This window comes from Pseudoalteromonas sp. MSK9-3 (genome assembly GCF_003590335.1).
Taxonomy (GTDB): domain Bacteria; phylum Pseudomonadota; class Gammaproteobacteria; order Enterobacterales; family Alteromonadaceae; genus Pseudoalteromonas.
This window is the reverse complement of sequence record NZ_MIET01000034.1, coordinates 115,343-230,685: the sequence shown is the minus strand read 5'-3', so window position 1 is coordinate 230,685 and position 115,343 is coordinate 115,343. Positions and strand designations below refer to the sequence as shown.

Here is a 115,343-nt window from a genome sequence, read left to right as displayed (position 1 = left end):
AACTTGTTTGGGTGTAACGCATATCGAGATAGATTCGCAAGCGTTAATACAGCCTGCTCTGCGGCATCAGAGTCTTGTTGTGTCAACTCTGCGATTGTATTTAAACTATTGTAAAGAAAATGAGGCCGAATTCGAGCGTGTAATGCATCCAGCTCTAACCGGGAAAGGGTTGCAATCGTCGTCACTTTATCGCGAAAAATAGCCATGAAATGTAAAAATAACAACGTAACAAATAAACATATCGCACTGTTTTTTGCGATAAATGACCAATCTAAAAAGTGAGTATTTGCAACTTCAAAGAATGACACCCCCAAACTCATAACTAACGTAACAATTTGGAAAACAGTGACAATAAAAAAATATTCAACGAGTCCAGAGCGCGCGCTAATATACTGGCGTAACAGCGACAAAATAGTAAAGCCAATCGCACTCACACAATGAACAAATAAACTAATGATCCCTAAACGAACCCAAATGGATTCATAACTCATAGGAGAAAACGCAAGGAGTAATGCAAGGATTTGAGAGGCGACTAGCATTGCTAGCACACCTCGTTCAGTGACTATCGCAGGAAGCAGTCCATTAGCTAAATCAGGTGATTTAAACATGGCTGCATTCTTTGCTAGCGTAGTTCGATGGGCACAGCAAACACGACATTTTCTTCTTCACCTGGGTTCTCAATGACAGTTTCTCCCCCAAGTTCTTTCAAACGTGTAATAACCTGCTGAACTAACACTTCAGGTGCTGATGCCCCCGCAGTGACACCCACGCTGCTAATGTTATCAAACCAACTTTCGCTCATGCTACTGGCATCATCAATCAAGTATGACGTCGTGCCCATTTTATCTGCAAGTTCACGTAAGCGATTTGAGTTCGAGCTGTTTTTTGCACCAACAACCAGTAACACGTCAACTTTATCAGCTAAGTCTCGTACTGCATCTTGACGATTTTGAGTTGCGTAACAAATATCATCTTTGCGCGGGCCATGTATCTCAGGAAACTTACTTCTGAGCGCATCAATCACATCAGCAGTGTCATCCACAGACAACGTCGTTTGACTACAATAAAATACATTACTCGGATCTTTTATCTCTAATACGCTCACATCTTCTGGCGTCTCTACAAGATAAATGCCACCATCATCATTGGCATACTGCCCCATAGTCCCCTCAACTTCAGGGTGACCGTGATGACCTATCAAGATACACTCTGTGCCCTTGCGACTCGCTCGTGTTACTTCCATATGAACTTTAGTCACTAACGGGCACGTTGCGTCAAAGACCTTAAGCTCACGTCGTTTTGCTTCTTGACGCACTTGCTGAGAAACACCATGTGCGCTAAAAATAACAATGCTATCGTCGGGCACCTGATGTAACTCTTCAACAAATACCGCACCCCGTGCCTTAAGGCCATTTACAACATATTTGTTATGCACCACTTCATGACGAACATATATCGGGCTTTCAAAAATATCTAGCGCACGCTCCACGATACTTATTGCACGATCTACCCCCGCACAAAAGCCCCTTGGGTTCGCTAATAAGATATCCATTAATTACTCACCTCGAGAATATCCACTTCGAATGTGACCTTTTGACCCGCCAAAGGGTGATTAAAATCAACCGTGACAGAATCTCCTGCAACTTCACGCACAAGCCCTGGTAAGTCAGTACCATCAGGTTGCGTAAACGCAATAATACTACCCACTTCAGCCGGTGTATTGGCACCAAATTTACTGCGATCAACATAGTAGATATTATCAGGGTTAGGTTGGCCAAACGCATCTTCTGGTTCCAAATCGAATGACTTGCTGTCACCAACAACCAAACCTAATAAACACTTTTCAAAGTTTTCCGTTAAGCTGCCATCGCCCATAAATAACTTTGCAGGCTTATTATGAACTTTAGTCGAATCTGCTGCTGAGCCATCTTCAAGCTTTATTGAAAAATGAAAAAGCACCTCAGATTGAGAACCTATAACTTGTTCGCTCACGATTTTTTCTCCTGAGAAGAATCACCTTTGAAGGCATCAAATAATAATAGACCTGCACCACCAACAATCGCCATGTCTGCAATATTAAATGCAGGGTAATGCCAGTTTTGATAGTAAAAGTGCAAAAAATCAATCACATAGCCATGTACTAACCGGTCTACTAAATTACCAATAGCGCCAGCTAACACAAGCGAATACGCACCACATAAAACCCAGTTATTAGCTGGCAATTTACGTAACCAAAATAATAACAAGGCACTAATTGCAACGGCTATACTACTTAAAAACCAGCGCTGCCATCCACCCGCTTCGCTTAAAAAGCTAAATGCCGCACCATAATTATGCATATAGGTAAAATTAAAAAATGGCAGTAGCTCAATTGACTCATAAAGCTTCATACTATCCATTACGGCTGCTTTGGTAACATAGTCTACTGCAAATAGCAGTAGACTTAGCCATAACCAAACTAAACCACTTTTTTGAGTTGAGTCGGTCACATTATACTCCTACGCAAACTGACGCTGTTCACCGTCACCTTCGACATTGGTAATACAACGGCCACAAATATCAGTATGTGTCTCATGACTACCAACATCATCACAATAGTGCCAACAACGCTCACACTTTTTAGCATCGGTTGCTGCAACGGTAATAAACAGTCCCTCTATTTCAGAGGCAATTGCATCTTCTGGCTTGTTATCTAAAGATGCAATGGTCACTTTTGATGTTAACAATACAAAACGCAGCTCATCACCTAGCTTTTGTAAGGCATCAGCTAAATCACCATTGGTGTAAAGAGTTACTTCTGCCTGTAACGTAGCACCAATAACCTCTTCTTTACGTGCATTCTCTAGTACACGGTTCACTTCATCACGAACAGCAAGTAAACCCTGCCAGTATTCATTATTCAGCCGTCCTTCAGTAACACCGTTCAGACCTTCATACCATACATCGGTAAATACAAACTCACTGCGCTCACCTGGTAATGCTTGCCAAATTTCTTGAGCTGTAAAGCTCATGATCGGAGCCATCCAACGCGTCATTGCTTCTGCGATATGATAAAGCGCAGATTGGCATGAACGACGTGCATGACTATCACTCTTCGCTGTGTACTGGCGATCTTTAATCACATCTAGGTAGAATGAGCCAAGCTCACCTGTACAGAAATTCATTAGCTTCTGAGTCACTACCAACATTTGATAGTTATCATACGCTTCCAAAATTTCTGTTTGCAATTGCGCTGCACGAGATACAATCCAACGGTCTAATTCAACCATTTCTTCTACAGCAACTAAGTCTGTCGCCGGATTAAATCCACTTAAGTTGGACAATAAATAGCGGCTCGTGTTGCGAATACGGCGATAACGGTCAGCAGAACGTTTAAATATTTCATCTGATACCGTCATTTCAGCCGTGTAATCAGTTGAAGCAACCCATAAACGTAAAATATCTGCGCCAAGCTTGTTCATAATGTTCTGTGGAGAAATAACATTACCTAAAGACTTTGACATCTTACGGCCGTTTTCATCGACAGTGAAACCATGAGTCAGCACTTGTTTATATGGTGCATGACCATTAATGGCAACCGAAGTCATCATTGACGACATGAACCAACCTCTGTGCTGATCTGAACCTTCAAGATATAGATCTGCTGGGCCTGTAAGCTCTTCTCGTGCATCCACTACACACGCATGTGATACACCAGAATCAAACCATACATCTAAAGTGTCTTGCACTTTCATGTATTGCTCAGCGTCGTCACCTAATAGCGTTGTCGGATCTAAGTCATACCAGGCTTGAATACCTTTGTCTTCAACTAAAACAGCAACTTGCTCAATAAATTCTTCCGTATTTGGATGTAGCGCGCCTGTGTCTTTATCTACAAATAGTGCAATTGGCACTCCCCAAGTACGTTGACGAGAGATACACCAGTCAGGACGTCCTTCAACCATGTTGGCAATACGGTTTTCGCCCCACTCAGGTAGCCATTGCGTCTTGGCGATTTCGTTTAAAGAGTCTTGACGTAAGTTAGCCTGATCCATACTCACAAACCACTGCGGTGTTGCTCTAAAAATGATCGGCGTTTTATGGCGCCAGCAATGTGGATAGCTGTGCTGCAACGCATGGTGATGCATTAATGCGCCTTTTTCACTCAGCACTTCAATCACACTCGCATTAGCCTTAAACACGTGTTGACCGCCAAATAATGGCGTATCAGGGAAATAAACACCATTTGCGCCAACTGGGTTTGCAACTTCTAACCCATAAGCCAAACCGGCGCTGAAATCCTCTTGACCATGGCCAGGTGCTGTATGCACAACTCCAGTACCAGAGTCAGTAGTAACATGCTCAGCAACAATCACAGGTACATCAAAATCATAAAATGGATGCGCAACTCGAAGGTTCTCAAGCGCTTGACCTTTTACATACCCTAATACGTGAAAGTGGTTAAAGCCAAAACGATCCATTGCATCTTTGACTAGCTCAGAACCTAAGATTAGACGTTGTACTTTACCTTCATCTTCCACTTGCACAAGTGCATATTCCAATGCTTCATGTACAGCAACCGCACGGTTTGCCGGTAATGTCCATGGCGTCGTAGTCCAGATCACGGTACCTACACTACCCTCACCTTCATGGCCTTCTGCTAAATCAAACGCCGCAACTACCGCAGCTTGGTCTACAAAGTCAAACTTTACGTCAATCGCTGGAGATTGTTTATCTTGATATTCAACTTCTGCTTCAGCCAATGCTGAACCACAGTCAGTACACCAATGCACAGGCTTTGCACCTTTATGCAAATGCCCACTTTTGATGATACGACCTAACACACGAATTGCGTTCGCTTCAAAGTCAAAGTTCATCGTCAAATAAGGTTTGTCCCAGTCACCGAACACACCTAAGCGTTTAAAGTCAGCTTTTTGACCTTCAACTTGCTTTTGCGCATAAGCACGGCATTTCTCACGGAACTCGGCAGCCGTTACTTTCTTACCAGGCTTGCCCACTTTTTTCTCAACCTGTAGCTCGATCGGCAGACCATGACAGTCCCAGCCAGGTACATATGGTGCATCAAAATCAGATAGTGTTTTCGACTTAATAATAATATCTTTAAGGATCTTATTTACCGAGTGACCTAAGTGAATATCACCATTCGCGTACGGAGGGCCATCATGCAAAATAAATGGCTTCTTACCTTTTTTCGCGCTACGGATCTGACCGTACAAGTCTTGTTCGTACCAAGTTTTCAACATTTTTGGTTCGCGTTGCGCTAAGTTACCACGCATTGGAAACTCAGTTTCCGGTAAATTCAGAGTGTGTTTGTAGTCGCTCATTTATCCTAGTTTCCGTATCGGCTACTTAAAATTAAAACATTGCTTAGCGTCAGCAACATCTGTTGCTATTTGCGCTGTTAACTGCGGCAATGTATCGAATTTTTGTTCATTGCGAAGCTTTTTGACCAGCTCCACTTGCATAAAATGTCCGTAAACATCTTGATTAAAATCAAATAGATGTACCTCTAACAAGGCCTTAGTGCCATTTAGCGTTGGTTTAGTACCAACGTTAGCCACACCTTTGTACTGCTTGCCATTTAAATTGACCCGAACAGCAAAAACCCCTTGAACGGGGATCACTTGGCGCTTTAACGCAATATTCGCAGTGCGAAAACCAAGTTCTCGGCCTTTTTTCCAGCCATGGATAACTCGACCTGCAATGGTATATGTATGACCTAGCATTTGATGTGCGGTATCTAAATCACCTTTTGCTAGCGCAGCCCTTATCAAAGTACTACTTACTCGACAGTCATCGCGGCGCAAACTCGCCGTGCTTTTCACATGCATAGAGACAGACTCGCCGATCTCTTTAAGCATATTAAAGTCACCTCGACGTGCATGACCAAATTTAAAGTCATCACCGACTGTTAAAGCTTTCACCCCAAGCTTTTCAGCTAATATGTGCTGAACAAAGTATTCTGCGCTTTGCTGAGCAAATTGTTGAGTAAAACTCACACAAATCACCCGGTCAATATCGAGCTTTGCTAATAACGCTAACTTGTCTCTTAACCGAGTTAACCTTGCCGGTGCTTTATCTTTGGCAAAAAACTCTTGCGGCTGACGCTCAAATAACATGACTGTGCTAGGCAAATTGTAGCGCTTAGAATCTTGTACAAGGCCTTTTAAAACCTCGACATGTCCCAAGTGCACACCATCAAAGTTACCTATCGTTAACACGCAACCAAAATGATGGGGTCGAATGTTATGGATGCCTCTGATCAGCTGCATTACGTCATAGCCTTAATCGCGTTAATCTTCAAAGTGCCCGATTATACCCAAGTTGCTTAAAAATGCGAACACCTGCATCTTACAGTCTCACATCTTTAATTGTCTTAACTCTCACCCCAAGTACAAACATAATAAAAAAATAGAGTGCCATGGCTAACACTAATAAAGTACCAAGCAACCCAACCTGTTCAATAAACGCCCAAGAGTGCCAATTAAATTGCTCACTGACGTACCACACACTAAGCCCCATTATGATGGAGGCGACAATACATTTTGCGGCAAACCAGTACGTAAATGAGGACACAGTAAACACACTGCGTTTTCTCAGGTGGTAATATAACAGATATGTATTACAACTGGCCGAAAGCGATGTGGCCAATGCTAAACCCAAATATCCTATGAAAGGCGCTAGTGCAAGATTAAACACCATGTTTAATACCAAGGTAACAATACCTATTTTGACAGGTGTCTTCGTATCTTGACGAGCATAAAACCCTGGTGCAAGTACTTTGATCAACATAAAGCTAACGAGCCCTACTGAATAAGCAACCACCCCTAGACTCACTGCTTTAACATGGTCAACCTCTCCCGCAGAGAATGCTCCGTGATCAAACAACACAGTAATAATTAATGGACTTATTACCATAAGCCCAGCCATAGCAGGAAAACCCAAAAAGAGCACAAAGCGCACCCCCCAGTCTAATGTCACTTGAAAATCTTCGGCCGCATTATTAGCATGTAATTTAGATAAGGTAGGTAGAATAACCGTCGCAATCCCAATACCAAATAACCCGAGTGGAAACTCGATCAAACGATCAGAATAATAAAGCCATGCAATTGACCCTGTTACCAACAGTGATGCTATTACAGTATCTAGCAACAGGTTTATTTGGCTGATAGACACACCAAACATCGCAGGAAGCATCAATTTTCGTACTTTGGTTACTTCTGGAGAGTGCCATGCAAAGGTTGGTTTTTGTAACATGCCAATGCGTAACAAAAACGGGAGTTGAAATAAAAGCTGTGCTACCCCGCCAACAAATACGCCTATTGCTAATGCATATGCGCCATTCTCAAAATTATCATGCATTAAGATAGCACAACTAATTATTGCAATGTTAAGGAGTACCGGTGTAAACGCGGCAGCAGCAAATTTATTGTATACATTCAGTATCGCCCCACTAAGAGCGACTAAACTGACAAAAAATAAGTAAGGAAAAGTAAATTTTAACAGTGTGCTGGCCAGCTCAAATTTCTCTGCATTTTCTCCACCTTGCCACCAATCAATAAACCAACCAGTGCCAAATAATGCAGCAATGACCGGAGAACCAATCACGCCAAGCAATGTTACACACAATAAAATAGTCCCCAGTGTCCCTGCGGCTTGGCCTACAAAAATTCGTACTTTGTCGTCACCATGCTGTTCTTTAATCTCAGACAATACCGGGACGAACGCTTGCGCAAATGCTCCTTCAGCAAATAGTCGACGTAAAAAGTTTGGGATCCGATTAGCAAATAAAAAAACATCTGCGGCTAGGCCTGCGCCTAACAAATTTGCAACCACGGCGTCTCTCACCAACCCCATCACTCTTGAAATCATCGTCATGGCGCTCACTATCATGCCTGATTTAAATAACCCCTTCGCCACTGTATGCTCCAAAAATAAAAAACACCTAAATTATGCCATAGTCTTTTGCTTATGTTGACATTATCAGTATGAGCTTTGCCTGAATTAGAAAAATATCTATATCTAACACTAGGTGTAAGAATTAAGATTTGATACACTACGGGCATTAATCACTGGATGCGAGAAACTCACACCGTATTTTTGTGGTTCATGTGCCTGTTAAAATTGATCGCCAAACGCATTAAGCCAAGGTTTTCGTCACCACAGGTTACAATTACGAAGAGACAAAGGTCGTGGTAGTCAATATATGTTGACTTTTGCCAATAAAACAGGCATATTCCTCGGCCTTTAAATTAAGCTTATTTTAAGATTGTTAGGAGCAAACCTTGGCTAACATCAAGTCTGCAAAAAAACGCGCTATCACTAGCGAAAAACGCCGTCAACACAACGCAAGCCGTCGTTCAATGATGCGTACTTACTTCAAAAAAGTACTAGTTGCTATTGAAGCTGGTAACAAAGAAGCTGCAACTGAAGCTTTCGCTGCCGCTACACCAATTCTAGACCGTTACGCAGCTAAAGGTCTAATTCACAAAAACAAAGCAGCTCGTCACAAGAGCCGCTTGAATGCTAAAATCAAAGCTCTATAATTTTTGATTTTATTGTGAATTAAAAAAACCGACGAGAGTCGGTTTTTTTGTCTCTGTCATTCAGGTTAATTCAAGTTCAGGATAAAACTTCTTAAGCATGGCTGCTATTTTCTTTGGAGAAAACGGCTTAACCACAAATCCTTTAGCACCTCGCTCTATCGCATCTTTAACGTTATCTACTGTTGAGTGCGCCGATACCATAACCACATTAATATCCGCATTAATTTGATTGAGTTGCGCAATTATCTCTTTACCATCTCCATCAGGTAACTCAATATCTAAAAATACAATATCAAAATGCTGCTCTTCGCACGCTTTAATACATTGGGTTGCTGTTGATGCTTCCCTTACATGATCAATCCCCAAGTGCATGAGTGTTTGGTGCAAAAAGCTGCGAACAGTTCCTACATCATCGACGATTAAAATTGAGATTTGCTGTTCCATTGTCCTTTCCCGTAGGCTGCCAAACTAAAATAAGCTATTATAAACATAATAGATCTATTATAGAGTCCTGCAACCAAAAGGCCATACACAGGAATGTCAAAGCAAGCAAAAAAACAGTCTTTACTAGGGCAAACACAAGGTAAACGCCCTAACCGCCGTCCCACTCAGAAGAAAACGAACCCAACGGCCAACAACACAGCCACAAATAGCACACCTGTTGTTGAAGAAAAAAGCAGTAGTAAAGCTAAATGGCTAATAATGGGTATCTTGGTCATTTTTATTATCGCCTTCCCAAAACCAAAATTACTCACCTATGAAAAGCTTGGCTTAGTAGCACAAAGCATATACTGGCCTGGTCTCCCTGGTGTTGACCCAATTCTACTTGACTCAACCCTTTACCCACAGCCAGCATTAGATCGAAATACCTTATATCTTTGTGCTGACCGAGCTGACCCAAAAACCTGCCATAAGTACCAAATTATCGAACAAAAGGGGATTTTCTCTGTGATTTATAAATACATTTTGGATTAAAAAAACTAATCTGAAATATGTAAAAATACTCGTTTGATACTCGGTTAAAGGATCACCATAATGGCGCTCCTTTAATCAACCATGGAAAACCAAACAGACCATGCCTTACGAGTTCGACTGGCTCTTAAATACCGTATTGTTAATACTGGGCTTCGGTGCCTTTTTTATCAATCACTTAACTCTTTTACGCGTTGCCGCAGTGGCAGCATGTAGCCTTTTGTTTCTTTCGTTCAGTCTGGACTTGGTTAATACCAGCGTGGTTTCTAATTTAAGCCTCATATTAATTAATACATTTTATCTATTTAAAGTGTATACATTTGGACAATTAAATCTAAGTCAGTAGTCAAGTCAATTGAACTACGCTAAAATCATAGCCATACACAGCAGTTAAAGGGTTTCGTATGGCTATGACTGATGAAGAACTATTTTTAGCATCTATGGGCGATGTAGTTCCTTTAGCAAAAAGCAACCAAGCTGAACTTGCTCAAATAAAAGCAGAACCCACCATTGCTCAGCTTGAAAAGCGTAAAGCTGCAGAGCAAGCACTATCATTAGACGTTAATTTTTTATCGACAGAGTACGTCGACTTACTCAACCCTCACGATATCCTTGCATTCAAAAAGCCCGGTGTACAAGAAGGCGTATATAAAAAGCTGCGGCTAGGAAAATACCAAATAGATGCAACAATAGACTTACACGGTCGACGCTTTCATAACGCTCGAAACGCTTTATTTGAATTTATTGTTGATTGCCACAACGGTAACGTACGGGCACTGTTACTGCGCCACGGCATTGGTTTAAACAGTAAACCCGTACCCGCTATATTGAAAAGTTATATTAATAAGTGGCTTCAAGAAATACCAGAAGTGCTCTGTTTTCACTCAGCACTGCGTTGCCACGGCGGCAACGGCTCAACGTATGTTTTATTGAAGAAAAACGATGAGCAAAAAACACAAACAAAAGAGATTTACGCAAAACGTTAAATGAATGACACCTCACGTTTTGCCAAAATGCATATTACGTTGCTTGTGTAAACATCGCAGAAATTCCTAAAAGCACGACCGATAAGACGACCAGTGATAATTTAGCTCCGCTTTGTTTACTTTTCATCGTTAACGCCTTCTTATTATTATAATTATTTATGCCACCTACCCTACTGAATGTAGTCAAATGTCTCAAGGTGTTTTTTTATACAGTATTTAATACTCGATGAATTTATTTAATACCCAACCGCTTTGTCGATTTGATTTTTCAATGACTGCTTTGAAAAGTGTGCATTAATATTAAAGACGATTTGTTCACATACTGTCGCCAAGTCTGTAATTGCGGCACAATGAGGTGTCATGGTGATCAGTGGGTGCTGCCAAAACGGATGTTCAGGCTCAAGCGGTTCTGCGTTAAACACATCTAATGTCGCGCCAGCAAGCTGATGGTTATCAAGTGCCCAAAGTAAGTCATCATCCACTAAGTGCTGTCCACGCGCCACATTTATTAAAACACTGTCATTGGGTAATTGTTCAAATACAACCCGATTTAATATTCCTGAGGTATGCGTTGTCAGAGGAAGTAGGCACACTAAATAGTCTAAATTTTCGAGAAATTGATGAAGCGCGTTTTGTCCATAATAACAATTTATACCGTCAACTTCCTTATGTGTTCTTGACCAGCCACTAACAATAAAATTGTTATTACGTAAAGAGCTCGCAGCAGCTAACCCCAATTCACCCAGCCCTAAAATGCCAACATGATTATGTGCCTTCACACGTCGTGGCTTCCATTGTTGTTGATTTTGTTTGCGTGTATATTCACGTAATCTTAGTTTATGCGCTAAAACATGCGTTAATATATATTCAGCCATATCATCGGCTAGTCCAGTATCAACAATACGTGTCACAGCTACATGTTCAGGGAGTTGCTTCAAAGCAATGCCATCAACACCCGCACCAAATGATTGTACAACTTTTAGATTTGGCAATTGGGGCCAAAGCTCGTCAGGTGCATTCCATGCAATGACAAACTCAACTGCCGCCAAATTTGAGCAATTCGGCCACTGTGATATCTCAACACCAGGCAAAGAGGCACGGAGTTTTTGCTCTAGTTTACTATTGTCTCGCCCCGTTATGCATATTAATACTGCCATCGAATGTTCTCTAAAAAAAGTGATGTGTCATTCTAGTCTTATCATTTAATCATTCATAGTAAGTTCGACATGGTAGTTGTCATATAAATGACAGAACTTTGCAACAGGCTTGTCACAAGATATTCTTACTCTGTGGTCATTGCGTACACCAATAGAGTCAGCCATGATAAGTGTCGATAAAGTCATTGAAGCAAATTTACCACAATTAGAAAACTCCCCAAAAGTAAAAGGCTTAGTAAAAAAAGGATTAGGATATTTACTTCATGAACAAGAGTTTATTGCTTTTGCCGATGCCTACCCACACTTGCAAGGTATTGAATTTGTTGAACAGGTACTTGACGAGCTAGACTTCGATGCGCGCTTTAAACCTAAACAAGTTGAGCATATACCCAGTGAAGGCAGTATTGTTATTGTAGCAAACCATCCTATCGGTTCTTTGGATGCATTGGCACTCATTCGGGTCATCGCAAAAGTTCGGCCCGACTTAAAGGTTGTTGCTAATAGGATGTTGATGTCGGTAACCCCGATGCATTCTTTATTATTACCCGTCGATAATCTTTCAGGCACCAGTCGTCGAAAAGAGTTGGCCAATATCCAGCTGCATTTAAAACAAGAAGGCGCTTTGCTTATTTTCCCCGCGGGCGAAGTGTCACGATTGAGTGCCACCGGGATCAAGGACTGTAAATGGAACTCTGGATTCTTACGTATAGCAAAAAAAGCAAACTGTCCGATTTTGCCTATTTTCATTAAAGCCAAAAACAGCCCATTATTCTATGGTACATCAATGATATACAAACCTTTGGCCAGCTTACTGTTAGTCAAAGAGATGTTTAAACAACGCCAGAAGTCTTTGGAGTTTGAAATTGGTGCAAGTATTCCGCCCGAGTCGTATTTAATCGAGAACTTAAAAGATAAAGAAGTTGTCAGCCTTATTCGTAAACAGCTCTATCGATTAAACAGTAAAAAGTCGCTCCCTCTGAAAACGCAAAGCCCAATTGCAGTGCCAGAATGTAAGAAAGAACTCAAAAAAGCCATTAAAGAATGCGAGTTACTCGGGCAAACCCAAGATGGTATGCAAATCTATTTATATAATTATCAAGGAAGCTCTGTCATTTTTAGAGAGCTAGGTCGCCTGCGAGAAATCGCATTTCGTGCTGTTGGCGAGGGCAGTGGTAAAAGGCGCGATATCGACCGCTACGACATGCATTATCAACACCTAGTGCTTTGGGATACAGAACAACTGGAACTTGTTGGTGCATATCGCCTTGCCAGTGCCAAGCATGTTATTGAAGAACATGGGCAGCAAGGATTATATACAGATAGTTTATTTAGTTATAGCGAGCAAATGCAGCCTTACTTTAAACAAGGCCTTGAACTAGGTAGAAGCTTTGTTCAACCTAAATATTGGGGCAGAAAAAGTCTCGACTATTTATGGTATGGCATTGGTGCGTTCGTTAAACGCTACCCTGAACACCGTTACCTATTTGGTGCTGTCAGCTTATCTAACTCACTTCCTGATGAAGCCAAAGCCATGTTGGTTTATCACTATCAACATTACTTTGCGCGCTTAACGAACCATGCACAGCCGAACAACGAATATAAATTATCAAATGCGCAACTAACGCATTATCAAAGCTTATTCCACGGTGCAGATATAAAAGAAGATTTTGCAGAACTCAAACATATTTTGGCGAATATGGGCGCGCAAGTGCCAACGCTATTTAAACAATACACTGAAATATGTGACCATGACGGTGCAAACTTTCTCAGCTTTAGTATTGATCCTGATTTTAATAACTGTATCGATGGACTCGTCTTAGTTGACTTAGAAAAGCTGAAGCCACAAAAAGCAAAACGTTATTTGGGTGAGTAAATAAACGCCACTTCATAACGAATACCATCATAGGATCACGTTACCCTGATCCTATGATGGTATTTAGCCATTATTTATAGACGCCCATACTCTAATAGCGATGTAGCATTTAGTTACATTTATACGTAAACACAGTGAGAAAATAATTCGATTTACTCGGTCTGTTTGTATTAAGCTGCCCTAGAATTCATAACACATGTACCTTATGCTTAAATACATCATACAAATTGGTTTATTACTTTTGACCATTACCGCTATCTCTGCGTACCAAGAGCTTGGCATGCTTGCAGATAATGGTAAACAAAACGCACCATATTTTTCCCTACCAAGGCTGGATGACGCAGATCAGCGTATCGACTTATCATCATTAAAAGGTCAGCAAACGGTTATCTACTTTTTTGCTCCATGGTGTAGTATCTGTAAATACAGCATGCCTAATTTAGATAAATTACATAAAAATGGTGACCTCAATGCAATTGCTATTGCGCTCGACTACGCAAACCCTCAAAGTGTCCGCCAATTTTCACAAGGGTTAAATTTATCTATGCCTGTTTTACTTGGAGATCACATAACGGCACAAAACTTTAAGGTAAAAGCATACCCAACCTATTACGTGATTGATGAACACCTGAAAGTTGTAGAACGCTCTATCGGCTATTCAAGTGAATTAGGCATAAAAATACGACTGTAAGAAACTGTAGCTCAACCCTACAGTTTCTTACCCAAAGCTAAAACACTTATACACTCTACTTGGTTACACTGTTGCTGAAATTCACCGTTGATTCATATACAGCACAGGGACCAGAACATGAAAAAAATTACGCACGCAAAGCGCTCTTTCGTTTTATCACCCATTATGATGTACATGGTATTTTCAAGTATTGCACACGCGCAGCAAGCTCAAATAGAACATATAGAAGTACTTTACAAACGGAGCAGCGTCACCAGTGAAATTACCGAAAATACCGAAAAACTCGTCGCGATGCCTGGCGCAATGGGCGATCCACTGCGTGCGGTTTACTCTTTACCTGGCGTTGTAGCTGCGGGTGGCTCAATGGCAGAGCCCGCCGTACGAGGCTCTTCACCCAGTGATAATATTTTTGAAGTAGACTTTATGCCTGCAGGTTATATCTTTCATGATTTTGGCAGCTCTATTTTCAATCGCCACATTATTCAAGACTTTCAACTTTACTCAGCAGGGTATGGCGCAGGATATAGTAATGCAACTGGCGCGGTATTCGATGTCACATTGCGTAACCCAAAATATCAACCTATTACCACCACCCTTGATTTCACCATGTTTAACGCTGGTGTATTTGTCGAAGGACAAGCAACTGAGAATACTGCTTTTTACTTTTCAGCGCGTAAAAGCACACTGCCACTCTTTTTTTCCGAAGGAGAAGAGCTTGAAGATGATGATGGCGAACCTTCTGGCGTGACAATCAACGAAGCACCCGATGACCATGATTATCAGGGTAAATGGTTATGGGATATCAATAACAATAATACCCTGACATTTAATTTTACGGGTGCAGAGGATTCTGCTGCCGCAGGGTTTAATGAGCGGGCAGAACTCGCCCAAAAAACCCCTGAATTTCAAGGTGACGCCGTTTATATCAGGGAGTTTAATAGCCAAAATGTATTGTGGGACCACTATAACAAACGTTTTCATTTAAGAATGGCAGTTGGCGCACTAAAGCACTCAGGTAGGCTTGAGTATGGCAAACGCGCAAGTTTGAGTAATGGTTTTTTCGAAGAAGAATCTGAGACACAATACACATACAAGGCACAGCTGAATTATCGTATTAATAAGCAACACCGCCTGATCACTGATATGGCATATTATGATAATGAAACATCATATAGCTACGATACGTTCCAATATTTATGTACCGAGTTTGACCCTGATTGTGATATCAAAAAAGGGGCGCGGATCACAGGAAAGCAAAAATTTGATGTCGATACTGGGTTTATTGGTTTGACGCACGTCTGGCAAATCAATGAGCAATTGCAAAGTGAATTGGGTGGCCAGTGGCAGCATAACAAGTACACCGACGAGAGTTTTGTAACGCCGCGCATCGCGCTAAATTACTACCTTAGTGACCAAAGTACCATTTCTGCTAAATTTGGTCGTTATAACAGAATGCAAAACATCGATCATATTGCACCAGATGTAGGCAACCCCAATTTAGAATCGCAAACATCTGATCACATCACTCTCGGCTTTAGTCAAGAGCTTACTGATGAGTGGTCATGGTCTATTGAAGGGTATCATAAAACCATGGATAACTTACCGCTGGCCATTGAGGCCAATGCATCTGATGCACATCTATTATATAGCAACCAGGTTGACGGCAAAGCATACGGCCTCGATTTACTCATCAATAAAAATAAGACGGACAAGTGGTATGGCTGGGTGTCATTAAGTTATGCAAAAAGTGAACGAACTAATACCCGCGACCATATAACCAAAGACTATTATGCGGATACACCCATAGTGTTTAATGCCGTATTTCAATATGAAATAAATGAACTTTGGGAAGGTGGCTTTAATTTTACCGCGCGCAGTGGGCAAGCCTACACACCGATTGTCGGTGTACGTGAAAACCCTGATTTCGACAATCGCTTTTTACCCGTCTATGGCGATTCATTTTCTAAAAGACATGATTTATATCATCGCTTAGATATCCGCTTTGAACGAAAAACTCAGTTATTTGGTTTAGATGGAAAATTAATTCTTGAGCTGATGAATGCTTATGGACAAAAGAACGTCAGCAGTATTGATCTTGATTACGACAAAGTTAAATCCGTCAATGACCTGTACATCGAAGAAGAAGAGGATGACTTTGAGTTGCGCCCGTCTATTGGTTTCAGTGTCACCTTCTAACTCACTCTGAGAAAATAGGCCATAGCTACTGTGGCCTTTATCTGGGCATTTAAAAAATCGATTACCCCTATCGTTTTAACCCGCTTTTCAATCTGTCAAAAAGCACTAAACTTAAGCCTACTCCAAAGAAACTTAAAGAGAATAGAATCAATGTTTACAGTAATATTTGGCCGTGAAGGCTGCCCATTTTGTGTACGTGCGAAAGAAGTCGCAGAAAAATTAAAAACTGATCGTGATGATTTCAACTATCGTTATGTCGACATCATCAAAGAAAATGTCTCAAAGGCCGACCTAGAGAAGTCTGCTGGTAAACCTTGCCCAACTGTGCCTCAAATATTTATTGGCCAAGACCATATTGGTGGATTTACCGAATTCGAAGCCTATGCAAAATCAGAATTAGGGCTATATAGCTAAAATAAGGTAAAATCGTGTGAAACCAGTAAATGCGCGCATTCGTAAACGGTATGTTAAATACCGAAAAAGCCACTGATTAAAAAACATACAACATCAAGCACATATAAATTAGTTCTAATTTATACAAGCATTTGCTAGCCTTTTCCTATACAATGCGCGCCTCTTTAAAATCGTTGAGGCGCATTAATGTCAGAACCAGTCACGTTTAAATCTTTAGATCTTTCTCCTGCAATTTTAAAAGCAGTCGAAGAGCAAGGATATAAGACACCATCTGAGATCCAAGCTCAATGTATACCGTTATTGCTAGAAAGAAAGGACGTACTGGGACTAGCGCAGACGGGTACAGGTAAAACTGCAGCATTTGCATTACCACTATTAAATAATATTGACCCGGCTACGAAGCAGCCACAAATATTGGTGTTAACACCAACACGCGAACTTGCCATTCAGGTGGCAGAGGCGTTTGAACAATATGCTAAATTTACCAAAGGTGTCGAAGTATTAGCACTTTATGGTGGCCAAAGCTATGGTATTCAACTAAGTGCTCTACGTCGTGGTGCACAGATTATCGTTGCTACGCCAGGTCGATTAATTGACCATATTAACCGTAAAACAATCAACTTATCTGATCTTAAAGCATTAGTATTAGATGAAGCTGATGAAATGTTACGCATGGGCTTTATCGATGATGTAGAAAACATCATGGAAAAAACGCCTGAAAATAAACAAACTTGTTTGTTCTCAGCAACAATGCCTAAGCAAATACAATCTATCTGTTCTAAGTACTTAGACAATGCTGAGCAAGTTCATATCTCAGCTCGCAACTCGACAGTATCATCTGTAGAGCAGGTTTTTTGGCGTGCAAGCGTACACAAAAACAAAGCGATTGTTCGCTTTTTAGAAGCTGAACAGTATGAAGGTGCAATTGTTTTCGTTCGTACTCGTAACGATACAGTTCAACTTGCTGAGCTACTTGAGCAACAAGGTTTTTCTGCTGCACCACTGAATGGTGACATGAACCAACAGGCGCGTGAGCGTACTGTTGAACGCCTTAAGAGTGGCTTACTAGACATCGTTATTGCAACAGACGTTGCAGCACGTGGTCTAGATGTAGATCGCTTAAGCTTAGTTATCAACTATGATATTCCACAAGACAGTGAAGCTTATGTTCACCGTATTGGTCGTACTGGTCGTGCTGGTCGTACAGGTAAAGCAATCTTATTTGTTAAACATAATGAACGTTACTTACTACGTAATATTATGAAGCACACAAAGTCAGAGATTGCTGAAGTTGAATTACCGAGTGCACAAGTCGTTGAAGAAAAGCGTATCGCTGCACTTCAAACTAAGCTTACTAATGCGCTTGAGCACAAAGACATTAACTTCTTTAACGAAGTTGCTGCTGGTCTTGCTGAGAAGCTTGAGCTGTCTCAAGAACAGTTAGCGGGTGCAATGCTATGTTTAGCACAACAGCAAACGCCGCTTAAAGTTGAAGATATTAAGATTCAACAGCGTGAACGTCGTGATCGCGATGACCGTCGTGACAACAACCGTCGTGGTGAGCGTAATGACCGTCAAGGTCGTGGTCGTGAGCGTAATGGTGAACGTCGTGAGCGTCCTGAGCGCGAACGTGGCCCACGTAACAGCAGTCAAGGCCCAATGGATACATACCGTATCGAAGTAGGCCGTGACCATGGTGTTCAAGTTAAAAACATCGTAGGCGCAATCGCAAACGAAGCTGATATCTCAAGCAAGTTCATTGGTGATATTCGCCTATTTAACGAGCACAGTACAGTACAGTTACCTCAGAACATGCCAAGTGATGTACTAAATCACTTCAACAACGTTGTGATCTGTAAGCGTCCTATGAAGCTGACTAAAAGCGCACATACCGCTGACCAAGCAGGTTCAGAGCGTCGTAACGACCGTGGTGACCGTAAGCGTCCGAGCGGAGACAAACGCGCTCCACGTCGCGATGGCGAAAACAAAGAACGTCGCTCAGTAAGCTTTAGCTAAGCTAGCCGTTTCTTAAAAAAGCCGCTTTTATAAAGCGGCTTTTTGTTTTCTATATCCCTCACCCACTCAGCTCATTCTCTCATTATTACAGTCCAATAATCTCTCTCGTTTCATGTGCTACAGTTAGTTCATCTATCTACCGCACTGAGTTGCCATGTTTTTTCTATACCGTCTTTATCATTTCATCTTAAAATGTATTGTTATTTTTATCGGTATTCCCAACCCACAACTACATAAAAACAAAAATGGACTGACTAACGCTATAAAAGCATTGCAACTGACGGAACAAAGTTATGTTTTACTGATCACTGACCATACATTGCAGGAACTGGGCATACCCACATCTATCATCTCAGAGGTACAGCACCACAAATTAAATGTGGTGGTATTCGACCAAGTATTGCCTAACCCAACAATCGAAAATGTACAACGGGGCTTTGAGCTATATAAAAAACACCAATGCCAAGCAATCATAAGTGTTGGGGGCGGTTCGGTTATTGACTGTGCGAAGTTAATTGGTGCCAAAGCAGTCAGACCAAATAAAGCGGTCACAGATTTTAAGGGGCTTTTCAAAGTACTGAAACGATTACCCCCAAACATTGCCATCCCTACAACTTCTGGCACTGGCTCAGAAACCACCGTTGCTGCTGTGGTGAATTGCCCAAATACGCATATCAAGTATGCAGCAACTGACTTTGTGTTGGTCCCACATCACGCCGTATTACTGCCCGAACTCACCACCAGCTTACCACCTCACATTACTGCGACAACGGCAATTGATGCACTGACCCATGCGATAGAAGCATTATTAAGTATTAATTGCATGGCGTTCAGCCAGAAGCGCGCGTTAGAAGCTTGTACGCTTATTTTTGACAACCTACCAACGGCTTACTCAGAAGCAACACACAGTCATGCCCGCTCACAACTGCTTAGCGCTTCTTTTTACGCGGGGCAAGCATTCACACGCACTTCCGTTGGCTATATACACGCCATATCCCATCAACTTAGTGCTAACTACAACAGCCCTCATGGCCTCGCTAACGCAATATTATTAATGCCCGTCTTACAGTGGTATGGCGAGCGAATACAAAGCCATATGGCGCTGATAGCTAGGCACTGCCAACTAACCTCCCTTGATCACCCAATTGAACGTCAGGCGGATGACGCACTCAATGAAGCACATCCCGACTACCCAGTCCCCGTGTTTATGAGCCATTATGAATGTGAAAATATCATCAAATCCGTTTCAACAGTCGATTAAGGTATAGGTGACCTATAAATAAACGATTTTAGGTAATACACAGAACAACTTTATATGATAAACACAGCTATACCGACAGCAGACACATTGTTTTTATGATAACGTGTCTGCACTATTAACGAACGACGAACATCATGCGTGATCAAGCGCTTATTGAAGCAAAAAACCAATTAAATTCTAGTTCTGTAGCCGTATTATCTACACATTCTCAAACCCTAGCAGGCTACCCTTTCGGATCGACGGTACAGTTTGTTTGTAACGATGATAATAACGTCTATTTGTTTATAAGTGATATCGCACAGCATGCCAAAAACCTCGCGGCCAATAGCGCCCTGTCGCTAACCGTTTTCAATCAAACCAGTGATGATGATCCGCAAACAGCCAGACTCACCTTAGTTGGCGATGCAACTAAACTCCCTAAAATACAAAGTGCGCCATATTTAAACGCGTTTGTTGAGAAATACCCGACTGCACAAGAATATATGACCTTAACAGACTTTAACATTTGGCGTATTTCCATCGTAAGAATTCGATTTATTGCGGGGTTTGGTAAAATTTTTTGGTTAGAAAAGAACGAATGGTACACACAAACACAATTAGCCCAGTTTGACTCAACTGCTACTTGAGGAGGCGTATTTGTTATATATATTTTCCGGTTTACCTGCAACAGGGAAAACGACATTAGCTAAGCGCTTAGCAGAACACTTAAATGCTGTTTATTTGCGTGTTGATAGTATTGAACAAACCATGCGTAACACTGGGATTACAGATATATATGACCACGGTTACCAAGTTGCTTTTCAATTGGCGAAAGATAATTTAGCGTTAGGCCAGTCGGTTGTCGCAGACTCAACGAATCCAGTCATTGAATCACGCGCACAGTGGTGGCAAGTCGCAAAGCAAAGTGGCATACCCTATGTTGATATTGAGATTATTTGTACCAATCGCCAGCAACACCGTCACCGGGTAGAATCAAGGACGGTTGATATTCCTAATTTGATGCTGCCAAACTGGGAAAGCGTCTCACAGCGAGAATACACAAAATGGAGCAGCGAAAGAGTCATTATCGACACAGCAAACATCACAATTTTAGAGGCTCAAAAAAAGCTGCTAGAGCGTATTGAGCCTATCAAAAGAGGCTAATGGCAACTCTGTGGCTCGGCGATTTTGTGCGGTAGGTTCTATAAACTAGCGTAAATTATAGATAGTGACATTTTTTACAGAAAAAACTAAGGCGCAACCAGTGTGCGCCCTAATCTGACTACATCCATGCTCGGTATCCTATACCTTGCGTGAAGCCATCCTATTCATCATCCCCTGAACGGGTATACATCCATAAAGACCCGATCATCATCCCTGTCTTCATCCTTTTACACGTCCTGTGTTCCCTTCACCTACCTGGCTATCCACTTCCCGCTATTCCGTCGGGTGTTCCTGCACATCCTGCGCATTCCTTACTATCCTTATTGCATATTTCCTATATGCACTGCCACCTTGGCGTCCACTTTGCCTATTCCTTTTGGCACTCCTAAACACACCCTGTGTTTTATCCTGTGTCCTTGTTATAGCTCCGCTATAAGCTTACATCCTGTAAGTTCCTACTGCTTCAATCCTTGTTCCCTTTGCTCCGTGCAATTGTTACATCCTTCGTAAACACATCCTTTCAGTAGCTTCGAGCCACTTTGCCTTCCTGACCTAATAAAGTTTACTCTGATAGCGCCCTATTTAAAGGGAGAAAAAGTAATAAATTTAAGGAAATAATATTGTAAAAATACACAATTATATAATAAACATAAACTTATAATGATAATCATTGCTAATAACTACACTACAAAAACACCTTAACTTACATCCATGTGAGATAATGCTTACAGCTGTTCTTCCGTTATGTCCGTGATTTTCTTTTTGAACATTAACTCTCCATTTACTTTATTAAAGCAAAGTGTTTTCACTGATTGATATCCATGACTGGCAAAAAATGCTTTTTGTTCTATTTTGGTTACAAAGACAGCCATGCCTGATGCAGCATCATTGGTCGCCACTAAATCATCTAAACCAGCCAAAAGGTAATGCCCGAGCCCTTGGCCTTGGATATGTGGATCAACAGCAATAAACGCTAAAAAGTAATATTGACCGAACTCAGACAACGCTAACCGTATCGTGTCTTCTTTCTCTATAAGCTGTTGAGTTTGTAGGTAGCCGGCACTCATCATCAGCCGCAGTCGCCAATGCCAATACCGAGATGCTTGCAAATTACTCTGAGCTTCAAAAACACACGCTGTTGCCACTAAATTACTGCCTTCAAACAGTCCGACAATGGGTTGTTGCCCTTGGCCAAAACTCACCAGTTCTTCACGGATCAAAGCACGTAACTTGGCTTCATAATCTTGTTCTTTTTTAGCCATTAACATAGCACGTAAAATAGGATCATCATGATACGCTTGATACAGTAAACTTGCCGCAACACGGGTGTCTTCTGGCGATAAATATTTAACGGCTAATTGGTCTTGTTGTAATACTCGCATACTATCCCTTCCATTATTGTTATCTGATTGATTGGGGCTATAGAAGCTAACACTGTAATGACTATAGTTTAGCGAATGTTTTTTATGCAAACCTAAGTAATTCCTATCATGAAGAACGATAACTCACTTTATAAAAAATGACATTGTCTAGGGCCAGTAATATGGTGCTGCTTCAACCCATCAAAGCATGATATAATCGCCACTTTATTCGGCGGGAGAATACACAATGCATAACGCTGTGCTCAAAGCAATTGCCTCTTTATGTCAGGAAGGTAAAACACCGACCGTGGCACTGACCAAAGCGAGGCTGTCTGAACCGGTTGCCATGCCACATATTATTGCCGGGATCACCGCCTATAAAAACAACCCCAAATGCATTGACGAGATACAAACACCGATGCAAAGCGAACAACCCAGCGAGCGCGAAAGTCAACTCGACCGCATTGAAAGTAAGCTCGATTTACTCCTATCCATTTTGCAAAAGAACTGATTATATGTTTGTTGTTGATTTAACTTTTGACTGTTACCAAGACACAACGCTAGACACGGCAGAACAAGCCATTAATAGATTGGTAAATGCGCTACGTTTTAACGGCCAAATTATTGGCGATGAGTTCCCTACAGTGCTAAAAGATGGCTACTTTATTACCCGTGTTATGTGTCCATTGGAAGACTCTCTGCACCCTTTGCATCACAGCCCTTTTGTGAAACATGCAATAGAACAGCTACAGCAAGGTGGCTTACTGGCACCCAAGGTAAAAGTGATTGGGCAAGATATCCATGCAAATGGTGCTGATGCATGTCAAGATCCTTCGAGTTATATTCTATACACAACCTATGTTCACACTTGTAGCCCGCTATATTGCGGTGATGATTTTTTACCAGTTCCACTTTATAGCATACCAGCAATCGCCAATGGTGATTACAAAGCCCTAATAAAGTGGCAAGAAGACTGGCAAGCATGCGACCAAATTCAAATCAATGGTGCCACACGGTGTGAATTCCCAGCGCTCCACGAAATATCAAGCCCTGACAGTGACTTGTTTCGTCGCGGGATGGACTTAACTAAACGTATTAAGCATTTAACCAAGAAAAATGTGTATTATTACCTATATCGAGTGGGCGGAGAAAGCCTAGAAGCTGAACGTAACCGAAAGTGTCCGTCATGTAACGGAGAATGGGCATTGCCAGAACCTTGGTTTGGACTTTTTGACTTTCGTTGTGAGCAATGCCTATTGGTGTCTAATATGTCTTGGGATTTTCAATAAAATGGCTTAATAACTCAGCCCTTCTAATAATTCCTCAATTGAAGAGGCTAAAACATGGTGAGGCTCTTTGCCTACGTATTCAAGGCATACCTCACCTGAACTAAGCTTCACCGTAATTAACAAGTCATCTTGCTCTGTTAGCCCAATAAATACTGTATCAGCTTGTTTTAGCTTACGCTTCATTAAAACATGGCCCGTGATATTCTGTTGTAACCTTTCATAATCTTCGTGATTCCATGGCTGTAACAGTTCAATTTGATGGCCATCAAATTGCGCGACAATATTTCCTGCGTAAAACTGGCTATAAAACAAATTCAGTTGCTCAGGAAATTGGCACTCTAATGCATTCGCTAAAGCATCTAAGTTATCAGCTTGCTCAAACGGCTGGGCTTGCCACTGAATTTGACCATCGGCCATCGGCTCACCTACTTCACAAACACTAGGCCATTCTTTATCGTAATACATACAAGGCAAGGTACCATGTTTACTTTGATACGCTTGTGCGTGACTTTTATGTACTTGCGTTAAAATCTGCTTTATCACCTTACTGCCAACTATTCTATGATCGGTTATAATAGCCACCATTGTAACCACAAATGGTGAAACATGACAGATTACACCGATGCCCCAGAGCTAAAAGCCTCTATTTTAGGCAAAACCACAGAATATGCTCAGCAGTATGATGCCAGCCTACTTTACCCTATTGCACGTAAACTCAATAGAGACCAAATCTCTGTTGATGAAGCAGACTTGCCATTTTTAGGGGAAGATACGTGGACTGGATATGAGCTATCTTGGCTTAACGCAAAAGGGAAACCGCAAGTCGCGGTTGCGACCTTTACTTTTCCTTGCCAAAGTAGCCATATTGTTGAGTCGAAGTCGTTTAAACTTTATTTAAATAGTTTTAATCAAACACGGTTTGCAGATCAAAAAACCGTATTAGATACTCTTACTAAAGATTTATCAGCCGTAACGCACTCTCAAGTCGAGGTGGTGCTCTATAAAGCAAACGATCACGACTGTATTGCTTTCACGTCTATGCCGGGGCAATGCATTGATGATTTAGACATCGACGTTGAACACTATAGTCCGATAGAGAATATACTAAAGCAAAAGTCTTCAGACGTGGTTAGCGAAACATTGCATAGCCACCTCTTAAAATCGAATTGCCTGATCACGTCACAGCCTGACTGGGCGACAATTATTATTGAATATACGGGCGTTGCGGTATGCCATGAATCTTTATTACGCTATTTAATTTCTTTTCGTAGCCATAATGAATTCCATGAACAATGTGTTGAGCGCATTTACTGTGAGCTACAACGCACCTTTGCCTTTGAGAAGCTTGCAGTATATGCTCGCTATACCCGCAGAGGCGGATTAGATATTAATCCGTACCGCTCTAGCGACTATAACAAAACCCCTTACGCGATCAGAACTAACCGCCAGTAATAATGCGCGTCGGAATGGTAATTGAACACACATCAGCATAATTAGGCCGCTCAACGAACCACGCTTCGGGGCGGCTTTTTCGTGCTTGTATTAAAGCTTGAAACTCTGTGTGCTCAGTATCAAATACGGTAAATTCCGTTTTATCTATCGCGCTAATATCACCGAGTATCCGCGCATGTGTAATGACATTAAAGTCTTCATCGGGTCGTGGTGTACGCATTAATCTATTGACGTGCTCCATACCATGCAACACCCGCCCAAACACCGTTATATTCCTATCCAAATAACGCACGGGTGCCAATGTAATATAAAACTCTGTACCGCCACTATTAATCTCGTTTCCACGCGCCATAGCAAAAATACCAGTACAATGGGTTTGCCATGTATTTTTACCATCAGCCGACTGAGCGACGGCAAAACCACCTAAAAAGCCTGTCACAGGGGCATAACCGTCAATCATTTTTAAAGAAGTAATAGGCAAGCGATTCTTGCTAGTATAAAAAAACTCAGCATCAACTGCTCTTTTGGCCTTACTCAGTTTTTTAGTCTCACCTTGATCACCCCCTTGCGCGACAAATCCTTCCACAAATCGATAAATGCTCAGCCCATCGTAAAATTTTTCTCGAACCAGGTTTTTTATATTTTTAACATGCTCTGGCGCGAGTTGTGAATTAAGTTCGATATAAACAGAACCAGTAGCAAGCTCAAACTTAAGTACTTGCTCATTATCGACAGCACGCCAGGCATCAGTGGGAGCTGCTGCGATAATTTCATGAGGAGCACGCAATACGCTTTGTGAAGCATAATTAAAAAACGAGGCTAAACTGAGGGTGATTGATAAAGATGAAACACACGCCATTTTCATTATTGGCATTCATTAATTTCCTTCATTGTTATTTTTATACCAATAAGTAGCATTACTCAATGGTGCGCTTAGGGGCAGTAAAGGGTTGACCAAATCAATGCGTTTTCGCTTTGCTAAATTCGCATCTTTTAACCGAGTGGCAAAGTAACGATTGAACAATTTATCAAAGCTACCATCCGCATGGGCTTGCTCTAGACCTGATTTTAATTTGTTATAGAGCACAAGATCATTTTTTGCGACAAAAAAATAAACCGCTGAGGGGTAGTAATAAATATGGTGAGGATCGGCTTGTATGCCTGACTCAGTATCTAAATAAACACCATCCAATACGTCGGTAGGTAATATGTCAAAACGCCCAGAGCGTAACATCTCATAGGCGTTGCCCTCTCGGGGGTAAGACACCACTTTTAAATTATTCTTTTTAAAAATATCTAAATCAGGCCAATCATCCCTAAGCCCAAAGTGCACACTCTGAAAATCTCCGATTGTATTCAGTTTTTCCATCCGGGATACATCAGCTTTGCGTATTAGCCCTAAACGATATCCTAATACACCTTTAACCAAAGGGATCCTAATCGCCCGAGCTAGCTTTTCTCGTTTAGAAGAAGTCACAGACCAAAAAACGTCTATTCCGTTGTCTTTCCCGAGTAAGCGTATCGCTCTTTTTTGCGTTGGTATATCGTAAACAAACTTTAGTTCAGGTTGTGCTTCATCATAAGAGAGCGCAAGCTTTAAAAGGGCTTGCACATATGGATCCGCCCCAATGGTGATCCTCACGGTCTCTTGTGCGTGAGCCAAACTCATAGACAAAAATAATGCCACTACAACCCATAACAATCGCATTACTCACCTCTATCAAATTTATACAGCAGGTCTATACTATCGTATAAACCGCTCGTCGCCTCAATATACATTTTCGAAAACACGCGGTAACGCACCGCAATTTCACTTAAAGAATCAAATACCCCCACACGATAACTGACTTGTACATTCGGTGTTATATAACCTGAGACTTCCACTTGAGTGCTATCACCACTGCCTTTTGCCGTTAGATTAACATCATTGATCCCTAATTTTTCACCCGCTTTTGCCACTACCCCCTCACTACGCTCAATACTCTGCGATAACAGAAATTGCGTCAACATCGTGTTGTTATCACTGTCGCTTTGTCCTAAAGGTTCACCATTGAGTAAATATGCCAAAGCTTGTGCCTGATCCATCGCAGGTTCAGAAAACACTGTTAATACTGGTTGCGTCGCGTTGCCCGTGAGCTCTACTCCCACTTTAACATTATCCGCTGTGACTTGAGGGTTACGAATCGCACTGACATTTAAATAGGGCTTATCTGGTGAGCCATTAAAGCCAATCTGGCCATGGTCAATCAATAGGTCTTGTCCGAAAGCTCGGTACTTTCCTTCTCTTAAAGATAGCTCACCGGTTACGATTAATGGCGTCTCAGTTTGCTTAGTCACATCTAAGTCTCCCGTAATGTAGCTATCTAACCCCAAAGCTGTTACCCGCAGGTCATCGAGTATTTTCATTGACAGATCTAAGTCGTAATCTATCAACGAGTCGTCATTTCCTACTATTTGTTCGTCTAAAATATACTGATCATCAGAGACCTGTACGACACCTTGTGGTAATGATTCTATTGCAATACGACCATAAGGCACCACCAGCTCCCCTGAGATTTCAGCCTGATTATGGGCATATGTAATCGTCAGATCAGGAGATAAGCCCAATTCGATACCCGGTTGTGGTGAAACTAAAAAGTCTTGCCCTGATGCATTCAAAGACAGTGCCAATGACTCTTGCCAAACGAGATCTCCTGAGAGCGTTAAATCCCCCCCCTCTACAGCATAAAACACCCCTTTGATATCGGCTTGCTGTTTATTAAAAGTCACCTCGACATTTGATTTATGTATCGCAACGGGGCTAACTGGGCTTTTAACTGCAAATTGTGTTAACTGCATTGCACCGTGAAAATTGGGCTTATCGAAACCATTTAGAATTGATACATCTGCGTTCAATATGCCTGACAGCGCCATAGGTTGCTGTACCACTTGCTCCATGAACGGAGATAATTTGGCAAGGTTAACGTCATCAACAATCAGCTTAGCAGTCGCGTTACGATAGTCAGCGATAGGTACATCCATGTCGCCCTTTAAATTTCCAAATAATGACGATGTTAGATGCCAATCTAATGCCATGTGATCTTTATCGCTACGCATAACAACGTTTATCGACTCAGCAGGCAAAACACGCGCTTGCTGGGCAAAATCAGCCCTTATTGAAGTATCCTTAAAATCTAATACAGCATTGGCATCAAGGAGCTCTCCTGCAAACCATTTAGCATTTACCTCCCCTTTACCTACTCCTGCCATTTGCCACTTGTCGCTCAGAGTATTAAAGTCTCTTAAATCCACTTTTGACAATGACATCGCCGCGTGCCCTGCTAAATCAGCGGTGTACTGTGCTTGTAAACACACTTCGCTGCGCTTAACCGCCCAGCAATGAGGCATAATTTCACTTTTTTTATTAGAAACCAAAAATTGAACTGGTGAAACCAGCTCTATTGGTAAGTCTAAGTAAGTTATTTTGGCGTGAGATAGTCCCCCTTGCCACTGCGCCTTTTCTAATCCACCTTGGATCTCTATCTGAGTAGCAATAGTTCCCGCTGAGTCCAAATGAATAGTATGCTGCTGCTTGTTGCCCGCCAATGATAACGTGATATTTTCGAGCTGCTCATTAGCTAGACGTAAATGAGCAAAAGTCATATTAATATCACTTTCCCAGCCCTTTTCTAGATTAACATCAGCCGTGATCTTCCCATTCGATATAACTGCGTTATCATATTTGATATGAGACACATTACTTTTAACGTAAACATGCGGATGATTGTGATCCCCCTTGAGTCTTACTTCACCTGTTAAATGTGCATCAATTGCAAGTAAAGCATTATGTTTATGATCAATATTAAACCGTCCACTCAAGTCAATTTCGTCCCCCATCACACCGCTGAGTTGTACAATACTCTCACCATAATTGAGCTCTAACTGCTCAATAGCACCGTATCCTTGTTCATTTAGAGTCAGTTTAACTTCAGCCCCCAATGGAACATCCTGAGAGTCACCTTTTAGAGATAATTTATCTACAGCTAGCAGCCAAGCTTCACCTACTTTGTTAAATTTCGCGTGAAACTCTCCAGTTAATCGTGTCTGTATATTTTCAACTAGCATCCCTAAAGGGAGTTTTTGTAAATCTCCTTGAATAGTCGCAAACACCCCTGTGTCCCAATCGAGTTTTGCCTTAAAATTTGTGCGAGCTTCATTTATAATTAACTTAGCCTCGTCCACATTCAGGTGAGTCATACCGCCATACAAACTTATACGGCTGCTAAGTGTGCCAAGTTTCGTCGCTGCGGCACTTCCCTGTAACACTGCATGATACTTATTTGCATGGCCTTGAGCTTGCAATGTCAGTTCTCCCGCTTCAATACTTCCGATATTTAACGCGCCCCCAGCTACCCTTGCTTTTTGCGTGAACGCCCCTTCAACCGTAAACGGCCAATTGGGTGTCGTGAGGTCCAAGTGGCTTACCACATCACCGGCCACACTACCCTGCCCACTAGTTACAACGGTTAAATTGCTGAATGTTCCCATCGTTTTTAGTGATAATAATTGCGTTGGTGTCGTCAGCGTTGTTAAGCTGTCCACTCGCCAATCTTTGGTATTGAGTTGGGCATTTGAGCGTAAATGCAGGTCTTTATACGCCATATGTACATCGCTCAATTGAAAGTGCGATCCCATGACAAACAACGACATTTCTATCTCTCGCAACACATGTTGCTGTTGTGCTTGCACAATACTTATTTCACTCACATGAGCCTTCACAACATTTACGGTTAGAGGTAAGAACACTTCCTTCGGCACCAATGCAGGTATGATTGTCTCTAATTTATTTGTCTGTGAGTCTATCTGCTGTATTAACTCCAAGTTAACGGAACTTAGTTGTAGCGTATCAATCTGAACCGTACTTTCTTGTAAAGATGCCGACAGTTTAAAATCATCTAAAGACACTGTTTGTGTTGGCGAATTCACCATAAGTCTTTTAACGTTTAAGTATTTCAACGTTATGCTTATCGGAAAGGTCACTGACAAGGAGGTGGTGTCATTCCCCTCTGCTACGTTGGAACCTTGTTCATCCACTGCCTGTACCGGTTCATTGTTCGCTACGTCAGCGGTGTCATGCTGCGTGACTTCAATATGGTCTACATCGCTCTTAATACATAACGTATCGCAATCAAACCATGACATCTCTATGCGTATATTACTGCCAGTGATCGACTGCTGCTTTGATTGATAGGTAAAGTTAATCTCCCCACCAGAGAGCACCGTCCGATTAGTCACACTGATATCCAATTCAGGAATAATTCGACTTACCACGGATAGTAATAACTGATTACCCGTAAGAGTAAAAAGCATCCCTAACACAAATAGAAGAAGCCCAACAAACGCATACACACCCTGTATTTTTCTTAATTTTCTGTACAACATTAAATCTCTGGACCTATTACTATGCTTAATCGCGTGCTCTTACTTGCTTTACTCAACCCCCATGCATGGTCGAGCCTAATCGGCCCTATAGGCGTGATATAACGAATACCAAAACCACCTCCAACAGACCAGTCACTCAAAGCTTTATTATCAACGGCACCGGCATCGATAAATACCGCTGCACGCCAATTAGGTAAAAACTGATAATTGTATTCCGCTGCACTTGTCACCATGTATTTTCCACCCAGAAGTTCGCCTTGCTCATCACGGGGTGCAACACTTTGATAAGCAAACCCTCTGATACTTTGATCGCCCCCTGCAAAAAAACGCATATTAAATGGCACAGCCTCAATCTCATCCGCAATAATCGCGCCTAAATCAACCCTCGCAAAAAACAAATGCCGCGCTTTGTAACTTCTTAACCAAGCATTTTTCCAATTCACTTTTACCAAAGATGTTGATGAAATCAGCTCTTTACTAGCAACTTCAACTGAAAAAAGCTGTTCATTACCCCAGTAAGGTAGTGCACCGCCTTTAGAGTGTTTTTTCGCATAGCTCACACCAGGAAGCAGCATCTCTGTTTTTACCTGAGGTAGGTTATCTACAGTAACCCCGCGTTGCGTTGTTTGGTGCTCTCTTTTTATAAACGCAGTACGTACCCAGTCGTCGTCAGTCAGCCACTGCCGCTGTAACTGTATATTCCAAATTTTTGTTTCTACATTATCGGTTACTTGATCTTGAAATTGATAGCCACCGAGTACACGCCAAACATCATCATTGGGATTACTCACAGGGATCGTATAACTGGCCGTAATATCTTGCTGCTGCTCTGACAAAGAGAGGTTACTTTCAATAAAGTGCCCCTGCTCACTCACCCACGGCTTTGACCATTTAAAACGCCCTCTAGCACCCAGGTCAGTACTGTAACCACCACCGACCTCATAACTATTAGCTGGCTTTTCATAGACATCAACACGGATGGGCACCTGCCCATTATCCCGCTCTTTTAATAATGGATATACTTTTATGGCAGAAAAATAAGGCGTTGCATTCAGCGATAAATTGAAGTCTGACAACAGATCCGCTTGATAAAACGCATTATGTTGAAACGGTGCTAACTGGCGAATATACGTTTTAGCTTTAACGTCTGTATTCATTACTATGCCACCAAAGCGATACCGAACACCTGCCTCTATGCGTAAAACAACACTTGCCTGTTGTCGTTTTTTATTGACTCTTAGCTGACTATCAATCCATCTAAAATCAAAATATCCCCTTGCGAGTAATGCACTTTCTAGCTGTGCTTTGGTCTTTTGGTACAGATCATGGCGAACCGGTTCATCAAGTTTAATAGGTACATTCAGCACCAACTCATCTATAAATGGATCGGGTTCACTACGCATCAATACATCAATATCAATGGCATTCCATTTTAAGCGCTCCTGAACAGCTATATCGACTTGCAGTGTTTGTTGATGATCCGTTAAGGTTAATGCAATCTTACTGTTATAATACCCAAATGCCTGTAACGCAGATTCAACGTCCTTACGTGCAATCGCATGATCTGCAACGCTAAAGCGCCGTTTTAGAAATGGCTGTAAAAAACCAGAAACGTTTTGCGCCACAGCGCCTTCCACACCTTGTATTTTAAGTGTTTCAAGTTGCACATTGGTTTGGGCATTAAGGACGTGACTCCAAAGTGCCGCAACCATAAAAATACACCCGAAAAGTCGCTTTGACACTTGGTTGAATACTCTTATCTTATAATTAAAAAGCAATACTAACATATGATATATCAACCCCCCATGAACAATCTCAAGACCAATCTTTTAAAATTTATCAATCCCCCTTTTTATTTCATTGCGGATCACCGACAATACATATAATTAGTTTAAGCGGATAAAAACATGCAGTTTCCAGATGATGACAATGGCCAGCTCCTTAACGAAATAGCAGAAGCCGGTGTTGACCTAAGCCAACTTCATAATGTTGATTTCTTCATATTATTTGAGCAAAAGCCGCAAGCTGAAAAGTTTGCACAAGCCATTGCAGAAGATGAATTAGCACCTAACACCGAATTACAACAATGTCCTGATACGGGCGTTTGGGAAGTTGTTACGACAGTTAAAATGGTACCGGTCCACGAGTTACTCGGTCAAACTGAACAGTATATAGAAAGCATTGCCAATACCCATGAAGGGTATGGCGACGGCTGGGGCATTATGGCACCAGAATAAATCCCAAAGCTGCACGGATGCAGCTTTGACTACCCTCATCCCTATGACTTATCCGCTTTGCGATAGCTTCCTTCATAATCAAACAGCTTCTGAGCAACCTGCCAACCATACTTTTTGTGCTGTTTCGCAATAACAAAATCTGGCGCGCGTAATAGGTGCCCTACAGCAACCACTTGTTCCGCTGAACTCCACGTTACCTTATCAACATGCCCCTGCACCCGGTAACTATAAAAGCGATGAAATACAAAGCGACTTTTTTTATTAGAAAAGTCATATACCTCATCACAACTGGCGCCGTCTTCATCAAAGTAGCTTACTTTGATTAACTGCGCTTTTATTAATGACACCGATAACCCAGAGCAACGCAGCACCATGGCATTTTTTAAATTAAGTGCAGCCCGCAATTTATCGTCGGGATCAGCCATAATCGCACCACATTGATTGCATTGGCGCGCAGCGATATCATTTTCAGCACCGCATTCATCACATTCTTTAAACTTAAACCTGAAGTCACATTGTTGCTGAGATTGACCATCATCAAGTAACCCTTGGCAGCGCCTGCCATAATGTTCAATTATTTGCCCATCCTCACTCAGCTTTCCCCAAAAAACATTCGCAAAGCCACACCCTGGACACAGTACCTGTACTGGCTCACTGTCTGAATTTGGTTTTTTTTCACCCACTTCTGGGTGATATAGATTAAAATCATTTCCAGCATAATCTAAAATAATGCAATCTTCTTTATCTTCGGAAAGCCTTAAGCCTCGACCAACGATTTGTTGATATAAACTAACTGACTCTGTTGGTCTTAAAATAGCAATTAAGTCAACATGGGGCGCATCAAAGCCCGTAGTTAATACAGAAACATTTATTAAGTATTTAATTTTCTTTTCTTTAAAATCTTTAATTATTTCATCACGTTTTGCATTGTCAGTATCACCAATAATTAACCTTGTATTATTTTCTGGTAAATAGCCTGTTATTTCCTTTGCATGTATAACCGTTGCTGCAAATATCATCACCCCTAATCGACGTTCACTTTTTTCGATTATGTGATCAATTATACTTTTTGTTGCTCTAGTTTGATCTGATAAGAGCTTATTCATATCTTTTTCTGAATAATTTCCAAATGTATTAGTAATTAAAGAAGAAAAATCGTAATTGGTTGTTGCAGGGTCAATTTCATTTGGAGAAGTTAAATACCCATTTTGGATCATATACCTCAATGGTAGTTCATATATACATCGCTTAAACGGTGACTCCGAGCTTCCTCGAATAAAACCATGATAATGCTGGTAATAAATCCAGCCCATACCTAAACGATAAGGCGTTGCAGTTAAACCTAATACCTTTAAGTTTGCGTTGTATTTACTTAATTGGTTTATGACTTGTTGATACTGGCTATCTTGATTTTCACTCACACGATGGCATTCATCAATGATTATCAAGGAATAAAAGCTTTGCAGCTGTTCTAGGTTTCGAGCAATAGACTGAACGCTCGCAAAGGTCACCTGCTCTGATAATGACTTCTCTTTCAACCCAGCAGAGAACACACTCGCCTTAAGACCGAAGCTGGTATATTTTTGCGCGTTCTGCTCTACGAGCTCTTTGACGTGTGCTAAGACCAGTATTTTATGTTTTGCAAGTCGAGCTAACTCTGCAATCACGAGGCTTTTTCCTGCACCAGTAGGGAGGACAATTACCGCGGCGTCATTACATTTTTTAAAGTGGGATATCGTATTCTGAACGGCGTCTTGTTGGTAGGGTCTAAGGGTGTAAATAGGTCTTCCAAACAGTTAGAGGCTTCTAAAAATAAACGCCCGCAATTAAAGCGAGCGTAGAAGATAATATAGCTCAGCTAAATTAGATCGTATAGTCGTCTAAATTAACATCAGCAAAAGCTTTTGGTGTTTTACCACGGCCAGTCCATTCAAAAACTTGCCCATCTTTTTCTATACGATATTTTGCTTTTACTTTTGCGCGCTTGTCCGATTGAGCGCCACCGACTAAATCTTCAAGGGTTAACCCTTTTTCCTTGATAAGTGCTAATACTTCGTCTTTTACTTGCTGTTGTTCACGTTGACTATCGAGAGCTTCGTTGATTAATTCAGCAGCTTTCTCTAGCTCGTTAAAACTTGCAGACTTAATAAAAGATTTAATTTCACGCATTGGCAGTTCTCTTGTATTGATAAGGATATAAAATTACCTACAAAGGGTAATATATTAATCAGATATAAACATTTACTGATCTACCTATTATTTTTACATATAAAAATAATAAAGCAAATAATTATAAGGAATTTTATATAATAAGAATATTTAGAAAGAGAAAATAAGATAAAGGAGTAACAGGGCTGTTACTCCCATTAAAGCAGGCTTATACAGCAACTACGTTTTCAGCTTCTGGACCTTTTTTACCTTGCTTAACGTCAAAAGACACAGCTTGGCCATCAGTCAGAGTACGGAAACCGTCACCAGAAATAGCGCTGAAGTGTACGAACACGTCAGGACCATTTTCTTGTTCAATAAAACCAAAACCTTTAGATTCATTGAAAAACTTTACTTTACCTGTTTTAGAAGTAGACATACCTATTATTCCTGTAGATCAAATCAAAATTAACACTTGCCAATATGGCTTCCTCCCTGAGCTTGCTTATCAACACATCGGAATAATAAATACAGCAGATCATACTAATGCTACCAATCGTAAGTACCTAACCGGTAAGTACAAGTACATTATTCTTTACCGCAACTTTTACATCCATTGAATTGCAAAAACTCAAAGCATTAGTAGCCTAACATAGAAACTAGGTTTCTGTACAAACCAAGGCTCATTAATTCTGTAAATATTACCCAAAAACATAAAAAAAGCGCACTATATCAGTGCGCTTCTTATACTAGTTGGTGAATTACTCAGTCACTAACCAGTCAATCATATCACCCGCTTTAATCGGCACTACGTCAGTTCCGCCAAGGGGGTAGCTCTCTGGTACCTTCCAAGGTGACTTTTTCATCGTAATGGTATCTGTGTTACGTGGTAGGTTGTAAAAGTCTGGTCCAAAATGACTTGCAAACCCTTCTAACTTATCCAGTGCATCAACTTCTTCGAAGGCTTCAGCATACAACTCTAATGCAGCATGAGCTGTATAGGCTCCCGCACACCCACATGCAGCTTCCTTTTTATCTTTGGCATGTGGTGCAGAGTCTGTGCCTAAAAAGAATTTTTTACTGCCACTGGTAGCTGCTTCAATGAGCGCTTGTTGATGAGTATTGCGCTTCAAGATTGGTAAACAATAATAATGCGGCCTGATCCCACCTGCTAGCATGTGATTACGATTGTATAATAAATGATGTGCCGTTATGGTCGCAGCGACATTATCAGAAGCGCCTTTAACAAATTCTACTGCATCTTGGGTGGTAATATGCTCTAACACGACTTTTAAATTAGGAAACGTATCAACTATTTTAGAAAGTTTGGTTTCAATGAACACTTTTTCTCGGTCAAAAATATCAATAGATGAGTCTGTGACTTCACCGTGTACCAATAAAAGCATGCCAACTTCTTCCATCGCTTCAAGCGCTGGGTAGACATTTTCAATATCAGTTACACCTGAATCGGAGTTAGTCGTTGCACCAGCCGGGTACAGTTTAGCCGCAACAATATGACCTGTTGCTTTGGCTTTTTTAATCTCTTCTGGCGTTGTTTTATCCGTAAGATATAACACCATTAACGGTTTAAAATCACCTTGAGGCTCAGCGGCCAAAATTCGATCTCGATAAGAAAGGGCAGTTTCGGTGCATGTGGCAGGCGGTACCAAGTTAGGCATGATGATTGCGCGTCCCATATAACGGCTAATATCACGAACGGTGTCTTTTAACTGTACGCCGTCGCGTAAATGAACATGCCAATCATCTGGGCGAGTAATAGTGAGGGTCGTTACTGTGCTAGTCATTGCTCTTTTCCACTGCTGAATTTGCCCGATCATAGGCAGTTAAAGGCCGTTAGTAAAGTATTTCGCACGGTGTTTATGTAAAGATGACACACTGTTTGCATTGTTTTACACCCTCAAACGTTTTTTCTTTGAAAAATATGTTGTTTCATTCTTAAGTACGTTAAGTTATGCACACTCTCAAATATGAGTGATGAGCATGCTTTCACAAAAAAAATTAGAATCAAAGACCGAACAGCTCAGCATCATCAACCAATTTTCTTCATCTTTACTGCAAATTACTCAGTTAGATGAACTGTTTGATTATGTGACCTCTCAGGTAGTTAGCCGACTGGGTTTTGTTGACTGTGTAATTTACCTCGCTGATGAACACCATGAATATTTAGAAGAAGTAGCCAGCATGGGATTATCAAGCCAAAATGCCAACTACCAAATTATTCAAACTCGCATTCCTATTGCCCAAGGGATCACAGGGTATGTGGCACGCACCCAAACCGCTTTCGTATCTGCTGATGTTTCGAGTGAACCCAGGTATATCGCAGACTCTCGCCCTGCTTTGTCTGAATTATGTGTTCCTTTAGTATATGAAGAACAACTTCTCGGGGTAATTGATTGCGAACACCCTGAGCCAAACTATTTTACTAATGGGCACTTACAGATCCTCTCAACTGTCGCACATTTACTTAGTGCTAAAATTAATCAAGTGAGAACGTTAAACCATTTAACACAGACTGTTGATCAGCTTAATCAAGCGCAACAATTAGAAAAATCACTGCTTAAAATTGCTAATATTGCTTATAAGTCGCAAGAATTAGATGCTTTCTATGATGACATTTACGCCATCATAAACAGTCAATTACCAGCAGAAAACTTTTTCATTGGGTTATATGACAAACACGCTGATTTATTAGAAATAAATTACCTAGTGGAGAATGAAGTAAGATGTAATGCATCACAAAAAATTGTTAAAGCGCAATTAAAAGAAACTGCTTCTTACTACATTATCAGTAATTCCAAGCCCTTGTTATGTAATCATATCGACTTTGAAAAGCACATTGCACAAGGACATTTTAAAATGGTGGGCCGCTCTCCAACATCATGGTTAGGTGTGCCTTTTACGGTTAATGAGCAGTACCAAGGTGTGATTGTGATGCAAAGCTATCATGATCACAAAGCATTTAACCGCCATCATTTAGCAATTTTAACTTACATTAGCAGACAAGTAAGTATGGCCATTGACCGTCAATTATCGCGTCAAGCACTCGAACATAGGGCACTGCATGACGAGCTTACCGGATTAGCTAATCGCTATCTTCTACTAGAGCGAGTTAAACATGCCATTTTATCTCATGATCGGGCACCACAAAAGAAACTACATTGTTTGCTCTATTTAGATCTCGACCGCTTTAAAAGTATTAATGATGCACTAGGACATGATGTAGGTGACCACTTTCTTGTCGCAATCGTTAATGTTATTAAAGGTAGCATTCGACGCACCGACATCTTTGCCCGACTGGGGGGGGATGAATTTGCGATTTTTATGGAAAATGTTCATGATAAGCAACAAGTTGATATTGCCCTTGAGCGCATCAACAATGCCATTGCCAAGCCTCTACAGATAGACGGACATATATTACAAGCATCAGGCAGTATTGGCGCCGCATTTACCAGTGATGCAACCGACAATGCAATTACTCTGTTGCAACAAGCGGATGCAGCCATGTATGAAGCAAAGTCATCTGGAAGAGGCCGCGTTTGTTACTTTAATAATGCCATGCGTAAAAAGCTAAAACGCCAAGCGGACATAGAGAATGATCTACAAAGTGGTATCAAAAACCATGAGTTTGAACTCTATTTTCAACCCATTTTCACACTGAACCAACCTCATATAGTCAGTTTCGAATCGTTAGTACGCTGGCATCACCCCAGCGCGGGTCTTGTTCCCCCTGATGACTTTATTCCTATTGCAGAGCATACAGGGCAAATTATTGAACTGGATTTATACTTGCTTGACTTAGCCGCTGCGCAATTACAAAGTTGGCGTCGGGATGGAAACCCAACCGTGAGAATAACCGTGAATGTTTCTTCTCGACATTTTGCCAGTTTGGATTTTGTCGAGTATATGCGCTCACTATACATAAAATATCAATTACCAAACGGTACCCTGTGCCTTGAAATCACAGAGTCGGGATTAATTGAAAACCTCACGCTGGCCACACGCATTATTCACGGGTTAGCACCGCTTGGGGTGAAACTGTATCTAGACGATTTTGGGACCGGTTACTCCGCACTGGGGTATCTTCATCAACTCCCTATACACACCTTAAAAATTGATAAAAGCTTTATTGACCAACTAACACACAAAGAAAATCCCTTGGTTGATGCCATATTATCTCTGGCACAATCGCTCAAACTCAATGTCGTTGCTGAAGGCATTGAAAATCCAAAACAATGGGCGCTGTTAAAAAGAAAAGGCTGCCAACTTGGTCAGGGTTACTTAGTCTCTAAACCGCTACCTGCTTCTCAAGCCATGGCATTATTGATAAAGCATACTGACGTGGCACTGTCTATTTAACCTCAGGCTTGGATAAGGGTTTTGGAATAGAAAATGTTTTGAAAACAAACTTACGTACAATCCAATGATGATATTTTGCTCAATATCAAGGCGCTTTTATGCAGTAATAGCGGGCTATTACAAATGAAAGCAACGCCGAGAGTGAGAAAAATAGCTTTATTGGGCAAATTCGCTTATCCAGAGCTGAGGTGATTTAATAACTTCAGGCTATGCATCTGCATAGCCCACTTCATTTAACCTAGCTCCACTCTAAGTTCTTTCGCGGCTCTCACCATATTATTTAGTGCTTCGCGGGTCTCTTCCCAGCCTCTTGTTTTAAGCCCGCAGTCTGGGTTAACCCATAAACGCTCAGCAGGCACCTTTTTAGCTGCTTTATTAATTAACGCTTTCATCCACTCAATCTCAGGTACATTGGGCGTGTGGATGTCGTACACCCCAGGTCCAATCTGATTTGGGTAAGCAAACTCTTCAAAGGCTTCCAGTAGCGCCATATTAGAACGAGATGTTTCAATTGTAATAACATCTGCATCCATATCGGCAATGGCACTGATAATATCGTTAAACTCCGCATAGCACATGTGGGTATGAATTTGCGTTGAATCTAACACGCCGCTTGCTGATACTCTAAATGCGTATGCCGCCCATTCGAGGTATGTTTGCCATTGACTTGCCTTTAATGGCATCCCCTCACGAAACGCGGGTTCATCAATTTGGATAATATCAATGCCTGCATTTTGCAGCTCAACCACCTCATCACGTAACGCTAAAGCAATTTGATTCGCAATAGTAGGTCTGTCCAAATCATCGCGGATAAATGACCAAAATAAAAGAGTAACAGGGCCCGTAAGCATCCCTTTTACTTTCTTACTCGTTTGAGCTTGGGCGTATTTAGTCCATGTAACCGTCATCGCTTTTTCGCGTGAAATGTCGCCCCAAATCACCGGCGGTTTAACACATCGCGAACCATAACTTTGTACCCACCCAAACTGAGTAAAAGCAAACCCATTTAATAGCTCACCAAAATACTCAACCATATCATTCCGCTCAGCTTCACCATGCACCAGTACGTCTAAATCAAGTGCTTCTTGCTCCTCCACCGCATAACGGATCTCCGCTTGCATTTGCGCGTTATAATCAGCTGACGATATTACACCCGCTTTAAAGTCGCGACGAGCATTACGAATTGATTGGGTTTGTGGAAATGACCCAATGGTAGTGGTAGGTAATAAAGGTAGTGCAAGCGCTTGGGCTTGCACTTTGCTTCTTTGCGTAAAGGCGCTTTGTCGCTGACCATCTTTTACCGTTAAGGCTGCAACTCGATTATGTACCAATGCGTTATTTACTCGAGGTGAGGTTGCTCTGGCTTTTACGGGTAACGAGTATTCTAAAATTGCACGAGTATCGCCTGATGCCAATGCCAATTTTAATAACTGAAGCTCTTCCCCTTTTTGTTTGGCAAATGCAAGCCATGAGCGTAGCTCAGGGTCCAATTCAGCTTCTTGGTCTAAATCGACGGGAGTATGAAGTAACGAACAAGAGGGCGCTAACCACAGGTTATCGCCTCGTAGCTTGGCAACCTCCTCTATTTTTTCAAATACGCCGGCCAGATCAGTTCGCCAAACATTGCGACCATTCACAACCCCCAGAGATAACACCTGATCCTTTGCTAATAACGTATGCAATGCTGCCACATCATGAGCTCCTGCCACACAATCGAAGTGCACCCCCTCCACTGGGTACGCCGCAATATCAGACAGGTAATCATTAACTGAATCAAAGTACGTGGCTAATAATAGTTTAACCCCTTGCCCATCAAGAGCGCTAAAGCTTGTTCGCAATGCATCACAGTAACCCTCTTCCAGTTCCAGCGAGAGAATAGGCTCATCAATCTGTACCCACTCAACGCCTTGTTCTGCAAATTTTACAAGCACTTGTTGGTAAATCGGCAATATACGATCTAACAGATCCAGTTTGTTGAACGCCTCACCTGCACACTTTGACAAGTACAAATAAGTCACCGGGCCAACCAAAACCGGTTTTGCCTTGTAGCCCAGGCTTTGCGCTTCTGTCACTTGCTCAAAGAGCTCATGCCAAGCCAGTTTAAATGATTGCGTCTGCTCTAACTCTGGAACAATATAATGATAATTACTATTAAACCATTTTGTCATTTCGCTGGCCGCACATGCGCACCCAGTTGGCGCTCGACCTCGACCAATACGAAATAATGTATCTAAATCAGGCTCTGCATCCGAGCTTTTATGCCGCAATGGGACCGCACCGAGTAATAACGTTGTAGTTAATACGTGGTCATACCATGCAAAATCTCCTACTGGTCCTAAGTCAATGCCACCATTTGCCTGTAACGCCCAATTTTCTGCGCGTATTTTTCGGCCTATTTCAATTAATTCTTGCTGAGAGATTGAGCCAGCCCAATACGCTTCTACTGCGAACTTTAACTCACGCTTTTTGCCAATTCGAGGGAAACCAAGGTTATGTATTTTTGCCATGCGCTTTTAATTCCATTTGGATGTTTAGACGTCTAAAAGTGTGGTTTGCGATTGAATTGAATGCAATTGATGCTTCCTCACAGGTAACATGAACAAAATTAATTTGTAATTTTTGTAAAAAAGTTAAAATAAAAATGACAACGCTGTCAAAATTGGTGCTATAGTGATTTTGTTATAAATTAATCAATGCATGCTGGTTTTATAGACGGCCAACCTCTATTATGGCGATATTTACCATGCTGCTAGGTAGTAATTTGAGTTTTACTCACTAGATAAATGAGATTTATTGAAGATGATAGACATAAAACACTTAAAAACCATATCTACTCTGAAAGAAACAGGCTCATTAGTTAACACCGCGCGTGAATTATTTTTGACACAGTCTGCGTTATCACATCAAATTAAAGATCTCGAAAATAAGCTAGACTGTCAGTTATTCGAACGTAAAACACAACCTGTCCGATTTACGCCACAAGGCATGTTATTATTAGAACTCGCAAGCGAGATCTTACCTCGGGTTGAAGCAACTAAGTGTCGCCTAAAAGAAAGTTTAAACCAGCCTATTTCACAATTACGACTGAGCGTAGAGTGCCATGCATGTTTTCATTGGCTGCTACCCACCATAAAAGAGTTCAACAATTTTTGGCCAGACATTAAAGTCGATTATGAAAGAGGGTTTAGCTACGATGCGATTCCAGATCTTATGGAAGATGAATTAGATCTGGTGTTAACGTCTGATATTCGTGAGCCTGATAAACTAGAATACGCACATTTATTTGACTTCAAGCTTAAACTCATTGTTGCACCTGATCATGAACTCGCTAAAAAAGCCTATGTCACGGCACTCGATCTAAAAGATGAAACCATCATCTCTTATCCGATCCCAAAAGAGCGCCAAGATATATTTAAGCATTTTATACAAAATGCCCGTTTTGATGGCACCTTAAAAACAGTTGACCAAGGTTTACTCATTTTTCAATTAGTGAGTGCAGGCATGGGGGTCGCGGCCTTACCTGATTGGTTAGTTACTCCTTATGAAAGCCAAGGCTTAATAAAGTCTATTCCATTGGGTGCGCTAGGCTTAAATCGTCCGATGTATTTAGCAATGAAAAAGAATATGAAAGATAATCCTGTTTATCGTCACTTTTTAAACACATGTAAAATAAACAATGGACGTTAACCTGTTCATAGTCTTCAGTCTCTAATACACTGTAACCCAACATCCAAGGTTGGGTTCTTACATGTTTGAAATAAAAAAAGTTATTGGCTCGGTACTGATGCCATTGCCACTGTCACTTCTTTTCATCGCATTTTGTTTACTCTTTGTCAGTAAAACAAACACCAAATCATTTATCATAACTTGGCTATTAGTCCTTTTCTTATGGGCTATCAGTACACCCTACATTGCAAACCGAATCATTACCCCTCAAGAACGAGTATTAAAACCATTTAACGTCACTCAGCATGCACACCTAGATAAAATAGTCGTATTGGGATGCGATGTTTACCCAAACTCACAGCTTCCTAGTAATGGGCAGTTAGGGGGGTGTGCACTCTCTCGACTAGTAGAAGGCTTAAGACTGGCACACCACTATCCTCGCGCTGATTTAATTGTATCTGGCGGCGGACACAGTAAAACCTCTAATGCAGCACTTATGGCAAAAACAGCACAGGCACTGGGCATTGCCGCGCATCGTGTTAAACAAAACCCAAGGGCACTAGATACAAAAGATGAAGCAAGACTTTTAGCTCCTCACTTAGTCGATAGACAGATTGCGTTAGTCACCTCAGCCAGCCATATGTCACGAGCAACAGATTTATTTAATGCACAAGGCGTAGAAGTGATCTCTGCCCCAATTCAATTTTACTCGCTGAGTAGTCAACCTCAATCAAGGCAATTTATCGCACAAGCGAGCATATTAAAGGCCGTCACTTCTCACTGTCATGAATGGGTCGGAAAAGCTTGGATATCGTTGCTACGCACAATAGACCCTGAAGCCTTATAAATACATTAACAATGGATATAGATAACCCGTTATACAGGGTTATCTATATCAATAAATGTCACATCAAAACCATACTCACCTGCTAAGAACTCCCCCAAGGCTTTAATACCATAGCGCTCAGTGGCATGATGACCTGCAGCAAAAAAATCGATCCCTTGCTCACGTGCACTATGAATTGTTTGCTCTGATGCTTCGCCTGTTAAATAGGCATCAATGCCTTGCTCTGCAGCCAGATCAATATAACCTTGACCACCGCCAGTACACCAAGCAATCGTCTCAATTTTTTTGCCTCTAGGGGCACATACAAGGGGCTTACGCTCTAACACTTGAGCTATTTTTTGGGCAAACTCATCCGCAGTCAAAGGCGTGTGTAACCTCCCCTTTACAGCGACACTATTTGCACCGCTTTCTAACCCGCCTTCATAATGCATATCAAGTAATTTGGCCAGTTGTGCGTTATTGCCAAGCTCAGGGTGAATATCAAGTGGTAGATGATAGCCAAACAAATTAATATCATTCACCAACAAGCTAGTGATACGACGCTTTTTCATACCAGTGATGGTGGGTGATTCACCTTTCCAAAAGTAACCATGGTGCACCAATATCGTATCTGCGCCTAGTTTAATAGCAGCATCAATCAATGCTTGGCTTGCCGTCACACCAGTGACTATTTTATGAACCGTTTCTGCCCCCTCAACTTGTAAGCCATTTGGTGCAAAATCTTTAATTGCACTCGGTTGGAGTAGTTGAGATAAAATGTGGATGAATTCTGAACGCTTCATGACGTGACCATTGTTTTGTAGAAAATAATCGCAAATTTTGGCGGCAATACGAGCAAATTGGAAGCAAAAAACGTAAAAAATTGAAAAATTGCCCAAATATGGGTATAACTACTCTTTAAATCTTAATCCCGCATATCCGCGTATAACACGACTAGGATCTACGATGAGTAAACTAGATAAAACTGAAGTATTAAGCGCTTTTGAAGCTGCTTATGAAGCTGCCCACGGTAAAAAGCCAGAAATTGCCACTAAACCAGGCTGGTACAGCATTGATGGTGGCAAGAACATGCGCCTTGCAGATGTTGCAGCATTAACTGAAGAACTCACTTCAGGTTCAGCGACACCTAGCGAAGCAGCTGCGCCTGCTAAAAAAGCAAAAACAAAGAAAGCTGTAGCCCCTGTTGCTGCTAAAAAAGCACCTTTTATCGTTATCAAAGAAAACGAAGAGGGTTACACAGCTGAAGAACTATGGATTGTAGAACTGGCACGCAAAGACCATGACTGTCGTTTGCCACGTGGTGTAGTTTAACGTTTAACCACACAGCCAAACTTTCCCAAAAAGCCGCAGTGATTGCGGCTTTTTTGTTGCCAGCACTTTCTCTTGAACACATCCACACAGCTTGAATTTAACACCTGTTCACACTATAACCACAGTATTACCATCACTAAAGTGCCTTCAATGAGACATATAATGAATACACACCGACTTACACTAAGTGAGCTCACCCTACAAGATGTCTTTGATACACAGCAAGACAGTAACTCGCTCTTTCATGACATATTAAGCGTATTGAGCCCAAATGTTATTGCGCATCTGCCGCCAAACTTTCAAGGTTTAACCACCATTAAACATGCCAAGGATTGGCTTATCAATATGTTAAAAGACAGTAGAGTGTTCGCCGTTATCGGACTGGACGATGACTCCTTACGCGGTTTCATTTTTATACATAACAGTGACACACACCAATACCATATTGGCTACTTACTTGCCGAAGGCTATTGGGGTAAAGGATATGCCCAAGAAGCATTGTCAGCATTTATTCATTGGTGTAAAAGTACTCCCTCAATTAAGGAACTCATTGCAGGCGTTGAAAAGTCGAACCTAGCCTCTATTGCTGTGCTAACCAAAATAGGATTCACTTTTCAGTCAGAACATCAAAATTCAATGTTGTTCTATACGCAAATACTGTAGCACTTTACTGTAATTAACTGACCAGTACTCGGCATCATCTTCTTTAAATTAACACTTTAATTGATCAAAGCTTGCCGACTCGGTGCACAATAAAGCGAACTGCTCGCGCCAAACCTACGTAACCCATCTTAGACTAACGTCTGTACGCTAAGTCATTGCCACTTGCTCAAAAAAAAGCCACGCTAAAAAGGAAACAACATACATGTAAAGGAAATATATAATGATAAGAAAAAGTTTGTTAACACTGTGCTTTGGCGCAGTATTAAGTGCTCAAGCTACACAATGTCCACGCGTCGAAGGTGCCTATGCGACTTGGCAGTATCCACTCGGCGGGCCATTGGCGATAGAGGAACTCAATAGCGATGCCCTCACCCACATCATACTCGCCTTTGCCTTTCCAACTGAAGGTGGCGGACTTGATACCCGTTTAGTTGACACACATATCAATGATGCACTGCAATTTGGTCGAAGTAATAACATCGGTATCATTTTGTCCATTGGAGGCGCGGGCGTCAACTTTTTAAACCTGACTAAAGCAGACCTTAATGCGTTAGCAAAAAACATCGCTGATTATGCGATACAACATCGATTAGACGGCATAGACATAGATTGGGAACATTTTTCGACGAATGAGCAACCTAACCCAATTGAAAGCGGTAATCACCTCTATCTTTTAAAGCGGCTGCATGAGCTATTACCCCAAGAAATCGACTTAGGTACAGATGTTGAAGCTGGTTTTTGGAATGGCCCAAATTACCACCAAGACCTAGACGTATATGCTGACTACATTCGTTTTATGGCATATAACTTTACAGGGCAATGGCCTGCATCGTTTATCGATCACCACAGTGCGTGGCTCTATACACAAATGGGCTTAGAATCAGATATTCCAGGTATCAATAGTATGATGCAAAAATATCCAAAAGAGAAAACCCTATTAGGCCTGCCGTTCTATCACAAAGGATTTGTAGATGGCCAAAGTGAGCAAGTCAGCATAGTGACCACAGATCATATCGTAGAAAAATTAGTCAAAGACCGAGGCGTCGATTTCAACTCAGGTCATGCTATTGCCGATAACACCCATTGGTACTGGGAAACCCCTGAGCTCATTAAAAAGAAATCGCAATTTATTAAAGACAATCACTACCCAGGCGTTTTTATTTGGGAGTTGCATCAAGATAGTAAAGATCCTGACTACCAACTATTAAATGCGATAGCCGAAGTGCTACCAAAATGTGATGCATGCAGCGCTCAATGGCAAAGCTACCCAACCATTTACAATCAAGGCGATACATTCAGCTTCAATGGGCAAAATTATCGAGTTGAATCTGGGCCAATATATGACATTACACCTGACACATCCGGTCATGAACATCGATTTAGTAAGATAGGAAACTGTAAAACTAACTCAACGTTTAATAAAACAGTTTTATAACAAGCCATACATGGAGAGCCTATGGCTCTCTAAACAGCTCCTTATTCAAGGAGCTCCTTTAATTTATTGAGCCCTGCTTGTAAGTCACCGCCAATTTGTTTTTCAAAATCGATAAACAAAAACGTTAAATTCATTGGGTAATTCATGTGCCCTTGAAATCCCCAAGTAACCTGTGTGGTATCACCAATTGGTTTAGTGAGCATATAAGCAGGCTCTGTCGCCTGAAAAGGCGCAATAAACCGTAGCTCATAGTCAATTCGCTCCAGCGGCTTTATGCCGATAATCTCTTGCTCTCCAATCCCCACATCAGGATGTTCGCTACTCCATGCCGATACAAACCCAACGTGCGCATCGGTACCTCTGTAAGCTTTTACCATATCAGGGTCAATATTGGCCCAACGACTATAATGATTTTGGTTTTTAAGGTATTTGATATAATCAAATACCACTTCTATCGGTTGTTCGATCACAACACTTCGCTCTACGTGATATGAGTTTTTAATAAACAATGCGAGGAGCAATGGCGCAGTTATCAAAAATAATAATATACTAAAAATTGCCTTCAACATTTTGTGCCTCTAAAGTCTATGATTTTTATTTCACTCAGCTTTATAACTGTGAAAAGTCAACACTTGGCAAACACTCAAAGCCCGGTTTGGCGATAAAGTAGCCTTGAATTAAATCCACGCCTTCACTTTGTAACCACTTAAACTCTCCTGATGTTTCAACGCCCTCAGCCAAAGTTGTGATCTGTAATTTATGACACAAACTAATGCAATGTCGTAAAATAACTTGCCGTACTTTGTCTATATGAATATCTCGGATCAATCCCATATCAAATTTAATAATATCAGTTTGAAAGTCAGCCAATAAATTTAAGCCGGAATAACCCGAACCAAAATCATCCGTTGCGGTTTTAAAGCCCAAAGTACGGTAATACTCAACAACACGCTTTATGTGCCCACTATCAGATATTTTCTCAACTTCGGTAAATTCAAACATGATCCTTTCGACCGGAAAACTGTGCTTTTCAGCAGCCGCTAAAGTCGTTCGAATACAACGCTGGGGCTGATAAATCGCATTAGGCAAAAAGTTAATACTAAGATAAGACGACAAATCTAACTTTGCTGCTAACTCAATTGCTTTCACACGGCACATTTGGTCAAAAGCATAACGGTTTTTATCATTTACTTGCGACAGTACTGAATACGCTGGTTCATTATTGAGGCCCCGCGCTAACGCTTCATAGCCAAATATACGTTTTGATTGCGCGTGAACGATAGGTTGAAAAGCCATCGTAAAATCAATATCAAGCCCCTCTAATTGAACACAGTTAGCACAATTTACCAATTCACTCTCCTTCATTTACCATTCCTTTTGTCGATGGATAATAGGTAAAGCTAGTTGTTACTTAAGGGTTGTACAAGGTCATCATATTGTGATGCAGTGAATATCACTGCCATCTCTTATAAGACTATGTAATAATAAGCAATAAAATAATAAAAACAGATAAAATTTATGGAGTTACAGTTTTCTCAATACCAGTACTCATGTCATAAACGGGTACTGTATAAAAATAGTGAACTGATTGTTTTAAAGCGAAATCAAACGTTACTACTCGAATACTTCTTGCTAAACCCTAACGATATTCACAGTAAAGATGACATTATGGACGTTGTTTGGCAGAACAAAGTGGTCTCTGAACAAGTTGTCTTTCAAACAATAAGCCAATTGCGGGCTATATTTGGTGAACAGTCCATCAAAACCTACTCCAAGAAAGGCTATAAGTGGCAGTACCCCGTAACTAGTGTTGAGATCGATGCTCCGCTTCTCCCTCCCCCCAATTTAGCAAGAAATAAAAAGTCACCTTATTTTTTATACACAGTAATTAGCAGTGTTTTCATTTTGCTTATTTTATTATTAGCATCCCAGTGGCAAACACCTTCAGCACAAATCTCTTTGCACTTGGCCGTCAACGATCACACCACTGACACATGGAGCAAGTTACAACAATCCGATATCAACGCTCTTTCAAGTCACGCTCTATTTTCAGTTAAAACTGTCGCCGTTCCCGAATCAAATCAGCAGCATTTCTTATCACCACAACAAGCATGGAAAAATGCCCAGCTACCACAGCAAAATTGGCTTATTTGGGGGGATATATACCCTTCAGAGCAAGGCGTGTTTTTACATTATGGTTTATCCAAAAACGCCCGGCATTGGCAAGGTTACGCCTTTGGAGAAACGACAGAAATAGCCATGCTGGCATTGCGTGAGCAACTGAACCGACTGCACGATTTAAAGTTCTTTTCTACCAGTAAACCAATTCGTTTAGCCGAGCTACAAACAATGCATACATCCGCACCAAGTAATGAAGAGGTGACGCTATTACTAGCCAAACATTTGATTCATGCTAAGCAGCCCGATATTGCTATGGTGCATCTAGACAAGCTACTCAATAATGAGGGATACGCACAAAAAGCCTATCGAGCACAAGCTCAATGGTTAATTGGCATGATCTATAAAATGCGCAAGCAACACCAACAAAGCGCTCACCGATTGACTCTGATGAATAAAGAGCTCAAGCAAACATCACTGTGGCCTTTGCAACATGACTATATTAACACCAGTGCATGGCTGCATTACGAACAAGGGAATATAACTGCGATGTTTCGTGTCTTAGAGGAGGCTATCACACTCACTAAGCAGCAACAGGAACCCCTAGCACAATTTGAATTTCACATGCTGTACTCAATACTGGCAAAGAAAGTAGACAATACGGTTGAACAATATGCTCAGCTAAATAAAGCCCAAGCTTTACTGATTGAGCATAATTTAAGTGACTCCAATAAAGCGATTGTGTATTTTCACTTTGCGTTATTTACAGAAGACAATGCACTTGCTTTACCCTACTTAAAACGCATTTTAAACATTCCTAGAACCGCGAGTAACTATTGGGTACTTGACCATGCCCTTGAAATGTTAGTGACATATTATATAGAGGTAAGAGATTTTGAATCAGCACATGCCTTATTTGATGGCGCTATAAAACAACCCGCTCAATTACTATTGAAAGCCCAAGTATTATTAGCCCAAGATTTAATTGATGACGCTCGCCCCTTGCTTAAAGAAGCATTTAATAAAGCTCGCTTAACACACAATAAACCGGCATCACTCAATTCAGCACTGGCGCTATATCAATTAACATACTCAACACCTGAAATAAAAAGAGAATATTTGGCCTTTTTACAAACCAACGGTTCTCAGCAATGGCTTAAGCAACATGGTGTTACCTCAGCCATTGCATTAGAAAATTAATCATCGATGTGATTTGGTATAAGTTCAAACCAATCAATTAACGCACCGTTATTACCTACCGAGCGGATCTCTAACTGATCCGCTCCTTTTATTACCGAGCCTAATACGCTAACTTCTTTAAACTCTTTACCACCGTGACCGTTAAACCGAGCCACAAGGTGATGTCCTTGCCAAAATTCCAGCAACGTATCCTTCGCTCCTCGCATACGTACATTAACAGTCACTGCGCTGGAGGTCTCACTGCTCAAATCAAACTTTAACCATGCAGGTTTAAATGGGATATATCCGTCAGGTGTATGATGATCTGCATTTGTTGATAAACCAACGACTTGTAAATCATCCTTTTTACTCAACATACTATGTCGTTGCGAAAAGTAATGTTCAGCCTCAACTTTTTGACCTATTGCTAATTTAGGGTATTGACCTGTATAAGCAATGTTACTGGCTTTACTTTGCATTCCATCTTTAACTGCATGTACTTTATAGCTTATAAAACTAGAAAGTGGGTTTGAATCACGGTAGTTCGGTGCACTCAGACCGTCTTTTACAAGCTGCCACTGTCGGGTGCCCTTACCTGTGCTGTCTAAAACACTACGATAGAGTGCATATGTTACACCTTCTCCATGAGCCGCATCCCAACCAAGTTGCACTTGATGTTCAACTAGCTCTTTAGTAACAAGGCCTTTAGGTGCAGTTGGTAGAGATTTTAGCTTGTTATGCTCAATCCTTGCGCGCTTTTGAGCGTGTAATAAAGCCCCTTTAAACTGCTCCCAGTGATCAATAGCTAACTCTTTAGCATCCAATACCAGACGAAAACCTTCAATGCTGCCAATAAAATCAGCAGCAGTCCAACGTTCTTTGACTATATCACGCGGTTGCCAATGCCAAGCGGAACCCCCTATTGCATATCGAGAACAGTGTTTATTGTCATCATCTTTATATTCTATGCAGGTTTGAGTTAACTCTCTCACATTCCCTAACATATCATGTAAACCAAAACTGTTTGGTCGATACATACCAACCACTGTGTGGTAAATCGCACCATCATTGCAATCCACACTACGGGTATACTCAACACCATGATGTAATTTCAAAGCTGCGATGTTAGCTCTGTCTTCAACATTTTCATATTCACATACGTCGCTATGCTCATAATCTTCTCCAAATGCGAATCGGCTTTTTTGACCTGCTAAAGCGGCAAATTCATATTCTTCTATCGTCGGTAAACGATAAGGCTTTCCTGTTTCTTTTGTTAACCACTTCGCATAATCAATTGCACCTTGAACGCCAACGCACACCACTGGTCTGAATGGTTCATTAACTAACTCAGGACTATCCCAACTTCCAGGCTTATCTGGAGAAGGCCATTGGCTTTTAGTGAATACCATACATTTATTAGGTACGGTGTAACCCGTCGCTTGCACAAAACGTTGAAATTCAGCTACGGTAACTTCGTATTTGCCCATATAAAATTGCTGGTCTATGTCTTGATTATCCATTGCGACTAAAACCGGTTCGATAGGCGTTACTGTAACCGGTTCATTCGCCGCAACCGAGTAGCTACTCACTAATAACAATGCTGATGTATATAGTTTCATATTTATGTCTCCTTTAAGCTTGTGACTACTTTATCTAGACAAGTCAGGACATATCTTATGTAAAAACTATTTTCTATCCGGTTAGAAAATAAATAGAATTATCAGCGCTCAATGAGTCACGATTTAAGACCAACGTAAAAAAGTAAGGTGCTGTTATATAAACTTTTAATTTAAAACACTAACCTTTCTTAGATTAAATATAACAAAGTACCTCACTCGAAAATAAACTTTACAAAACACTGCAACAATTCAGTGCAAACGCTATTAAACTTTCCTATAAATGGTGCAAATTAGCCAAGTCGGATAACACAAAAAATCATAACAAATTGAAATATATTAACTTTAAATGTTGGTATGGTTTTTTCTTTAAAAATTGTACGCATCTACAACATAAGCAAACGTTATGTCAGACTTTTACCAAACTTTACACCTGTTGTGGCACTTAGAGATCAGTATTTGGCAAATTCATGATGATCACACTCCAGTCAAAAAATGGAGTGCTCATAATGCAACATAAACACAATAACAAAGAAGCAATGCGTGATGCATTGAGCGAGGTGTTAAATAAACAGTTATCTATTTGTAGTGCTGCTGACAAATACAACCTACCACGAGTGGCTATTTACCGTGCAATTAGAGCACATCAAGCAAATACATCAGCCCGTGTAACCAGCTTACACAACGCAAAGGAAAAACTGGAAAACCACATCGCATATATTCAAGCACAATTAACAAAACTAGAAGACCCTCAAACACCATGACCAACCATATAAAGCAACTTACTTCACTCTCGCAATACAAAATGCAATTAACTGACTTACTCGATTTGTGTATTAAAAGTGGTGCCTCTTTAGGATTTAAAACTGATGTAGATAAACAGCAGCTCACTACTTACTGGGAAGAGATCAACACGCAACTGAAAAGCCGCATTTTCTTTGGGTACTTTATACACAATACACTCGTTGGCTGTGTTCACTATACTCGGTGTCAAAAGCAGAATGGATCACACCGTGCTGAAGTAGAAAAGTTACTTGTTCATCCACAATATCAGCGCTTGGGGGTTGCATCAGCCCTGATGCACTCAATAGAGAATAAGGCTACTAAACAAGGCATTGAGTTACTTGTATTAGATACGCAAACGGGCGATAAATCTGAGTATTTTTATCAAAAAATAAACTACACTAAAAGTGGAGAAATTCCCCACTTTGTATCTGACAACAATGGGGTGTTCTTCGGTACTAGCTATTACTTTAAAATACTACTTCCCACCAGCCAAATCAATAAAACTGCCAGTGACGTAGCTAGCCTCATCACTTAATAACCACGCAATGGCATTAGCAACCTCTAATGCCGTGCCGCCACGACGCAGTGGCAATTGAGGCGCTAACCGAGAGACACGCTCCGCTTCTCCTCCGTCACGATGTATATCTGTATAAATACACCCGGGCCTAACACAGTTAACCCGCACGCCATATTCTGCAAGCTCTAATGACAAACCTATGGTAAACGTGTCTATAGCACCTTTTGATGCAGCATAATCAACATATTCATTAGCCCCGCCCAACCTCGACGCCGCAGACGACACATTGACGATTGCACACTTTGACATATCATCGTGCATTTTAAAGTGCTTAACGGCTTCTCTAGCACAAATAAAGTAAGGCGTAACGTTGTGTTGTAGAATATGATTGATACGCTCTGCCGTCATATTTTCAACTCGTTGCTGGTGAGCCAATACCCCAACGTTATTGACCAAATGCGTAATTGGTCCATACGTCAATGCCACTGATGAAAATAGCGCCTCTACTTGATTTTCATCACTTATATCAGCTTGAAACTCAGTAGCTTGACCACCAGCAGCATTAATAGACCTTACCAGCTCTTTAGCCGCACTATGATTTTCTTTATAATTGAGTGCAACAACATAGTCTCGTTCTGCGAGTAACTTCACCGCTGAGGCACCAATACCACGGCTGCCACCTGTTATTAAAACAACTTTTTTACGCGTTACCATACTGTTTCACCTTTATCCCCCTTGATTTTCACCAGATAAAATGGACATCGTCCTATTAAAATTCATGTTATCTGCTTCACTCAGTGTCACATTTACTTATGAACACCAGTCGTTTTCACGTATAAATAAGCAAAAAATAACGGCTAATAGGGTGCTTAGCCGTTATGTCTATTCAAGTAAAAGTTAACACATGCTGCTACTGGCCAAAATTACTCGGAGCAGCGGGTACTGTTAACGGCTTTTTCGGGTTAGCTTCTAACTCATCAAGTAACTCTTTCACCGCTCGTTCAACAGACGGGTCTTTACCCGCTTGAATTAACTCAGGTCGATCGATCACTTCAATGTCTGGGCTTACACCTTCATCTTCAATGATCCAATTACCTTCATTATCTAGAATACGGAAAGTCGCAGCAATCACAGAGCCACCATCAACTAACCCAGGATTACCTGAAATACCAATTAAACCACCCCAAGTACGAGTACCTATGAGTTTACCAAGTCCCGCTTGTCGGAAGTAATAAGGGAGTGCATCGCCGCCAGAACTCGAGTAACCATTGATCAACATCGCCTTCGGTCCATCGTGAGCAAATTGCGGTGTCTTAGTGGGTTCAACACCACGACGCTTCCAATAATTTAACGGTTTTCGCGCCAACCATGTGATCATATGCTCAGGAATAAAGCCGCCGCCATTATATCGATCGTCAATGATCATGGCTTCTTTGGTTGTCTGTGGTAGAAAGTTTTTAAATAATGAGCGGTTACCTGCATAGTGGGTGTTTGGTAAATGCACATAACCCACACGACCACCAGACAATTTATCAACATATTCTGCGCGAGAGTTTGTCCACTCAAGGTATCTTAAACCTTGTTCACTTGCGACAGGTTTAACAGTCACTTTCCAACTCCCCTCGAAGCTTGGCGATTGGTTCAAAACCAATTCAACTTGTTCCCCTTGGGTATTTTCTAATAACTCATAAAAATTCAAAACAGTGTTAACCGCACGGCCATTTACACTTAGAATATAATCACCAACATTGGCCTTTACGCCCGTTTCATTCAGCGGTGAACGAAAATCCTCATGCCAGTTTTCACCTTTAAAAATATTCTCAATTTTTACAAAGCCAGACTCATGTGCACTAATTTGTGCGCCTAATAAACCATGCTTTAAACGCGTTGCCTCTGGCCTATCACCGGAGTTAACATAAATATGACCCGCATTGATTTCACCCGCAATCTCACTCAGTACATAATCTAAATCAGTACGATGCGCGATTGCGTCCGCCATAGGCTGATAACGCTTTAAAATCGCATCCCAATCTTGGCCATGATGATTCTCATCGTAGAACCAATCTCGTAATGTACGCCATCCTTCTCTATACATTTGCGCCCACTCAGTTTGTGGGTCGATTTTCAACATCATATCACTCAGGTCAAGCTGAGTAGACTGTAAATCCTGCTTGGCAGCGGGCTTTATCACGCTATAGCTTTTGCCCGATTTCACAATAATGTGCGCCATATTGGCCGACACTTTATAGCTGCTTACTCCTTTTGCAACTGTCGCCACTTTCTCGCTTGATTTGGTTGGTACAAGTTTCAATTGGCCATCACTGAGCGTAAGCACACCCCCTTTTACGCCCGTAAGATTGCGATAATTTCCAGCTGGTGTAGTTAATGCGACAGCGCGCGTCATAAAGCCATTGCTGTCTAGTTTGGTATCAACCGCTTTTTCCTCATCACTTACCTCTGACGCAGCACTTAATATGCTCGCTTCATCGCTTTGCGGTGCATTTAATGCACTTATTTGGTCATTTACAGCAACCGAATAAATACGCGTTGCTTTATTGAACATATAGTCAAATTCATAACTGCTGAACGTTAAGTTATAATCACGCTCAGAAGTGAAATAAAGGTACTGACCATCAGGCGAGAATGTAGGGTTGGTTTCGCTCATCATCTCATCGGTTAATCGAGTAACCGATTTACTATTTATATTGTAATGCCAAAGTGATGCATAGCGGTTTTCGTTATTTTTAACAAATACCACATCTTCACTATTGGGTGACCAAATATACTGTGTTAAGCCATCTTCATCATATTTTGCGGTATCTATTTTATGTTGCTTACCCGTTTCTATATCTAACCACCATAGCGTGTGATTTTTGTCTGCAAACAATAACTTCGTATTATCTGGCGACCATAGAGGATCGAAACGCCAAATAGTCCCGTTACTCGTAAGTTGCTTCACTTCATTGTTATTGGCTCTATCACGCAAGTAAATCTCATATTCACCACTCTCATCGCTCATGTAAGCAATATAACGACCATTCGCAGACCAAGTTGCTGAGATTTCACGGCCTACTGGAGTGTGACTTAAATTGCGTGTTGGTCCCTGCTTCGCAGGTACACTAAACAACTCACCACGGGCACTAAATAGCACCCGTTTACCATCATGCGACACATCCATTGAGTCAATAAAGTCACTCACGTTTTTACTGTAAGGCATGGTGTATTCACGGCTACCTTCAACATTTAACGCTAACTTTTCAGTACGTTTTGTCGCTTCATCAAACCGATATAAGTATCCGCCATTTTCATACACTATGGCGTCTGGTCCTGCTGATGGCCAAAGTACATCGAAATCTTGATGGTCTGTCATCTTAACTGGCTTTTTACCAGAGCGATGTTTGTATAGGTTGAGTGTATAGTCTCTATCAGACACAAAGTAGATACTGTCATTTACCCAAGTAGGCTGCTGATCAGTCGCGCGGTTCGTTGTTAGTTGTTCTGATGTATTATTCTCTAAATCATATACCCAAACATCTTGTGCTCGGCCACCTCGAGAGCGCTTCCAAGTCCTAAACTCTCTGTCTATAGGGGTATAAACATACTTTTTCCCGTCGGGTGATAACATACCACCGCCCGTTTCTGGGATGTTCAGTGGCTGCTCGAGTCCACCAGCAACAGGCACCATAAACGGTCTACCAACTCGCTTACCATAAGGCGTACGATTCGCACGAAAAACGATATGCTGGCCGTCTGGTGTCCAATCTAATACTCGATAATCAAACCCACCACGAGGTGGCATCTTTCCTACATCGTTATAATAGGTAAGCTGCTTTAAATCAGAGCCGTCACGGTTAATTACATAAATTTGGCGGCTGCCGTTATACTGTGCCGAAAACGCAATTTTCGACCCATCAGGTGAGAATTTAGGAAAAGTTTCAAAACCAACATGATCCGTTAAGCGCGTACTCTTACCTGTTTTTCTGTTAGAGACATAAATATCTCCACTGTAAACAAAGGTAACATAGTCTTTGTGAATATCGGGAAAGCGTAACAGTCGCGTATCTTCTGTTTGGTATGCGGCAACCATAGGAGAAATCGCAGGTGCGATAGCCAAGGCCATGGCTGTAAATAATGTACGTAGTTTCAAAGTACAATCCTTATATTGTTATTTAATAACATAATAACAATATAAGGAGAGATGTCAGCATTGTGCGATAACTTACTGTAACAACATGTTAAAATGCTGAAATACAACTATGGAGTACAGAATAAGGCGCGTTAAATATTAGCCTCTTTAGAGACAGAGGCTAATTTAAAATTCGAATTACAGAAAGTTGGCATTTAAAACCAGAGTCAACAGTTCACCAAGACAGCCCGTATGACAGAAGCTGGGCTATACTTACCTATAGGCACTAAGACTCTACTCTTAATAGTTCAACCTCAAAGATCAATAACGAGCCGGGCTCAATTTTACCTGCGGCCTGATCCCCATAACCTAAATTCGGGTGAATAAAAAACCGGAACTTATCACCAGCTTTCATTAACTGAACCCCTTCAGTCCACCCTGAAATAACTTGATTCAAACCGAAACTAATCGGGCTATTACGCTCAACCGAGCTATCGAATACGCTACCGTCTAACATCGTGCCATGGTAATGTACATTTACTTTACTGGTTGCTGATGGGTGTACTTCTCCCTCACCTTCCACCAACACTTCATATTGTAATCCAGACGATGTTTCGTGAATGCCGGCCTTTTTCGCATTCTCAGCCAGAAACTCTTGCGCTTTTATGCGATTTAAACCAGCCACTTCTTTTTGCTGTTGCTTATTTTTATAAATAAACCCGCCAATGACGATTATAACGACCAATAATATAATTTGTGTTGTCGACATTATTGCGACTCCTTATCACTGTCTTCTTCTTTGTCTTCACCATTTACCACATCGGCAATATGCTGCAAACGCGCTAACGCCAGTGCATTGATACTTGATTCTGGATATTGACCCTGAATAAGCTCACCCGCTTCAACCCCCGTCAATAAATTCAATGCTTCATCCACCGTTTCCACGGCATAAATATGAAAACGACCGGCTTCACTGGCTATAATAATTTCATCATCTAGTACTAAGTTAACCAAATTAGAACGCGGAATAATGACCCCTTGCTCCCCAGTCAACCCACGCATCTTACATAATTTAAAGAACCCTTCAATCTTCTCGTTAACCCCCCCTACCGCTTGTACTTCGCCGTGCTGGTTAATAGAGCCCGTTAAGGCTAAAGATTGGTTAATCGGCAATTGCGTAATGGCAGAAATTAAACCACATAACTCAGCCAATGACGCACTATCACCATCGATATACCCGTAGCTTTGCTCAATCGCAATGTTGGCACTCAACGTTAAACTAAATTCCTGTGCGTACTTATTCCCCAAGTAACCAGTCAACAGCATCACCCCTTTCGAGTGTATGGCTTTACCGAGCTCAGCCTCACGCTCAACATCGATGACGCCATCAGCCCCGGCGTATACCGTTGCAGTAATGCGCGCAGGTGTTCCAAACGCCGTATCTCCAATATGGAGTACCGTTAAGCCATTTACCTTACCTACCGCGCTGCCTTGTGTTGCAATCAGCGTATGACCCTCTTTAATATCACTGAGCATATTTTCACTCAATTGACCGGTACGGTATTGCTTACCCACAATGGCTTCATCAATATGTTCTGCGGTGATCTCTGTTTCATTGTCTTGCTTGGTATAAAAGCTGGCTTCTGCAACTAACTCCAATACATCAGCAAAACGTGCCGATAGTTTAGTTTGGTGCTCAGCTTGGCGGTAACTAAATTTAAGCAACCGCGACAAGGCATCAGCTGTTAAAGTACACGACAAGGTTGTATCACAATACTCTTGTACTTTACTGATAAATTGATATTGCATCTTGTCTGAGCTTGGTAAGTAATAATCAAAATCTGCCAGCACTCTAAAGAGCTCAGCAAATTCCTCATCATATTCACCAATGGTGTAATACAGGTCTCGCGAACCCAGTAAAATAATTTTGACATCTAGTGGGATCAACTGAGGCCTAAGTGTAAAGCTACTGCCTACTGAATTGTCTTGATAAGGTAAATCATTTTTTATCTGGTGTGTTTTTAATGACAGCTTTAAACCATCCCACACCTGTGGGTTCGCCAATACTTTGTCAGCGTCCATGATAAGATAACCGCCATTGGCACGGTGCAATGCACCTGCTTGAATAGAACGGTAACTGGTAATTAAATTACCTTGTGATGCCGCATATTCTACTTTACCAAAAATATTACCAAACGTTGGGTTCGGTTCGTACACGACTGGCGCAGCGTCACCATCTTTATATTCAATTAAAATGTTCGGCGCAAAAAAGTCACTCAGCATCCCTTTTGAGTCAAAGTCATCTTTCCCTTCTTCGCTCGAGATATCATCATCAAGCCATTCTAAAACAGCATCAACAATTTCTATCCGTAAGTCTTTTAAATAACGAACCACGCCAATATGATTGGCATATTTGTGCTCTAGTGTTTTTATCAACGGCTTTGTGGCAATTTCAACCGTCGATTTCTTTAAGTTTCGCAGCTTTTCAGAAGACTCTCGCTTCCAACGTGGTAGCTCTATCAATGCTTCTATTAACGCATCCTCAAGCCCTTCAATGGCTTCAAAGAAATGGCTTTGCATTTTCTCATCTAACGCGGCGAATTCTGCATCATCTAGCTGTTTGCCATTAACGACTGGAGCGAAACCAACTTGATTATTTTCTTCCAGTAACGCCACACTTTTGTCAGCAGCTAATTGTTCAACCGCATTCAATGCCGCGTCATATTTATTATCAAAATGGCGATCTATAGATTTCTTTTTTCGCTGATACCCAGGGTTGTCAAATGCAGCGGGAAACGTATCAGCCACTTCATCTAAAAACTCATCAATATCATCGGCAAGCTCTTTACTTTGACCAGCTTGCATAAACATTGCGATAGGCTCTCGGTGGTCTTCATAGTTATTAACGTATAACCACTCTTTTGGCGTCTGACGTGTTTTACTATGCGCCTCTAACTTGTCTTTCACCATGGTGAAACGACCCAAAGCAGCTTCGCCCATGACAAACACGTTATAGCCTGGCAGCTCCATGCCCAAAGCGAAATCAAGCGCCGTTTGCGCACGTTTTTGTCCTATAAAGGAAAGCGACTCGGGATACGGGTTTTGAATACAAGTTTGCACGTGGCTTAATGACACCGTCGGTGCAAGCGCGTCTTGAGAAAGTGGGGCTAATTTTTTGGTCATTATTAACTTCTTATCATCAGCGTCAGTATAAAAACTACTGAGGTAGTGCAGCTAAACCATACAACCTAGTCTGCGCATTATGGAGACAATGCTTTTCTTATAAACTCAGTGTGTTCACATTCTGAACAAGGTGAAATTTCACTGGCATACAGCACGTCCAATTTATGATCGCAATTCTTACATACTAATTGTCCCATTGCTATCCATTCACCCGCCTTATAAACACCATCATGTTCAAAGTCTTGCAAAAGTGCCTGCCACTCTAATTGGGTGCGATCTTCTAGTTGCGATAATTCATACCAAATAGAGGCTTTCAATTCTTGCCATGCTAAGTCATTGTAATGGCGTTGATGAGTACTGAAATGTTCGAGATCACGGCGTAAATAATAATGATATTGCTGAATTTTTTCTTTTCCTGATCGCTGCAAAGCCTGTTGTTGCTCGACAAACTTTTCAATTAAGTCATCTAGCTCGTGATCTTTAACGTCTTTTAGCCACTCACTAAAGTGTGTTAACCATTGTTTATAACCAGACATTTTATACCCCACGTCAGTCTTCTTATTGTAACTATAGCTTACTCACGCCGTAACGCGGGGTTCACCCATACAATCGAAGCAACAAAATGGCTGCTAGATACTGTGAATCAGCCTTTATTTGGGGTATGCTAGCGAACAATTTTTTATTAATTTGCAAGAAGTCTGGAAACGTAGATGCAAGAGCAATATAACCCGCAAGACATTGAGTCAAAAGTCCAACAACACTGGGAAGAAAACAAGACATTTAAAGTTGTCGAAGACGAAAGCAAAGAGAAGTATTACTGCCTCTCAATGTTCCCATACCCAAGTGGTCGACTGCACATGGGTCATGTTCGTAACTACACCATTGGTGATGTTGTATCCCGCTTCCAACGTTTGCAAGGCAAAAACGTCATGCAGCCTATGGGTTGGGATGCCTTTGGCTTACCAGCAGAAAATGCCGCGATTAAAAACAACACAGCCCCCGCTAAATGGACCTATGAAAATATCGATTACATGCGTGACCAACTAAAGCAACTTGGCTTTGGTTACGATTGGGATCGTGAAATTGCGACATGTCACCCTGAGTACTACAAGTGGGAACAGTGGTTTTTCACTAAACTGTATGAAAAGGGCTTAGTATATAAAAAAATGTCAACCGTAAACTGGGATCCTGTTGACCAAACTGTGCTCGCAAATGAGCAAGTTATTGACGGAAAAGGCTGGCGCTCAGGTGCAGCGGTTGAGCAAAAAGAAATTCCACAGTGGTTCATTAAAATCACTGATTATGCGCAAGAATTGTTAGATGATTTAGACAAGCTAGACGACTGGCCTGAACAAGTTAAAACCATGCAACGCAATTGGATTGGTCGCTCTGAAGGGTTAGAAATTGACTTCAAGCGTGCAGATAATAGCGAAACGTTCACTGTTTATACAACGCGTCCTGATACCTTTATGGGTGTGACCTATGTGGGTGTTGCCGCAGGCCACCCAATAGCACAAGAAGCAGCTAAAAATAATGCCGCCATTGCCGCATTTGTAGAAGAGTGCAAAAACACCAAAGTTGCTGAAGCCGATATGGCAACTATGGACAAAAAAGGCATTGATACTGGCTTTACTGCAGTCCATCCATTAACTGGCAAAGAAGTACCAATCTGGGTTGCTAACTTCGTCTTGATGGATTACGGCTCAGGTGCAGTTATGGCAGTACCAGGGCACGACCAACGTGACTTTGAGTTTGCTACCGCATATGGGCTTGAAATAAAACAAGTGATTGCCCCTGAACAAGGTTCTGAATTAACAGCAGATATAAATAAAGAAGCCTTTACTGAAAAAGGTGTGTTGATCAATTCTGGGGAATTTGACGGCTTAGCATTTAAGGCCGCCTTTGATGCGATTGCGGATAAATTAGAAGCACAAGATGCAGGTAAGCGTAAAGTTAACTTCCGTTTACGTGATTGGGGTGTAAGCCGCCAACGTTATTGGGGGTCGCCAATCCCAATGCTAAGCGATGAGCAAGGCCAAGAGCTTGCGGCCAGCGAAGATATGCTGCCAGTGCGTTTACCAGAAGATGTCGTTATGAACGGCGTTACCTCTCCACTTAAAGCTGACCCTGAATGGGCTAAAACCGCAGTAAATGGCGTGCCAGCGCTTCATGAAACAGATACATTCGATACCTTTATGGAGTCATCTTGGTATTATGCCCGTTACTGTAGCCCACGCTACGACGAAGGCATGCTAGAGCCTGGTGCGGCAAATTATTGGTTGCCTGTTAATCAGTATATTGGCGGTATCGAACATGCCATTTTACACTTATTGTATTCTCGCTTTTTCCATAAACTATTACGTGATTTTGGACTAGTAAACTCAGATGAGCCATTTGAGCGCTTGCTGTGCCAAGGTATGGTATTAGCAGAAACCTTCTATCGTAAAGATGAAAAAGGCGGTGATATCTGGATCTCACCCACTGATGTAGAAACAGAAACAGACGACAAAGGCCGTGTTACAAAGGCTTGGCACAAAGATGACGGCCAGCCGGTATTTTCATCAGGCATGAGTAAAATGTCAAAGTCGAAGAATAATGGTATTGATCCACAAACTGTTATCAAACAGTACGGTGCTGATACAGTTCGCTTATTTATGATGTTTACCGCACCGCCAGAGCAAACGTTAGAATGGTCAGATTCAGGCGTTGAAGGCGCACATCGCTTCCTTAAACGTGTTTGGAAATATGCAGTGGACGTTAACGCGGCTGGTAAAGCTGAATTAGACACGAGTGCATTAAACAGCAATCAAAAAGTATTGCGTCGTGAAGTACACAAAGCTATCGCAAAAGTTACTGATGATTTGTCACGTCGTCAAACATTCAATACTGCCATTGCCGCAATCATGGAGCTATCGAATAAGTTGGCTAAAGCGCCTCTTAAAGATACGCAAGATATTGCCATTGCAAATGAAGCACTGCACGCCATCGTCATTATGCTTGCACCAATTGCACCACATATGTGTCATGAACTGTGGGCTGAACTTGGCTTTGAGTCAGATATTCTCGATGCTGCTTGGCCAAGTGTTGATGAGTCAGCATTAGTTGAAGATGAAAAGCTGATTATTGTACAAGTTAATGGCAAGCTGCGCGCCAAACTAACCGTTGCCGCAGATGCAACACAAGAGCAGGTTGAAGCAATCGCGTTTGCAGAAGAGAACGTCACCAAGTTCACTGATGACAAAACCATTCGCAAGGTAATTTATGTGCCTGGTAAGCTACTAAACGTGGTAGCAAACTAAGATGCGCTTTGCTCATTTTGTAAAACACGGAGCAGCGCTTGCGCTGTTCTGTGTTTTGTTATCAAGCTGTGGTTTTCATTTAAAAAAAGCCTCATATCTTCCTGATGACCTGCGTACTATCACTTTAACCGCTGATAATCCGCGCTCTGAGGTATATGAATTACTAAAAAGTGATTTAGAACGTGCGCAAGTTGCGTTACTCCCTACCGATAGCTCATCACAATATACAGCACTACACTTATACAAAGACACCTTGGAACGACAAACATTAAGCTTGTTTAAAAATGGTCAGGTGGCGCAATATGAATTAGCGTATGCGGTCACTTACCGAGTGAGTAGACCGGGTAAAGAACCAGTAGAACAAGGCTTTGAGCTTTACCGTAATTATCAAGATGATCCCGATAATGCACTCGCAAAAGCGAAAGAACTGGATATCATTTTGCGTGAGCTTCGCCAACTGGCCAGCAAACGTATTGTTAGAGAGCTATCACAACTATAATGCGCAGTTATGCAAATCAACTCGCCAGTCACTTAAATAAAGCATTACACCCTTTTTACATGGTGTTTGGTGAAGAGCCTTTTCAAGAGGCACAGTGTGTCTACGAAATAAAACAAGCAGCGAAAAAACAAGGCTTTGACGAAGTTGTTAAATTCAACTTATTACCAGGGTTTGATTGGCAAGAATTACTTGCACAATATAACAGCATGTCATTGTTTAGCGACCGCACCCTAATTGAGTTTGACTTAAACCAGCTCAAACCTGGTACCCCAGGCAGCCAGGCATTCAAATCTCTTGCTGAGTATCTTAACCCAGACGTCATCGTGATCATCAAAGGATGTAAAGCGGGCCAAGACATTCAACGAAGTGCCTGGTTTAAAGCATTAGATAAGCATGGGTTATTTGTCCCCTGCTATACACTCTCTGGTAATCATTTACACCGTTGGCTAGATACACAATGTAAACAACTCCAGCTTAATTTAGCGCATGAAGCAAAAACGAGCTTGCTCGAAGCCACCGAGGGCAATTTACTCGCTACGTATCAAGAACTCGAAAAGCTCTCTTTGTTGTATAAACATGAGCCTATTGGTCAAACACAAGTGCTCAGTGGCCTGCTCAATCAGGCGAAGTTTGATATCTTTGACTTAAATACGGCTTTATTACAAGGTAACTCGAATACCGCGATTAAAGTGCTGTTAAAGCTTGCAGATGACAATATTGAACCGATCAGCATAATTTGGACATTCAATAAAGAAGCACAAACCTTGCTTGCTATTAAGTTAGGCATGCAAGCTGGGCAAAATATGGCGCAGTTGTTCAAGCAAAATAACATTTGGAAAAATCAACAAGCCGCAACTCAACAAGCCCTTGAACGGTTGACAATTGAACGACTCCAACAAATCATTCATTTTTTAGCTGAATTTGATTCAGCCTATAAACGTTCAGCCATGGTTGCGCCTTATCAAGCACTTGCCCATATTGCTCTAGCATTTTGTATGCCGTTGAATATACCGCTACCTTATCAATATGAAGAAACATAACCATGATTGCTTTATTCGGTGGGACATTCGATCCTGTTCACAGCGGTCACCTGAATATGGCCCGAAACTGCGTTGCTCAATTGTCGTTGACGCAATTACATTTTTTACCATGTGCATTGCCAGTTCATAAAGCCGCACCGGGCATTACTGAGCAACACCGTTTAGCCATGCTCAGTCTTGCAATACAAAATAACCCACAGTTGTCTATAGATACTCGCGAATTAGAGCGTGAAGGCCCATCCTATTCTCTGCTTAGTATTCAAGAGTGTCGTGCTGAAAATCCAGATACTCCCTTGCTTTTTTTAATGGGTATGGACTCCTTTAACAGCTTGCCTAGCTGGTTTGAATGGCAAAAAATCACATCCTTATGCCACATTATTGTCTATCAAAGACCAGGGGAAGTTCGTTCAAGTAACGACGTACTTAGCACCTACCTGAGTAACTGCGAAATAACAGAACCGACCCTATTGCACAGTCGTCTAGGTGGATTATGCTATTTTTTAACAGGCGCAGTAGAAGATGTGTCATCAAGTGAAATTCGTGAACGCTTAAAACATCAACAACATACGGAACGTTTCTTAGAACCGAAAGTCAGAGAGTATATTCGTAAACATAACTTGTATGCTGATTAAGGTCTTTTGCTGTGCTAAAATCGCCGACTATTTTATAACTTAAGAGAAAATCAGTTGAATTCAGAGCAACTTTTAGACTTTGCATTAGACAAAGTTGATGATATGAAAGCCCGTGACGTTGTTAAATTAGACGTAAGAGATGTATCGACCGTCACAGATTACCTTGTTGTTTGTTCAGGTAATTCAAAACGTCATGTACAGTCAATCGCGGACAACGTTGCAAAAGCTGCACGCCATGCCGGTGAAGAGCCTCTTGGCCAAGAAGGGCAAGATGTAGGTGAATGGGTACTGGTTGATTTAGGTGACGTCGTTGTCCACGTGATGCAAGACCAAACTCGTAGCCTATATGATCTAGAGAAACTTTGGGGCTAACTTTGAAAATACAATTGGTTGCCGTTGGCACAAAGATGCCTGCATGGGTAGAAACAGGATTTAAAGAATATCAACGTCGCTTTCCAAAAGACATGGCGCTAGAGCTACTAGAGATCCCTGCTGGAAAACGCGGGAAAAATGCTGATATTAAAAGGATTTTGCAAGTCGAAGGAGAGAAAACCTTGGCTGCAATCCCAAAGGGCAACCGAATTGTAACACTAGAAGTAACCGGTAAAGCATGGGATACCCATGACTTAGCCGAGCATATGCAAAAATGGCAACTCGACGGCAGAGATGTAAGCCTGCTTATTGGTGGTCCTGAAGGATTAGCACCAAGCTGTATTGCTGCCTCAGAACAAAAATGGTCACTCTCTAATTTAACCCTTCCCCATCCGCTGGTTCGCATTATTGTGGCAGAAAGCTTGTATCGTGGTTGGAGCTTAAATACAAACCATCCTTACCACAGAGAGTAATTCACGCCTATGCTAAAAAAACGGCCAACCATACGCGACCATTCAGCTGAAGCAAACCTGTTTGCACGTCGAGCGTTTGTTGGCTTTATTTTTGTTGTGTTACTCATTGGTATGCTCATAATGAACGTATACCACTTACAAGTAAAAGAATACGACAAGTATCAAACTCGTTCTAATGACAACCGTATAAAACTCATTCCTGTCGCCCCTAACCGCGGCCTTATTTACGACAGAAATGGCGTACTTCTAGCGGAAAACCGCCCGGTTTATAATTTGGAAGTGGTACCAGAAGACGTTGATGATTTAGAGCAAAACTTAGCAGATGTATCACAGCTGCTTAATATTAGTGATATACAACAAAGTGAATTTTTAAAAAATATTCGTAAACAACGCCGTTTCAAAAGCCAAGTGCTTAAAGCCCGGCTTAATGAACAAGAAGTGGCTATTTTCTCCGTTAACCAGCATAAGTTTCCTGGTTTTAGTATTGAAGCACGACTCGCTCGACACTACCCTTTTGGCGATACACTCACCCATGCACTGGGCTATGTTGCCAGATTGAACAAAAAAGAGTTAAGTGAGCTAGAGTCGGCAAATTTAGCCACAAATTACCGAGCTACACACGACTATGGCAAGTTGGGAATAGAAAAGTTTTACGAGCGACTCTTACATGGCACCGTTGGATCTCAGCGCGTTGAAGTAAATAACCGCGGCCGTATTATTCGTACGCTCAATACCGTTACCCCAACTCCAGGTGAAGATTTAGTACTAACATTAGATGTTGGTCTGCAACAAATCGCACAACACGCACTCAAAGACGCCCGAGGCGCTATTGTCGTTATGGACCCAAAAGATGGCGGTATCCTCGCTCTGTATTCAAACCCGAGTTACGACCCTAACCTGTTCGTACATGGGATCAGTGGTAAAAACTATAGAAAGCTGCTCAACCCAGACCGGCCTCTTATTAACCGCGCAACCCAAGGGAGCTATGCGCCAGCCTCGACCGTCAAACCTCACCTCGCGATTCTTGGTTTAGAAGAAGGGATTGTTACCGAACAAACAAAAGTCTGGGACCCTGGTTTTTTTCAAATCCCAAATGTAAAACATAAATGGCGGGACTGGAAACGTTGGGGCCATGGGCATGTTGATGTATACCAAGCCATCGAAGAGTCATGCGATACCTACTATTATCGCATCGCATATCGAGCTGGGATCACTAAAATCAGTAACTTCATGGCGCAATTTGGTTTTGGTGATCTATCGGGTATTGATATTCATGAAGAAACAAGCGCGATTATGCCCACTGTGGAATGGAAAAAAGAACGCTTTAAAGAAAACTGGTGGCCTGGAGACACAATTTCTGTCGGTATTGGCCAAGGTTACTGGACTGCAACGCCAATTCAAATCGCCAATGCGGTCACGATTTTAGTCAATAAAGGTGTACATCGTCAGCCTCACCTTGTGCAAGTGACAAAGCAAGATAACGACATTAATCAGCTATTCACAGAAGAAAAAAAGCCGGTAGAACTCAAAAACCCAGATCATTGGCGCATTGCCTTAAAGGCTATGCATAACACGGTTGCAAAAACCACAGGGACTGCACATAAAGCCTTTAAGGGTGTTGATTATGACCCAGCAGGTAAAACAGGTACCGCACAAGTAGTCAGTATTGCTCAAGGCGAAAAATATGATGCGTCCAAACTCAATGAGCGTCATCGGGATAACGCGATATATACTGGCTTTGCGCCTTATGATGATCCTCGTATTGTTGTTGCCGTTGTAGTCGAAAACCAAGGTGCGGGCAGTTCTGTTGCAGCGCCTGTGGCACGCCAATTAATGGATTATTATTTCTCCGCCTACCCTTTGGATAAAACAGTTAATGACATCTCTGAACTATAAACGTACATTTTGGCAAAAAGTACATCTAGATTGGCCATTGCTATTGGCTTTAATCATTATGATGCTGGGTAGCTTAACTGTGGTTTATAGTGCCAGTGGTCAAAACTTGGGGATGATGACTCGTCATGCTACACGTATGGCGGGCGCAGTGATCGCGCTGTTATTCATGGCACAGCTTTCCCCTATCACCTTAAAAAGAATTGTGATCCCCCTTTATTTACTGGGCCTTGGGATGCTGATTGCTGTGCTGTTTGTAGGCGTAAGTAGTAAAGGTGCACAACGCTGGCTTGATTTAGGCGTGACACGCTTTCAACCTTCAGAAATCATGAAAATAGCGGTCCCCATGATGGTTGCCTGGTATATCGGTCAACATCGCCTTCCGCCTTCAATTTGGAATATCTTAATTGGCTTTGCCATTGTGCTGGTGCCAACCATTTTAATCAAAGAACAGCCCGACTTAGGGACTTCAATTCTGATCGCCAGCTCAGGAATATTTGTGTTGTTTTTATCAGGGCTAAGTTGGCGGTTGATCTCAGTCTCAGCCTTACTAATGGGCCCCGCAGGTTTTGCATTTTGGCATTACGGAATGCATGCCTATCAAAAGCAACGCGTTTTAACGCTATTCAACCCAGAAAGCGACCCTTTAGGAGCTGGATACCATATAATTCAATCTAAAATAGCCATTGGTTCGGGCGGTATTGAGGGTAAAGGTTGGCTGCAAGGAACTCAATCTCAATTAGAGTTTTTGCCAGAACGACACACTGATTTTATTTTTTCGGTATTAAGTGAAGAGTTTGGTTTACTCGGCGTGATCCTACTGCTCAGTGTTTACCTGTTTATTATTGGTCGCGGTCTTTATATTGCAGTCAATGCGCAAGATGCATTTAGTAAGTTGTTGGCAGGGGCTCTCACGATGACATTTTTTGTGTATATCTTTGTCAATATAGGTATGGTTTCTGGATTACTGCCCGTTGTGGGCGTTCCTTTACCACTCATTAGCTATGGCGGTACATCCATGGTCACCTTACTGGCCGGTTTTGGTGTTATTATGGCGATAGCCACAGATAAGAGAATGCTACTTAAATCATGATTAAATCGAGTAAAATATTAGCAATATTATGTCTATTAACATTGCTAAGTGCCTGTAGCAGCCGCTATCACATTAAACAAGACAAAGCGCCTTTACGCGCACCTACGGCGCTTGAAATGCAAGATGCACTGATCACAAATGAAGCCAAAAGCGTCAGTACAGGTAGGCCTTACACAATTAGAGGTAAGCGTTACAGTCCAATGTCAGATGAACATGGCTATAACGAAACAGGCGTCGCTTCATGGTATGGTCGAAAGTTTCATGGTTACCACACATCCAACGGTGAAATATTCAACATGTTTGATATGAGCGCCGCGCATAAAACGCTTCCATTACCCAGTTTTGTAAAAGTCACCAATATTGAAAATGGCAAAACAGCGATTGTCAGAGTGAACGACAGAGGGCCTTTTCACGACGATCGGCTCATAGACTTATCTTACGCTGCGGCCTATAAATTGGGATATCATTTAAATGGTACAGCGAAAGTTAAGGTAGAAGCGATTACCATTGACAGAAGTGCGCCAAGATTGACTTATATTCAAGTGGCCGCAGGAGGAAACTTAGAGAGCCTTCAAGCACTGTCACAGACACTGCAACAACAATTTCAATTACAGTCACCAATTCATAATGAAAAAGGGCTGTACAAACTGCGGTTAGGGCCTATTCTTGATGACAAAACAGCCCAAAATATACTTGATAAGCTACGCAAAGGTAAATATAAACATGCCTTCTTGCTTTATAGTGAACATCAACTTTAAAATATACCGTTAACGCTGATTAAATTTAAATAAAACTGCGAGCATAATGACTTTATTAAAACCAAAACTTATTACTAAATTGTGTGGCCTTGTGTGCTCTGTATCCTTATTTGCAGCGAACGCACAAATTATTCCTTCAGTGCCTCAGATTAATGCCAAAGGCTACTTCTTAGTCGACTTTACAACAGGTAAGATTATTGCCTCTGGAGAGGCTGACACTAAGCTTGCTCCCGCCAGCTTAACAAAGATGATGACCAGCTATGTTATCGGCACTGAAATTGTGTCTGGCAACATTGCACCAACGGATATGGTGACCATTAGCGAAAAGGCGTGGGCGAAAAACTTCCCAGAATCATCAAAGATGTTCATTGAAGTTGGAAAAAAGGTCAGCGTTGACGATCTAAACAGAGGGATCATTATCCAATCTGGAAATGATGCCTGTGTTGCAATGGCAGAACATATCGCAGGCAGTGAAGATGCTTTCGCTGACTTGATGAATGCGCACTCTGAAAAACTAGGTATGACCAACACCCATTTTATTAATAGCCATGGGTTAGATACTGATCAGCATTATACAACGCCGCGTGATATGGCAACATTGGGCGTTGCGCTTATTCGTGATGTGCCAGAAGAATATGCACTTTATAAAGAAAAGTCATTTACCTTCAACGACATCAAGCAATATAACCGTAACTCACTCCTCTGGGATGCGAGCTTAAATGTGGACGGCATCAAAACAGGGCATACCTCAGAAGCAGGCTATAGCCTAGTCACCTCAGCTACCAAAGATGATATGCGCTTGGTATCTGTTGTAATGGGCACGACCAGTGAACGTGCGCGTATGGTAGAAAGCCGCAAGCTACTTAACTACGGTTTTAGATTCTTTGAAACAATCACCCCTTATAAAGCTGGTGACAGTTTTGCAGAACAGCGTATTTGGATGGGTAATAAAGAAACTGTCTCGCTAGGTATTTTGGAAGATACCCCTATAACAATCCCGCGTGGCCAGCGTAAAAACTTACAGGCTAATTTTGAGTTAGATAAAACATTAGAAGCACCGCTGGCTAAAGGCTCAAAAGTGGGCACACTCTTTTTACAGCTTGATGGCGAAGAAATCGCTAAATATCCGTTAGTTACATTGGAAGAGATTGAAGAAGGGAGCTTCTTCAGCAAAGTATACGACTACTTACGTTTACAGATCATGCAATAGTTAACAAAGCATTCGTACAACGCCCCTCTTTTGGGGCGTTTTTTTTTATTGCAAAAATGATAGAATGCCCGACATTATTGAGTATGATGCGTCAAAAGCGATTCAATCTACTCACATTTACATAAAGTAGTGAGGATACCGTCGTGGTAAAACCTGTAAAGAATACTAAGTTTGATGAATTTTTAGAATTCCCATGCCCATTTACATTTAAAATCATGGGCCTTGCAAACGTTAGTTTAACCGATCAAGTAATTGCTAAATTACAAGCCATTGTGCCCGGCGATTATTCTCCTAAAGTTAAGCCTAGCAGCAAAGGAACATACGAGTCTATTACCGTAGTTGCAACTGTGGGCTCAAAAGAAGATATTGAACAAATTTATACTGAGGTTGGCGGCCTAGACGACGTGCGTTACGTACTATAGTAATAGAGAGCCTTATGAAGCAAAAATCAGTGATAGTACGTCAACTTGGTCGACGCAGTTATGAACCAATTTGGCATAAAATGCAGTCTTTTACTGATACTCGGGATGAACATAGCCTCGATGAAATTTGGCTCGTAGAGCACGACCCGATTTTCACACAAGGCCAAGCAGGTAAAGCTGAGCACCTCCTTGCCCCTGGTAGTATACCGGTGTTAAAGGTCGATAGAGGCGGTCAAGTAACTTATCATGGCCCAGGCCAACAAATGATGTACGTTCTGTTCAACTTACGTCGATTAAATATCGGCGTGAGAGAACTGGTTACTTGGTTAGAAGAATGCATTATCGATTATTTGGCAGAGCTTAATATTCAAGCCTATGCCAAAGCCGATGCACCAGGTGTTTATGTCAATGACAGCAAAATAGCATCTTTGGGGTTGAGGGTACGTCGAGGGTGTTCGTTCCACGGATTAGCATTAAATGTCAATATGGACATGGACCCGTTCTTACGAATTAACCCCTGTGGCTATGCAGGGATGAATATGGTCCAGACAAGTGATTTAAATGGCCTATCTAATATGAAAGATGTTGGAGATGGGTTGATAAAGCACATGTTACTACGCTTACAAGTAGAGCATGTTGAGCAAATTGAAGGGTTTGAAAACGAATGAGTAAACCAGTAAAAATGGAGCCAGGGGTAAAGCTTCGTGACGCCGAAAAAATGGCACTTATCCCAGTAAAAGTTTTACCGACTGAACGGGAAGAAATGCTTCGTAAGCCAGAATGGTTAAAAATCCGCTTACCTAAATCTAGTGAGCGTATTGATGGCATTAAACAAGCAATGCGTAAACATGGCTTACATTCAGTTTGTGAAGAAGCTTCATGCCCTAACCTATCTGAATGCTTCAACCATGGTACTGCTACCTTTATGATTCTAGGGGCAATTTGTACTCGTCGCTGTCCGTTCTGTGACGTAGCGCATGGTCGACCACTAAAACCTGATGCTGCCGAGCCAGAAAAGTTAGCACTCACTATCAAAGATATGAAGCTAAGCTATGTGGTGATCACATCGGTCGACCGTGATGACCTCAGAGATGGCGGCGCACAACACTTTGCTGATTGCATCAAAGCAATCCGTAAGCATAGCCCTAAGATAACCATAGAAATACTGGTTCCTGACTTCAGAGGCCGTATGGATAAGGCGTTGGAAATTCTTTCTGAAACGCCACCAGACGTATTCAATCATAATTTAGAAACGGCACCTCGTTTATATAAATTAGCACGCCCAGGGGCTGACTATAAATGGTCTCTTGAACTGCTTCGTCGTTTCAAAGAAGCGCACCCTGAAGTTAAAACTAAATCAGGGTTAATGGTTGGCTTGGGCGAAGAAATCTCTGAAATAGAAGAAGTATTGCGTGATCTCAGAGAACACAACGTTGACATGCTGACTGTTGGTCAATACCTACAACCTTCAAAACACCACTTACCTGTCAAACGCTATGTACCACCTGTTGAGTTTGATGCACTTAAAGATTACGCTGATGAAATTGGCTTTGTACATGCAGCGTCTGGGCCTTTTGTACGCTCAAGTTACCATGCAGATCAACAAGCCGCAGGTAAAGAAGTGAAATAAAAAGACGAACTATACTCGTCAAAAAAATAAAACGCAGCACGCCAATTGTTGCGTTTTTTATTTGCTCTCTCCCCGATAAACCCCCATTCAAAAGTCGAGTACTTGTCAGCTAACTCTAAGACTTAAAAGTCCTTTTTACTTTTAAAGGTATCAAACATTACATAGAGATAAAAATTTAATTACAATCATTAACATAGATTTATAGCAAAACTATTTCCTTTTTATTGCAGCCGTTATATCTTCCTGTGTCTCTCAAAAATAAAAGGGCAATGTGTGCTTAAAAATAAAACTATCGGGAGTATGCTGATCGTCGCAGGTACTACCATTGGTGCGGGAATGCTTGCATTACCTATCGCTTCCGCAGGGCTCGGATTCAGTACTGCGCTGGTGCTATTAATCCTCACCTGGGTGTTAATGACCTATACAGCACTACTGATGTTAGAGTTACATCAATATGCCAGCGTAGACTCCACCTTAAATACCTTAGCAAAATCAATTTTAGGGAAAAGGGGCCAGTATATTGCTAATTTCTCTATGGTATTCTTATTTTATGCCTTGTGTGCAGCTTATATAGCCGGTGGTGGAGCACAATTGCAAACTAAGCTCAGTAGCCTACTTAATATTGACGTTGCTCCGCAAGCTGGTTCAATTTTACTCGCAGTGGTTATTGCAACCATTGTCACGGCAGGTACTAGCACCGTAGATAAACTAAACCGTGTCCTATTCAGCATTAAAATAATTGTACTTACGAGCCTCTTCTTTGTATTAACACCATACGTGCAAGGTACTCACTTACTGGATATGCCTATTGAGCAAGGCTTAATAATTAGTGCAATACCTGTTATTTTCACCTCTTTCGGTTTCCATGGATCAATTCCTTCCATCGTAAAATATGTAGGCCTAGATATTAAATCACTACGCCGAGTCATGATGTTTGGGGCCTCACTGCCGCTCGTTATTTATATTGGCTGGCAAATTTTAAGCCAAGGCGTAATGAGTCAAGAAAGTTTACTCAGCAGTAACGGCTTACAAGGATTTGTTCAGAGTATCGCAAGCATTGCTCATAACCCGAATGTGTCTACTTTTGTCACCCTTTTTGCAGACCTAGCCTTAGCAACCTCCTTCTTGGGTGTGAGTCTAGGTTTATTTGATTTTTTCGCTGATGCTTTCAAACAAGGTGATAATAAAAAGGGCCGGATCACCACGACACTTATCACTTTCTTACCGCCTTTGGGGTTTGCACTCTTTTACCCACAAGGGTTCATAATGGCGTTAGGTTATGCAGCTATTGCTTTGGTTGTGTTAGCTATATTTTTGCCCGTCATGATGGTATGGAGTCAACGTAAGGATAGTGTAAAAAGGAGTGGCTATCAGGTTAGAGGTGGGAGTTTAGGCCTTATAATAGCAGCGTTAAGTGGAGTAACGATTATCATAGCGCAAACTCTACAGATGTTTGATGTTATTCCTTCACTTGGGTAAGATTTAATAAACAAAATAGCCATCGTAAGATGGCTATTGGCTTAAAGAATGCTTTTTAACCTGAGTGTTTTTCTTAAACAACATCACCAAAGGTGCAAAACATAATAATACAATCGTAATATTTACCAGTGGTAAGATCGTCCTATATAAATACTCGGAATAAGTTAAATCTAACAAGTGCCGATCAATCAATCGAAATAACTGCAGTAGCGGAGCTGGCAATATCACTAACTGCGCAATAACACTTTGCCAAATATACACCTTATCCTTTATCGCCCAATAAGCTAAAATAGCCATAAATAAGATGTCGTTTAATGTCCACACGATATACCGGAATATATACTTTTTATCGTCTATCTCAATAATCAGATCAAATAAACAGTAACCTACTACATAGAATACAGCACATAATCCAGCATATCGTAATGCTTGCATATCTTTCAGAATGATAAAAACAGCGACAGCAATGAATGTGATCACTGTTGCATGATCTCTAATCATCCATAAAATAGCGTCTATATTCTCTGGAAACCACCCTTCAGCCATAGCGTTTAAAATCTACTACTTTTGTGGTTTAGGGTCTGAACCATCACCATTACCACCTGGGATATATGAATATTTACTTTTAATTGACATAGAGTTCTCCTTGTTTAAATTAAGCTTTGTAAAGTAGCCCAAATCGATTTGACAATCAAGCTTTGCTTAATTTTCCCTAACTTCAATAGGTTCTGACTCTTTAGCCTTCCCTTGTAGGATAGATATTTCGACTCTTCTGTTACGCCGTCTATCTGTATTATTCTCATTGGGTACCAATGGTCGGGTATCAGCATGACCGACGACGACAAGCCGATTTTTATCAAACCCTCTGGTAGTCACCATCTCACTGGCAACAGCGACAGCCCTCGTTGCCGACAAGTCCCAATTATTGCTGTAAAGCTCATTGGTTACTTGAAAATCATCGGTGTGACCAGAAACTGTAATTTCACCTGGTACATCTTTTAGCAATTCAGCGATATCTTGAATAACAGGCTTAAATTTAGGCTGTAAAAATGCACTTCCAGAAGGGAATGAACCATTTTCTTGAATACGGATAATAATTTGCTGCCCGAGTGACTCAAGCTCAATTGCACCATCCATGATTTGCTTTTCTAATTGTTGGGCAATCTTTTTAACCAGCTCATTCACTTGCTCTTGCTCGGCAGCAGATACCGCCTGTTGCATAGATTGCTCTTGAGAGGTACTTTGCGACTCCCCCCCTCGTTTATTGCCCCTTTGTTCTTGTCGCCCCCCAGCAGAGCTTTCATCACCCGCTTGAAATTCCAACATTTGCTGCGTCATTTCTACGGTTTGCTGCTGTATTGTTTCAATAGGGGTAGGCTCAGGCTTTCCAGGTGTAAATTCCATTGCAATTACACTGGTTCCTTTGGGGATATCTTTTACTTCAATTTTATTTTGTACACCAAATGCAAACTTCATAGAGCCTGCAATTTGCTTAAACTTGAGTACGTCCATTTCAGAGAAGGCCAATAGCAGAACGAAAAAGCACATAAGTAGCGACATTAAATCAGCAAACGTCCCCATCCAAGCTGGCAGCCCTGGAGGTGGGCATTTACACTCCTGCTCATCAGACATGCTTATTCCTCTTTATCGCTACCACGTTTCGACTCTGCTAAGTAGTTTTTCAAAATGCCTTCGATGACTTTCGGGTTTTGTCCATCTTGGATCCCTAAAATGGCATCAAGTATTAAACGCTGGTTTTGTTCTTCTTCGTCTTTTCGTAACTCTAGCTTCACTTGAATTGGAATCGCGACAACGTTCGCTAAGAAAGCGCCATAAAGCGTTGTCAACAAAGCCACTGCCATCGCAGGGCCGATAGCTTTTGGGTCATCCATATTTGATAACATCGCAACTAAGCCGATCAAAGTACCAATCATACCCATCGCAGGCGCGATATCTGCTAATGACTTAAATAACGACGCACCTTGTTCATGGCGGGATGTTGTTAAAGAAATGTCCTTTTGCAGGGTGGCCCGAACTACATCAGCATCATGGCCATCTACTAACATATCAACCCCCTTACGCATAAACGCGTTAGGTATTTCAGCCTCCTCAAGCGCCAAAAACCCGCCTTTACGCGCAGAGTCTGCCAACTCAACCGCTTTTTCAATGAGCTCTTCTGGAGACTCTATTTTGAACATAAAAGCTTTACCCAGAACCTTACCGATGCCAAAAAATTGCGGCATGGTAAAATTAGATAAAACAATGAAAAGTGAGCCACCGAATACAATAACCGCTGAAGCGGAATCAGCAAACATAGCGACTTCGCCGTCACTACTCATAAACATAGACATGGCAATCAAGCCAATGGCGCCCAATATACCTATTACGGTTGCTAAATCCACATACCCTCCAGAGAGTGTTATATACTATTTTTCTAATTTTTACTCTAACGCATTTAATTGTAGCGCTTCGTTACTGTGTCCTACAGTAAAAATATAAACATAGTCCTTTCTCAACTACGTATCGGCAAGCAATGCTATTTCTTAACTCAATTATATTAAAAAGCCAAAAAATTGCGAGTATAGCTATTCAGTTGATATCTAACAGTTTAGCGTAAAAAAGTTCGCTTATCTTTGACCTAGTACGTTATTGCCCCTAAAATTGAGCTCTTTTATTTAATTTGCCCAATAAAGAGACGTCCTCATGGCAGTAAAAAAACCAGAAAACCTCAGCTTCGAAGAAGCCATCAATGAGCTCGAAGGTATTGTTAGTGCGATGGAGCACGGCGAACTCACGCTAGAGCAATCTCTTAAACAGTTTGAGCGAGGGATCCAACTGGCAAATGCATCGAATCAAAAACTCCAAAATGCTGAGCAGAAAGTCGCGATCCTTATGGGCAATGATGAAAATAGCACAACAGCACCATTTACTGAAAGTTCGGAATAAGTCGTGACGCTAAAAGTAGAAATAAATAACGCTCAAAACCGTATAGCGCATTTTATGACGCAGTATTTTGAGCAAGACTTAATCACCGATGAAACCGTCAAAGCGGCGACCTTTTACAGTATCAATAATGGTGGTAAACGACTCAGGCCATTTTTGGTTTATGCAACCGGTGAAATGCTGGGCGCAAAAAACAGTGACCTCGATGTTGTCGCAGCCGCTATCGAGTGTATTCATAGCTACTCTTTAGTGCATGACGACTTACCCGCAATGGATGATGATGATTTGCGCCGAGGCAAGCCAACTTGCCATATTCAATTTGACGAAGCTCAGGCTATTTTAGCTGGTGATGCATTGCAAAGTTTAGCTTTTGAACTCATTTCTAGTCACCACTTTGCAGTGTCTGAATCACGGCAAATTAGTATGATCAGAGCGCTATCAAAAGCTGCGGGATTACAAGGTATGGTCGGCGGTCAAGCTCTGGATATTGCCGGTACAAATCAAGATATTAGCTTGGAAGACTTAGAGCAGATCCACAGATTGAAAACCGGCGCTTTATTAATATGCGCGATTGAGCTCGGTGCTTTATGTGCACCAGAGCTAAAAAGTTCCGATTTAGAAAGTCTACATCTATATGGGCAAAGTATCGGTCTGGCATTTCAGGTACAAGATGACATACTCGATATCGAAGGTGATACCCAGATACTTGGGAAACCACAAGGCTCAGATATCAGTAATAATAAATCGACATATCCGGCCATACTTGGCCTTAAAGGGGCAAAGCAAAAAGCCCAAGATTTAACTGAACAGGCGATAGAGCAACTCAGCAACGTCAACGCGAATACCGATATGCTTGCAAAATTAGCAAAATACATCGTTGAACGTGACCATTAACCGTTATTAATGACGTATTAATGACTAAGTTGCATAAATAGATAAAATTAACCTCTGGCTTTGTATATAATTACGCAAGGTTTGAGTAGGATATATATAAATACAATGACATTTGATAGTAGCAAGTACCCTTTGTTGGCTCTCGCAGAAGAGCCCGAGCAACTGCGCCAATTACCGCAACATAAATTACCTTCTTTTAGTAAAGAATTGAGAGAATACTTACTCAACTCAGTATCACAAAGTAGTGGCCATTTTGCATCAGGCTTAGGCACAGTTGAACTGACCGTCGCACTTCATTATGTTTACAATACACCAGAAGACCGATTAATTTGGGATGTTGGCCATCAAGCATACCCGCACAAGATCCTCACAGGTCGTCGTGAACAGATTCATACCATCAGGCAAAAAGACGGCTTACATCCCTTTCCATACCGAGAAGAAAGCCCATACGACACTTTCAGCGTCGGGCATTCAAGCACATCTATCTCTGCGGCTTTGGGTATGTCTATTGCGGCTAAGCAAGAAGGTAAAGGTCGTAAGACTGTCGCCGTCATTGGTGATGGTGCAATTACGGCAGGTATGGCGTTCGAGGCGATGAACCACGCGGGTGACATAAAATCAGACATGTTGATCATATTAAATGATAACGAAATGTCGATTTCTGAAAATGTTGGAGCTCTAACCAATCACTTTGCCAAAATATTATCAGGCAGTTTTTATACAAACATCCGTGAAGGTAGTAAAAAATTATTGTCTGGCGTGCCACCAGTTAAAGAGCTAGCCAGTAAAGTAGAAGAACATTTAAAAGGTATGGTTATTCCTGGTACCTTCTTTGAAGAACTAGGGCTCAATTACATCGGGCCTATTGATGGCCATGATGTCAACATGCTGGTCGATACCTTACGTAATATGCGTAACTTGAAAGGCCCACAAATACTCCATATAAAAACTCAAAAAGGCAAAGGCTATGAACCTGCGGAAGCTGATCCAATAGGCTACCATGCAGTACCAAAATTTGATCCAGCCGTTCATAGCTTGCCAAAATCGAAACCAGCAGCCCCGACATTTTCTAAGGTATTTGGACAATGGCTCTGCGATATGGCAGCACAGGATCCTCGCTTAATGGCTATCACCCCTGCCATGCGAGAAGGCTCAGGTATGGTTCAGTTTTCAAAGCAGTTCCCTGAGCAATACTTCGATGTTGCGATTGCTGAACAGCATGCAGTTACCCTTGCCGCAGGACTTGCCTGTGAAAACCTCAAACCGGTCGTTGCTATCTATTCAAGCTTTTTACAGCGAGCTTATGATCAACTTATTCATGACGTTGCACTTCAAAACCTTCCTGTTTTGTTTGCAATTGACCGTGCTGGTATTGTTGGCGCAGATGGAGAAACACACCAGGGTGCATATGATTTAAGCTTTATGCGGTGTATTCCTAATATGATCATCATGACACCCAGTGATACAAATGAGTGCCGAAAGATGCTTTATACTGGATTTAACTGCGATCAACCCGTGGCCGTACGTTACCCTCGAGGAAGTGTAGGCAATGCCGACATAGAACAGGAGATGACGAAAGTCGAAATTGGCAAAGCAAACACCATCAGAGTGGGTGAAAAGATAGCTATTCTCAGTTTTGGTACACTGCTACATAACGCGCAGCTTGCTGCAGATGAGTTCAACGCGACGTTAGTTGATATGCGTTTTGTTAAACCAATAGATACCCAGTTACTGTCAGAACTATCTCAGTCGCACACACACTTCATCACGCTGGAAGATAATGCTATCGCAGGTGGTGCAGGTAGCGCGGTAAGTGAATTTCTTGCCAGTATTGGTGCAGCCACTCAGGTAAACCATCTCGGTATCCCAGATGAATTTATCAAACATGGGACGCAAGATGAAATGCATGATGAAATGGGGTTATCTGCACGTGGGATTTGTGACTACGTACGTAATTTAGCCTTAAATTAAATCAAAAAAGAAGGAGTTTAAGCTCCTTCTCCTCTCTCATTTACGGGGGCGAGTATGACGCATAAGGTAGAATCATTTAACTCTTTCAATGACTTTTACGTATTTTATTTAACGCAACATAACCACCCTAAATGCAGAGCTTTACACTACCTTGGCAGCTCATGCGTTATTTTATCCATTGTCGCATCTCTATTCACTCAATCACTTTGGTACTTATTGCTTGCCCCTGTGACTGGATACGGTTTTGCCTGGCTAGGGCATTTACTATTTGAAAAGAATCGCCCTGCTACATTTAAATACCCATTTTACTCTTTTTTAGCAGACTGGGTGATGTATTTTCAGTGGTTAACGCGTAAAAATACGTACTCCAAGTAACGCAATTACATTCGGTATATTTAAGCGCTATCGCATCCATACTCTAACCTCGGCCAAACCACTATCTTGTAGTGTTTGCAACTGAGACTCTATGTTACTGCTTTGTTCAAATTCAAACGCATCGAGCTGTTCATCAAATATAATTGTCGCAGCGCCGTCTCCACCTCGCTCTTTAACCTGATGCAGTGCTATATCCGCTAAATTCACAGATGCTTCCCAGCCAATCACCTGCCCACCTAGTAACGGTAACGGGTAAAATGACCACCCCATTGAAACTGTTAATTTCATTGATTTACCATTCGGCAAATTAAAATCAAAGTCTGCAACAGCTTTACACAGCTCCCCTACATACTCTTCAACTTCATCACGTTTAAAGTCTCTTAAAAGCAGTAGGAACTCATCACCACTCCACCGTGCAACGTAATCAGAACCTTGTGTGCGCATATTGAGTAAAGTCGCGAGTTGCTGTAAACAACTATCTCCCCCAATTGGCCCATATGTATCATTGATTTTACTAAAGCTATCAACATTCAAAATCATCAGCACCAAACGTTTGTTTTGTTGCTGTAAAGACTGCGCATTACGCTGATAGTGTTCCACATCTTTCGGTAATTGATCGAACAAGAAACGTCGGCTACGTAAGCCGGTCAATTCATCGGTATGACTGACTAGCTTTAACTGGGTGTTTACTTGATTTAGCTTTTCATTGGCCTTTCTCAGCTCAGTTGTTCTATCAGCTACTAGGTTTTCGAGTGCCATCTGCTTTCTGCGCTCTTGCGCACGAAACACCCAAAATATGAGATAAAATAAAAAGATAAAGCCACAAGTGATCACTAAGCGGAAATAGATGGTTTCGTCAAAGCGACGAGGTAAAGATATAGCCACCTGTTTCGTCCGCGCTTTTGTCCAATCTTGCCCTCTACGTTTTACCTCTAGTTCGAATACGTATTCACCTGGTGGTAAATTAGTATAAATGGCCTCTTGTCCCGTTGATGCATCGCGCCACTCGCTCTTCTCCTTTCCAGATAAGCGATAGCGAAATTCAATACTTTTCGGAGCATAAAAGTCAATTGCGGTATATTTTATCGTAATATCACGCTCACCGTTACCTAACACTATGGTATCTTTGAGTGAGCTACTTGGGATCCGTCTCTCCTTGGTATAAAGCGCTTCCAATTTGGGCTGTAGATCATCGGCTCCGAATAACTGTACGTCTTTGGGGATCTCAACGACGCCTTGCGAGCTCGGATACCAAATAGAGCTTTCCGTTTCCATCACCGCATCATGGCCAAAACCTGAACAGCACTGACTGGCTTTACCATCCAATTGTCGATCAAACTGACTGATAACCTGTTCAACTTGCAAATTATTAATGCTCTGAGTAAATTGGGCGGCTGGCATACGATACACACCTTTTTTTGTGCCAACCCAAATCTGTTCAAACTTTTTGTCATAATGTAACGAGTTAATCGAACCGTACGGTAACCCATTAGACGCATCTAATTGCAGCCAGTCCCCTTTTTTTGTTTGATAAAAAAGACCATGGCTACGAGACCCTATCAAGGTCGAAACGTCGTCGAGATGCAGAATACTGGTTATGTAGGCAACATCTAAGGCGGTATGTCCTCCCAGTTTTTCGATGCCTCGTTCATTATATTGATATGCGCCTTTATTAGTGCCAATAAAGCCAAAGTTAGGTAAGTCCAATACAAATGTAATATATTGGCTGCCTAAGAATGAGTTATATGCAAATGGCGTAAGGCCCGCATAGTCTAAACGATAAAGCCCTCTCCCAGTGCCTAACCACAACCCCCCTTTGTTAGAAGGGCTGATCGAAAAAACGGGGTTATCTCTCAATTCTATAAACGGTAAGGTATACACCTGTCCTTGTTCATATAAAAGTACTCCTTTATCTGTTCCTAAATAAAGGCGTTCGCCTTGGAATTCTAAATCAAATACTTGTCTGCGTTTAAGCTGCTGCATTGCAAGTACTTGTTGGTACTCTCCAAGTGTGTTCAGTACACCAATGCCTAACCGACTAGAGGCCCACACCTTTCCGTCAGTCGCTTGCGTTATTGCTGATACACCTTGGTTGATTGTCGGGCCTACTTGATGACGCTCAACTTTACCTGAATGAGCAAACCATAACCCTTCATTTAAGCTACCTAACCAAATATTATTTTCTCGGTCTTTGAAAATATCTGAAAACCAGATATTTTGCTCTGCTTGCGTTGGCCTTACCGACTGCCAAGACCCATTCGGCTCTCGGTACATGAGCTCATTCGATGTCGAAACCCAAAAGCCGCCGTCTTCGTCACCAAGGAATTTATAAACCGCGGTATTTCCTATTTCGCTATATCGACGGATCACTTCATCAATATCTAAAAAATATGCACCAAGCTCTGACGCTAAGTATAAACGACCATCAATCCAAGAAAGGTCGTGAATGATTGTTTGCGCTAATTGCCGGGGCAAGGATAACTTACTGGCTAATTTCAGTCGAAATTCATTGTTGTTAACTGAACTCGACTCTTTAATTTTGAGTAAATGATGCTCATTAACCAGCCAAATACCATCAGATGATAATGCCATTCGTGTTACAGAACCAACTATCTGATTAATTTTGCTTGGGGAAAATAGCGTTGGTTGGTTTTCACTGTCATGGAGCAGCTGATCCGCTTCAGAGATATAATACAGTCCGTTCGAAGCAATCCATACTCCACCATCGTGATCTTCCAGTAAGTCATGGACTGGCCCTTGAGTATTAAAACTTTGTGCTTCAAGTGTTTGGGGGTTTAAACGGTGAAGTCCGCGTCGCGTGCCAATCCATAGCATGCCTCGTTTGTCCATGAGTAACTTATGAACAGCATTTGATTGCAAAAAAGCGGTGTTTTGAGTCGTTAAGTTTGTAAACTTATGACCATCAAACCTGCTAAGTCCAAACTGTGTACCTAGCCAGATATAACCATTATCATCTTGTACTATGCTCGCGATTGATTGTGACGGTAAACCATTTTGTAAATTCCATTGCTTAACAACATAATCATTTATTGCCGAAAATGCTGAATGTGGGGTTAAAGTCAGCCCCATATATATCAACAACCAAATAGCTACTAGCGTCTTTTTATTAGTCACAAACATCGCCTAGATTAGCCTACTAAAACACCTGTTTTTAGCAGAGCCTGCAAACAAATCAATGAGAAAATACCAGCCAAAATATCATCAGCCATGATCCCCCACCCTCCTTTTAAGCGTTTATCTAATAGCTTAATCGGCCCTGGCTTTACAATATCAAAGAAACGAAATAACACAAACCCAACAAGGAGAGTTTGCCAGCTTATAGCTGCGCCCAACATGGTGATATAAAAACCTGCAACCTCATCCCACACGATGGCTGGGTGATCATGCACTTGGACATCTTTCGCTGTTTTCCCACAAGCCCATAATCCAAAAACGCTAATAACAATAGCAAATACACATTGCAGCCATAAAGGATACGATAATGTGATAAAAATAAACGGTAAAGCTGCTAACGTACCAACAGTCCCTGGCGCTACAGGAGATAAACCGAGGCCAAATCCAAGTCCAAAAAACTGATGCGGGCGCTTTAAATTAAACTGCTTTGCCAAACCTTCTCCTAACTAAAATGCTCAAAACCTGACTCAGGTAAAAGCCAAGGTTGGTTGTCGTATAATAATTCAATGTCGTCACTGCCCGCCTGAATTTGACCAATACATATTGGTTCAACGCCATACTGGTGGAGCTTGGATTCCATTATAAGCTTATTGTCTTGTGAAACAGTGTACAACAGCTCATAGTCATCGCCATAGGCGAGTGCTAACTTTAACGCTTGATCCTGGGGGATACTATGACGTAATGCGTCTGACATAGGTACTTTATCAGCATGGATCTGCGCAGTAACACCTGAACGTCGTAAAATATGTGATAAATCAGCAAGTAGTCCATCGGAAATATCTATCGCAGAAGAAGCGATGCCTCTTAATGCTTGACCTGCTGCGACACGTGGCGAAGGGTAGTGAAACTTTTTCAGCGCAGAGGCTGCATCAGACTCACTCAATGGCCAATTGTTTTTACGGCTTTCAATGGCTAATGCCGCATCACCTAAGTTGCCCGTGACATAAATCCAATCACCGACATTAGCACCTGAGCGTGTCAGTGCTTTACCTTTAGGGACAGTTCCTTTCGCACATATTGTAATGGTCAGTGGCCCCTGAGTTGTATCTCCACCGATAATCTGAACATTAAAATATTCAGCTATTTCATGCATACCTTCAGTGAACTCTTCTAACCACTCAGGGTCTATTTTAGGAAGAGTCAAACCCAGAGAAACCCAAGTTGGTTCTGCTCCCATTGCGGCTAAATCACTTAAGTTAACAGCAAGCGCTCGATGTCCTAGAGCTCGAGGGGGAATATCAGCAAAAAAGTGGACACCTTCCACTAATGTGTCAGTTGTAATTGCGAGTTGACAATTATCAGGCACATTCACCAAAGCACAATCGTCACCAATCCCTACATCAACATCCCGGCGCGTAACACCACGTCCAGTAAAGTAGCGATTGATTAATTCAAATTCCTTCATACACAAAAAAGCCGGCCAATGCCGGCTCTCCTTTTGGTTGCCCGTTACTTGCGGATATCTTTAACCGCTTTATCTAGCACACCATTCACAAACTTGTGGCTGTCTTCTGCACCAAATATCTTTGCCAGTTCAATGCCTTCATTGATAGCAACTTTATAAGGAACATCTTCACGGAATTTCAGTTCATATGCACTTACACGAAGAACTGCTCGCTCAACCATATCTAAATCATCAAAAGGACGTGATAAATGTGGTGTAACAATTTCGTCAAGCTGCTTTTGATTAACTGCAACGCCACGCGCTAAGTCTTTAAAATACTCAACATCTACTTTGGTAACATCGTTTTCAATCAACATTTGTTGCTCGATATCACCAATTGGGTTGCCACTTAATTGCCATGAATAAACGGCTTGTAGTGCTAATACGCGCGCTTTGCGTCTTGCTGCTGGTTTCACTGATGTTCCTCTTAAATTTTATCGAGTACGTTAACCATTTCTAGCGCACCAAGTGCAGCTTCGCCACCCTTGTTGCCCATTTTTGTTCCCGCACGTTCAATGGCTTGCTCAATGCTTTCAGTTGTTAACACACCAAATGCAACCGGGATATCATAATCTAATGAAACACATGCAAGTCCTTTGTTCGACTCATTTGCAACCAAATCAAAGTGCGGTGTTCCGCCACGAATAATCACACCCAGTGCAATTATTGCATCAAACTCTTTTTTCATTGCAATGCGTTTAGCCGCAAGGGGTAACTCAACAGCGCCAGGTACATAGACCACGGTGATATCTTCATCACTTACGCCGCCAGTACGCTTTAATTCATCAACAGCGCCATCAAGTAAGCTGCTTCCGATGAAGTCATTGAAACGAGAAATGACAATGGCAAATTTTTTGCCTGGTGCGTACTTATTACCTTCAATAATATTCATTAGATGATCCTAATCTTGTGTAATACCACAGCAGCCCTTTTATGTTATAAGCTACTTGGTATGAGCAATTGCCAAATTGGTGCGCATAATAGCACAACTTTACGTCTACCTAAACAACCTTTAACCCTACCCAAATATGCGTTATTTATTGCTACTTAGGTTCAACGTATTCCACGACTTCTAGGTGGAAGCCAGACAAGGCGTGATATTTTTTCGGCATACTCATCAAGCGCATTTTTTGGATCCCCAGATCCGCTAAAATTTGCGAGCCTACGCCAACAGTGCGTGATGTACCTTGGAATTTACGTAAATTAACACTTTCGCCAGCATCTTCAGCTGCAAATGCTTTTACCATAGATTCAATATCTGCAGGGTTTTCTTGTTTGCCTAAGATCACAAGTACACCATTGTTGTCACTGATATGCTTCATCGCACCATGCAAGCTCCAGCTTCTGTCTGCGCCTCTGTCTGATAGCAACACATCATTAAACGTACTTTGTAAATGCACTCTAACCAATGTCGGCTCATCAGCATTCACTTCTCCACGTTTCATTACATAGTGAAGTTGGTTATCAATCGTATCTTTATATGTCACCAAATCGAATTCGCCATATTCAGTAGGTAGTTTACACTGTGCTACTTTTTCTATGGTGGTTTCGTTCAAGTTTCTGTATTCAATTAAATCAGCGATAGTGCCGATTTTAATATCATGCTCTTTGGCAAATACTTCTAATTGTGGGCGTCGCGCCATAGTTCCGTCAGCATTTAAGATTTCAACTATCACTGAAGAAGCTTCTAAACCAGCTAAACGCGCTAGGTCACACCCAGCCTCCGTATGACCTGCACGAGTTAAAACTCCGCCAGCCTGAGCCATGATTGGGAATATATGTCCTGGCTGCACAATATCTTGTGGTACAGCCCCTTTGGCAACTGCGGCCTGAACTGTACGAGCACGATCTGCAGCTGAAATTCCAGTCGTTACGCCCTTGGCTGCTTCTATCGACATTGTGAAGTTTGTTGAAAATTGAGCACCGTTGTTGCGAACCATCAGCGGTAAATCTAACTGCTGACAACGCTCTTGAGTCATTGTTAAGCAAATTAAGCCTCGACCATGTGTTGCCATGAAATTGATGGCATCCGCTGAAATATGTTCAGCAGCAATGATTAAATCCCCTTCATTCTCTCGGTCTTCATCGTCCATTAAAATAACCATTTTACCGGCTTTTATGTCTTCAATGATCTCTTGTGCGCTATTTAAATTCATAATTTACCTATCTTTTTTGATTTGCTACCGGGTTACTTAATAAAGCCCGCTTTGGCTAACAAATTCGTTGTGAGAGTCGATTCAGATGTTGGGGTATGAGTGCCTTGTATTAGACGCTCTAAATACCGAGATATTTGATCAACTTCTAAATTAATTTGGGTGCCAACTTGAAAGTCCACAATTGTTGTTTCTTGTGCAGTATGCGGTACGATTGTCAGCTTAAATTTATTCTCTTTTATCTCATTGACCGTAAGGCTAATGCCATCTATCGCGACGGATCCTTTGTAAGGAATATATTTCATCAACTCTTCAGGTGCTTTCAGCCAATATTCTGTCGCTCGTGCATTTTTATACACACTGTCTATCGTCGCGATACCATCCACATGCCCTGAAACTAAATGACCACCGAGTCTAGAGATAGGTTGCAATGCTTTTTCTAAATTAACCTTTTGACCCAGCTTATAATGCGCGAACAATGTTAATTGAAGCGTTTCATTAGAAAGGTCAGCTTTAAAGCCATCATTGAACTTTTCAACTACCGTAAGACAAACACCATTAGTAGCAATACTGTCGCCTAACTTCACATCGTGCATATTTAAGGTATTACTTGTCACACGGACAGTTAAATCGCCTTGTTTCGAAACTAACTCTGTCAGGGTGCCTGTTGCTTCGATTATTCCTGTAAACATAATGCCTCTATGAATCTGCTCGAAGTGTTAAACGAATATCATCACCAACTCGTTCAACACTTGTAAAATTAAGTGCTGTTATTTCATTCATATGTGTTAACTCTGGGGTATTAAATAGCCCTCGCCCATCATGCCCTATAATTTTTGGCGCAAGATAAACGACAAATTCATCAATTAAGTTGTGCTGATGAAAAACCCCGGCGAGCGTTGCTCCAGCCTCTAGCCAAACCCGATTTACCCCGCGCTCAGCTAATAGTGAAAGAACACTCTGACAATCAATCTTTTCGCCACTGTTTGGCACAACCACTTGCTCTACAAAGTGCGGCCATTGCTGTGTATTATCAAGTGATGTTCTCAAAATAATAACGGGGGATGGAAATTGAAATAACGCAAGCGCTGGCGTCAAACGATTTTGAGAGTCAAAAATAACCCGTATTGGTTGGCGTAGTGAAGTGCCTTTAGGCAAAGTGATATCACACTCCGTTTCTCGCACATTCAACTTAGCATCATCGGCTAAAACCGTATCTGCTCCGGTTAAAATAGCACAGCTTTGCGCTCTAAAAATTTGCACATCTCGGCGCGCTTGTGCTGAGGTTATCCATTTACTTTCGCCATTATTTAGGGCCGTTTTTCCGTCAACAGATGCCGCTAACTTGCACGTAACAAATGGCAAGCCAATTTCCATACGCTTTAAAAAGCCATCATTCAATGCTTTAGCTTGCGTTTCAAGCAAACCCGACCCAGTTTCAATACCGGCCTCTTCCAGCATGGCCAAGCCACGACCTGCAACTTGAGGATTAGGATCAACCATGGCAGCAACAACACGTGCAACTCCGGCTTTTATTAGTCCTTCGGCACAAGGCGGTGTCCGCCCATAATGGCTACACGGTTCCAAAGTCACATAGGCTGTTGCCCCTTTTGCTCGGCTGCCAGCCGCTTTCAGTGCATGAACTTCAGCATGCGGTTCGCCCGCACGTTGATGAAACCCTTCACCAATTACCACGTCATTTTTAACAATAACACACCCTACATTTGGATTAGGTGTTGTCGTATACTGACCTTGTTTTGCCAGTTCGATTGCACGCGCCATATAGTGTTTATCTTGACTGCTAAACGCCATTAATCCCCAAGCCTCGCTATTTCTTCACCAAACTCTCGTACATCTTCGAATGAACGGTATACCGATGCAAAACGAACATAAGCCACTTTATCTAGCTTTTTGAGCGCTTCCATGATGCATTCGCCTATCATATGACTGGGGATTTCACGCTCCCCTGTTGCTCGAATAGTTGACTTAATTTCGTGGATCACCTCATCAACTTGTTCAGTGCTTACTGGTCGTTTTTCTAACGCTCGGTGTAACCCATTGATGAGTTTATCTTCATTAAATGGTTCTCGTGAGCCATCTTGCTTGATCACTCTCGGCATGACGAGTTCCGCCCCTTCAAAAGTAGTAAAGCGCTCATGGCATTCAATACACTCTCGACGACGACGGACTTGATGACCTGAACTCACCAGGCGCGAATCAATCACTTTAGTATCTTTGGCGGTACAAAATGGGCAATGCATAGTTGTTCACTTTTAACTGGATACAAAAAAGGCCGCTATATAGCGGCCTTAATGATATCAAAAATCTCTGTTTTTGTGAGCTAAATTATGCGTAAACCGGTAATTTAGCGCAGATAGCTTTTACTTTCTCTTTCACGTCCGCTTGAACTGTCTCATCATTGATATTATCAAGCACGTCACAGATCCAACCCGCTAACTCACGAGACTCAGTTTCTTTGAAACCACGACGTGTAATAGCAGGTGAACCAATACGTAGACCTGAGGTTACAAATGGAGAACGTGGGTCATTTGGCACTGAATTTTTATTAACAGTAATATTCGCGCGGCCTAATGCAGCATCTGCATCTTTACCAGTGATATCTTTGTCGATAAGGTCAAGTAAGAATAAATGGTTTTCTGTTTTACCTGATACCACCTTATAACCGCGCTCTTGCAATACAGACACCATTGTTTGCGCATTTTTAACAACTTGTGTTTGGTACGCTTTAAACTCTGGTTGTAATGCTTCTTTGAATGCCACTGCTTTTGCTGCAATAACGTGACACAGAGGGCCACCTTGACCACCTGGGAATACCGCACTGTTAAGCTTTTTGTAAATAGCTTCGTCGTCACACGCTGAAATGATCAAACCACCGCGAGGGCCCGCTAGTGTTTTATGCGTCGTAGTTGTAACCACGTGTGCATGAGGCACAGGGCTTGGGTAAACACCCGCAGCAATTAAACCTGCGACGTGCGCCATATCGACAAATAAGTAAGCGCCTACTTTATCTGCAATCTCACGGAACTTGGCCCAATCAACGATACCAGAATAAGCAGAGAATCCACCAATGATCATTTTAGGCTTATGCTCAAGCGCGAGAGCTTCAACTTGCTCATAATCAATTTCGCCCGTTGCTTCATTCAGTCCATACTGCACTGCATTGTACAACTTGCCCGAAAAGCTCACGTGAGAACCGTGCGTTAAATGACCGCCATGCGCAAGGCTCATACCTAGCACAGTATCACCCGCGTCTAATAAAGCTAAAAATACAGCGGCGTTTGCTTGAGAACCAGCGTGAGGCTGAACGTTTGCGTAAGTAGAACCAAACAATTCGTTTGCACGATCAATCGCCAATTGCTCAACAACGTCTACGTGCTCGCATCCGCCATAGTAACGCTTACCAGGGTAACCTTCTGCGTATTTATTTGTTAACTGTGAACCCTGCGCTTCAAGAACGCGTGGGCTACAATAGTTTTCAGACGCGATAAGTTCAATGTGTTCTTCTTGACGAGTCGTTTCAAGCTCAATCGCGTTAAATAATTCTGGGTCAAAATCTGCAATATTCATGTTACGTTCTAACATGGGGTCTCCTAGGTGCACGTAAAGGTATAAAAGCCGTATTGTACGCTCTAATGCGTGTTATGCCTATTGTATAGGCTTGAGCATATTTAAACAGGGATTGAATTTATTTCACAGTGTTTATGCAATGATATTTTTTTATTTAAACATTAATAAATTAAATAAATAAAACGCGGTGAATTAAAGTTATAAATGTAAGAGCTGGAGAACCCAGCCCTTAAGGGACAATATACACGCTTAGCATCAGGCTTTATGACACTAACAAGGTCTCAAACATTGCCGCTTTCAACTGTTTATAATCTGCTTCGAGAGGCTGAGCTAAACAGGCTTTATCTAAAGCGCTCTGTAATACATCAGGCATTGATATTTGTTGATTTAATACCTCTTCCACCGACTCTTTGAATTTAGCTGGATGTGCCGTGGCCAGAAATATACCGGTGCTATTATCATCTTGATCGAGTTTAAGCCCTTCGTACGCAATCGCAGTATGTGGCTCTGCAATATAGCCTAAATTAGCAATATCCTGCATAACACTCGCAGTCACCTGTTCAGAAATACTACGTGAATAAAAATCATGTTTGTCAAATTTATCACTGTCGATCATGCTTTGGACACGAGGCCAATTATTAGGTTTACTCACATCCATTGCATTAGAAAGAGACTCAAGCGTCGCTTTTGGATCCCAGTTACCAGAAGTGACAAATCGAGGTACTGTGTCATTCTGATTGGTCGTCGCCGACAATTTTTTAATCGGTAATCCAATCACAGAACCAATCATAGCGGCACATACGTTGCCGAAATTACCACTTGGTACCGAAATATGAACATTACCTCGCTCTGCTTTAGGTAACTGTGCCAATGCCTCAAAGTAATAACACACTTGAGCAACCAAGCGACTTATATTTATAGAGTTGGCAGAGTTTAAACCAAGTTTACTTTTCAGCTCATCATCTAAAAAAGCTTGCTTCACTAACGCCTGACAATCATCAAAACTGCCATTCACCGCATAACAATGAATATTGCCACCAAGTGTAGTGAACAGTTTTTGTTGCGCGAGGGAAATTTTTCCTTCTGGATAAAGGATCACGACGTCAACATTGGGCTTATTATAGAACGCATGTGCTACAGCAGCACCGGTGTCTCCGCTCGTGGCAGTTAAAATCGTGACGCGTTCACCTTGATTAAACAAACCAACACATTCAGCCATAAACCGACCACCAAAGTCTTTAAAAGCAAGGGTTGGTCCATGAAAAAGCTCTAGGCAATAGTTTTTACTATCGACCTTTTCGAGTTTAACAGGGAAATTGAAAGCACGAGTGACCATTTCCGCAAGTGTATCTTTTGGTAATTCATCCCCAATCAAATGCGCTAGGATCTCAGTACTTCGTTCTGCAAATGGCAATTCGAGTAAAGCATCAATATTATCTAACTTGCGCAAGTCTGTTGGAAAAAATACCCCCTGATTACGCCCTAACCCCGTTTTTACCGCGTCAGTAAACGATACTTGCTGTTGTTCATCTTTTAAGTTTACGAGGTTCATGATTTAGCTCCTAAAGAAATAGCTCGAGTGCCTTGGTTGTCTAATTTACAAATATGGCTAAAGCCATGCTCATTGATATAATGCTGACGCAGCCAAGCTTGACATTGCTCCGCCGCGTTTAATGTTTTACAAATCGTAAATAATGTGGGCCCTGCTCCAGAAATACTCACCAGTTCAGCACCTAACTCAGGAAGCGCTGCTTTTGCATCACTGTAGCCAGTAATTAAACCTTGCCGATACGGTTCTGCCATCGTATCTTGCATCAATGCGAGTGCTTCATCAAAACGCGCGCTCTGCATTAATAAGCAATAGCTCGACAAACGCTGAGCAAACTCAACACTGTCGTGGCTACTAATACTATCAGGCATCACCGCTCTTGCTTTGGCGGTATTTAACGAAAAGCCAGGATAGGCAGCAACATAATACCATGCTTCATCAACGGGCAAACTCATGGCCTTATTCGGTACCAAATCAGCGGTGAGTTGCAATCCTCCCAAGTAACACGGTGTGATATTGTCATAATGACGTGCTCCGCTCACTTTACCTTCAAAATCAGCCATCAGTTCAATTAATGCCTCTTGAGAAAGCGCGGTATGTGCAAATTTATTAAGTGCAGCAAATGTTGCTACCACTGAGCACGCACTAGAGCCTAATCCGGAACCAATAGGCAAGCGCTTCTCTAATACCAACGATACGGGTGGCATATCTAAAGCAACATGTTCGCGAAAATGCACTAAGCACTGATATGCTAAGTTTTCTTCTGCTTCAGAAGGTAATTTGTCAGCATACGGGCCAATACATGAAAACTGATCTTTCTCTGCAGCTTCTACATGGACAATATCGCCCAATAACGTGCCATCAACTGGCGCAAGTGCGACGCCTAAAGAGTCAAAGCCAACACAGAAATTACCAATCGAGGCAGGCGCATATATAGAAATCATCATTATTTACCCCTAGCGAGACAGTGTTTTTAAAATATCTGCAAAGACACCCGCAGAAGTCACTTCAGCACCGGCACCATAACCTCGAATAACAAAAGGCCGAGGCTGATAATATTGGCTTAAAATCGCCAAGGCGTTTTCGCCATCACGAATATCATATAATGCATTTGCTTTATCAACTGCCTCAATCCCTACCTTACAATGACCGTTATCAATACTGCCGACGTACCTTAGTACCTGACCTTTTTCTGCTGCTGCTTGAACCCGTTGCGCAAAATCATGATCCAGTTCAGGTAGCTTAGCCATAAACTCGTCTACCGATGTGCCTGGTGCAAAAGCGTCACTTACCACTGGCTCCACTTCAATATCAGACAGCTCTAAAGCCAAGCCCGACTCTCGTGCAATGATCAAAAGCTTACGTGCCACATCTGTACCTGATAAATCATCTCTTGGATCAGGCTCTGTAAAACCATTCGCTTTCGCCTTTGCCGTCGCTTCTGATAAACTTAATCCGTCTTCCAGCGCACCAAACATGTATGACAGAGAGCCCGATAAAATCCCGTTAAACGAGAGTAATTCGTCGCCCGCACCAAACAACAGTTGTAAATTATCTAATACAGGTAGTCCCGCGCCCACATTCGTTTCATACAAGAACTTACGTTGCTTCTTTTGAGCCGCATTATTTAATGCTTGATAATATGCATAACTTCCCGTGTTGGCTTTTTTATTCGCGGCCACAACATGAAAGCCTGCTTCAAGAAAGTCACAATACTGATCAGCAAGCTGTTGAGAAGAACTACAATCTACGATCACTGGATTAATAAGATGGTTGGCTTTAACAAAGGCCTCTAGCTTATCCAAAGCAAAACCGGCTTGCTGTTGCTCCAATTCACCATGCCAATTATCAAACGGCACACCGTCTGCGTTTAAGTAAAGTTGACGAGAGTTTGCTACCCCATATAAGTTAAGCTTTATATTACGGTTTTGTAGCCACTGCTGTTGTTTTTGCAATTGCTTGATCAGCTCCTGACCAACTAAACCAACGCCGAGTAAGAAAACATCTATTGAAGGAACATGAGTAAAGAAGTTTTCATGGCATACCTTCACCGCATCATTACATAAGCTGCCATCAACCACCGCTGAAATTGCACTTTCTGTTGAGTCTTGCGCAATTGCAACAATGTTTACTTGTGCTTGTGCCAACGAAGCAAAAAACTTGGCCGCTAGCCCTTTATGGGCTTTCATGTTATCTCCCACCAGTGTCACTATTGCTAAGTCACGTTGTACTTGCACTGGCTCGATTAAACCAGCTTGCGACTCCAGTTCAAAAGCAGACTCCAGTGCACTAAGCGCCAAATTTAAATCGGCTTCATGAACGCAAAAACTAATACTGAATTCACACGAAGACTGCGTGATCAATACAATCGATACATTATCTTGGGCAAGGGCATTAAATACCCGAGATGCCATCCCGACCTTCCCTTTCATACCAGGGCCTGAAACGGTTAACATCGCAAGTTCATCTAAGCTTGACAGCGCTTTGACTTGCTCATCACCCCGTCGCTCATTACTGATCACAGAACCTGGTACGTCCGGGTTGTGGGTGTTTTTAATCTCACACGGTACGCCAGCCTTAGCACAAGGCAAGATAGTTTTAGGATGAAGTACTTTGGCACCAAAATATGACAGCTCCATGGCTTCTTTATACGATAACCAATCGACTTTGGTGGCTTTGCTGATAAATCTTGGATCAGCGTTAAACACACCATCCACATCAGTCCAAATTTGACATACTTGCGCTTGTAAACATGCCGCAGCCACGGCCGCAGAATAATCAGAACCATTGCGGCCAAGCGTAGTTAATGCGCCTTGTTGGTCACATCCTGTGAAACCCGGCATGATGTAGTATTTATTTGGCTGTTCTCGCATCGCCGACGCAAAGCGTGATTTACTTGCCTTTAAATCGACTTCTGCATCTAAATAACCACCCGACGTTAAAATACAGTGGGTCGCATCTAAATAGCTGGCTTGTGTACTGCCTAGCATTGTTTGCATAAGCGCGCAGCTAACCCTTTCGCCAAAACTTATAATAAATGCTCTTACTTGGGCTGGGCAGTGTTGTAGCAGCTTAACGCCCGCCAATTTATTTGCCAGCGCCATAAAGTCAGGCCAATGAGCGATTGCGCCATACAGCTTTTCAACTTGTTGATGTAGGTCTTTAGCCCGTGACTCCAAAGCCTGCCACTGTTCCTCATAAGACACGCCTTGCTCTGCTAACGCAGCTAACTCAACGAGCTGATCAGTCATGCCTCCTGGCGCTGAAAGCACAATTAATGCTTCATCTCCAGATTGGCTTAATATTAGATTCTGTACTTGCCGTAAACATTTAAAGTCGGCTAAAGATGAGCCGCCAAATTTTAATACTCGCATCATGGTAATTTTCCTCATTCCAAAAACGAAAAAAGGCCTGTGTTCTTAGTGAACACAGGCCTTTTAAATACGCACCGACCTATGCCACTATCCAGACTGGATGGTGGTTGTAATAATAATGGTCGAAGTGTTAAATTTTATTTTCATGATTCAAGAGTGCCTGAAATGTAGCCGAACTGTCAACACTAAAAACAGACATTCTTTATGCATTTTGTTCAAGTTAATAGTAGGAAACGAGTGAATGTATATTATAAATGAGTGAAAAGAGGTTATTTCTGCTGTTTTACCGAATACCGTACTGTGTTAATAAGTTCAATAAATACTGAGGCGTGACAGGTTTTTCAATAAAATCGATTGCCCCCAATCGAATGACTCTCTCTTTCATTTCTGGCTGAATATCGGCAGAAATAACCACAACGAATGTTTCTATCTTTTTCGCCTTAATTGCTTCTAACACACCAATACCATCCATTTCAGGCATGGTTAAATCCAAACAGAGTAAATCAATCTGTTTGCCTTCGAGCACTTCAAGTGCTTGCACACCATTTTCAGCTTGTGCGATTTCAGCATCTAGCGCAGACGATAAACAACGAACAACTTGCTTTCGCGCTACCCTTGAATCATCACACACTAATATAGAAAAACTCATATCAAATATTTTTATCTTTTAGTCATCGATAACATTGCAAAAAACTACTTATAACATATTTAGTAGTAAATCAGTAAGTACCTAAACTTTATATTCATCTAATATTGCTATTGTGTGCAATAATGTCAGATATTTATTTATTTTTAAGGCTTTATTAGCTAAGTTTAAGTACATATATCTTGCTGTTGACTTAATTGAGGAGCCTAGGTTCATTCATGCTACAAAAAAGCCTATCAAAAAAGCTACTCACGAATGTGCTTTCGGTTTACTTTTTACTAACATTCGTTGTCACATGTGGACAAGTCATTGCTGAGTACGTCAACACCAAAGACTACATTCGCAACGAACTTACGATGTTGCAAAAAACGTTTAGCCGCAGCTTAACTCGAGCTATTTGGGAACTAAACACAAAACAGACCGTAACAACAGCCGAAGGTTTACTCGCCATCCCAATGATAGAGGGGATCATTGTTCGCGACGATAGTGGGGAAATAATCTCTCAACTTGGTCGCTCCCTCGATATTCATGAATTATACAGTCAGCAGCTAGTTCAAGAAGAAGCCATCATTGAAGACACGCCCTCAGGTTTATTCGGCTATACTTTTCCACTCATTTTTGAGTTTTCTGGCAGAGCAACTCAGGTCGGTGACGTAACCTTATTTTCAAGCCGTGAAGTGGTGTTCAGCCGCATCATGATTTCGATTTATTTCTTGATTGGCAATGCCATGATCAAGACGACTTTTCTCATTATTTTATTTTTAATCGCTTTTAGACGACTCCTCACTGAACCTCTCACTGATTTAACCGATCAAGTCGAAGATTTTGAGCTAGACAACATCGACGCTCAGCGAATAGACATTGGCACAAGCGAGCGCAATGAACTTAAAGTGATGGAAGAAGCATTCAACAAGTTGATTGATAAAGTCGCTGAATATCGAAAACAACTCGATCAAACACAAAAAGAATTATTGATAAGTAATGAAAAACTTGACCAACATAACTTACAACTAGAGCAAGAAGTCGCCAGAAAAACTTCTAACCTCAGTCAAGCTATGATGGACTTGCAGCAACAAAAATATGAATTAGAGAAACAAAAACTAACGCTTACTGAAGAAATTGATTTACGCCGACAAACGGAACAAGAGCTGCTTACCAAACAAAAAGAACTAGAACGATATTTAGACGAACTAAATATGGCACAAGAACGCTTAGTTGGCTCAGAAAAAATGGCGGCGTTAGGTGGGCTTGTGGCTGGTATTACGCATGATATTAATACGCCTGTCGGCATTGGGGTGACTGCAACGTCATTCTTGCAGGAGCGCTTACATCAATTAGAAGCGTCATATCAGGCAAAAACTTTATCACCCAAGGCACTTGAAGAGTTTATCAATGAAGCGAAGCAAAGCACCAGCTTATTGACCACTAACTTAGATAGAGCGTCTGAACTGGTGGCGAGCTTTAAGCAAATTGCGGTGGATCAAGCCAGTGAAGCAGTTCGTACCATTAACTTTAAAGAGTACCTTGCTGAGGTTGTTCGGTCATTGCATCCAAAAATTAAGAAAACCAAACATGATATTAATATCTCATGCCCTGAAGACCTGACACTCAACTTACCCGCAGGTGCGATCAGTCAGATATTTACTAACCTTATCATGAACTCTCTCATTCATGGTTTTGAAGGCATCGATAAAGGCAGCATTGATATTGAAATTACCGACGATAACGACGATGTTCGTATTTTATATCGCGATAATGGCCGCGGAGTAAGCGCTGTTCAACTAGAAAAGTTATTCGACCCTTTCTTCACAACAAAACGTGACCAAGGCGGCAGCGGCCTTGGAACACACATTACGTTGAACTTAGTAAAACAAACACTCAATGGAGATATTGAAGTAACAAGTGAAGAAGGCAAAGGCCTCGTTTATGCCATTAGCTTTCCGAAAAACATGCAAGCCCCACTTGCGATGTTTAGCTGAGCAAAATAAAACCTGAATACAATAATCTTGCAAGATTGCCGTATTCAGGTACTTTAATTCCTTCCCTGCCCGTAAATTATTGTTATCATAGCTACCAATTTTTAGCACGGATACCGTTTTTATGTGGTTTAGTAACCTGATCTGTTATCGATTCAAACAAGATGTTTCATATAATCAAGAAGATTTTGAACAAGCATTAGAGCAAGATGTATTTCGCCCGTGTGGTAGCCAAGATATGAGTACCTTTGGCTGGTCAAAAGCCTTAGGAAAACATGGTCATAGCCTGTCACATTTTTCTAAAAATAGTATTTTAGTTTGTGCTAAGCGCGAAGAAAAAGTGCTCCCAGCAGCAGTCGTTAACGATATGGTTGCCGAAAAAGTCGAACTAATCGAACGCGAAGAAAACCGCCCAGTAAAGAAAAAAGAAAAAGACGAGTTAAAAGAAAATATCCTGGCGACTTTGTTGCCACAAGCGTTCAAAAAATCTAGTTTACAGTTTGCCTTTATCGACCAAGAAAATGGCTGGGTAATCGTCAATAGCGCCAGTTTCAATAAAGCTGAAGAGCTCTTAGCATTGTTACGAAAATCTCTTGGCACACTGCCAGTTGTGCCAGCATTTGCAAATTATGATTTAGATGTATTTCTCACTAATTGGCTCACAAACTTTGAAACCCCTGAAGGTTTTGCAATTGGTACTGATGCCGAATTAGAAGAACCCGATGACAATGGTGCACAAGTTAAACTGAAGCAACACGACCTATCAACGGATGAAATAAAACACCACCTAGAAAGTGGTAAACGTGTCACTAAACTGGCCCTCGACTGGCGTGAGCGAGTCAAATTTATGCTACAAAACGATGGGTCAATCAAGCGCCTTAGTTACGCCGATGCGCTCAAAGAGCAAAACGCTGATATTCCTAAAGAGGATATGGTGGTTAAACTAGATGCTGACTTTATTTTAGTGAGCGAAGAGATCAAGGAGCTTATTGAAGAGCTTACCCAAAGCTTAGGCGAGGCCGAAGACCTAGCTTAAGATAAAAGCATGTGATAGTAAGGTGTACCCACCTTACTATCTATCAATGATGTGTGGTTGCCAGAGTTATGCAAACATGCTTTTCACATCATCTAACGTTTCTAGATATTCATCACTGGTAAACATATCTAATGAACGGGTCACCCCTTTGCTTTCGTATGCGCCCAGTGCGGCAGCTTTATCTGATACCTGTAAGATACCTTCAATGATTGCACCAACTCGAATGAAGTCAACATAACATACATGTTCAGGTTTATAGTTTGGGTTTGACCAGCTTTCAGCCACTTCAACAAAGTCATCAGTAAAGCCCCACTCTCGCATAATGGCTCCCCCAATTTTACCTGCAAGCTTTTGTATTGCGTGTGCTAAAAAGCTTGGGTTGGCGAATACTTCTGGATGACGTTCTGCTTCGGTTAAAATAGGTAATACACCGATATTGAACACCAATGAAGCGAGTGTGATTGTTTCTTTATTTAACGATGTATGTTTATTGACACGTAAATAAAAGTCCATTGTGGTTATAGCTTGGCAAGCTACTTTCAATGTTTTTTGCCACGCCTTATCCATATACGTTCTGATCAATTTATTATTCGATACAAACAACTGCTCCATCGCCATTGCTGTTGCTATATTTTTTATCTGTCTTAAACCAATACGGGTAACAGCTTGGTTTAGCGTATTCACTTTCACTGACCGCCCCATAAAAGCACTGTTAGCGACTTTGATCATGCGCGCCGACAAAGCTGGGTCTTGAGAAATTACATCCGCCATTTGCGCTAAGTTCACTTCCGGGTCATCGGCGGCTTGTCTAACTTTGACTGCAATTTCGGGGAGTGTGGGCAAAACTAAAGTATCGTTATTAATCCTATCTATTAGAATGGTCAGTAAGGCATTTTCTGTCGACATAAGCTATATCCCTTGGGTATAAATTTTTATGATGTGCACAATAAAGTACGCTTATTCTTATACCCCTTAGTATTGACTAAGTTCTCGATAAAGTTAAGAAAAGTATAAAAAATATTCTCACTCATTTAGATAAAAATAATATTTACTGCCAATACACCGTACAAAAGCAGCAATTAATAACACATTACGGTATGGTAGGCGTCACAAACCAATAACAAAAAAAGAGTTCTCTATGAAACTTTCAAAGATCAGCTTAGCACTAGTTCTTGCAGGCACATTCACGCTGGGGGCATGTTCGGATAACACCTCTAAACCTGCTCAGTCAAGCACCTCTGAAGCGACAAGTCATGACTACACGTTAGTTAATACTCACCAGTCCCGTCTCGATATTTATACTGAGGTTACCCTTACTACTGACTTATCACACTTAAACGACAATCAGAAAAAGATGCTGAGTAAGCTCATCGATGCCTCAAAAATCATGGATGACTTATTTTGGAAGCAAAGTTTTGGGGCGGATAAAGCGACATTTTTAGGCCGTATCAAAGACGATAAAGTACGTCAATTTGCCGATATTAATTATGGTCCATGGGATCGATTGGACGGTGATAAAGTTTTTCTCTCTGGCTTTGACACAAAAACACCTGGTGCAGAGTTTTACCCCCATGATATTACTAAAGAAGAATTAAATACTGCTGCCATAAAAGATAAGCAGGGGCTATATTCCCTGATAAAGCGAGATGAACAAGGTGCGCTATACAGCGTATCATACTCTGAAGCATTTAATACGGAGCTCACACACGCAGCATCGTTATTAAGAGAAGCCAGTACTTTGGCCCAGGACAAAGAGTTTGCCAACTACCTTAATTTAAGGGCTGACGCACTGCTAAATAACAGCTATCAGCGCTCCGATTTCGCTTGGATGGATATGAAAAATAACCCAATCGATGTGGTGATTGGTCCAATTGAAACATACGAAGATCAGCTATTTGGCTATCGAGCTGGGTTTGAGTCATATGTACTTGTTAAAGATTTAGCATGGAGCGAACGACTCGCTAAGTTTGCTGCGTTTTTACCTGAACTCCAAACCGGCTTACCAGTCGATCAAAAATATAAACAGGAAGTACCGGGCTCTGATGCTGACTTAAATGCGTATGACGTTATTTATTACGCAGGTCACTCGAATGCTGGCAGTAAAACCATTGCTATTAACCTTCCTAATGACGAGCAAGTACAGCTAGAAAAAGGCACTCGCCGCCTGCAACTAAAAAATGCGATGCGTGCAAAGTTCGACAAGATTATGCTCCCCATCTCTGAGCAACTCATTGTGCCTGAACAACGTAAACACATCACATTTGATGCATTCTTTGCCAATACGATGTTCCATGAAGTTGCTCATGGTCTAGGTATAAAAAATACCATCACAGGAAAAGGCACCGTTCGCCAGTCTCTGCAAGAACATGCCAGTGCCTTAGAAGAAGGCAAAGCTGATATTCTAGGCCTTTATATGGTTGAACAACTCCTTAAAAAAGGAGAGATCACAGAAGGCACCTTAGAAGATTACTATACGACCTTTATGGCGGGGATCTTCCGCTCAGTGCGTTTTGGTGCGTCAAGTGCACACGGTAAAGCTAATATGATCCGTTTTAACTTCTTCAAAGAACAAGGCGCATTCTCTAAAAATGAGCAAGGCCTTTACAAAGTTAATATGCAAAAGATGGCCATCGCGATGAAAAACCTCTCACAGTTGATCCTAACGCTGCAAGGTGATGGCGACTATGAAAAAGTAAGTCAGCTGATCGCCACCCATGGCGACATAAAAGCTGAATTACAGGCTGATTTAGCGAAACTATCCGCTGCAAATATCCCTGTAGACGTTACTTTCAAGCAAGGTAAGGCGGTACTGGGCCTTTAAACCAACACTACATTTTTAAACTAAGTAGAGGGCGCTATAGTGATAGCGCCTTTTTGAGTTCAACAAGCTGTTCATCTGAATAGGCAATGGGAGAATGCAAGCCCCAAACCGGCTTTGGCCACGCTATATCCGTTGTAAAACGAGCAATATGGTGCACATGTAACTGCGGCACCATATTTCCCAATGCAGCAACATTGAGCTTATCAGGGTTAAACACATCTCTTAGCAACTCGCTGAGTTTTGCCGACTCCAACCAAAATGTTTTTTGCTGTATATCTGTTAAGTCGATTATTTCTTTTAAACCGCTTATTCTTGGTACTAAAATGAACCATGGGTACTGGCTATCATTCATCAATAACACTTTACATAACGGCCAATCAGCCAACGCGATGCAGTCTCTTTGTAGTTCTGGGGCTAACTCAAATGTCATCAATCTCTCCAACGTATTTTTATTCGCACTCTATCCCAATTTATTGCCATTGCCTATGCTTGCTTATACCATTTACTACATAACTACATTTTTATAAGGCATTCTTGTGCGAGCTATTTTAGCGTCTTTAACCTTCAGCCTGCCATTGCTACTAAATAGCACTGGTATTGCGGCCAAGCCATTAACCCTTGAACGTATTTTTGATGACCCAAGTTTAGCAGGTAAAGCGCCTGTAAAACTCAAGTTTTCTCCTGACGGTAAGCGTGTGACTTACTTACAAGGTAAGGTCGATGACTATAACCGTTATGACCTTTGGGAATACAACCTCAAAGACAAATCTAATCGTTTGTTGGTTGATTCTGCAGCCTTATTCTCTGGGCCAGAAACATTATCGAATGAAGAAAAGGCACGCCGAGAAAGGCAGCGTGTATTTGGTCGTGGTATTTTAGAGTACAAATGGTCAACGGATGGAAAAGCGCTCTTATTTCCATTGAATGGCGACCTATATCACTTTCAGGTCAGTACAGGTAAAAGTAAAAAGCTAACTAATACCGAGGCCTTTGAAACAGATGCTCGCTTTTCGCCAAAAGGCAATTATGTGTCTTTTATTCGCGAACAAAACTTATATGCCCTAGACCTTGCCTCTGGCAAAGAAATAGCGCTCAGCACAGATGGCGGTGGCGTTATAAAAAATGGGATGGCCGAGTTTGTCGCCCAAGAAGAAATGAGTCGAATGACTGGCTATTGGTGGGCTGGTGATGAATCAAAGGTCGCCTTCACTCGAATTGATGAAAGCCCTGTTGAAGAAGCGATTCGTAACGAAATATATGCCGATGAAGTTAAGTTATTCAATCAACGCTATCCATTTACGGGCACAAACAATGTCAAAATTGCATTGGGTGTAGTAAATATCAATGATCAACAAGTAGACTGGGTTGATTTAGGTAAAGACCAAGACATTTATCTCGCCAGAGCCAAATGGCTTAAAGATAATAAAACATTGTCATATCAATGGCAAAATCGCTCACAACAGGCCTTAGAACTGCGCTTTTATGATAGCAAAACCAAAAAACAATCTGTTGCTTTGACAGAGCGTAGCGATACTTGGGTTAATTTACACTTTGATTTACGCTTCTTAAACGACAAAAAGCACTTTATCTGGGCTTCTGAGCGTGATGGTTATAAACACCTATACTTATACCGTACTAATGGTCAGTTAGTACGCCAAATTACTCAAGGTGAGTGGATCGTTGACTCTATAAAGGGCATTGATGAACAAAAAGGTCTGGTCTACTTTGCAGGTCGTGCCGATACGCCATTAGAGCAGCATCTGTATAGTGCCAGCATATTCAAAAACAGCCATGCCAAACGTGTTACTCAATTAGGTAGCTATCATAAAGTGGTGGTTGCTAAAGATGCCAAAACATTTATCGACAACAGTTCAGCTGTTAATAAACCAAACTCGGTTGCCTTGCGTAAAGTCAATGGTGAGTTTATTACCTGGCTTGAGCAAAACCCACTGAATAAAAACCACCCCTTAACCCCTTATCTAAGCGACCTTGCAGAACCTGAGTACGGGACGATTAAAGCGCAAGATGGGCAAACCTTACATTATCGTATTTTTAAACCAGCCAATATGAAAAAAGGCAAAAAGCACCCTGTTATGGTTAACGTATATGGCGGGCCTCATGCACAAAGAGTAACGAATAGCTGGCGCAGCAAAAACCTATACTTTCAATATATGGCCCAGCAAGGCTATGTTATTTTTCAACTCGATAATAGAGGCTCTTATAACCGAGGCAAAGCATTTGAAGCGCCCATTTATAAGCATTTAGGTGAGGTAGAAGTCGCAGATCAAATCAAAGGGGTTGAATTTTTACGTACACTTGATTACGTCGACTCAACACGCATTGGTATTTACGGCCACAGCTATGGCGGATATATGGCTTTGATGGCCATGTTTAAAGCAGGCGATTACTTTCAAGCAGGTGTATCCGGTGCACCAGTAACTGACTGGGCGTTATATGATACTCATTACACAGAACGTTACTTAGGACACCCAAAAACCAATGCGGTTGGATATGAGCAAAGTGCTGTATTCCCCTTCGCTGATAACTTAAATGGCCCATTAATGATTTATCATGGCATGGCAGATGACAACGTATTATTTACTCATGCAACCAAGTTATTTAAGCAGCTACAAGACAACGCAAAGCCATTTGAAATGATGACATACCCAGGTTCAAAACACAGCTTACGTGGTAAAAAAGTGCAAACGCATTTACACCAAACTATCACAAACTTCTTTAATCGACATTTTGACATGTAATCAAAAACTGTCGCAAGTTCCTATAAAGCCTACACTTGTGGGCTTTATATTAGACCAAAATCTAATTGTATTACCACCCAATCAAAAATTCACAACTTACTATTTTAAAAGAAGAAAATATTCAAAGTTTTTACTGACAGTCCCTCTTTAATTATTTATCTTATGGTATTCCCCTTCTATTTTTATGCACAGGATTGTGTATTTTTATAAGGATACTTATATGCAGTTTCTACGACGATTCACCATTTTTCAACGGCTCATGATGTTACTGATGGTGGTTGTACTCGGGCTGGTTTTGTTGAGTATAACCAACCTAACTCAACAATACGCAACTCTAGAAAAGCAACAATATGAAAAAACCAAAAATTTGGTAGAAACAGCGCATAGCCTACTCACTTTGTATCACACCCAATACCTCGAAGGTGTATTATCTGAAATTGACGCAAAGCACGCTGCTCTAACAGCAATCAAAGGCTTGAAATATGATGGTGATAACTACTTTTGGGTGAATGACTTTAACCCCACAATGATAATGCACCCTCTCAAGCCACAACTTGACGGTAAAAGCTTAACCAATAGTAAAGATCCAGATGGTACGCGCCTATTTGTCGAAATGGTCAGCGTCGTAAAAAAACAGGGTGAAGGCTTTGTGCCCTACAAATGGCCAAAACCTGGCGCTCAAACCCCTGTTGATAAAATATCTTTCGTCAAAGGGTTTACGCCGTGGCAATGGATAATCGGTTCTGGTGTGTACTTAGATACCATTGATGCGGCATTTTCTGAATTGCGCTGGCTAATGATCATTGATGTGGTGGTCATTATTATTATCTTAGCTGTGCTTAGCAGCGTCATAAGTAACAGTGTCTTGCACCCCATTCGCTTAGCAGCTGACATGATGAAGGATATATCGCAAGGTCAAGGAGATTTAACCCAGCAGCTAGATGAACACGGCAATGACGAGATCTCTCGACTCTCTCGATATTTCAACTCATACACAGAAAAAATGCGCCACTCCATTGCCCAAGTAGCAGAAAATACCCGCCATGTTGAACAATTTGCTGATCAAGTTGACGACGCTGGAAAAGTGAATCTAACTCACATCGAGCAACAAGATGATAACAGCCGGCAAGTTGCAACAGCAGTAGAACAAATGAGCACCCAAATACACGCCGTCAGCGAAAACGCGCATGCAGCAGAAATTGCAGCTAAAGACGCCCTGCAAAACAGCGAGCAAGGAAAACTCGTGATCGCAAATACCATTACAGCGATTCAAACGCTTTCATCTAACATACAAAGTGTGAGTAAAGTATCAGCAATTTTAGCAACCGAAAGCAATAATATTGGCTCTGTACTTGATGTCATACGTGGTATTTCAGAACAGACCAATTTATTGGCCCTCAATGCTGCGATTGAAGCGGCCAGAGCTGGTGAGCAAGGCAGAGGGTTTGCTGTTGTGGCTGATGAAGTACGTACGCTAGCTAGCCGCACGGGGCAAAGCACGGACGAAATTCAAAAAATGATTGAGAAGCTACAAAAAAATGCCCAAGAAACGGTGAATGCAGTGCAATCATGTCAGGAAATTTCAGAAAATACCGTCGAACAAGCCAGCGGAGCCGATCAAGTATTAGACGAAATTGAACGCTTAATCACGGTGATCAGTGATATGAATAGTCATATTGCACGGGCAACACAAGAACAAAGCAGCGTAGCGCAAGAAGTCAACTTACGTATTGCCGACTTATCGAATGCGACTCATCAATCCTTAGACACAACGCACACATTGACAGATGCCAGCCTCAACTTAAAACAATCTAGCCAACAATTAGGCCAAGTTGTGCAGCGTTTTAAAATTTAAGTCAATACCGGACAATGAATAATATCATGCATTGTCCGGTCTGGTTTTGAAGTGTCTGACCTAACGCCTACTCTTTATAAGCATCATAAATACACCACACTTAAAACGCTGGCTTATAAGCAGTAACGGGCAAATAAGCTCGCCACTGTCGCTGCAGTTGGTTTACCGTGCTGCCAATCACCACCTTCAACACCACTGCCAGCAATATCCATATGCACATACGGAATAGGCTGTTCTGCATCACTACCATGTTTATCTAATCCGCCCACTAATGCTAAAAATGCCATAGGGAATTGATGCCCGCGCGCCGTAATGGCCGATGGTGCATTATTACTTGAGATAACATCATCAGCCAATGTGCGAGGCTTGATAAAATCATAATCCTCACGGCGACTGCGTGATAACTCAGCCCCATCAGCCCATAAATCACCAATATCTGCCAATTGACGAGATACTTTTGCAGCTCGGGCTGGGCCGTTTTCAACATACGCACTATATGGACCCACTGCGCGAGCCGCATGTCCTGTGAGTGTGGCAACAGTGAATAATTCAGGGTTAACTTGAGATTGTGCCAAATCCTTCATTTCACTTAATAGATCGCCCATTGCCAAGCGCCCCTCAGCATCGGTATTGCCAATTCGTACTTTTAACCCTTCGCGACACGTTACGATTTCATCTGGGACAAAACAGTCTGAACCTATAGAGTTACGTACAACCGCTAAGTAAGCAATTACTTTTACGCCTTTAGGCTGAAAATCAGCAACCGCTTTCATAAACCCAGCGACAGAGGCTGCACCGCCTTTGTCTCGGCTCATGCCCGCCATAAAACCACCGACTTTTAAATCAGCGCCGCCTGTGTCATATACTAAGCCTTTACCAACAAACATCAATGTACGTGTTACGTCACCTGTTGGTGTGTATTCTAGTTTAACAACTCGAGGGTGGTGGCGCTCAACAGCATAAGATGCACGCGCGACCATACCTAACATAGGGTAATCACTTTCAATTTTATCAATATCAGCAATCACTTCGACGGATACAGACGTGTTTGCAAAGAGCTCGACACAATAGTCAGCAAAACGCGGTGGTGCCATTCTTTCCGGCTCAGTACCACATAAATCTCTCGCAGCATATTGTCCAGCAGCGATGGCGTTCAATTGCTTAGCTTGTGCATCGGTCGCGCCTACTAAGTGTATTTCCGTCACCGGTTCAATGCTTTCACCACGGTACTCACGTGCTTCCAGTGGCTGCCATAGCGCTTGGCATGCACCTAGAAAAGCAACCTCTAATGCATTTTTATAACGTTCATCGGCAGGTAGCCCCGTAACAATAAGTGCCGGTTTCGTCACGCCCGCAGCTTTTGCTTCTACGATGGCTGATTTTGCCGCGTCAAAGATTCGACGTACATCGTCATAATCACGATGTAATGGACCTGTTGGAGACACAATTAAGCGCTTGCCTGGTAGCTCATTAGCCAGTACTAGTGTCGCTTTACTATTGATGCGCTGATCAACCGCTAAATAGGGTGCCAAAGCAACATCAAGTTGAGTATGACCCAGACTTTGCGTGTTAGCAGCGATGACAATCACCGCATCGGCATCTTGGGTTAAAAAATCATGACAGGGTAACGCGAGAGGAAAAGACATAAAAAAGCCCTTAAAGATTAATTTAAGGGCGTAATTATCAGCTATTTGTACCGTGTTTACCAGTTTGTACGATAAACCCAATTGTTATCTTGTATCATTGAGTTTGCTGTTGTGTAGCGTTATCTTGCCTAAGGCGACTTATCACCGACCAAGCTTCAAGCATCACTAGGACACTCACAACCAGTACAACAATATCCAAACTCACTAACAACCAATTACCTTGTTCATAATATTCAACCAGCTTAATAAGCCCAGCAAAAAATGCCATGACCAACACAAAACTCATTGGGATCAAGGTGTACTTCGCTGGTCTCCCCAATTTAATCAAATAAACCGAAATCACCAACAACGTTAAACTGGCTAATATTTGGTTTGTTGATCCAAACAACGGCCAAATTATCATGCCACCACTGCCTGACGCGCCACCAGCACCAAACGCCAGTAATAAACAACATGCTACGGCAATAAACGTCGCGACCATGCCATTTTTAAGCAGGTTAAGTTGATAAATATCACCCCACTCTTGAATAATATACCGTTGGAGTCGCACACCCGAGTCCATGGTCGTCCCTGCAAAAAGCACCACCATTACTGCGAGCAATGTGGCTGCAATTTCGGCAGAAATACCCCAACCACTGCTGATCAAATTAGAGCCACCTGTAATAAACGCTGAGACACTCCCTGCACCTAAGTGGCTATATATTTCATGCCACTCCTCTGGTGACACAGCCAGCATAACCCCACTCACCGCCACTAAAGTAATTAACGCTAAACTGCCTTCACCAATGGCACCCAAATACCCGACAAAGCGACCATCTTTTTCTTTATTTAATTGCTTTGAACTTGTACCAGAAGACACAATGCCATGAAAACCTGAAACAGCACCACACGCTATCGTCACAAACAATAATGGAATAATGCTCGGCGTATCAACAACCGTTTGCGTGTTAAATGCCGGCGCAGTAATATCGGGCATCACCACAAATACAGCGCCGTATAGCAGCACTAGCCCCACCAACAATTGCATGCCATTAATAAAATCTCTCGGTTGCAGTAACATCCATACAGGAAGTAAAGACGCCACGGCCGCATACACAAACAAAATAACAATCCAGCTGGCTTTGTCTGTTAAACCAAATATTTCGCTGGGCAGCGCAATCGGTGCGCCAGTGCCCATATAAATGGTTGCATAAAGTATCGCAACACCAATAAAGCACAATGGTACTAGAGGAACTTTACGTTTTAACAATTGACCAATGACTAAAGCAACCACAATTGCAGCCCACGCTGGCAGTACCGCAGTTGGATTAGCGACAAACGAATTCGCAATCACCACACCAAATACCGCATTAACCATCAACAGGACTAAAAACACCACTATCATGAATAAAGCCCGAGTGCGTTTACCTATCACGGTTTCAGAGAGCGCTCCCATTGACTTACCTTTATGGCGTGCACTTGCCCACAGTGCGCCCATATCATGAACGCCAGCAAAGAAGATAGTCCCTATTACTACCCATAAAACCGCGGGGACCCACCCCCAATAAACTGCAATAGCTGGCCCAACAATAGGTGCAGCCCCCGCTACAGAGGTAAAGTGATGGCCCCATAAAACCACTTTATTCGTAGGCACATAGTCTACCCCATCATTAAGTTCATGAGCTGGTGTGACAAAGTCATCATCCATTTTAAATATTTTTTCAGCAATAAATTTGGAGTAAACAAACCACCCAAATATCATCCCGGCAATGCCAAACAGTACAATCATAATCGATTGCATAGTGCGCTCCTGTGAGTTGTTATTTTTTTATTCACCTCACGCTATCACAAAAATACCCAACAACACTTATCTTTTAGTCTAAGAGCATTAAGGGCAGTCCTTGCTAGGTCTATTCACTGTCGAATAAGCCCAATTGGGGTTGGCCTTGTTTTGAGTCTAATAAACCAATTTGAATACCAATTAGCCTGACAGGCTTGTGTCGAAATCGCGCCAATAATTCTTTTAATAAATTACACAAAACCGCAGCATTGACCTCGTCAAATTGACACTCTTTGCTCACTTGTTGAAAATCGTGAAACTTGACCTTAACACCGAGTTTAGCGATCCCTCGCTCTTTGATATGCTGGGCTGCACGCTTTTCAAGTTCAGGCAATAAATCACATATTAAGCGTTGTTTTAGTAACTCAAACTCACTGGTATCTTCATTAAATGTCGTTTCGACCCCTACTGATTTCCTCACTCGGTGAGTTTCTACTCCTCGTTCATCAATACCTTGACAGCGACGCCATAATACCCCACCAAATTTACCAAAGCGCTGGAGCAAAAAGTGTTCTTCACATGCTTTAATATCTTTACCATGTTCAAGCCCCATAGCTTGCAGCTTTTGTTGTGTCACTTTACCAACACCAGGAATTTTTTTTAACGCCAGCCCATCGATAAATTCAGAGACCTGCGACGGTGTGATCACGAATTGTCCATTGGGTTTATTCTCATCACTGGCTATCTTTGCCAAGAACTTAATAGGCGCGACTCCAGCCGATGCCGTTAACCCTGTAGCATGATAAATATCAGCACGAATTTGTTCGGCAATTAACGTTGCACTGCCTGAGCAATGCTCACTGTCAGTCACATCAAGGTAAGCTTCATCGAGCGATAAAGGTTCAATTAAATCCGTGTACTTTGCAAACACAGCTCTGATCTGTTCAGACGCGGCTTTATAAACGGCCATTCTCCCCGGCACAATTACCAAATCTGGGCATAGCTTTTTTGCTTGATAGTTAGACATCGCTGATCGGACACCATATTCCCGAGCAATATAATTCGCCGTAGACAGCACTCCTCTGTGGCTATTCCCACCAATTGCCATCGGCACATTTGCAAGCGCAGGGTTATCTCGCATTTCCACCGCAGCATAAAAACAATCCATATCAATGTGTATAAACTTGCGCATACCAAAAACCTGTATTTATATACAGCCATTATGACCTGAAGTTTTAATCTTTTGCAACTTTTCCCAGCCTCTCATGTAAACTACAATAAGAGTTAAGATCCTTCCTTTTTCTCATAATTAATAACAACAAGGAGTTAGCATGCAGTTTAGTCGTTTAGGTAGCAGCCAACTTGATGTCTCTCGTATTTGTTTAGGCAGCATGACATGGGGATTACAAAACAACCAACATGACGCTGATGAACAAATTAACTATGCCATTAGTAAAGGCATTAACTTTATCGATACTGCTGAAATGTATGCAGTGCCCCCTTCTAAAGACACTTACGGCAAAACAGAAGCAATTATTGGTGATTGGTTATCACGCCACAGTGAAAAACGAGAGCAGCTTATTATCGCAAGTAAAATTGCAGGCCCTGGACTGAGCTGGGTCAGAAATGGCGCGCCAATCTCAGGGCGGTCAGTCATTGAAGCTGTCGACGGCTCTCTCACACGCTTAAAAACCGACTACATTGATGTATACCAATTACATTGGCCTAATAGAACATCGCCCCACTTTGCCAAGCATCAACCGGGGCAAATTAACTTTTCACACGTCAATGCCGAACAAGAAACGGCAGACATGCTCGACATATTGCAAGGCTTAAATGAGTGTATAAAGGCGGGGAAAATACGTCATTGGGGCTTGTCTGATGATACAACGTGGGGGATCAATACATATTTAAAGCTCGCAACATTGCACAATTTACCTAAACCAGTTTCTATACAAAATGAGTTTAGTTTATTACATGCTAAAGACTGGCCGTATCTTATCGAGAACTGTGTACATGAAGATATTGCTTATTTGCCTTGGTCACCACTCGCTGCTGGATTTTTAACGGGAAAATATCTTGACGGTGCGCGTCCAGAGGGAAGTCGATGGACCATAACACAGCGACAAGGCTTATTCAGAGATACCCAATACAGTAATGAAGCCACTAAGCGTTATGTAGACGTTGCTAAACAACACGGACTCACTCCCGCGCAACTGGCACTTGCATGGTGTAACCAAGTAGAGGGCGTTACATCAACAATTATTGGTGCAACGACTATGTCGCAACTCAAAGAAAACTTAACGGCTTTCGACACACCCCTTAGTGCGCAAGTGTTGGCTGATATTAGTGAGGTATTCAAACAATACCCGGCCCCATTCTAATTTTAGACTCGTTGCACGAAACCAATATTTCTGTGTAAAAAGCGCAGGTATATTGGTTTTGTATCTTACAAGGTGATCCGTATAATAGCGCCTTTTATGATTATCGGTTTTTCTTTTATATGCGCAGTCTTAACACCATGCCTATCGTGCCACTTGAAGGCAACCAGTTTACTCGTCAAACCACCCGTGCCATTGTGCTAGACGGTGACAAAATCCTTCTGTTATACACGGCGCGCTACGATGATTATACTTTACCTGGTGGTGGGGTTGATGAAGGTGAATCCCTAGAGGATGCATTACTTAGAGAGCTACAAGAAGAAACTGGTGCTAAAGAAATCATGCATATTGCGCCATTTGGTCGCTATGAAGAGTACCGAGTTTGGCACAAAGCGGATTTTGATGTCATTCATATCGTGTCCGATTGCTATATTTGCGATATTTGTGGCAACTTCGATGCACCTCAAATGGAAGGTTATGAAAGTGCTAACGGTATGTCCCCTGTCTGGGTTGATATAAACATTGCCATTGAACATAACAAAAAGACGCTCGCAAACAGTCCAAAAAAGGGCTTATCACTCATCAGAGAAATCTCACTGCTCGAACAAATACGAACAGCATTGCTTACCTAAAAGTACTGCTGCTAACCATTAAACACGGCTAACCTTCAGATACCACTTTTACTATACAGAATGTAGTTTACTTATAAATTGCGTATCTGAACTGAACTTTCCTGCCACCTATGTGTCATATCTGCTTATTTATAACACAGGGAGATTTAGGTGAAATTCATAATAAAGACAGTTATTTACTCTGTGCTCTTACATGCCATACTTTTTTATTTTCTCAAATCTCACACTGTTAATATCCCCTCATTAGCCAATACACCGGCATTGAAAACATACTTAGTAATGGAACATAAACTAGAACAAGCCCCGCCAAAAAAATTAAAGGAAGCCGAGACTCCTCCGCTCCCCAACACCGACGTAATAGACTCAACATCTGAACACACAAAAGTAGATGCTGTCCCCATACCACCCAAAGCCTCAGAAGTAACAGAGCCTAAAACGCATCCAATCGAGCCTACAATTGCGCAAACACAAAAAATTAAAAGCGAGGAAACTCCACGTAATACTCACACACAGAGCCAACAAACTATTAATCCTTATAAAGTACTGCAAAATATTCGCG

The 115,343-nt window shown here is 41.8% G+C and carries 102 protein-coding genes (2 of these 102 running past the window's edge); 51 read left to right on the top strand and 51 right to left on the bottom strand.

Annotated features, from left to right (window positions below; translation table 11 throughout):
• The 7 genes from BGP78_RS16365 to murJ all read right to left on the bottom strand — a co-directional run.
• Positions 1–608, bottom strand: partial view of a sensor histidine kinase gene (locus tag BGP78_RS16365; RefSeq protein ID WP_119862377.1) — the 5' portion only. Its footprint begins 415 nt before the window's first position; the window shows 608 of its 1,023 coding nt (coding positions 1–608); the start codon lies at positions 606–608; its stop codon lies off the left edge, out of view.
• A 14-nt stretch (positions 609–622) separates the two neighbouring features.
• A complete protein-coding gene (gene ispH / locus BGP78_RS16360) occupies positions 623–1,552 on the bottom strand; it encodes a 4-hydroxy-3-methylbut-2-enyl diphosphate reductase (RefSeq protein ID WP_119862376.1) in 930 nt (309 codons plus the stop codon).
• The gene (fkpB, locus tag BGP78_RS16355; RefSeq protein WP_119862375.1) at positions 1,552–1,992 is read right to left on the bottom strand and encodes an FKBP-type peptidyl-prolyl cis-trans isomerase; all 441 of its coding nucleotides are present in this window, start codon (positions 1,990–1,992) and stop codon (positions 1,552–1,554) included. The genes ispH and fkpB overlap by 1 nt, the downstream gene beginning before the upstream one ends.
• On the bottom strand, positions 1,989–2,489 hold the full coding sequence (gene lspA, locus BGP78_RS16350; protein ID WP_119862374.1) for a signal peptidase II: 501 nt from the start codon (positions 2,487–2,489) through the stop codon (positions 1,989–1,991). Before lspA ends, fkpB begins: the two co-directional genes overlap by 4 nt.
• A 9-nt stretch (positions 2,490–2,498) precedes the next feature.
• Positions 2,499–5,324, bottom strand: coding sequence for an isoleucine--tRNA ligase (gene ileS, locus BGP78_RS16345; protein ID WP_119862373.1), 2,826 nt, complete (start codon positions 5,322–5,324; stop codon positions 2,499–2,501).
• Between the two features lie 21 nt (positions 5,325–5,345).
• On the bottom strand, positions 5,346–6,272 hold the full coding sequence (gene ribF / locus BGP78_RS16340; protein WP_119862372.1) for a bifunctional riboflavin kinase/FAD synthetase: 927 nt from the start codon (positions 6,270–6,272) through the stop codon (positions 5,346–5,348).
• Positions 6,273–6,351: 79 nt separating this feature from the next.
• Entirely contained in the window at positions 6,352–7,920 is a 1,569-nt protein-coding gene (murJ, locus tag BGP78_RS16335) for a murein biosynthesis integral membrane protein MurJ (RefSeq protein WP_259386347.1), read from the bottom strand.
• A gap of 365 nt (positions 7,921–8,285) precedes the next feature.
• Here murJ and rpsT point away from each other — a divergent pair, with 365 nt between their 5' ends.
• A complete protein-coding gene (gene rpsT, locus BGP78_RS16330; RefSeq protein WP_010362279.1) occupies positions 8,286–8,546 on the top strand; it encodes a 30S ribosomal protein S20 in 261 nt (86 codons plus the stop codon).
• Between the two features lie 60 nt (positions 8,547–8,606).
• Here the strand turns inward: rpsT and BGP78_RS16325 are convergent, their stop codons facing one another.
• On the bottom strand, positions 8,607–8,990 hold the full coding sequence (locus BGP78_RS16325) for a response regulator (RefSeq protein WP_010362280.1): 384 nt from the start codon (positions 8,988–8,990) through the stop codon (positions 8,607–8,609).
• 93 nt (positions 8,991–9,083) lie between these two features.
• On the opposite strand from BGP78_RS16325, the gene BGP78_RS16320 reads away from it, so the two are divergent.
• The 3 genes from BGP78_RS16320 to smrA all read left to right on the top strand — a co-directional run bounded on the left by BGP78_RS16320 (position 9,084) and on the right by smrA (position 10,504).
• Positions 9,084–9,521: a hypothetical protein gene (locus BGP78_RS16320; protein ID WP_119862371.1), complete on the top strand. Its 438-nt coding sequence runs from the start codon at positions 9,084–9,086 to the stop codon at positions 9,519–9,521.
• A 100-nt stretch (positions 9,522–9,621) separates the two neighbouring features.
• Positions 9,622–9,864 (top strand): hypothetical protein, encoded by a 243-nt coding sequence (locus BGP78_RS22965; protein WP_010362282.1) that lies wholly within the window; start codon positions 9,622–9,624, stop codon positions 9,862–9,864.
• Positions 9,865–9,922: 58 nt separating this feature from the next.
• Positions 9,923–10,504: a DNA endonuclease SmrA gene (gene smrA, locus BGP78_RS16310; RefSeq protein ID WP_119862370.1), complete on the top strand. Its 582-nt coding sequence runs from the start codon at positions 9,923–9,925 to the stop codon at positions 10,502–10,504.
• 236 nt (positions 10,505–10,740) lie between these two features.
• On the opposite strand, the gene BGP78_RS16305 is transcribed toward smrA, so the two are convergent.
• Positions 10,741–11,661, bottom strand: coding sequence for a glyoxylate/hydroxypyruvate reductase A (locus BGP78_RS16305; protein WP_119862369.1), 921 nt, complete (start codon positions 11,659–11,661; stop codon positions 10,741–10,743).
• Positions 11,662–11,824: 163 nt separating this feature from the next.
• Between BGP78_RS16305 and BGP78_RS16300 the strand changes: the two genes are divergently transcribed.
• The 8 genes from BGP78_RS16300 (at position 11,825) to BGP78_RS16265 (ending at position 21,255) form a co-directional block, all read left to right on the top strand.
• Positions 11,825–13,534 (top strand): GNAT family N-acyltransferase, encoded by a 1,710-nt coding sequence (locus tag BGP78_RS16300; protein WP_119862368.1) that lies wholly within the window; start codon positions 11,825–11,827, stop codon positions 13,532–13,534.
• Positions 13,535–13,739: 205 nt separating this feature from the next.
• Positions 13,740–14,225 (top strand): TlpA disulfide reductase family protein, encoded by a 486-nt coding sequence (locus BGP78_RS16295; RefSeq protein ID WP_119862437.1) that lies wholly within the window; start codon positions 13,740–13,742, stop codon positions 14,223–14,225.
• Between the two features lie 117 nt (positions 14,226–14,342).
• Positions 14,343–16,421 (top strand): TonB-dependent siderophore receptor, encoded by a 2,079-nt coding sequence (locus BGP78_RS16290; RefSeq protein WP_119862367.1) that lies wholly within the window; start codon positions 14,343–14,345, stop codon positions 16,419–16,421.
• A 150-nt stretch (positions 16,422–16,571) separates the two neighbouring features.
• Positions 16,572–16,835 (top strand): GrxA family glutaredoxin, encoded by a 264-nt coding sequence (locus BGP78_RS16285; RefSeq protein WP_119862366.1) that lies wholly within the window; start codon positions 16,572–16,574, stop codon positions 16,833–16,835.
• A 186-nt stretch (positions 16,836–17,021) separates the two neighbouring features.
• Positions 17,022–18,851 (top strand): DEAD/DEAH box helicase, encoded by a 1,830-nt coding sequence (locus BGP78_RS16280; protein WP_119862365.1) that lies wholly within the window; start codon positions 17,022–17,024, stop codon positions 18,849–18,851.
• A 154-nt stretch (positions 18,852–19,005) separates the two neighbouring features.
• Positions 19,006–20,112, top strand: coding sequence for an iron-containing alcohol dehydrogenase (locus BGP78_RS16275; RefSeq protein ID WP_119862364.1), 1,107 nt, complete (start codon positions 19,006–19,008; stop codon positions 20,110–20,112).
• Between the two features lie 134 nt (positions 20,113–20,246).
• Positions 20,247–20,738 carry a HugZ family protein gene (locus tag BGP78_RS16270; protein ID WP_119862363.1) on the top strand — a complete coding sequence of 164 codons (492 nt, stop codon included), beginning with the start codon at positions 20,247–20,249 and terminating at the stop codon, positions 20,736–20,738.
• Positions 20,739–20,748: 10 nt separating this feature from the next.
• Entirely contained in the window at positions 20,749–21,255 is a 507-nt protein-coding gene (locus tag BGP78_RS16265; RefSeq protein ID WP_259386345.1) for an AAA family ATPase, read from the top strand.
• A gap of 725 nt (positions 21,256–21,980) precedes the next feature.
• Here BGP78_RS16265 and BGP78_RS16260 read toward each other — a convergent pair.
• Complete coding sequence (locus BGP78_RS16260) at positions 21,981–22,637, bottom strand: GNAT family N-acetyltransferase (RefSeq protein WP_119862361.1); 657 nt, start codon at positions 22,635–22,637, stop codon at positions 21,981–21,983.
• Between the two features lie 226 nt (positions 22,638–22,863).
• Here BGP78_RS16260 and BGP78_RS16255 point away from each other — a divergent pair, with 226 nt between their 5' ends.
• Positions 22,864–23,127, top strand: a complete 264-nt coding sequence (locus BGP78_RS16255) for a hypothetical protein (protein WP_119862360.1) — start codon at positions 22,864–22,866, stop codon at positions 23,125–23,127.
• A 4-nt stretch (positions 23,128–23,131) separates the two neighbouring features.
• On the top strand, positions 23,132–23,905 hold the full coding sequence (locus tag BGP78_RS16250; protein ID WP_119862359.1) for a Zn-ribbon-containing protein: 774 nt from the start codon (positions 23,132–23,134) through the stop codon (positions 23,903–23,905).
• A gap of 6 nt (positions 23,906–23,911) precedes the next feature.
• On the opposite strand, the gene syd is transcribed toward BGP78_RS16250, so the two are convergent.
• Positions 23,912–24,490 (bottom strand): SecY-interacting protein, encoded by a 579-nt coding sequence (gene syd / locus BGP78_RS16245; RefSeq protein WP_119862358.1) that lies wholly within the window; start codon positions 24,488–24,490, stop codon positions 23,912–23,914.
• A 21-nt stretch (positions 24,491–24,511) separates the two neighbouring features.
• Between syd and queF the strand changes: the two genes are divergently transcribed.
• Positions 24,512–25,357, top strand: coding sequence for an NADPH-dependent 7-cyano-7-deazaguanine reductase QueF (gene queF / locus BGP78_RS16240; protein WP_119862357.1), 846 nt, complete (start codon positions 24,512–24,514; stop codon positions 25,355–25,357).
• Here queF and BGP78_RS16235 read toward each other — a convergent pair.
• Genes BGP78_RS16235 through BGP78_RS16220 form a run of 4 tightly spaced genes read right to left on the bottom strand, consistent with a single transcriptional unit; the run spans position 25,344 to position 32,490 of the window.
• Positions 25,344–26,231, bottom strand: coding sequence for a peptidylprolyl isomerase (locus tag BGP78_RS16235; protein WP_119862356.1), 888 nt, complete (start codon positions 26,229–26,231; stop codon positions 25,344–25,346). The two genes, queF and BGP78_RS16235, sit on opposite strands and share 14 nt — an antisense overlap.
• Positions 26,232–26,234: 3 nt before the next feature.
• The gene (locus tag BGP78_RS16230; RefSeq protein ID WP_119862355.1) at positions 26,235–27,065 is read right to left on the bottom strand and encodes an ABC transporter substrate-binding protein; all 831 of its coding nucleotides are present in this window, start codon (positions 27,063–27,065) and stop codon (positions 26,235–26,237) included.
• Entirely contained in the window at positions 27,065–30,778 is a 3,714-nt protein-coding gene (locus BGP78_RS16225) for a translocation/assembly module TamB domain-containing protein (protein ID WP_119862354.1), read from the bottom strand. The genes BGP78_RS16230 and BGP78_RS16225 overlap by 1 nt, the downstream gene beginning before the upstream one ends.
• Positions 30,778–32,490: an autotransporter assembly complex family protein gene (locus BGP78_RS16220; RefSeq protein WP_259386344.1), complete on the bottom strand. Its 1,713-nt coding sequence runs from the start codon at positions 32,488–32,490 to the stop codon at positions 30,778–30,780. Before BGP78_RS16220 ends, BGP78_RS16225 begins: the two co-directional genes overlap by 1 nt.
• A gap of 195 nt (positions 32,491–32,685) precedes the next feature.
• On the opposite strand from BGP78_RS16220, the gene BGP78_RS16215 reads away from it, so the two are divergent.
• Positions 32,686–33,015, top strand: a complete 330-nt coding sequence (locus tag BGP78_RS16215; protein ID WP_119862352.1) for a ribonuclease E inhibitor RraB — start codon at positions 32,686–32,688, stop codon at positions 33,013–33,015.
• A gap of 41 nt (positions 33,016–33,056) precedes the next feature.
• On the opposite strand, the gene BGP78_RS16210 is transcribed toward BGP78_RS16215, so the two are convergent.
• From BGP78_RS16210 to pyrC, 4 genes are all read right to left on the bottom strand, one after another.
• Positions 33,057–34,796 carry a DEAD/DEAH box helicase gene (locus BGP78_RS16210; protein ID WP_119862351.1) on the bottom strand — a complete coding sequence of 580 codons (1,740 nt, stop codon included), beginning with the start codon at positions 34,794–34,796 and terminating at the stop codon, positions 33,057–33,059.
• Between the two features lie 82 nt (positions 34,797–34,878).
• Entirely contained in the window at positions 34,879–35,184 is a 306-nt protein-coding gene (locus tag BGP78_RS16205; protein WP_010362304.1) for an H-NS family nucleoid-associated regulatory protein, read from the bottom strand.
• Between the two features lie 208 nt (positions 35,185–35,392).
• Positions 35,393–35,602 carry a cold-shock protein gene (locus tag BGP78_RS16200; RefSeq protein WP_010362305.1) on the bottom strand — a complete coding sequence of 70 codons (210 nt, stop codon included), beginning with the start codon at positions 35,600–35,602 and terminating at the stop codon, positions 35,393–35,395.
• A 322-nt stretch (positions 35,603–35,924) separates the two neighbouring features.
• Positions 35,925–36,968, bottom strand: coding sequence for a dihydroorotase (gene pyrC / locus BGP78_RS16195; RefSeq protein WP_119862350.1), 1,044 nt, complete (start codon positions 36,966–36,968; stop codon positions 35,925–35,927).
• 196 nt (positions 36,969–37,164) lie between these two features.
• Between pyrC and BGP78_RS16190 the strand changes: the two genes are divergently transcribed.
• Positions 37,165–39,540 (top strand): GGDEF domain-containing protein, encoded by a 2,376-nt coding sequence (locus BGP78_RS16190; RefSeq protein WP_119862349.1) that lies wholly within the window; start codon positions 37,165–37,167, stop codon positions 39,538–39,540.
• Between the two features lie 233 nt (positions 39,541–39,773).
• Here the strand turns inward: BGP78_RS16190 and metE are convergent, their stop codons facing one another.
• On the bottom strand, positions 39,774–42,047 hold the full coding sequence (gene metE / locus BGP78_RS16185) for a 5-methyltetrahydropteroyltriglutamate--homocysteine S-methyltransferase (protein ID WP_119862348.1): 2,274 nt from the start codon (positions 42,045–42,047) through the stop codon (positions 39,774–39,776).
• A 292-nt stretch (positions 42,048–42,339) separates the two neighbouring features.
• Here metE and BGP78_RS16180 point away from each other — a divergent pair, with 292 nt between their 5' ends.
• Both BGP78_RS16180 and BGP78_RS16175 read left to right on the top strand, forming a co-directional pair.
• The gene (locus BGP78_RS16180; RefSeq protein WP_010362309.1) at positions 42,340–43,227 is read left to right on the top strand and encodes a LysR family transcriptional regulator; all 888 of its coding nucleotides are present in this window, start codon (positions 42,340–42,342) and stop codon (positions 43,225–43,227) included.
• A gap of 61 nt (positions 43,228–43,288) precedes the next feature.
• Complete coding sequence (locus BGP78_RS16175) at positions 43,289–44,053, top strand: YdcF family protein (RefSeq protein WP_119862347.1); 765 nt, start codon at positions 43,289–43,291, stop codon at positions 44,051–44,053.
• A gap of 29 nt (positions 44,054–44,082) precedes the next feature.
• Here the strand turns inward: BGP78_RS16175 and BGP78_RS16170 are convergent, their stop codons facing one another.
• Entirely contained in the window at positions 44,083–44,835 is a 753-nt protein-coding gene (locus BGP78_RS16170) for a Nif3-like dinuclear metal center hexameric protein (RefSeq protein WP_119862346.1), read from the bottom strand.
• Positions 44,836–44,998: 163 nt separating this feature from the next.
• Here BGP78_RS16170 and BGP78_RS16165 point away from each other — a divergent pair, with 163 nt between their 5' ends.
• The 3 genes from BGP78_RS16165 to BGP78_RS16155 all read left to right on the top strand — a co-directional run bounded on the left by BGP78_RS16165 (position 44,999) and on the right by BGP78_RS16155 (position 47,462).
• A complete protein-coding gene (locus tag BGP78_RS16165; RefSeq protein ID WP_119862345.1) occupies positions 44,999–45,364 on the top strand; it encodes a hypothetical protein in 366 nt (121 codons plus the stop codon).
• Between the two features lie 162 nt (positions 45,365–45,526).
• Complete coding sequence (locus BGP78_RS16160) at positions 45,527–46,027, top strand: GNAT family N-acetyltransferase (protein WP_182912303.1); 501 nt, start codon at positions 45,527–45,529, stop codon at positions 46,025–46,027.
• Positions 46,028–46,247: 220 nt separating this feature from the next.
• A complete protein-coding gene (locus BGP78_RS16155) occupies positions 46,248–47,462 on the top strand; it encodes a glycoside hydrolase family 18 protein (protein WP_119862343.1) in 1,215 nt (404 codons plus the stop codon).
• 41 nt (positions 47,463–47,503) lie between these two features.
• Here BGP78_RS16155 and BGP78_RS16150 read toward each other — a convergent pair whose 3' ends face one another.
• Positions 47,504–48,031 carry an SRPBCC family protein gene (locus tag BGP78_RS16150; protein ID WP_119862342.1) on the bottom strand — a complete coding sequence of 176 codons (528 nt, stop codon included), beginning with the start codon at positions 48,029–48,031 and terminating at the stop codon, positions 47,504–47,506.
• A gap of 40 nt (positions 48,032–48,071) precedes the next feature.
• Positions 48,072–48,827, bottom strand: coding sequence for an EAL domain-containing protein (locus tag BGP78_RS16145; RefSeq protein ID WP_119862341.1), 756 nt, complete (start codon positions 48,825–48,827; stop codon positions 48,072–48,074).
• 153 nt (positions 48,828–48,980) lie between these two features.
• On the opposite strand from BGP78_RS16145, the gene BGP78_RS16140 reads away from it, so the two are divergent.
• Positions 48,981–50,780 (top strand): winged helix-turn-helix domain-containing protein, encoded by a 1,800-nt coding sequence (locus tag BGP78_RS16140; protein WP_119862340.1) that lies wholly within the window; start codon positions 48,981–48,983, stop codon positions 50,778–50,780.
• Here the strand turns inward: BGP78_RS16140 and BGP78_RS16135 are convergent.
• Positions 50,777–52,378 (bottom strand): SUMF1/EgtB/PvdO family nonheme iron enzyme, encoded by a 1,602-nt coding sequence (locus BGP78_RS16135; RefSeq protein WP_119862339.1) that lies wholly within the window; start codon positions 52,376–52,378, stop codon positions 50,777–50,779. The two genes, BGP78_RS16140 and BGP78_RS16135, sit on opposite strands and share 4 nt — an antisense overlap.
• Positions 52,379–52,884: 506 nt before the next feature.
• On the opposite strand from BGP78_RS16135, the gene BGP78_RS16130 reads away from it, so the two are divergent.
• Both BGP78_RS16130 and BGP78_RS16125 read left to right on the top strand, forming a co-directional pair.
• Complete coding sequence (locus BGP78_RS16130) at positions 52,885–53,139, top strand: helix-turn-helix domain-containing protein (RefSeq protein ID WP_182912302.1); 255 nt, start codon at positions 52,885–52,887, stop codon at positions 53,137–53,139.
• Entirely contained in the window at positions 53,136–53,696 is a 561-nt protein-coding gene (locus tag BGP78_RS16125; RefSeq protein WP_119862337.1) for an N-acetyltransferase, read from the top strand. The genes BGP78_RS16130 and BGP78_RS16125 overlap by 4 nt, the downstream gene beginning before the upstream one ends.
• On the opposite strand, the gene BGP78_RS16120 is transcribed toward BGP78_RS16125, so the two are convergent.
• The 5 genes from BGP78_RS16120 to BGP78_RS16100 all read right to left on the bottom strand — a co-directional run bounded on the left by BGP78_RS16120 (position 53,637) and on the right by BGP78_RS16100 (position 61,523).
• On the bottom strand, positions 53,637–54,392 hold the full coding sequence (locus BGP78_RS16120) for an SDR family oxidoreductase (RefSeq protein WP_119862336.1): 756 nt from the start codon (positions 54,390–54,392) through the stop codon (positions 53,637–53,639). The genes BGP78_RS16125 and BGP78_RS16120 overlap by 60 nt on opposite strands.
• A gap of 196 nt (positions 54,393–54,588) precedes the next feature.
• Complete coding sequence (locus BGP78_RS16115) at positions 54,589–57,798, bottom strand: S41 family peptidase (RefSeq protein WP_119862436.1); 3,210 nt, start codon at positions 57,796–57,798, stop codon at positions 54,589–54,591.
• 292 nt (positions 57,799–58,090) lie between these two features.
• Positions 58,091–58,573, bottom strand: coding sequence for an FKBP-type peptidyl-prolyl cis-trans isomerase (locus BGP78_RS16110; protein WP_119862335.1), 483 nt, complete (start codon positions 58,571–58,573; stop codon positions 58,091–58,093).
• Complete coding sequence (locus BGP78_RS16105) at positions 58,573–60,987, bottom strand: Lon protease family protein (RefSeq protein ID WP_119862334.1); 2,415 nt, start codon at positions 60,985–60,987, stop codon at positions 58,573–58,575. The genes BGP78_RS16110 and BGP78_RS16105 overlap by 1 nt, the downstream gene beginning before the upstream one ends.
• Positions 60,988–61,064: 77 nt before the next feature.
• Positions 61,065–61,523 carry a zinc ribbon-containing protein gene (locus BGP78_RS16100; RefSeq protein ID WP_119862333.1) on the bottom strand — a complete coding sequence of 153 codons (459 nt, stop codon included), beginning with the start codon at positions 61,521–61,523 and terminating at the stop codon, positions 61,065–61,067.
• 174 nt (positions 61,524–61,697) lie between these two features.
• Here BGP78_RS16100 and leuS point away from each other — a divergent pair, with 174 nt between their 5' ends.
• The 14 genes from leuS (at position 61,698) to BGP78_RS16030 (ending at position 75,787) form a co-directional block, all read left to right on the top strand.
• The gene (gene leuS, locus BGP78_RS16095) at positions 61,698–64,286 is read left to right on the top strand and encodes a leucine--tRNA ligase (RefSeq protein ID WP_119862332.1); all 2,589 of its coding nucleotides are present in this window, start codon (positions 61,698–61,700) and stop codon (positions 64,284–64,286) included.
• Position 64,287: 1 nt separating this feature from the next.
• Complete coding sequence (lptE, locus tag BGP78_RS16090; protein WP_119862331.1) at positions 64,288–64,785, top strand: LPS assembly lipoprotein LptE; 498 nt, start codon at positions 64,288–64,290, stop codon at positions 64,783–64,785.
• A complete protein-coding gene (gene holA, locus BGP78_RS16085) occupies positions 64,785–65,825 on the top strand; it encodes a DNA polymerase III subunit delta (protein ID WP_119862330.1) in 1,041 nt (346 codons plus the stop codon). Before lptE ends, holA begins: the two co-directional genes overlap by 1 nt.
• 2 nt (positions 65,826–65,827) lie before the next feature.
• Complete coding sequence (gene nadD, locus BGP78_RS16080; RefSeq protein ID WP_119862329.1) at positions 65,828–66,457, top strand: nicotinate-nucleotide adenylyltransferase; 630 nt, start codon at positions 65,828–65,830, stop codon at positions 66,455–66,457.
• Between the two features lie 54 nt (positions 66,458–66,511).
• On the top strand, positions 66,512–66,829 hold the full coding sequence (gene rsfS / locus BGP78_RS16075) for a ribosome silencing factor (protein ID WP_010362332.1): 318 nt from the start codon (positions 66,512–66,514) through the stop codon (positions 66,827–66,829).
• A gap of 2 nt (positions 66,830–66,831) precedes the next feature.
• Positions 66,832–67,302 (top strand): 23S rRNA (pseudouridine(1915)-N(3))-methyltransferase RlmH, encoded by a 471-nt coding sequence (gene rlmH, locus BGP78_RS16070; RefSeq protein ID WP_119862328.1) that lies wholly within the window; start codon positions 66,832–66,834, stop codon positions 67,300–67,302.
• A 9-nt stretch (positions 67,303–67,311) separates the two neighbouring features.
• Positions 67,312–69,198 carry a penicillin-binding protein 2 gene (gene mrdA / locus BGP78_RS16065; RefSeq protein WP_119862327.1) on the top strand — a complete coding sequence of 629 codons (1,887 nt, stop codon included), beginning with the start codon at positions 67,312–67,314 and terminating at the stop codon, positions 69,196–69,198.
• Positions 69,179–70,288, top strand: a complete 1,110-nt coding sequence (gene rodA, locus BGP78_RS16060; protein WP_119862326.1) for a rod shape-determining protein RodA — start codon at positions 69,179–69,181, stop codon at positions 70,286–70,288. Before mrdA ends, rodA begins: the two co-directional genes overlap by 20 nt.
• A complete protein-coding gene (locus tag BGP78_RS16055; protein ID WP_119862325.1) occupies positions 70,285–71,046 on the top strand; it encodes a septal ring lytic transglycosylase RlpA family protein in 762 nt (253 codons plus the stop codon). The genes rodA and BGP78_RS16055 overlap by 4 nt, the downstream gene beginning before the upstream one ends.
• A 46-nt stretch (positions 71,047–71,092) precedes the next feature.
• Positions 71,093–72,256: a serine hydrolase gene (locus BGP78_RS16050; protein WP_119862324.1), complete on the top strand. Its 1,164-nt coding sequence runs from the start codon at positions 71,093–71,095 to the stop codon at positions 72,254–72,256.
• 143 nt (positions 72,257–72,399) lie between these two features.
• Entirely contained in the window at positions 72,400–72,678 is a 279-nt protein-coding gene (gene ybeD / locus BGP78_RS16045; protein ID WP_119862323.1) for a DUF493 family protein YbeD, read from the top strand.
• A 14-nt stretch (positions 72,679–72,692) separates the two neighbouring features.
• Positions 72,693–73,346, top strand: a complete 654-nt coding sequence (lipB, locus tag BGP78_RS16040) for a lipoyl(octanoyl) transferase LipB (RefSeq protein WP_119862322.1) — start codon at positions 72,693–72,695, stop codon at positions 73,344–73,346.
• Positions 73,343–74,308 carry a lipoyl synthase gene (lipA, locus tag BGP78_RS16035; RefSeq protein ID WP_119862321.1) on the top strand — a complete coding sequence of 322 codons (966 nt, stop codon included), beginning with the start codon at positions 73,343–73,345 and terminating at the stop codon, positions 74,306–74,308. Before lipB ends, lipA begins: the two co-directional genes overlap by 4 nt.
• 273 nt (positions 74,309–74,581) lie before the next feature.
• Positions 74,582–75,787, top strand: coding sequence for an aromatic amino acid transport family protein (locus tag BGP78_RS16030; RefSeq protein ID WP_119862320.1), 1,206 nt, complete (start codon positions 74,582–74,584; stop codon positions 75,785–75,787).
• Between the two features lie 33 nt (positions 75,788–75,820).
• On the opposite strand, the gene BGP78_RS16025 is transcribed toward BGP78_RS16030, so the two are convergent.
• From BGP78_RS16025 to pomA, 3 genes are all read right to left on the bottom strand, one after another.
• Positions 75,821–76,333 carry a hypothetical protein gene (locus BGP78_RS16025; RefSeq protein WP_119862319.1) on the bottom strand — a complete coding sequence of 171 codons (513 nt, stop codon included), beginning with the start codon at positions 76,331–76,333 and terminating at the stop codon, positions 75,821–75,823.
• Positions 76,334–76,489: 156 nt separating this feature from the next.
• Positions 76,490–77,419, bottom strand: a complete 930-nt coding sequence (locus BGP78_RS16020; RefSeq protein WP_010362344.1) for a flagellar motor protein MotB — start codon at positions 77,417–77,419, stop codon at positions 76,490–76,492.
• Between the two features lie 2 nt (positions 77,420–77,421).
• A complete protein-coding gene (gene pomA / locus BGP78_RS16015) occupies positions 77,422–78,189 on the bottom strand; it encodes a flagellar motor protein PomA (RefSeq protein ID WP_119862318.1) in 768 nt (255 codons plus the stop codon).
• A 301-nt stretch (positions 78,190–78,490) separates the two neighbouring features.
• Here pomA and BGP78_RS16010 point away from each other — a divergent pair, with 301 nt between their 5' ends.
• The 4 genes from BGP78_RS16010 to BGP78_RS15995 all read left to right on the top strand — a co-directional run bounded on the left by BGP78_RS16010 (position 78,491) and on the right by BGP78_RS15995 (position 81,970).
• A complete protein-coding gene (locus BGP78_RS16010; RefSeq protein ID WP_119862317.1) occupies positions 78,491–78,733 on the top strand; it encodes an exodeoxyribonuclease VII small subunit in 243 nt (80 codons plus the stop codon).
• Positions 78,734–78,736: 3 nt separating this feature from the next.
• Positions 78,737–79,624, top strand: a complete 888-nt coding sequence (ispA, locus tag BGP78_RS16005) for a (2E,6E)-farnesyl diphosphate synthase (RefSeq protein ID WP_119862316.1) — start codon at positions 78,737–78,739, stop codon at positions 79,622–79,624.
• Positions 79,625–79,729: 105 nt separating this feature from the next.
• On the top strand, positions 79,730–81,595 hold the full coding sequence (dxs, locus tag BGP78_RS16000; RefSeq protein ID WP_119862315.1) for a 1-deoxy-D-xylulose-5-phosphate synthase: 1,866 nt from the start codon (positions 79,730–79,732) through the stop codon (positions 81,593–81,595).
• Between the two features lie 54 nt (positions 81,596–81,649).
• Positions 81,650–81,970: a DUF962 domain-containing protein gene (locus tag BGP78_RS15995; RefSeq protein ID WP_119862314.1), complete on the top strand. Its 321-nt coding sequence runs from the start codon at positions 81,650–81,652 to the stop codon at positions 81,968–81,970.
• A gap of 27 nt (positions 81,971–81,997) precedes the next feature.
• On the opposite strand, the gene BGP78_RS15990 is transcribed toward BGP78_RS15995, so the two are convergent.
• From BGP78_RS15990 to BGP78_RS15925, 14 genes are all read right to left on the bottom strand, one after another.
• Entirely contained in the window at positions 81,998–85,060 is a 3,063-nt protein-coding gene (locus tag BGP78_RS15990) for a ligand-binding sensor domain-containing diguanylate cyclase (RefSeq protein WP_119862435.1), read from the bottom strand.
• A gap of 59 nt (positions 85,061–85,119) precedes the next feature.
• Positions 85,120–85,599, bottom strand: a complete 480-nt coding sequence (locus BGP78_RS15985; protein ID WP_119862313.1) for a phosphatidylglycerophosphatase A — start codon at positions 85,597–85,599, stop codon at positions 85,120–85,122.
• 8 nt (positions 85,600–85,607) lie between these two features.
• A complete protein-coding gene (gene thiL, locus BGP78_RS15980) occupies positions 85,608–86,570 on the bottom strand; it encodes a thiamine-phosphate kinase (protein ID WP_119862312.1) in 963 nt (320 codons plus the stop codon).
• Positions 86,571–86,614: 44 nt separating this feature from the next.
• The gene (nusB, locus tag BGP78_RS15975; protein WP_010362354.1) at positions 86,615–87,025 is read right to left on the bottom strand and encodes a transcription antitermination factor NusB; all 411 of its coding nucleotides are present in this window, start codon (positions 87,023–87,025) and stop codon (positions 86,615–86,617) included.
• An 11-nt stretch (positions 87,026–87,036) separates the two neighbouring features.
• Positions 87,037–87,501, bottom strand: a complete 465-nt coding sequence (gene ribE / locus BGP78_RS15970; RefSeq protein WP_119862311.1) for a 6,7-dimethyl-8-ribityllumazine synthase — start codon at positions 87,499–87,501, stop codon at positions 87,037–87,039.
• Positions 87,502–87,652: 151 nt separating this feature from the next.
• Positions 87,653–88,765 carry a bifunctional 3,4-dihydroxy-2-butanone-4-phosphate synthase/GTP cyclohydrolase II gene (gene ribBA / locus BGP78_RS15965; RefSeq protein WP_119862310.1) on the bottom strand — a complete coding sequence of 371 codons (1,113 nt, stop codon included), beginning with the start codon at positions 88,763–88,765 and terminating at the stop codon, positions 87,653–87,655.
• 32 nt (positions 88,766–88,797) lie between these two features.
• A complete protein-coding gene (locus BGP78_RS15960) occupies positions 88,798–89,454 on the bottom strand; it encodes a riboflavin synthase (RefSeq protein WP_119862309.1) in 657 nt (218 codons plus the stop codon).
• 7 nt (positions 89,455–89,461) lie between these two features.
• Complete coding sequence (gene ribD, locus BGP78_RS15955) at positions 89,462–90,574, bottom strand: bifunctional diaminohydroxyphosphoribosylaminopyrimidine deaminase/5-amino-6-(5-phosphoribosylamino)uracil reductase RibD (RefSeq protein WP_119862308.1); 1,113 nt, start codon at positions 90,572–90,574, stop codon at positions 89,462–89,464.
• The gene (gene nrdR, locus BGP78_RS15950; protein WP_010362359.1) at positions 90,574–91,023 is read right to left on the bottom strand and encodes a transcriptional regulator NrdR; all 450 of its coding nucleotides are present in this window, start codon (positions 91,021–91,023) and stop codon (positions 90,574–90,576) included. The genes ribD and nrdR overlap by 1 nt, the downstream gene beginning before the upstream one ends.
• A gap of 85 nt (positions 91,024–91,108) precedes the next feature.
• Positions 91,109–92,365 (bottom strand): serine hydroxymethyltransferase, encoded by a 1,257-nt coding sequence (glyA, locus tag BGP78_RS15945; RefSeq protein WP_119862307.1) that lies wholly within the window; start codon positions 92,363–92,365, stop codon positions 91,109–91,111.
• Between the two features lie 247 nt (positions 92,366–92,612).
• The gene (gene thrC / locus BGP78_RS15940) at positions 92,613–93,902 is read right to left on the bottom strand and encodes a threonine synthase (RefSeq protein WP_119862306.1); all 1,290 of its coding nucleotides are present in this window, start codon (positions 93,900–93,902) and stop codon (positions 92,613–92,615) included.
• Positions 93,899–94,843: a homoserine kinase gene (gene thrB, locus BGP78_RS15935; RefSeq protein WP_119862434.1), complete on the bottom strand. Its 945-nt coding sequence runs from the start codon at positions 94,841–94,843 to the stop codon at positions 93,899–93,901. The genes thrC and thrB overlap by 4 nt, the downstream gene beginning before the upstream one ends.
• Positions 94,844–94,855: 12 nt before the next feature.
• Entirely contained in the window at positions 94,856–97,273 is a 2,418-nt protein-coding gene (thrA, locus tag BGP78_RS15930) for a bifunctional aspartate kinase/homoserine dehydrogenase I (RefSeq protein ID WP_119862433.1), read from the bottom strand.
• Positions 97,274–97,556: 283 nt separating this feature from the next.
• Positions 97,557–97,922 (bottom strand): response regulator, encoded by a 366-nt coding sequence (locus tag BGP78_RS15925; RefSeq protein ID WP_119862305.1) that lies wholly within the window; start codon positions 97,920–97,922, stop codon positions 97,557–97,559.
• 215 nt (positions 97,923–98,137) lie between these two features.
• Here BGP78_RS15925 and BGP78_RS15920 point away from each other — a divergent pair, with 215 nt between their 5' ends.
• Both BGP78_RS15920 and rdgC read left to right on the top strand, forming a co-directional pair.
• A complete protein-coding gene (locus BGP78_RS15920) occupies positions 98,138–99,898 on the top strand; it encodes a sensor histidine kinase (RefSeq protein WP_119862304.1) in 1,761 nt (586 codons plus the stop codon).
• Between the two features lie 121 nt (positions 99,899–100,019).
• Positions 100,020–100,931 (top strand): recombination-associated protein RdgC, encoded by a 912-nt coding sequence (gene rdgC / locus BGP78_RS15915; RefSeq protein WP_119862303.1) that lies wholly within the window; start codon positions 100,020–100,022, stop codon positions 100,929–100,931.
• A 66-nt stretch (positions 100,932–100,997) separates the two neighbouring features.
• Here the strand turns inward: rdgC and BGP78_RS15910 are convergent, their stop codons facing one another.
• On the bottom strand, positions 100,998–101,837 hold the full coding sequence (locus BGP78_RS15910; RefSeq protein ID WP_119862302.1) for an HDOD domain-containing protein: 840 nt from the start codon (positions 101,835–101,837) through the stop codon (positions 100,998–101,000).
• A gap of 232 nt (positions 101,838–102,069) precedes the next feature.
• On the opposite strand from BGP78_RS15910, the gene BGP78_RS15905 reads away from it, so the two are divergent.
• A complete protein-coding gene (locus BGP78_RS15905; protein WP_119862301.1) occupies positions 102,070–103,752 on the top strand; it encodes a dipeptidyl-peptidase 3 family protein in 1,683 nt (560 codons plus the stop codon).
• A gap of 34 nt (positions 103,753–103,786) precedes the next feature.
• Here BGP78_RS15905 and BGP78_RS15900 read toward each other — a convergent pair whose 3' ends face one another.
• Positions 103,787–104,182: an HIT domain-containing protein gene (locus BGP78_RS15900; RefSeq protein WP_119862300.1), complete on the bottom strand. Its 396-nt coding sequence runs from the start codon at positions 104,180–104,182 to the stop codon at positions 103,787–103,789.
• Positions 104,183–104,297: 115 nt separating this feature from the next.
• Here BGP78_RS15900 and BGP78_RS15895 point away from each other — a divergent pair, with 115 nt between their 5' ends.
• Positions 104,298–106,511 (top strand): S9 family peptidase, encoded by a 2,214-nt coding sequence (locus BGP78_RS15895; protein WP_259386353.1) that lies wholly within the window; start codon positions 104,298–104,300, stop codon positions 106,509–106,511.
• A gap of 220 nt (positions 106,512–106,731) precedes the next feature.
• Positions 106,732–108,366: a methyl-accepting chemotaxis protein gene (locus tag BGP78_RS15890; RefSeq protein WP_119862298.1), complete on the top strand. Its 1,635-nt coding sequence runs from the start codon at positions 106,732–106,734 to the stop codon at positions 108,364–108,366.
• Positions 108,367–108,479: 113 nt separating this feature from the next.
• Here BGP78_RS15890 and BGP78_RS15885 read toward each other — a convergent pair whose 3' ends face one another.
• The 3 genes from BGP78_RS15885 to dinB form a co-directional block, all read right to left on the bottom strand.
• Positions 108,480–110,012, bottom strand: a complete 1,533-nt coding sequence (locus tag BGP78_RS15885) for a leucyl aminopeptidase family protein (RefSeq protein ID WP_119862297.1) — start codon at positions 110,010–110,012, stop codon at positions 108,480–108,482.
• A gap of 94 nt (positions 110,013–110,106) precedes the next feature.
• Positions 110,107–111,792 (bottom strand): carbon starvation protein A, encoded by a 1,686-nt coding sequence (locus BGP78_RS15880; protein WP_119862296.1) that lies wholly within the window; start codon positions 111,790–111,792, stop codon positions 110,107–110,109.
• Positions 111,793–111,901: 109 nt separating this feature from the next.
• Complete coding sequence (gene dinB, locus BGP78_RS15875) at positions 111,902–112,963, bottom strand: DNA polymerase IV (RefSeq protein WP_119862295.1); 1,062 nt, start codon at positions 112,961–112,963, stop codon at positions 111,902–111,904.
• A gap of 139 nt (positions 112,964–113,102) precedes the next feature.
• On the opposite strand from dinB, the gene BGP78_RS15870 reads away from it, so the two are divergent.
• The 3 genes from BGP78_RS15870 to BGP78_RS15860 form a co-directional block, all read left to right on the top strand.
• Positions 113,103–114,155, top strand: a complete 1,053-nt coding sequence (locus BGP78_RS15870) for an aldo/keto reductase (protein WP_119862294.1) — start codon at positions 113,103–113,105, stop codon at positions 114,153–114,155.
• A 119-nt stretch (positions 114,156–114,274) separates the two neighbouring features.
• Positions 114,275–114,784 (top strand): NUDIX hydrolase, encoded by a 510-nt coding sequence (locus BGP78_RS15865; protein ID WP_119862293.1) that lies wholly within the window; start codon positions 114,275–114,277, stop codon positions 114,782–114,784.
• 150 nt (positions 114,785–114,934) lie between these two features.
• A protein-coding gene (locus BGP78_RS15860) for a hypothetical protein (protein WP_147386084.1) crosses the window boundary here: on the top strand, positions 114,935–115,343 show its 5' portion. Its footprint extends 302 nt past the window's final position; the window shows 409 of its 711 coding nt (coding positions 1–409); its start codon is at positions 114,935–114,937; the stop codon falls past the right edge of the window.

Bases quoted from the DNA above. Each gene is read 5' to 3' on its own strand.
- ispH (WP_119862376.1), bottom strand. From the start codon at position 1,552: ATGGATATCTTATTAGCGAACCCAAGGGGCTTTTGTGCGGGGGTAGAT.
- ileS (WP_119862373.1), bottom strand. From the start codon at position 5,324: ATGAGCGACTACAAACACACTCTGAATTTACCGGAAACTGAGTTTCCA.
- ribF (WP_119862372.1), bottom strand. From the start codon at position 6,272: ATGCAGCTGATCAGAGGCATCCATAACATTCGACCCCATCATTTTGGT.
- BGP78_RS16325 (WP_010362280.1), bottom strand. From the start codon at position 8,990: ATGGAACAGCAAATCTCAATTTTAATCGTCGATGATGTAGGAACTGTT.
- BGP78_RS16320 (WP_119862371.1), top strand. From the start codon at position 9,084: ATGTCAAAGCAAGCAAAAAAACAGTCTTTACTAGGGCAAACACAAGGT.
- BGP78_RS22965 (WP_010362282.1), top strand. From the start codon at position 9,622: ATGCCTTACGAGTTCGACTGGCTCTTAAATACCGTATTGTTAATACTG.
- smrA (WP_119862370.1), top strand. From the start codon at position 9,923: ATGGCTATGACTGATGAAGAACTATTTTTAGCATCTATGGGCGATGTA.
- BGP78_RS16305 (WP_119862369.1), bottom strand. From the start codon at position 11,661: ATGGCAGTATTAATATGCATAACGGGGCGAGACAATAGTAAACTAGAG.
- BGP78_RS16300 (WP_119862368.1), top strand. From the start codon at position 11,825: ATGATAAGTGTCGATAAAGTCATTGAAGCAAATTTACCACAATTAGAA.
- BGP78_RS16295 (WP_119862437.1), top strand. From the start codon at position 13,740: ATGCTTAAATACATCATACAAATTGGTTTATTACTTTTGACCATTACC.
- BGP78_RS16290 (WP_119862367.1), top strand. From the start codon at position 14,343: ATGAAAAAAATTACGCACGCAAAGCGCTCTTTCGTTTTATCACCCATT.
- BGP78_RS16285 (WP_119862366.1), top strand. From the start codon at position 16,572: ATGTTTACAGTAATATTTGGCCGTGAAGGCTGCCCATTTTGTGTACGT.
- BGP78_RS16280 (WP_119862365.1), top strand. From the start codon at position 17,022: ATGTCAGAACCAGTCACGTTTAAATCTTTAGATCTTTCTCCTGCAATT.
- BGP78_RS16275 (WP_119862364.1), top strand. From the start codon at position 19,006: ATGTTTTTTCTATACCGTCTTTATCATTTCATCTTAAAATGTATTGTT.
- BGP78_RS16270 (WP_119862363.1), top strand. From the start codon at position 20,247: ATGCGTGATCAAGCGCTTATTGAAGCAAAAAACCAATTAAATTCTAGT.
- BGP78_RS16260 (WP_119862361.1), bottom strand. From the start codon at position 22,637: ATGCGAGTATTACAACAAGACCAATTAGCCGTTAAATATTTATCGCCA.
- BGP78_RS16255 (WP_119862360.1), top strand. From the start codon at position 22,864: ATGCATAACGCTGTGCTCAAAGCAATTGCCTCTTTATGTCAGGAAGGT.
- BGP78_RS16250 (WP_119862359.1), top strand. From the start codon at position 23,132: ATGTTTGTTGTTGATTTAACTTTTGACTGTTACCAAGACACAACGCTA.
- syd (WP_119862358.1), bottom strand. From the start codon at position 24,490: ATGGTGGCTATTATAACCGATCATAGAATAGTTGGCAGTAAGGTGATA.
- queF (WP_119862357.1), top strand. From the start codon at position 24,512: ATGACAGATTACACCGATGCCCCAGAGCTAAAAGCCTCTATTTTAGGC.
- BGP78_RS16235 (WP_119862356.1), bottom strand. From the start codon at position 26,231: ATGCCAATAATGAAAATGGCGTGTGTTTCATCTTTATCAATCACCCTC.
- BGP78_RS16230 (WP_119862355.1), bottom strand. From the start codon at position 27,065: ATGCGATTGTTATGGGTTGTAGTGGCATTATTTTTGTCTATGAGTTTG.
- BGP78_RS16225 (WP_119862354.1), bottom strand. From the start codon at position 30,778: ATGTTGTACAGAAAATTAAGAAAAATACAGGGTGTGTATGCGTTTGTT.
- BGP78_RS16220 (WP_259386344.1), bottom strand. From the start codon at position 32,490: ATGGTTGCGGCACTTTGGAGTCACGTCCTTAATGCCCAAACCAATGTG.
- BGP78_RS16215 (WP_119862352.1), top strand. From the start codon at position 32,686: ATGCAGTTTCCAGATGATGACAATGGCCAGCTCCTTAACGAAATAGCA.
- BGP78_RS16205 (WP_010362304.1), bottom strand. From the start codon at position 35,184: ATGCGTGAAATTAAATCTTTTATTAAGTCTGCAAGTTTTAACGAGCTA.
- BGP78_RS16200 (WP_010362305.1), bottom strand. From the start codon at position 35,602: ATGTCTACTTCTAAAACAGGTAAAGTAAAGTTTTTCAATGAATCTAAA.
- pyrC (WP_119862350.1), bottom strand. From the start codon at position 36,968: ATGACTAGCACAGTAACGACCCTCACTATTACTCGCCCAGATGATTGG.
- BGP78_RS16190 (WP_119862349.1), top strand. From the start codon at position 37,165: ATGCTTTCACAAAAAAAATTAGAATCAAAGACCGAACAGCTCAGCATC.
- metE (WP_119862348.1), bottom strand. From the start codon at position 42,047: ATGGCAAAAATACATAACCTTGGTTTCCCTCGAATTGGCAAAAAGCGT.
- BGP78_RS16180 (WP_010362309.1), top strand. From the start codon at position 42,340: ATGATAGACATAAAACACTTAAAAACCATATCTACTCTGAAAGAAACA.
- BGP78_RS16175 (WP_119862347.1), top strand. From the start codon at position 43,289: ATGTTTGAAATAAAAAAAGTTATTGGCTCGGTACTGATGCCATTGCCA.
- BGP78_RS16170 (WP_119862346.1), bottom strand. From the start codon at position 44,835: ATGAAGCGTTCAGAATTCATCCACATTTTATCTCAACTACTCCAACCG.
- BGP78_RS16165 (WP_119862345.1), top strand. From the start codon at position 44,999: ATGAGTAAACTAGATAAAACTGAAGTATTAAGCGCTTTTGAAGCTGCT.
- BGP78_RS16160 (WP_182912303.1), top strand. From the start codon at position 45,527: ATGAATACACACCGACTTACACTAAGTGAGCTCACCCTACAAGATGTC.
- BGP78_RS16155 (WP_119862343.1), top strand. From the start codon at position 46,248: ATGATAAGAAAAAGTTTGTTAACACTGTGCTTTGGCGCAGTATTAAGT.
- BGP78_RS16150 (WP_119862342.1), bottom strand. From the start codon at position 48,031: ATGTTGAAGGCAATTTTTAGTATATTATTATTTTTGATAACTGCGCCA.
- BGP78_RS16145 (WP_119862341.1), bottom strand. From the start codon at position 48,827: ATGAAGGAGAGTGAATTGGTAAATTGTGCTAACTGTGTTCAATTAGAG.
- BGP78_RS16140 (WP_119862340.1), top strand. From the start codon at position 48,981: ATGGAGTTACAGTTTTCTCAATACCAGTACTCATGTCATAAACGGGTA.
- BGP78_RS16135 (WP_119862339.1), bottom strand. From the start codon at position 52,378: ATGAAACTATATACATCAGCATTGTTATTAGTGAGTAGCTACTCGGTT.
- BGP78_RS16130 (WP_182912302.1), top strand. From the start codon at position 52,885: ATGCAACATAAACACAATAACAAAGAAGCAATGCGTGATGCATTGAGC.
- BGP78_RS16125 (WP_119862337.1), top strand. From the start codon at position 53,136: ATGACCAACCATATAAAGCAACTTACTTCACTCTCGCAATACAAAATG.
- BGP78_RS16120 (WP_119862336.1), bottom strand. From the start codon at position 54,392: ATGGTAACGCGTAAAAAAGTTGTTTTAATAACAGGTGGCAGCCGTGGT.
- BGP78_RS16115 (WP_119862436.1), bottom strand. From the start codon at position 57,798: ATGGCCTTGGCTATCGCACCTGCGATTTCTCCTATGGTTGCCGCATAC.
- BGP78_RS16110 (WP_119862335.1), bottom strand. From the start codon at position 58,573: ATGTCGACAACACAAATTATATTATTGGTCGTTATAATCGTCATTGGC.
- BGP78_RS16105 (WP_119862334.1), bottom strand. From the start codon at position 60,987: ATGACCAAAAAATTAGCCCCACTTTCTCAAGACGCGCTTGCACCGACG.
- BGP78_RS16100 (WP_119862333.1), bottom strand. From the start codon at position 61,523: ATGTCTGGTTATAAACAATGGTTAACACACTTTAGTGAGTGGCTAAAA.
- leuS (WP_119862332.1), top strand. From the start codon at position 61,698: ATGCAAGAGCAATATAACCCGCAAGACATTGAGTCAAAAGTCCAACAA.
- lptE (WP_119862331.1), top strand. From the start codon at position 64,288: ATGCGCTTTGCTCATTTTGTAAAACACGGAGCAGCGCTTGCGCTGTTC.
- holA (WP_119862330.1), top strand. From the start codon at position 64,785: ATGCGCAGTTATGCAAATCAACTCGCCAGTCACTTAAATAAAGCATTA.
- nadD (WP_119862329.1), top strand. From the start codon at position 65,828: ATGATTGCTTTATTCGGTGGGACATTCGATCCTGTTCACAGCGGTCAC.
- mrdA (WP_119862327.1), top strand. From the start codon at position 67,312: ATGCTAAAAAAACGGCCAACCATACGCGACCATTCAGCTGAAGCAAAC.
- rodA (WP_119862326.1), top strand. From the start codon at position 69,179: ATGACATCTCTGAACTATAAACGTACATTTTGGCAAAAAGTACATCTA.
- BGP78_RS16055 (WP_119862325.1), top strand. From the start codon at position 70,285: ATGATTAAATCGAGTAAAATATTAGCAATATTATGTCTATTAACATTG.
- BGP78_RS16050 (WP_119862324.1), top strand. From the start codon at position 71,093: ATGACTTTATTAAAACCAAAACTTATTACTAAATTGTGTGGCCTTGTG.
- lipB (WP_119862322.1), top strand. From the start codon at position 72,693: ATGAAGCAAAAATCAGTGATAGTACGTCAACTTGGTCGACGCAGTTAT.
- lipA (WP_119862321.1), top strand. From the start codon at position 73,343: ATGAGTAAACCAGTAAAAATGGAGCCAGGGGTAAAGCTTCGTGACGCC.
- BGP78_RS16025 (WP_119862319.1), bottom strand. From the start codon at position 76,333: ATGGCTGAAGGGTGGTTTCCAGAGAATATAGACGCTATTTTATGGATG.
- BGP78_RS16020 (WP_010362344.1), bottom strand. From the start codon at position 77,419: ATGTCTGATGAGCAGGAGTGTAAATGCCCACCTCCAGGGCTGCCAGCT.
- BGP78_RS16010 (WP_119862317.1), top strand. From the start codon at position 78,491: ATGGCAGTAAAAAAACCAGAAAACCTCAGCTTCGAAGAAGCCATCAAT.
- dxs (WP_119862315.1), top strand. From the start codon at position 79,730: ATGACATTTGATAGTAGCAAGTACCCTTTGTTGGCTCTCGCAGAAGAG.
- BGP78_RS15995 (WP_119862314.1), top strand. From the start codon at position 81,650: ATGACGCATAAGGTAGAATCATTTAACTCTTTCAATGACTTTTACGTA.
- BGP78_RS15990 (WP_119862435.1), bottom strand. From the start codon at position 85,060: ATGGGGCTGACTTTAACCCCACATTCAGCATTTTCGGCAATAAATGAT.
- thiL (WP_119862312.1), bottom strand. From the start codon at position 86,570: ATGAAGGAATTTGAATTAATCAATCGCTACTTTACTGGACGTGGTGTT.
- ribE (WP_119862311.1), bottom strand. From the start codon at position 87,501: ATGAATATTATTGAAGGTAATAAGTACGCACCAGGCAAAAAATTTGCC.
- ribBA (WP_119862310.1), bottom strand. From the start codon at position 88,765: ATGAATTTAAATAGCGCACAAGAGATCATTGAAGACATAAAAGCCGGT.
- BGP78_RS15960 (WP_119862309.1), bottom strand. From the start codon at position 89,454: ATGTTTACAGGAATAATCGAAGCAACAGGCACCCTGACAGAGTTAGTT.
- ribD (WP_119862308.1), bottom strand. From the start codon at position 90,574: ATGGCGTTTAGCAGTCAAGATAAACACTATATGGCGCGTGCAATCGAA.
- nrdR (WP_010362359.1), bottom strand. From the start codon at position 91,023: ATGCATTGCCCATTTTGTACCGCCAAAGATACTAAAGTGATTGATTCG.
- glyA (WP_119862307.1), bottom strand. From the start codon at position 92,365: ATGTTAGAACGTAACATGAATATTGCAGATTTTGACCCAGAATTATTT.
- thrC (WP_119862306.1), bottom strand. From the start codon at position 93,902: ATGAACCTCGTAAACTTAAAAGATGAACAACAGCAAGTATCGTTTACT.
- thrB (WP_119862434.1), bottom strand. From the start codon at position 94,843: ATGATTTCTATATATGCGCCTGCCTCGATTGGTAATTTCTGTGTTGGC.
- thrA (WP_119862433.1), bottom strand. From the start codon at position 97,273: ATGCGAGTATTAAAATTTGGCGGCTCATCTTTAGCCGACTTTAAATGT.
- BGP78_RS15925 (WP_119862305.1), bottom strand. From the start codon at position 97,922: ATGAGTTTTTCTATATTAGTGTGTGATGATTCAAGGGTAGCGCGAAAG.
- BGP78_RS15920 (WP_119862304.1), top strand. From the start codon at position 98,138: ATGCTACAAAAAAGCCTATCAAAAAAGCTACTCACGAATGTGCTTTCG.
- rdgC (WP_119862303.1), top strand. From the start codon at position 100,020: ATGTGGTTTAGTAACCTGATCTGTTATCGATTCAAACAAGATGTTTCA.
- BGP78_RS15910 (WP_119862302.1), bottom strand. From the start codon at position 101,837: ATGTCGACAGAAAATGCCTTACTGACCATTCTAATAGATAGGATTAAT.
- BGP78_RS15905 (WP_119862301.1), top strand. From the start codon at position 102,070: ATGAAACTTTCAAAGATCAGCTTAGCACTAGTTCTTGCAGGCACATTC.
- BGP78_RS15900 (WP_119862300.1), bottom strand. From the start codon at position 104,182: ATGACATTTGAGTTAGCCCCAGAACTACAAAGAGACTGCATCGCGTTG.
- BGP78_RS15890 (WP_119862298.1), top strand. From the start codon at position 106,732: ATGCAGTTTCTACGACGATTCACCATTTTTCAACGGCTCATGATGTTA.
- BGP78_RS15885 (WP_119862297.1), bottom strand. From the start codon at position 110,012: ATGTCTTTTCCTCTCGCGTTACCCTGTCATGATTTTTTAACCCAAGAT.
- BGP78_RS15880 (WP_119862296.1), bottom strand. From the start codon at position 111,792: ATGCAATCGATTATGATTGTACTGTTTGGCATTGCCGGGATGATATTT.
- dinB (WP_119862295.1), bottom strand. From the start codon at position 112,963: ATGCGCAAGTTTATACACATTGATATGGATTGTTTTTATGCTGCGGTG.
- BGP78_RS15870 (WP_119862294.1), top strand. From the start codon at position 113,103: ATGCAGTTTAGTCGTTTAGGTAGCAGCCAACTTGATGTCTCTCGTATT.
- BGP78_RS15865 (WP_119862293.1), top strand. From the start codon at position 114,275: ATGCGCAGTCTTAACACCATGCCTATCGTGCCACTTGAAGGCAACCAG.